Here is a 115,343-nt window from a genome sequence, read left to right as displayed (position 1 = left end):
CTCCTGTCCCCGTTCGTCGGCGTCTTCTATCCACTGTCCACCCTGCCCTCGTGGATGCAGGCCATCGCCCGCCTCCTGCCCCCGTCCTACGTGTTCGAGGGCATGCGGACCATCGTCGCGGGTGGCTCGGTGTCGTGGACGACGGTGCTGATGGGGGGCGGCCTCGCCGTGCTCTACATCGTGCTGGCCGCCCTCTTCTTCAACCGCGTGTTCCGCCTCGCCGTGCGCACGGGCCTCATCGCCCGCTACAGCGCGGAGAGCGTGAGCTGAGCGCTCAGTCCATCAACTGCTGCGACAGGTAGACGTGGTGCAGCGCCCACCGGCGCGCATTGAGCATCGGGTCCGAGTCGTTCGAGTGCCCGCCATCGGTGTTCTCGAAGTACAGGTACGGCAGCCCCATCGCCTCCAGCTTCGCGGCGAACTTGCGCGCGTGGCCCGGGTGCACGCGGTCGTCCTTCGTGTTGGTGGTGATGTACGGCTTGGGGTAGCGCACGCCCGGCTTGAGGTTCTGGTAGGCGGAGTATTTCGAGATGAACGCCGCGTCCTCGGGGACGAACGGGTTGCCGTACTCGCCCACCCACGACGCGCCGGCCGGCAGCTTCGGGTAGCGCATCATGTCGATGAGCGGGCTTTCAATCACAGCCGCGTTGAGCAACTCCGGGTGCTGCGTCATCACCACGCTGGTGAGGACGCCACCGTTGGAGCGGCCGTAGATGCCGATGTGCTTCGGTGACGTGAGCTTGCGGCGGACCAGGTCCTCCAGCACGGCGGCGAAGTCGTCGAACGCCCGCTGACGCTTCTCTCGCAGCGCGGCCTGATGCCAGCGCGGACCGAACTCGCCACCGCCCCGGATGTTGGCGACGACGTACGCGCCGCCACGCTCCAGCCACAGCTTGCCCATCTCCGGCAGGTACATGGGCGGCTTGGAGACCTGGAAGCCGCCGTAGCCGTACACCACCGTCGGCGTGACACCGCCGGCCTTGGGCTTCACCGGCCGCACCAGGAAGTACGGCACCCGCGTCCCATCCTTCGACTTCACCCAGAACTGCTCCACCCGGTGCTTGGATGAATCAAAGCGCGCCGGCAACGCCTTCACCTGCTTCACCGTGCCCGCCGCCGCGTCGCCGAGCCACAGCGACGTCGGCTCCAGGAAGCCCTCCGCGCCCGCGAACAGCTTCTCGTGCGAGGACGACGTGGCCACAATCTCCACCGACGCGTTCTTCGGCATCGCCAGCCGCTTGCGAGTCCAACGGCCCTTGCTCGACGAATAGACATCCAGCGCGCCCTTCACGTCCTCGTACAGGTTGACGAGCAGCCGGGTGCGCGTGGCCGACACGCGCTCGATGGCCTGACGCGGTCCAGGCTGGAAGATGAGCGTGGGCTTCGCCTTCGCCGCGTCCTGCTTCAGCGCCTCCAGCGACCAGGCCAGGAGCGCGCCCTGCTTGAAGCCGCCCCAGTCCTCTTCAATCGTGAAGACGACCTGCCCCTGGACGAACGCATGGAACGACACCTTGCGCGGGAAGGGCAGTCGCACCGGCGCCGCGTCCCCGAGCAGGAACAGCTCCGACTCGTAGAACGTCACCGCGCGATTGATGAGCACGCCCTGGAGCTGTCCGTCCGCGTCGTGCAGGACGGTGGGCGAGGCGGACACATCCGTGCGCTCACCTCGAAACACCTCGGTCGCCTGCTCCACCGGAGTGCCGCGCTTCCAGCGCTTGAGCACGAACGGGTAGCCGGACTCGGTGAGCGTGTCACCGCCCCAGTCCTGGCCCACGAGCAGCGTGTCCGCGTCCAGCCACGACACGGACTGCTTGCCCTCCTTCAGCCGGAAGCCTCCTTCGACGAATTGCTTCGTCCCAGCGTCGAACTCGCGCGACTCCACCGCGTCCTTGCCGCCGTTGGAGAGGGAGACGATGCACTTCAAGTCAGCGGGCGGCAGGCAGTCGATACCCTTCCAGACCCAGGGCGCACCCTCCTGCTTCGCCAGCGCATCCACGTCCAGCACCGTCTCCCAGGGGATGGTGGCGCTCGCGTAGCCCTCCGTCGTCGTGTGCCGCCACAGCCCACGAGGGTTCGTCGCGTCCTGCCAGAAGGTGTCCACGCCCCCGGCGCGGAAGGTGGGCGTGGGGATGCGGTCCGTGGCGGTGAAGATGCGCAGCGCCTCCGCCTGGAAGGGCTCGAAGCGCGGGTCTTTCTCCAGCACCGCCTCCGTCTTCGCGTTCTGCGCGCGCACCCACTCCAGCGCCTTCTGCCCCTGCACCTCCTCCAGCCACAGGAAGGGGTCCTCTTCGACCGCCATCGCCGAGGAAGCGGCCAAAAGCCCGGTCAGCAGCGGCGCGACAAACAACCTGCCCATGTGCTCATCTCCTGGTGGCGGTGCGGCGGGGCCACCAACACGGCGCGCCAGCTCCCATTCCGGTGGGTCAGCTTCGCCCAACCCCGCTCCCCGAGCCACCCTCACGCCGTGCTTCCACCGACGACACACCGGGTCGTGCCCGGCGCTCGTCCCTCGCGCAGAACTTCCCGCCAGTTCAGCCGTTCAGAGCCCACATGACCCTCCCTGTCCCGCGCCTCCGACGGGTGCTCCGCACCCTGGGCCTCGCCACGTCACTCCTGCTGGTGCCTGGCCTGGTGCTCGCCGCCCGCCCCAACGCCCCGTCTCCCGAGGGTCGCGACCGCCCCCTCACCTTCGTCTCCACCGACAAGCCCTTCTACCGTCCGGGCGAGTCCGTCCTGGTGCGCGGGCTGGTGCTCCAGGCCCTCTCCCACAAGCCCGTCACCGGCGGAGTGAACGCCGTCATCGAGGTCCGTGGCCCCCGGGGAGACCTCATCGCCCAGGGCCGGGTGTCCTCCCCCGAGACGGTCTGGGGCTACTCGTGGCCCATCCCCGCCGGACAGGCCGGTGGCGAGTACACCCTGCGCATCAGCGACCCCTGGACGGCCGGGGCCCCGGTGGAGCGCAAGTTCGAGGTGCGGGCCTACCGCGCGCCCCGCCTGAAGACGCAGGTCCAGTTCCTCCGCGACGGCTACGGCCCCGGAGACACCGTCACCGCGACGCTCGACGTGAAGCGCGCCGAGGGCGGCGTGCCCGAGACGGCGAAGGTGTCCGCCACCGCGCTCGTCGACGGCGTCAGCGTGGCCCAGGAGAGCTGCGCGGTGGACCCGCAGGGCCGCTGCACCGTCCGCTTCAACCTGCCGAAGACCATGGAGCGCGGCGAGGGGACGCTGGCCTTCACCATCCAGGACGGCGGCGTGGTGGAGACGGCGGCGAAGACGATTCCCATCCTCCTCCAGACGCTGGACCTGGCCATGTACCCTGAGGGCGGTGAGCTGGTGGCGGGGCTGACGTCGCGCGTGTACTTCGAGGCGAAGACGCCCGCGAGCAAGCCCGCGGACCTGACGGGCGTGGTGCTGGATACGAAGACGGGCAAGGTCGTCGCCAACGTCCGCTCGGAGCACGAGGGCCGGGGCCGCTTCGAGCTCACCCCTCGCGCCGACACCAGCTACGCGCTGCGCATCGACTCGCCGGCCGGCATCAAGAAGACCTTCCCGCTGCCCGCCGTGAAGGCGACGGGCGCGGTCATCCGAGCGCGCGAGGATGTGATTGCTCCGGGTGGACTGGTGCGGCTGGTCGTGAGCAACACGGGCGTGGGCCGGACGTCGGTGTCGCTGAGCCAGCGCGACGTGCGGGTGGCCTCGGCGGTGCTCGACGCGGATGACGAGAACCCCGTGACGCTGGACCCGGGCAAGGCGGATGGCGTGCTCATCGCCACGGTGTGGGACGCGGACGGGCGGCCCCTGGCGGAGCGACTGGTGTTCCGCCAGCCCGCGAAGGAAATCACGGTGGAGCTGAAGGCGGACCGCACCCGCTACGAGCCGGGCGCGCCCGTGGAGCTGACGGCGCGCACCCTGCGCGGCGGCGAGCCCGTCTCCGCGCTGGTGATGCTCACCGTCACCGACGACGCGGTGCTGCAGCTCCAGGAGAAGCGCGAGCAGGCGCCCTCGCTGCCGGTGATGGTGCTGCTGGAGCACGAGGTGAAGGAGCTGGCCGACGCGCAGCTCTACTTCGACAAGAAGAACCCGAAGTCGCGCATGGCGGTGGACCTGCTGCTGGGCACCCAGGGCTGGAGGCGCTTCGCGTTCATCCACCCGCGCACCTTCATGTCCAGCCACGGAGACGCGGCCCAGCGCGCGCTCGCGATGCATGCGTCGCTGCGGCTGCCGGGCCTCCGCGACAAGGCGGACCGCAATCAGGGCGGGCCCAAGCCGTCCAGCGCCGTCAAGGGCGGCATGCGGTGGAAGAATGCCCCCGAACCGATGCATGAAGAGCGGGAAGAGGGCGAGGCCGATGGCATGGCCTTCAGGGATGACAACATGGACATGAAGGGCGCGGTGGTGGCCGTGGCCCCCGCGCCTCCCGCTCCTCCTCCGCCCGCTGCCGCGCCTGCTCCCGTTGTGGCCATGGCGCCAGAGATGGCGGCTCCGGCGGAAATCCAGATGCAGAGGGTTGAGATCCTCGATCAGCCCCACGACGACGAGGCGCCCAGGAAGAAGAAGAGGGCGCACGCCAAGGAATGGCAGGAGCCGCTTCAGCCCTCGCCGTTCATCTATCTCCGCGAGTACGCGCACATGACGCGGCCGGGCCGCAAGTCCGGGGACCGGGTGGACTTCGCGGAGACGCTCTACTGGAACTCAGGGGTGCGCACCGACGCGCGCACCGGCGAGGTCCGCGTGCGCTTCGCGACCAACGACTCGGTGACGTCGTTCAAGGCCACGGCCGGCGCGGTGGGCGACGGCGGTGAGCTGGGCTCGGCGGTGGCGGAGCTGGAGTCCTCGCAGCCCTTCTACGTGGAGCCGAAGCTGCCGCTGGAGGTGACGTCGGGTGACGTCGTCCGCCTGCCGGTGGCGCTGGTGAACGGGACGGACGCCGCGCTGACGGGTGTCTCGCTGAAGGCGGAGCTGAAGGGCGACGTGAAGCTGTCCGGCAACAAGACCCTGGACCTGGCCGCGAACGGGCGCGGGCGCCAGATTCTCTCGCTGGAGATTGGCCAGCAGTCGCAGCCGGTGGACCTGAAGCTCATCGCGAGCACGGGCAACTACACGGACACCGTCACCCGCACGCTGTCCATCAAGCCGCGAGGCTTCCCGGGCACCGTGTCCGTCGGCGGACTGCTGTCCTCGAAGAAGCCGGCCACGCACACCATCACCCTCCCCGACAGCGTGCTGCCCGGCAGCATCCGCGCGAGCATCGCCCTGTACCCGGGCCCCGTGTCCAACCTGACGGAGTCGCTCGCGCGCCTCATCCGCGAGCCGAGCGGCTGCTTCGAGCAGACCAGCTCCACCACGTACCCGATGACGATGGCGCAGCAGTACTTCCAGACGCACACCGGGGTGAATCCGGAGCTCGTCGCCTCCGCTCGCGAGAAGCTGACGTCGGGCTACCAGCGACTGGTGGGCTTCGAGACGAAGGAGCAGGGCTACGAGTGGTTCGGCGAGGCCCCCGGCCACGAGGCCCTCACCGCCTTCGGCCTGCTCCACTTCACGGACATGCAGCAGGTGCACAGCGTGGACACGCAGATGCTCTCGCGTACGCGGGAGTGGATGCTGATGCAGCGGGACGGCCAGGGCGGCTTCAATCGCAAGCGTCGCGCCCTGCACGTCTGGGTGGAGGACCCGGACACCTCCAACGCCTACATCACCTGGGCGATGCTGGAGAGCGCGCCGCAGAAGGCCGCCACGGCGAAGGAGCTGGCGCGCGAGGTGGCCGCGGTGAAGCAGGCCGCGACGAAGAGCAGCAACAGCTACGTCGTCGCCCTGGCGGCCAACGTGCTGTCGCTCGCGGGGGACGGCGCGTCAGCCAAGGCGCTGATGGGTCGGCTGGCGAAGCTCCAGCAGCAGAACGGCGTGGTGGGTGGCGGCACGCAGTCCATCGTCGGCAGCTCGGGAGACTCGCTCGAAATCGAGACGACGGCGCTGTCCGTGCTCGCCTGGCTGCGTGAGCCGGAGTACCTGGCGAACGTGCAGCGCGCGATGAAGTACATGGCGGAGTCCAGCGACGGGGGTCGCTACGGCTCGACGCAGAGCACGGTGCTCGCGCTGCGCTCCATCATCGCCTACGACAAGGCCCACGCGGCCAACCTCCGCCCGGGACGGGTGCGCGTCTACGTGGAGGGCCGTCCGGTGGGTGAGCCGGTGAGCTTCACGGGCTCCGCGCAGGAGGCGCTCAAGCTGCCGGACGTGAGCAAGCTGCTCGGCCCGGGTGGGCGTCAGCTGGAGCTGCGCATGGAGGATGGCTCGGAGCTGCCGTACACGGTGGAGGTCACCTTCAACGCGTTGGTGCCGGACAGCTCCAAGGAGACGCAGGTGTCGCTGGAGGTGGCCCTGGCGAAGCACGAGCTCACCGAGGGCGAGCCCACCGAGGCCCGCCTCATGGTCCTCAACCGCACGGGTCAGCACCTGCCGACGGCGGTCGCCATCTTTGGCGTGCCGGGTGGCCTGGAGGTGCGGCATGACCAGCTCAAGGAGCTGGTGAAGCGCAAGGTGGTGGATGCGTACGAGGTGATTGGACGCGACGTCGTCCTGTACTGGCGGGGCATGGAGGCGAAGAAGCGCATCGACGTGCCGCTGTCGCTGGTGGCCGCGGTTCCCGGCACGTACACCGGGCCCGCGAGCCGCGCGTACCTGTACTACACCGACGAGCACAAGGTCTGGACCGAGGGCGTGAAGGTCACCATCGCCCCGAAGTCCTGAGTCGCTGAAGTTCGCGGAGCGCTTCCAGGGACTGCCCGTCGCTCAGGGTCCCTGGAAGCTCTTCGCGCGGAAGGTGAGCACCAGCGTGTCGCGGTGCCCCTGGGGGCCCACGGGCTGGATGGGCGTGCTCTCGTGGATGACGCGCTCGTCGTCGAGCAGCAGCGCCGACCAGGGCTCCGTCAGCGTGAAGCGGATGCCATTGGGGCCCGCGGCCTCGAACACGCGCGTCTCGCCGCCCTTGATGTCCTGGCGGCCGACGAGCAGCACGACGACGAAGTCCACGCCGTCGCGGTGCGCGCCCTCGGGGGTCGGCCGGCCGATGCCATCCGTGGTGTCGATGCGGAACTGGTGCGACTCCACGTACCAGGTCCGCGGTCCCTTGAGCGCGGACGCGCAGGCCGCGAGCTGGCTCAAGAGCCGGGGCCACTCGGGGCGCTCGACGACGGTGGACGTCATCGGCTCGAACCAGCGCTCCAGGCCGCCGTGCAGGGCGTTGTATTCGACGGGCTGCCAGTGGGCGCGGTGCGGTACGGGAGTGACGGAGTCGCCGTCGACGATGAAGCACGAGTGTCGGCGCGAGCGATACCGGCCACCGTCGCGGAGGTACCCGTCCGCCGGGAGGTCATCCCAGGTGGGGCGCCAGAGGTCCATCGTCGCGGCGGGGATGCCCACCAGCTCGGACAGGCCCGCGCGGTCCAGGACGGCATAGCCCCGGTCGCGCAGGGTGGAGAGGGCATCAGGGGGAGCGGAGACGGGCGGAGAGAAGCTCATGGGCGCGAGGACGACGTTGCCGGCGAGTCATGGTCCTTCCGGACACCGTCGTCAACACTCGCGTCTCGTGCGGGCTCGTCGGTCCTCCAAGTGAAGGCCCAGGCGGGCGGGCGAGTCAGCAGCTTGCGAGGTCAGCGCACAGGCAGCTCGCGGAAGCTCAGGCCATCGAGATTGAGCTGCTCCACTGCGTCCTTGAAGCGCTGGGTGACGACAAGCACCATCGCGAAGTTTCTCAGCCGCATCAGGTCCAGTCCATCGGGCAACGAGGCCGCGTCGAGGATGGGCTCCTTGGGAAGTCCGAAGCCATGTCGACCACACTTCGGACACCGCGGCTGCGTCGAACTCGGGATGCAGTCCGGGTGCAGCAGACCGTGAGGCTCGACAGCCAGCTCCAGCAGTTCCTCGGCATCCTTTGGCCGAATTCGCAGCTCCGTCCTGACACCCTTCAGTCCCCTCAGTCCGGCGGCATGCAGAAGAACCAGCGCATCCGGGCGAACGAGCACGACGTCCCCATACTGCTGCAGAAAGGCAGCAAAGGGTCCCCGCGCCGTTCCCACCAGGGGTCCGAACAAGGCGCCCGGTGGCAAGGGGCTGTCTGGTGGCAGCAAGGGGCGGAGCTGCTCGCGCAGATGCTCGTACTCATCGAAGTCCTTCTCCAAGTAGGCCTTCGAGAGCTTCTTCGCCGAGGGATGATTCGTCAGGTCCAGAGCGGGGTAATTGAAGCCCGTGCTGGCCCAGGTCGCATGACATAGAGGGCAGGTGACTCCGGGCAACCCCCACTTGTGCCGGGCTTTGTACGTGCCCTTCTGCCGCTCACCGTCCCCCCTCTCCAGATGGAAGAAGCGCGTCATGGTCTCAGTACGAGAAGGAAGGGCCCACGAGCAGGTGGTACGGCAGAATGGGTCCCACCAGGTCGAAGCGGATGATCATCTCGCGAGCGTATCGATACATGTCCTCTTGGGTCGCACCGGTATGGTTATCACGGAACTTCCGCCATTCTCCATTCCAAGGTCCACCGCTGAATCCCTTGTGGATGCGGTGATGGGTGTCGATGTCGATGAGCATCGTCTCCTTGTGAATGTTGATGCCCTGCCGCTCGAACCAGTCTTTGAACTCCTGGGGAAAGATGTGGTGCTTCTCGCGCGGCTGGGTCGCCAGCGCCTTCGCCATCTCCAGCAGTCGCCTCTGACTGGGCAGCAGCTCCCGCCCGTACCAGCGAATGACGAAGACGGGCTGCGCGTCCCCGGGCAGTCCCTGGACGTTGCCCCAGTTGCGCTGTGGTGAGCGCACCGCGCTCGGCGGCAGGACGAACGACGTCCCTCGCGCCGGCACCACGCGGCCCCAGGACTCCACGTCCTCGCACCGATAGAGGCCACACGCCTCCGCCGCACACAGGAACGTGACGCACGCGCCTTCCTCCAGCCGCGTGTACTCGTCCGGATACTCGTGCTCATTCGTGGGCGTCGGCGTCGTCGCGCACGACGACAGCCAGACACCCAACCAGCACCACAGCCACCGCTTCATGACGCCCCCCGGGCTGACCTTCCACCCGAGGGGTCATATCAACGGCTACTTCTTCCCGTACTCCAGCTTCGTGCCCTTCCGCTGCGCGTAGATATACGCCTCCATCGCGCGCAACCTCGGGTCCCCGTCCGCGAGCGGCTTGCCGCGCACCGGGTTCTCGATGCACCAGTTGATCATGTCCCGCAGCAGCGCCACGCGGCCCAGCTGCACCTGGTACTTCGGATACGTCTCCGGATGCGTGTTCGATGCATCCGGGTGGCACATGTCACAGGACACCGCAATCGTCCCACCCACCGCCGCCGCGTCGTGGAACACCCGGTGCCCCTCGTCCACGAACTGCTGCGTGGACGCCGCCCACACCGCCTCGTCTCGCTGGGTGAACGCACCGTAGGAGTGCCCGTCCTGGATGTTCGTCCCCGCCTGCTTGCGGACCTCCTTGCCACCGCTCTCCGCCGTCACCCCGCCCTCGCGCATCTCCCCGCCCGTCGCGGGCTTCTGCGTCCCCATGGGCGGGTTCTTCTGCTGCGGCGCCTGCTTCTGTCCCTGCGCCACCCCAGGCGGAGGCGCCGGGTCCCAGTTCGCATCCGGGTTCTTCTTCAGCCACGTCTCCATCAGCTCCGCCGACACCCGCGCCGCCTGCTCGCGCGTCAGCGACTGCCCCTCCTTGACGCCCTTCACCTCCAGGGACGTCTCCCCGTCGCACATCCCCACCACCAGGTTGCCGTCCTTCGACACCGGCACCTTGTGACGCGGCAGCTCCGTTGTCTGAAGAGACTCGGGACGCGGCGCGGGACTCGTGGCCAACGCCACGCCTCCCGCGAAGGACAGCAGCGCTCCCGCTCCCACCCACAGCTTCATCCGGTAGGTCATCGTGTCCCCTCGCGCTCAGTAGCTCGGAAGCTTCGTCCGGGGCGGCGCATCCTGCTTCCCGCCCGACGCGAGGTAGCTCGCGCGCACGGTGATGGGATTGCGCTCCCAGAGGTTGTACAGCTTGTCCACCAACCCCGACTCCAGCACGTCCATCCGTCCATCCCCACAGCCGTCGAACTGGCTGAACGGGTCCGGCCGATTCATCTGCACCGTGAGCTGCGGCAACCCCTCCGGCGCATACGGCCACGGCCACGCCGTGGACAGCATCCCGTGGAACTGGATGTTGTTGATGCGATTGCTCAACAGCTGGTGCGTGTGCCCATGGATGACCGTGACTCGCTCGAAGGGCTTGAGCAGCGCCTGCACCTCGTCCGCGTCGTCCGTCCAGAAGTTCCAGGGCCGGTAGTACTTGTAGAGCGGTGAGTGGCTGAACACGATGACCGGCGTCTTCTTGTCCACCTTCGCCAGGTCCTGCTTCATCCACTCGCGCTGCTCACCGCCCACCTCGAAGCGAGACTGGATGCCATTGTCCAGGCCCGCGACAATCTGCATCCGCTCCTTCGGCGTGAGCTTCCGCTCCGTCCAGAAGTCCTTCTCCAGAATGGAGTTGAGCACCACGAAGTGCACGCCCTTGTGGTCGAACGAGTAGTTCGGCGCGCCGAACAAGTCCCGCCACAGCTCCCCCATGTCGAGGAACCAGTCGTGCTCGCCCACCATCATCTTCACGGGCGCCTTCACGCTCTTGAGAATCTGCGCCCCCAGCTTCAGCTCTCCCGCCTGCCCCAGCTGCGCCAGGTCTCCACCGAACAACACGAAGTCCGGCTGCGGGTCCAACCCGTTGACGTCGTCCACCGCCTTCAGGATGGAGCGGATGAAGCGGTCATTCAGCTTCTGCTCGTACAGGTGCGTGTCGGAGATGTACGCGAAGGAGAAGCGCGGCTTCGTCCCCTGCGCCTCCGCCACGTTGACGAGCTGGAAGCTCTGCGGCGACCTCAAGCCCATCCCCGCGACGATGCCCGCGGACATGCCCGCCACCCGCAGGAAGGCGCGCCGGTCCAACCGCTTCAGGCCTTCGAAGAAGGCGTCGCGTTCCTCGTAGTGCTTCGTCTCGATGCTTCGGAACTTGTTCCCCATGGACGGCGCCTCCTCAGGGCTGCTTCGTCGAAGCGGGTTTGGGCAGCGTCTCGGTGCCATACACACCGATGTCCGCCGGGTTCTTCACCGACAGGTCCGGATTGGGCGCCAGGTCTCCCAGGTTGCCCTTCTTCCCCAGCGCCACCGCCGTGTCCCGCTCCGGCCGCTGGCCCTTGCGCGCACGCTGCCTCGCCAGCTCCTGACCGTTGTATTTCGTGAAGCGCTCGTCGGTCAGCGTGAAGAGGAAGGCCACCAGGTCATCGATTTCAGGCTCCGTCAGCCCCAGGCGCTGCATCCCACCATCCAGGAACGGATTGGCCACCCCGCCCTTGTTGTAGTGGTCCATCACGTCCCACAGCGTCGTCAGCGAGCCGTCGTGCATGTACGGGCCGGTGATTCCGATGTTGCGCAGCGTGGGCGTCTTGAACGCGCCCACGTCGTTCTCCTGCTTCGTCACCAGGAAGCGCCCCAGCTCGGAGAAGCGCGTCTGCAGCGCCAGCTCGTCAATCTGCTTCTCGTCACCCAGGCGGACCAGCTTCACGCCCTCACGCGCCAGCTGGGGGAAGTCCTGCTTGTGCGCGGCGACGCCGATGTTGTGGAACTTCTGGTCGCTGAACAGCGGCGACACCGCGTTGCCCGCGTGACAGGAGTTGCACCGCGCCTTGCCGTTGAACAGGGCCCAGCCTCGCAGCTCCGACGCGTTGAGCGCCTTCGACTCGCCGTGGATGAAGCGGTCGAAGCGCGCGTTGCCGGAGAACTGCGTGCGCTCGAAGGCGGCGATGGCGGACGCCACGTCGTCGTAGGTGATGTCCCGCTTGAAGACGGCCTGGAAGGCGGTGACGTACTCGGGAATCCCCCGCAGCTTCGACACCACGGCCTCCGGCGAGGGCATGGCCATCTCAATCGGATTCAGGATGGGCAGCTTCGCCTGGTCCTCCAGCGTGGACGAGCGCCCGTCCCAGAATTGCGAGGCATTGAAGAGCGCGTTGAGCACCGTGGGGCTGTTGCGCATGCCCTTCTGGCTCTTCACCCCTTCGGCCACCGGCTTGCCGTCCGTGAAGCCCTTGTTCGGGTCATGGCACGTGGCGCAGGACGTGCTGTCATCCAAGGACAGCCGCTTGTCGTTGAAGAGCTTCTCTCCCAACGCCACCCGCTCCGGCGTCGGCGCCGCGCTCGCGGGCACCGACAGCTTCCACAGCACCAGCGACACCCCCGATGGCAATGGTGATGGCGGCGGAGCCGAGCTCTGTGTTTCGGGCGCGGCGTGGCCCTCATGGACCCACAGCAACACGGCGAGCGACAGGGCAACGCCTGACGGCGTTCGCATGGTCACCCCTCCCAACCGGCAACGGACGACGCCGCGAGAAAGTCGCGGCGCCCGATGCCGGAACAGCTCTTTCCGAAAAACACCACTTTCCTCGCCCTGCAGTCCAGGAGACCGGCGGAGGAGTGTCCACCTGTGGAAACCCACGGGGTCCGCGAGGCAGGCGGGGTGTTGAGTCCTGGAGGAAGCGCTGTGCGTCAGCGCGCGGGCAGGCGGAAGTCTCGCGCGCGGACGAGCAACCCGGAGGCGGTGGCGGGCGCGAGCACTGCGGCGGTGATGACCAGCCAGTCCACGGCGCCTCGCGCTCGCCCCGCGTTGTAGGTGGCGGCCTGCACGAAGGTGAGGCACGCATCCGCGGCGGTGAGGCACACCAGCGCGGTGGCCAGGCCGTCCCGCCAGCGGCGCACCAGCGAGAAGAGTCCCGCCGCCAGCCCCACGTCGAACAACACCCAGCTCCACTGCACGCGCATGGAAGGAAACCAGCGCGTGGTGGAGGGCAGCGCCAGCAGGGCCGTCCACGGAATCAGCAGCACCGCCAGCCCATGCACCAGCAGCCGGGGCCGCCGCAGCAACGTCGCCACGCCGAAGCGCACCAGGCTGCCACGCGCGAAGGCGCGGAGCGCGTCGTATACGGCGAGCAGTCCGCCATGGGGCTCGGGGTACGCGAGGTGGAGCGGCACCCAGGTGTCCGGACGGAACTTCGCCTTGAAGGCGCGCAGGCCCTCGAAGTCGAACAGCGGCTTGCCGCACGCGCGCGCCAGTCGCAACCACGGCCGCACGGGGCCCGAAAGCGGCGCCAGGCCCAGCGTCACGTAGCGCCGTCCCTCGGCGGAGGCCGCGCGCATCGCCGCGTCCACCAGCGCCTCGGCGGTGCCGTTGGGCGCCTCGGGGTCTCTCAAGAGGTCCTGGAGGAACCAGCCATCCCGCGCGTAGACGGGCGACACGAGCAGCACGCCCACCAGCTCGCCCTTCACCTCCGCCGCGAAGGCGCGCCGCTCCCGCGCGAAGGCATCCGGCCGCAGCTGCACCAGGAAGCCCATGGGCGCCATGCGACGCGAGGCCAGCCAGCGCGCTCGCAGTCGCTCCAGTGCCTGTCGCGTGGGGTGCTCGGCGTCCTCCAGCACCTGGGCGGGGAGCTCGCGCACCACGACGTCATGCGCGCGCGCCCGGCGGAGCTGCTCGCGCAGGCTCTTGCTGCCGCGCACCACCGACTCCCAATGCCCGGGCTCCCACACCGGCTGCTCGCCGATGGAGAGCGACTTCATGGGCACCCACTCCGTGAAGCGCGGCTCCGTGGCGAAGAAGCACACGCGCCGGCCCGCTCGGCGCGCCGCGTCCTGGAAGCCCGCCACCGCGCGCACCAGGGAATCCGGCGCGGCGATGGGCGCGCCCGCCGCCACCCACGCGCCGCCCGTGTCGACGTACGCGACGAAGGCATCTCCCGCCGGGTCGAACCAGTAGCGGAAGCCCGGCATCAACACCTGGAAGGACGTGGCGTTCCACCCGAACCGGCGCAGCAGCTCCAGGGCCCGCTCGCGCTCCTGTGTTTCCGCCTCGCCGTCCGCGTCCACGTCCCTCAGGCTCCTCGGGCCGGCAAGGGCCCACCCAGTCCACGCTCCCTGCGCCGCGAGTTCTCCAGCCGCCGCCGATGCGCGCCCAGCAGGTCGCTGCGGGTGATGATGCCCACGACGCTCGAAGGAATCTCACGCCGGACCACCGGAAGGCGACCCACGCCCTCCTCCACCATGAGGTCCGCCGCCTCGCGCAGTGAGCTGTCCTCATACGCCACCGACGGAGGACGCCCCACCACGTCCCGCACACGCCGCCCCTCGGGCGCCTGCCCGCCCACCAGGTCCCTGCGGGTGACGACGCCCACCAGGGCACCGTCCTTCACCACCGGGAAGCCCTGGTGACGGGTGCCCGCCACGTCCGACAGCAGCCACGCGCGGACCGACTCCAAGGACTGGTCCGCATCCAGCGTCACCACGGGCTTGAGCCCCACCTCGCGCACCAGCATCTGCCCCAGCGCATCCACGCCGTACTCGGTGATGACCCGCCCGCCACGCCGCGCCAGCTTCTCCGTCATGATGGAGTGGCGCATCAGCAGCGACGACACCAGGTAGGCCGCCGCGCAGCCGCCCAGCAGGGGCAACAACCCCAGGGGCTGGCGTGTCGTCTCGAAGGCGAACACCACCGACGCCAGCAGCGCGCGCGAAGCCCCCGCGAAGATGGCCGCCATGCCCACCAGCGCGGCCACGCGAAGGTCCACGCCCAGCCCAGGCGCAAGCCGCATCGCCACGAGCCCCAGCCCCGAGCCCAGTCCACCGCCCAGGGTGAACAGCGGCGCCAGCGTCCCGCCGGAGGTGCCGCTGCCCAGCGCCACGGACCAGGACACGAACTTCAGCGCACAGAACACGAGCATGGCCGTGCCCACGAAGCGCCCGGAGAGGATGTCCTCGATGTTGGTGTAGCCCACGCCGAACGTGCGCGGAGACAACCACCCCACCACCCCCACCACGAGCCCTCCGAGCGCCGGCCACCACATCCAGTGCACGGGCAGCTTCTCGAACGCATCTTCGATGGCGTACACGGCGCGGGTGGCCAGCGTGGACGCCAGGCCCACCACCGCGCCCAGCACGATGTAGAACGCCAGCGCGGCGCCGCCCGGCAGCGCCAGCTCCGGCATCGCGAAGGCCGGCGCGCTCCCCTCGAAGGCCAGCCGCACTCCGGTGGCCGTGGCCGTGGCCAGCGCCACCGGGATGACCGAGCGCGGGCGGTACTCGAACAACAGCAACTCCACCGCCAGCAGCACCGCGGAGACAGGCGCGCCGAAGGTCGCCGCCATGCCCGCCGCCGCGCCTGCGGCCAGGAGCGCCTTGCGCTCATCCGCCGTGACGCGCAGCACCTGCCCCAAGAGCGAGCCCAGCGCGCCCCCCGTGGCGATGATGGGGCCCTCCGCGCCGAACGGTCCTCCCGTGCCGATGGCCACCGCCGCCGACAGCGGCTTGAGGAACGTCATCCGAGGCGGAATCCGGCTCTGGTTGTAGAGCACCTGATCCATCGCCTCGGGGATGCCGTGGCCCCGGATGGCCCGTGAGCCATAGCGCGCCATCACCCCGACAATGAGCGAGCCCACCACCGGCACCACGATGACCCACGCGCCCAGCGCGTGATTCACCGGGGAGACCTCCGCGGTGGAGAACCGGCCGAAGAAGGCGATGTTCGTGAAGAGGTGGATGAGCGCGCCCAGCCCCTGGGCCACCAGCCCCGCCGCCACGGCCAGCACCACCGCGAGGGCGCTGATGAAGACCACCCTCCGGTCCACCACGTCCACCGTCGTGGGCGCGCGCATGCCCGCGAGCGTGGGGCCCATGGACGGCGCCACGGGGAGCCGCGAGCGGGCCTCCTCGCCCAGCCCAGCCTCCACTCGATTCGCTTCAGGCAGCTCCATGAGACTTCTCCTTCTTGCGCGGGGTCGCCTTCTTCTTCGTCGTCGCGCGCGCGCGTGTCCGGCCGGGCGCGGGCTCGTCCTCGAAGAAGAGCGGCGCCTCGTTTCCCTCCAGCCCCAGCTCCCTGACGAGGGCAGACAGCCCCTGGGCCAGTCCCTCGCGCGCGCCGGGCTCCAGCCGCCGGAGGCCGGTGATGAGCCGGGCCTGCGCCATCGCGGGCGTCTCGCGCAGCAAGGCCCGCCCCGCGGGAGAGAGCGCCACCTCCACGCGGCGACCGTCTTCCGCCGAGGGGCGCCGCGTGGCCAGCCCTCGCTCCAGCAGCCGCGCCACCACCACCGACACGCTGCTCTGGTGCGTGAGCGTCCGCTCGGCCAGGGCGTTGATGGAGCAGGGTCCCGCCTCCGCGAGCTGCTGGAGCACGAACAGCTGCGCTCCGCTGATACCCACCAGTCGCTCCGAAGCCCTCGCGGAGACCCGCAGCAGCCGCACGATTCGGCGGATGCCGTCCATCACCTCGCGCACGTCTTCGCCGCCGGTTCGATTTATATGGGAGCCCATTGAATTGAGCGGAACGTACGGTCCGCGGCTCGCGTCCGCAATGAGAAAGGGGGGTGGACGCGCACCCGCCGACCTGCCTGCCGGAGGGTCGCCTCCTCCCGGACGAGACGAAGCTCCGGGCAGGTCGCGAATGACCGCGTGAAACATCTGTCGACAGTTCACCAACTCGGGCGGTGCACGAGTCGACGCCATGAGGCGACACGCTAGACACGGGGCCCCTTTCACAGGAGCTCCCGGCTTGAGTCCTTCCAGACGTCCCGGTGCCTCAGGTGGCGCCGGGCACATCCCGCCCTGCATCCTCGCCGTCCTGCTGCTCTCCACGCCGTCCGCCGCCGAGCCCTCGACAGGCGTGCGCACCAACACCGCGCGCCTCATGGGCACCGACGCGGCCGAGGTCATCGACGCGCCCGTGCTGGGACTCCAGCGCACCGCGCTGCCATTGTTCGCGGGGCTGGCGGTGGACACCTCCGTCTACGCGGACGTGATGCTCGCGCCCAACGTGGGCTTGCGCTGGGCGATGGCGGCGGGCCCGCACCGCCTGGTGCTGGGCGCGCGCTACACGCAGTTCGTCGGCGCCTCCCTCTATTCCAGCATCGTCGAGTCGGAGACGCCCTCCATCCAACGCTTCGAGCCGGAGCTGAGCGGGCCTTCCTTCTATGGCGTCTATGGCCTCGCGCTCGGCCCCCTGCTCGTGCAGGGCGAGGCGCGCTACGCGCACTACACCTCCGACTATCTGTCCTTCACGGGCGGCGTCGCCTTCAACTTCACGGGCCCCTGGTCCGTGGTGGGCGAAGCGGGCGTGCGGGTGAAGGGCGGAGCGACGCTCCGAGCCGCCGCGGGCCTGCGCTATGGCGGCGAGCACCTGGGCTTCGGGCTGGGCGTCACCTACGTGGACCTGAGCGACCCCGCTGTTCCGGGAGAGGAGCTGCCCGTCCTCCCCGTCCTCGACCTCTCCTGGACCTTCCGATGATGACCCGCGCGCTCCTCGCTTCGTGCTTCCTGGTGTTGTCCGGCTGCTCGGCTGAAATCGCCATCGAGACAGAGCCCTTCGACGTGCGGGTGCCCGTCACCTCCGTCCTCCAGCCCGTCTACGCGGAGGTGGCGTTGGACCTGCCCGAGGAGTCGGTGAACACCGAGGACCTGGACCTCGTGGTGGAACAGGTCGCCTCCACGCTCGACGTCGTCAATCCGTCCTCGACGCTGACGCTGCGCACGTCCATGCGACTGTCCTTCACCGGGCAGGCCACGCCGGAAGAGGCCGTCCTCTACACGGACCTGAACCGGCCGGCGTACTACGCCCAGGCCACGGAGATCCTCCCCTCGCGCGAGTTCAGACCCAACACCCGCACGGCGGTGCGCATCGACAGCCCCGCGCTGAAGGACGCCGTGGGACGCCGGCGCGTCTGGTTCATCATCAGCAACACCGTGGCGCGTGGAGACCTTGGCGCGCCGCAGCTCCCGGTGGAAATCCTGCTCGAGAACATCATCTTCCAGGCCGTGCTCACCAAGCCGTTTCCAGGCCTGGGCGGCGCGCTGGAAGTCGGAGGACTGTAGCCCCACGCCTCGCCCCGCGCGGCCCTCGCCACTTCCCTGGGACGGAAGCGCGCTGCCCTCGTCTCGCACTCCGGGACGAGGCGGGCGTCGTGCCGCTCACCGCGCTCGCCCGTGGAGCGCGGCACCCTCGATGCACAGCGAGCCCCCCACGAGTGTCGAGCCTGGGGGGATGGATGCACGGAAGATGGAAGCCGGGTTGGAGGGAAGCAGGCGTCGTGGCGGTCCTGGCCCTCCTTCCACACTGCGGAGGGAGCACCTCGCCCCAGGGCGCCGAGCCCCTGGTGCGGCATGGAGACTTCGCCGCCGGAGGAGGCACCTTCGTCGCGGTCGCCGACGCACAGGTGGACTCCTCGCGGCCCTCGATGAACCTGGGCGCGGAGGAGCAGCTCTGCGTGGACCGCTCACCCACCGAGTACCGCGCGTTCCTGCGCTTCCAGGTGAAAGGGGTGCAAGGCCGCGTGAAGCGCGCCACCCTGCGCCTGTTCGTCACCAATGGTTCGGAGGATGGTCCCGTCGTCCATCGCGTCGACGCGCGGTGGAAGGAAGACGAAGTCACGTACAGCCGACAGCCCGCGCTGGTGGGGCCGCCCCTGGCAGACGCGGGAGCACTGCGCGCCGGGAGCTGGGCGGAGCTGGACGTGACGCAGGCGGTGACGGGCAACGGCGTCCTGAATCTCGGGCTCTATTCGACGGGGGTCGACGGCGCGGACTTCAGCTCGCGCGAGGACAGCAACCCCGCCCTGCATCCCCGCCTCGTGGTGGAGCTGGAGACGGCCTCACCAAGGCCCCGGGCCCCCGCGCCCGACTGGGTGCTCCACCGGGGCGGACAAGGCGACGAGCAGGTGCGGGTGATGGCGACCGCGGAGGACGGCCTCGACTTCCTCGTGGCAGGCGCCTTCACCGGCAGCGGCGACTTTGGAGGCGAGGTCTTCCAGGGCGAGCGCGGCCTCGTCGTCGCGCGCTATGGAGCGGACGGCGCGCACCAATGGTCTCACGCGTATGCCGTGGGCGAGCAGGTGGAGGCCACGGGGCTCGCCGTCGCGGCCTCGGGTGAGGCGTGGCTGGTGGGCACCTATCAAGGCGCTCCGGATTTGGGCACGGGTGCGCTGCCGCGCATCGAGAAGACACCGGACACCTCGGGCTTCTTCCTCCTCAAGCTGTCACCGGAGGGCGAGCCCCTCTGGTCCAAGGGCTTTCGCGCGGAGCACGCCCCGTCGGCCTCCGGCGTCAGTCGCACGGCGATGGTGCGCGCCCAGGCCGTGGTCATCGACTCGCAAGGCAGCGTCGTCGTCACCGGCCACTTCCAGGGGGAGCTGGGCCTGGGCCGAGGCAGGCTCTTCGCGGACCCGGGCAACCGGACGCGGGATGACTCCGTGACGGCGCTCTTCCTCGCGAAGTTCCACGCGAGCGGCGCGCACGCCTGGTCCCTCGCGTTTCCAGGGGGCGACTCGGGCACTCGCACGGAGGCGCTCGCCACGGATGGCGCGGGCTTCATCTACGTGGGTGGAGACACCGACTCTTCGTTGCTGGGAGCGACGGCGCCACACACGCCCTTCCTCGGGAAGCTCTCCGCCAACGGCACGCCGCAGTGGTTCCGTGCGCTCAACGGAGCGCGGGGCAGTGTTCGCGCGCTCGCGCCGCTCGCCCAGGGTGACGTGGCCTTCGTCGGTGACGTCAGCGGGACGTTCTCCTTTGGCGGAGAGGAGCACCACGCGAGCGAGGACATGCTGCTCGGCACGCTGCATGCGACGGCCGCGGAGGGCTGGGTGCGGGTGCTGGGAGAGCGGGGCGCGGCACAGGCCCACACCCTGGGACTGAGCTCGGCCGGCGAGCTCGTCGTCGGAGGGTGGACGCTAGATGAGCAACTGGACTTGGGAGGCGGCGCGCTCGGAGCGTCCTCCGTCCCGCGCGGTGACGTCCTCCACTTCCTGGCGCGCTATGACGCCTCGGGCACCCACCTCGACTCGCGGGCATTGGGAATCACCGGCCCGGGCAACGTGGCGCTCCAGGTGACTCCCGGTGGCCAGGCGCGGGTCTGCATTCCTTTCGAGGCCTCGCTGACACCGGAGGACACGACGTACACCTCACGAGGCGAGGGGGACTTGTTGTTCCTCCAGCTCACCTCCGAGCCACGGCGCTGAAGCGCTCGCGTCACGCGTCGTCGCCCGTCTCGTCCTCTTCCTCACCGCCGCTGCTCGCGGCGGGAGTCCGGCCCAGCAACTGGTCGATGTCCGTGCGCGCGGTGGTCGCCTCCGCGCCCGTGATTCGGCCCACGGACGAGAGCTGGTCGACAATCCAGTGGGCGCGCCTCCACAGCGCCCGCGAGCCCGACTTCGGAGAGCGCTTGCGAGGCGCCGGCAGCATCGCGGCGAGGATGGCCCCTTGCGCGACGGAGAGCTGGGAGGCGGACACGCCGAAGTGCTCACGCGCACCGGCCTCGATGCCATAGACGCCGTTCCCCCACTCCACGACGTTGAGGTACAGCGCGAGGATGCGCTTCTTCGTGAGCGATTCCTCCAGGCGGTGGGCCAGCACCAGCTCCTTCGCCTTGCGGAACAGGCTCCGGTCCGTGGACAGCCAGAGGTTCTTCGCGAGCTGCTGGGTGATGGTCGATGCGCCACGGCCGAGCTGGCGCTTCTCCCAGGCCTCACCCATCGCCTTGCGCAGCTCCGTCGTGTCCAGGCCCTCGTGGCCGTAGAAGCCCGCGTCCTCGGACACCAGCACGGAGGCCACCGCGTGCCTGGAGATGGAGGTGAGCGACACCCACTGCTGTCGGCGGCGGACCTTCTTCCCCGCCTCCCGAGCCTCCTCGGCGCGCTGGTCCATCAGGGCCGTCGACTTCGGGTTCTCCCGCACCAGCGACTCGGCCTCCGGGAGCGTGACGTACTCATACACACCGAAGCCAAGCAGCAGCACCGCCAGCCCGAGCAACACCCGACGCCGCCACGACCTGGGGCGCGACGTCCGCGCGGTGCGGGTGACGGAGGGTGCTGGAGGAACGACGGCCACCCGCGAGCCGGACGGGGGCACGGCCTCGGGTTGCTCCGAGGTCTCAGGGCCTTCCGGTCGTCCGTCCGTGTTCGACATCTGCGCCGTGCATAGCGCCTCCGGCCTCCGCCGTCACGCCCCCGTCCGGCGCCCTGCCTTTCGTCAGCGGCGAGCGCCCGACACGGAGACAGGCTCCACCTTCCAGCGCTCATCGACCGAGGCGAACCCGGCCACCAGCTCTCCCGCCAGGTAGCCCCGGTTGCGCTTGTCGCGGCGACGGAGCCAGTCATTGAGGACGCGGCCCTTGTCGTCCTTCCTCGCCTCGGGACGCGCCAGGTTGAAGCGGCTGCGCTTCACTCCGCCCCCCGCGCGGTGGACGAACGTCACGGTGCCATCGGCCCCCACCCGCTCGACGATGCCGATGTGCGTGAGGCCGTCGTTGAGCCGTCCATCCTTGTTGCGGTCGATGGTCTCCCGGAAGAACACCAGGTCCCCGGCTCGCGGCTCCTCGCGCAGCGCGCCCAGCGTGCCCGCCTTCCGGTAGATGGCCTTCACGCCATTCTCCCCGGGCAGCGTCAGCTCCGGCAGCAGACTGAGGCCGGGCTTGCGGTACGCCAGCTGCGTCAGGCCCGAGCAGTCGTCGTTCACCGCCGTGCTCACCGTCCGCAGCGAGCCAAGCCCCACCCAGCCCTTCGCGCGCCACAGGGCCCGGTCCGACAAGGCAACCTTCGTGGCGACCCGCTTCGGCGGAGTGCGCCTCGCGGCCTCGGCCGTCCCGCCCCACACCCACAACGCCACCAACACCCCGAGCCACGCTCCACGGTACATACCCGCACGACACAGCAATGGGCGTGCCTCGCCTCAGACCCACTCGGGACGTTGGCTCGCGAACAGCACCCCCACCTCCCCGTGGCGAATCCCTTTCCCACCCTGCCCCTCGAAGTCGCCCTCCTGGCGCTTCCACCACCCAGCCACTCGCCTCAGGCCCCCGCCTGGGGCTGTGACTCCTCCCTCAACGAGAGCTCCGGCTCCACCGGCAGCTCCAGCACGAAGGACGCCCCCTGGCCTGGAGTGGTGACGACCTGGACGGAGCCGCCATGTGCTTCCGCGATGCGTCGCGTCAGGTACAGCCCCAGGCCCAGCCCGCCATATTCGTGCGTGGAGACCGCCCGCTCGAAGGGGCCGAAGATGCGCTCCACCGCCTCGGGAGGAACACCGATGCCCCGGTCCGTGACGACCAGCCGGGCACGGTCGCCCACCTGGCCCAGCACCACGTCGACTTCCGCCCCCGCGCCGAACTTGATGGCATTGGACACCAGGTTGAAGAGGGCCTGGTCCACGCGGTCCCGGTCCAACCATCCGCGCACCCGAGCGCCCCGGGTCGTCAACCGCAGCGGGGTCCGCGAGCGCGAGGCCTCCTCAATGGAGCGCTCCACCACCTCCTCCACCAGCGCGGTGAGGTCCACCCACTCGCGCCGCAGCTCCAGCCCGCCCGCCTTGAACAGGCCCACGTCCAGCACGTTCTCCACCAGCCGCGTCAGCCTGCGAGACTGGCGGGCAATCGCATCCAGGCGCTCCAGCAGGAAGCCCTGGCGAGAGTCACCCCGCAGGAGCCCCATCAACCCCTGCACGCGCAGGGTGATGGTGGCCAACGGCGTGCGCAGCTCGTGCGCCGCCACGGCGATGAAGTCCTCACGCACGGCGACGGCGTCGCGGGCCTCTTCCAACAGCCGCGCGTTCTCCAGCGCCATGGCGCACCTGCGCGCCACGTCCTCCGCCAGCACCTGCTCCCGCGTGCGCCGGCCCGTGCCCGAAAGCTCCATCGCCACCGCCAGCGCGCCCACCACCCGCCCGCGCACCTGCAATGGAACGAGCACCCCCGAGCCCTCCGCGCCGGTCCATTCGCTCACCCCTGTCGGCAACGGCGGGAACCTGCCTCGCAGCCCCACCTCGCGTCCTTGCGTCCACCCGGCCGCCGCCACCCGCTCCACCACGCCCTCCGCGTTCTGCAACCAGATGGCCGCGCCCGTCGCCAGCTCGGGCACGAGCAGCCGCGCCACCCGGGGCAGCGTGACGCTCCAATCGGGAGACTCGGCGAGCACCACGCCCACGTCGGCCAGCACGCGCTGCGCGGACTCCGCTCGCCGCCGCTCCGCCACCACGGCCGCCACCGTCAGCGCCGACAGGCTGAGCACCGCCAGGAACACCTGCACGGACAGGCCGCGCTCCGACGCTGACACGGGCAGCTCCCCGAAGGGCCCTCGACCCAGCCGCGTGTACTCCACCGCCACCATGCCCATCACCGCGGACGCGGTCGCCGCCCCTCGCGGGCCCAGCCGCAGCGCCGCGGCGATGACCAGGGGGAACGCGGCGTAGGGCAGCGTGGTGGCGATGGCCGCGGACCCCGCCGGGCCATCGATGTGGAAGACGAGCACGCCGACGAGCGCCACGGCGCCCATCATCAGGAAGGACTCTCCCAGGCGTCTCGGCGGAGAGGACGCGCGCGTCACCGGCCACCACGTCAGTATCAACGGCGCGACGAGCACCGTGCCCAGCGTGTCGCTGAGCCACCAGACAATCCACTCGCTCCTGAATGACGCCGAGCCCAGCCACAGCTCCGCGCCGAGCGCGCCCAGCGTGGCGCTCGGCAGCGCGCCCACCACTCCCCCGAGCAGCAACAACCCGGTGACATCCCCCACGTGGTGGAAGCGCACGGCCTGCCCCACCCAGCGCCGCATCAGCGCCGCGCTCAGCCAGGTGCGAAGCACGTTGCCCAGCGCCCAGGTCGCGGACAGGCCCCAGGGCAGGCCCTGGGACAGCACCGAGCCCAGCTCCGCGGCGAACACAGCGGCCAGCAAGGCGGGCCACATGCGCGTGGGGGAGCGCAGCAGGAACGCCAGCGTCAGCCCCGCGGGCAGCCAGAGGACCGCGCTGCTCAGGGGCGGGAACACGAAGTGGGAGCTGACGACCTTCAGGACCTCGAAGGACACCGCGAGCAGTACCGCGCGCTCCCAGGCGGCGCGCCCCAGCGTGAGTGCCATTCCGACCCCCACCGCAAGGTAAGCAGCCAGGGCGAGGAAGCGCGGCGCGGCCAGGGGAGCGGGAAGGCCCATGTTCGGACGACCGGGAGACCGGGAGACCGGACGACCGGGTGCAGGCGCCCGCGCCCCGTGCCCGCTAGAGTGCCTCCGCCCCGTGCCCTTCGCCTACTACGAGCAGCTCAGCCGCGAGCAGCAACGCATCTATCGGATGAGTGATGCGGTGACGGCCCTCCGGGTGAGGGAGCCCACGACGCTGCGCCCCCAGGTGGAGGCCGTGCGGCAGGCGCTGGCCTCCGGTGAGCGGGCTCCGCTGGAGCGCGCCACCGCGAAGCTGGGGAATGCGCTGTGTGAGCGACTGGATGTCGCCCCCGTCCTAGTGGAGGTGCTGGAGGTGCGCCCCTCGTCCGAGGAGGGCGAGCTGCACGGGCTCTACACCTGGGAGCCGGGGCGCAGACCTCGGCTCCAGGTCTGGATGCGCACCGCGAAGCAGGCGCGCGTGGTGGCCTTCCGCACGTACCTGCGCACCTTCCTGCATGAGCTGTGTCATCACCTGGACTTCCAGCTGCTGGAGCTGTCCCACTCGTTCCACACGGACGGCTTCTTCCAGCGCGAGTCCAGCCTCTTCCACCAGTTGGTCCCAGGCCCCGCGCCGCGCGGACCGAAGAAGCCCCCGCCAGGAGACCCGGGGGCGTAAGGGTGTGGCGGACGACACCCCACCCGGCGGACGACAGGTTTCTTGCACCCGCATGACAGAAGTGGGAACGCGCGCCGCGAGCGAGGCTAGATTCCGCCTCCCTATGGCGCATCTGACTGAAGACAAGAACTTCCGGCTCCCCACCACCGTTCGCCCCCAGCGCTACGCGGCCACGCTGACCCTGGACCTGGACGCGAAGTCCTTCTCCGGACAGCAGACCGTCGACGTGGAGCTGGCCGAGCCCACGCGCGAAATCATCCTCCACGCCATCGCCCTCCAGCTGGGCGACGTCACCTTCCGCTCGGGCAATGCCCAGCACAAGCCCGCGTCCATCCAGCCCGTCGCGGTGAGCGAGACGGTGGTGCTGCGCTTCGACGCGCCGCTGCCCAAGGGGCCGGCCACGCTGGAGCTCGGGTGGACGGGCCCCTTCACGGACGGCCTGCGCGGCCTGTACCTGGCGGGCAAGGTGGCGGCCACCCAGTTCGAGGCCGCCGACGCGCGCCGCGTCTTCCCCTGTTTCGACGAGCCCGCCTTCAAGGCGAAGTGGGCCCTCAGCGTGCGCGTGCCGCGGGGTCTCGCGGTGCTGGGCAACGGCCCCGTCATCAAGGAGGAGCAGGACGGCGCGCTGACGAAGGTGACGTTCCAGGAGACGGAGGTGCTCAGCAGCTACCTCATCGCGCTCGTCGTGGGCCCGCTGGTGGGCACGCCGGAGCAGCAGGTGGGCGGCGTGCCGGTGCGCACCTGGTCGCTGAAGGAGAAGGAGCACCTGACGCGCTTTGGCCAGGACGTGGCGCTGGCGGTGCTGCCCCGGCTCCAGGACTACTTCGGCCTGCCGTATGCCTTCACCAAGGTGGACCAGGTGGGCATCCCGGACTTCGAGGCGGGCGCGATGGAGAACGCCGGCCTGATTACCTACCGCGAAGTCACGCTGCTGCTGGACCCGGCCACCGCGCCCCTGTCCGTGCAGAAGCGCGTGGCGGAAGTGGTGACGCATGAGCTTGCGCACCAGTGGTTCGGCAACTGGGTCACCATGGTGTGGTGGGACGACCTCTGGCTCAACGAGGCGTTCGCCACGTGGATGGCCTTCAAGATTGTGGACCAGTGGAAGCCCGAGTGGCGCATGTGGCTGGACTTCGACTCGCACCGCACCAGCGCGCTGTACCTGGACGCGCTCAAGTCCACGCACCCCATCCACGGCGAGGTGCGCAACGCGGGCGAGGCCGGTGAGAGCTTCGACGCGATTACGTACGAGAAGGGCGGCGCGGTGCTGCGGATGATTGAGGGCTTCCTCGGGGAGGGCCCCTTCCGCGACGGCATCCGCCTGTACATGCGCAAGCACGCGCGCGCCAACGCGGTGAAGGAAGACCTCTGGAACGCGCTGGGCGAGGCGGCGAAGCAGCCGGTGGAGGAGCTGGCCACCGCGTGGGTGGGCCAGAGCGGCTTCCCCCTGGTGACGGCGCGCGTGGAGGGCCGCGAGGTGGCGCTGTCGCAGCAGCGCTTCTACTCCGAGCCCGGAGTGGAGAGCGGCGAGAAGTGGCCGGTGCCCATGGTGCTGCGCTACGAGGACGCCACCGGCGTGCGGGAGCAGCGGGTGCTCTTCCGCGACAAGCAGACCACCGTGAAGCTGGAGGGCTCAGGCGCGGTGAAGTGGCTGTGCGCCAACGCGGGCTCCACCGGCTTCTACCGCATGGCCTATGACAAGGCGTCGCTCGCGGGGCTGGCCACGAACCTCCAGGCCCTGGCGCCCTCGGAGCGCATCTCCCTCCTGGAGGACCAGTGGGCGCTGGTGCGCTCGGGCCGGGGCTCGGTGGCGGACCTGCTGGATTTGACCGCGCGCTTCGGGAACGAGGAGGACGACTCCGTCCTGGACGAGCTGGTGGGCAGGCTCGCGTACGTGGAGAGCCGGCTGGTGGACGGCGAGGACCAGGCGCGCATGCGCGCGTGGGTGGAGAAGCTGCTCAGCCCGGGCCTCAAGAAGCTGGGCTGGCAGGCGACGGCGGGCGAGACGGACCGGGTGAAGCTGCGGCGCTCCGCGCTGGTGCGCGCGGTGGGTGGCCTGGCACGCAGCCCGGAGGCGCTCGCCGAGGCCCGTCCTCGCGTGGCGCGCATGCTCCAGGGAGAGCGCGACGCGCTGGAGCCCAACCTGCTCGACGTCGCGGTGGCCATGGTGGCGCGCGCGGGGGACTCGGCCCTCTTCGACACGTTCCTCCAGAAGATGCCGAACGAGCCGGACCCTGCCACGCAGCGCCGCTACCTGATGGCGCTCACGACCTTCGAGGACCCGGCGCTGGCCGAGCGCGCGCAGGGGCTGTTCTTCTCCGACACGGTGAAGACGCAGGACGTGGCCAGCTTCGTGACGGGGCTGCTCGCCAACCGCACCGGCCGCGACGCGTGGTGGGCGCAGATGCGCAAGCAGTGGAAGGACGTCGTCGCGCGCACGGGAGGCGCGCCCATGCTGGTGCGGCGAATCGTGGAGTCGCTGGGCATGCTGCGCACGCGCGAGCAGTTTGAGGCGGTGAAGGCGCTGCTGAAGGACCAGCCGGTGAGCGACGCCAACCAGGCCACCGCGCAGACGCTGGAGCGGCTGTCCCAGGACGTGGAGCTGCTCGAGCGCTGCGGCCCGGAAGTCTCCGCGTGGCTGAAGCGCCAGGCCTGATGCACACCTCCTGAGAGGCTCTCGATGAAGACCACCTTGACGCCCTCCAGCCTCTCCAGCGCGCGCGAGTCCCTCCGGCGGGCCAACGCCGAGCTCGCGCGCGCCTACCCGGGGGACTCCCCGCGTCGTCAGCCGGTGCACGTCGTGTACGGCGGCGCCCACCTCTTCCGCGCGGAAGCGGCGCGGAAGCTGGGGAACCTGGCGCTGGGGGCCATGAAGGACTACGCGCCAGACGCGGCCGAGCTGGCCCACGGGCTGGGCTTGCCGCAGCGGGGCCGCTTCGCCCAGCGCGTCTACGAGCGCGTGCTGGACAAGCTCGCGCGCGAGCCGGTGGAGGACTACCGCATCGACTTCGAGGACGGCTATGGCCACCGTCCCGACGCGGAGGAGGACTCGCACGCCGTCAGCGCCGCCCAGGAGCTGGCCCAGGGACTGGCGCAGGGCTCGCTGCCGCCGTACGTGGGCATCCGGGTGAAGTCCTTCACCGAGGAGCTGTTCGAGCGGTCCTCGCGCACGCTGGACCTCTTCGTCACCACGCTGCTGGAGCACAGCGAAGGCAAGCTGCCGCCGTCCTTCGTCGTCACCCTGCCCAAGGTCTCCGCGCCCGAGCAGGTGGCCGCGCTCGCCCGCATCCTGGAGGTGCTGGAGACGGAGCACGGCCTGGCGCGCGGCGCCATGGGTCTGGAGCTGATGGTGGAGACGCCCCAGGCCCTCTTCGACAAGGAGGGGCGACTGCACCTGCCGGCGCTGGTGGCCGCGGGCGCGGGGCGGTGCTCCAGCGTGCACCTGGGGCTGTATGACTACACCGCCGCGCTCAGCGTCAGCGCCCACGTGCAGGGCATGCTGCACCCCGCCTGCGACTTCCTGAGGGATTTGGTGCAGGTCTCCCTCGCGGGCACCGGCATCCAGCTGTCCGACGGCGCGACGAACGTCATGCCCGTGCCGCCGAACAGGAAGCAGGGCGACGTGGCGCTGCTGCCCACGCAGCTGCGTGAGAACAGCGAGGCGGTGCAGCGGGTGTGGCAGCTCTCCTACCGCCACATCCGTCACTCGCTGGAGCGCGGCTGGTATCAGGGGTGGGACTTGCATCCCGCGCAGCTCCCCGTGCGCTACGCGGCCGTGTATGCCTTCTTCCTCGAAGGACTGGACACCGCCACCAAGCGCCTCAAGGCCTTCATGGAGAAGGCGGCGCAGGCGACGCTGGTGGGTGACGTGTTCGACGACGCGGCCACGGGCCAGGGTCTGCTCAACTTCTTCCTCCGGGGCCTGAGCTGCGGCGCGCTCAGCCAGGACGAAGCGCTGGCCACCGGCCTCACGCTGGAGGAACTGCGAAGCCGCTCCTTCCGCGCCATCGTCGAGTCACGTCGCGCCCGCGTCGCTTGAGTCGGGCGCTTCCGCGCCGGGAGGACTCAGCTCTCGGCGTCAGCCCGGGCCCGGCGGCGCATCCTCGTTCCCCGGAGGTGTGTCCCCTGTCCTGTCATTCGCCGCGCGATGCGCGCGCACCAGGGCCACGTCGATGGCCACCGCGCCGAGCAGGAAGAGCAACGGGCCCGCGCTCATCCCCAGGCCCAGCAGTCCCCACAGGGTGACGACGCCGGCCAGGATGTACGGGAGCATGGACGGCATGGCGTCACGCGCACGCGGCACGGCGGCCAGCAGCCCCAGGGACATGAGGGCCAGGACGATGAGCGGCGCACCGGGCCGGGCGCGTCCCGACTTCACGAAGAAGGTGGACGTGTTGGTGATGCCCGGCTTCCACGTGTACGGGCTCTCCGTGTACGTGTGGCCCGTGCTCCTGCCGTCCCTGTCCACCTCGTACACGAGCTTGTCGTCGTAGCCGTAGCCGCCCAGGGACGTGGACAGGTGCATCCCCGTGCCCCAGGAGAACAGCAGCGACAGCGCGCACACGGCGGCGCCCGCGCACACCCACTGCTTCAACCGAGAGGCCTCGGGTGAGGGCCGCAGCTCGGGAGCGGACGCGGAGGAGGCCTGGAACACGCGCCACTGCACGTAGCCCAGCACGACAGCGGCCCCTATCCAGACGAGCGGCACCAGTCCGAAGCCCAGGGACAGGAACGCGAAGGTGATGGCCAGCGCCGTGAAGAGGGGAAGGAAGGCCGGATGCGCGGCCACCTGGGCCAGCTTCTCCAGAGGCGGAGGAACGGGGCGGCCCGCGGCGCTCCACTCACGAGCGCCCAGGAGCACGCTGCCCGCGAGCATCGTCACGGACCACGGCAGGCCGATGCTCCCACCGAGGATGGGGAGCCCCGGCAGGAGCACGGCGGCGGCGACGAGCCCCGAGCCCAGCAACGGCAGCGAGCCTCCCGGCAGTCGCTCCCGCAGGCGAGGGTCCTCCAGAATCGACTGCACGGCGCGGCCCGCGGACTCGGCGGTGCGCCGGGCGGACTCGGCGGTCTCCTCGGAGATGAGCGGCTTGTCGAAGGACGACTTCACGTCGCGGCCACAGTGGGGGCACGTGGCGGTGCGCGCTTCGGGAAGGGGCTTGCGGCAGTGGGGACAAGACATGGGGGGCACGCTCACCAGAGCATGTCCTGGTCCTCGGTGACGCCGGGGACGTTGGAGAGCTGGAGCGTCTGGCCGCCCACCGTCACGGTGCCCTCGAAGAAGCCCACGGGTTGCGCGAAGTGGCTGATGATGAGGCGCAGGTTGCGCTCCTCGCGGTGGACGTAGAAGGGCTGGAAGCGCAGGTTCACCGCGCCATCCACCGTCGTCAGCTTCCACGGCGCGAGCAGGTTCTTGGCCTCGTACTCGAAGCGCGCGCGGGCCAGCGGGTACAGCCTGTCCCCCAGCCACAGCGCGTTCTCGTTGGCGTCGGCGTTGCTCTCGTTGAAGCCCTCGACGAGGTTGAGCCCCACGGGCGTCCCGTCGGCGAGCCGTCCCGCGGCGAAGGCCCAGCGCCAGGCCGTGTGCCGCGCCAGGTAGCCCTGCGTGTAGTCGATGCCGCCCACGCCTCCGTCCAGCCGGAAGCGCTTGCCGCCCGCCTCCAGGCTGCCGAAGGACAGCAGGCCGTTGCGCTTCATCGTGACATTCACGAGCCCGTCCCCCTGCACGGGCGCAATCACCGTCAGGGCGGGAGGGCCTCCCGCGACGAGCAGCTCGCCGGCCCACTGGAAGGTGTTGAGGCTGCCGGTGCGCACGCGGCTGACGTCCACCTCCACCTGGTAGCGCTCGTCCTCCTCGCCCCGGCGGATGGACAGCTTGCCGCCCAGCGTCCTGAAGGACGCGGCAAGGCCCGCGCCGGGCTTGTCTCCCAGGGACAGCATGGGGCCCGGAGCGCCCAGGAAGCTCACGTCGCACAGCGGCTTGCGCTCGTGCAGGTCCAACGCCACCGCGAAGGCGCTGGCCGAGTAGCCCAGGTCCACCACCGCGAAGAGGGCGGCCACCTCCGGCGTCGCGACGAAGGTGTAGTGCCACCGCTTTCGCTTGAGCAGGCGCGTGGTCCGGGCTGGAGCCCACCGTCCCAGCAGCTTGGGAAGGTCCACTTCGGGCAGCTCACCCTGGTACGTGCCGAATCGGGGCTCACCTTGCGCGGTGGCCACGGAGGCCGGCGCCAGGGGCAGGAGGGCTTCTCTCTCGGGCGTCATCCGCGCCCATTGGAAGCCAACCGCCGGCCGAAGTCACCCCGGCTCGGCGGGAATGGGCGGAGACCGACGCCTCGACGACATTGGCCGTGACTGTCGGTGTGCCTCTCTCAGCTCCGCCCGAAGATGATGCGCTCCTGGGAGAGCAGCCGCTGGGTGGCGGCCAGGGCCACGAGCGCCAGCGCGATGTTGGACACGATGGCGACGAGGAAGGGCACCGGCCCCAGCGACTCGCCTCGCATCACCTCGCCCGCGAGCAGCCCCTGTCCCAGCGCGGGCACCGCGAACATCCACGCCTTCACCTGTATCGGAGTCATCGCCATGAACGCCCCCGGCAGGGTGGGCAGCATGACCAGCAGGGACAGGTACGTCTGCGCTTCCTTGAAGGAGCGAGCATAGGTGGACACCCACATCTGGAGCGCGGCGGCGCCGAAGGCCAGCGGGAGAATCGCGACGGCCATGCTCAGGATGGCCGCCCCGTCGAAGCGCGCCTTCACCCCGACGTCCTCGAGCGGCAGCTGCCGCACCACGAGCGCGAAGACTCCCAGCGTCACCAGCGTGGAGACCATGGCGAAGCTGACGGTGGCCAGCCACTTGCCCAGGACGATGTCTCCGCGAGACGCGGGGTTGAGCAGCAGCGGCTCCAGCGAGCCCCGCTCACGCTCACCCGCCATGGTGTCGCTGGCCACCTGCAGCCCCCCCGTGAAGGCCATGATCATCAGGAAGAGGGGCACCATGTTGAGCATCAGCGCGGCGGCGCGCTCCGGCGTGGAGAGGTCCAGGTCCTCCACCAGCACGGGGCGGGCCAGCTCCGGAGCCACACCGCGAGCGATGAGCCGCTGGGTCGCCACCTGGCTCGAATAGAGCTCCAGGAGCCGCCGCGCGCGCTGCACGGTGGCGCGCGCGGACTGGCGCGAGCTGTCCACCACGAGGCTCACGTCGGCGGTGTGCCCGGCGGAGAACGACTTGCCGTAGTCCTCTGGGACTACGAGCACCAGGTCGAGCTTTCCCGCGCGGATGAGGCTCTCATGGTCCGCGGGAGCCTCCTTCAGCTCCGCGCCGTTGCGCGCCAGGAAGGCCATCAGGCTGGGCGCATGCTCGCGGCCGATGACGGGCACCTCCAGGATTTTGTCCTGCCGGGTCCAGGAGGAAATCAGGCTGAACAAAATCAGCGTCAGCACGGGCCCCATCATCCCTGTCAGCAGGGACGTGAGCACCGAGCGCCTGTCTCTCAGGTGGTCCTTCAACTCCTTGCGGAAGACCGTCGCAATCAAGCCCCTCATTGAACCAGCCCCTGCTCACTGCCGATGACGGTGACGAAGGCTTCCTCCAGGCTGTCCTTGCCGGTGCTCGCGCGCAGCGAGTCCGGGGTGCCGTCCGCCACCACGCGGCCATGCGCCACCACCACGACGCGCTCGCACAGCGCGGCCACCTCCTGCATGACGTGGCTGGAGAAGACGACGCAGCGCCCCTCGTCCTTCAGCCGCCGCAGCAGCGTGCGCACCGCGCGCGTGCTCATGACGTCCAGCCCGTTGGTGGGCTCGTCCAGGAGCACGTTGCGAGGCCCGTGCACCAGGGCGCGCGCCAGCGCCACCTTCACCCGCTCTCCCTGGCTGAAGCCCTCCGTGCGGCGGTCCGCGATGTCCTTCATGTCCAACAGGTCCACCAGCTCGTCCACGCGCTTGTCGAGCGCGGCGCCCGACAGGCCATGCAGCTCGCCGAAGTACCTCGCGTGCTCGCGGGCCGTCAGGCGCGGGTACAGGCCCCGCGCGTCCGGCAGCACGCCCAGCCCGCGACGGGCCTCCTCCGGACGCGTCACCACGTCCACGCCATCCACGCTGGCGCTGCCCTTGTCCGGCCGTACCAGCGTGTAGAGCATCCGCAGCGTCGTCGTCTTGCCCGCGCCGTTGGGGCCGAGCAGGCCCGTAATCATCCCGTCCTCGGCGGTGAAGGACACGTCCTCCACGGCTGTCACCGGACCGAAGCGCTTGTGCAGGTTCGTGGCTCGAATCATCAGGGCACGGGGCCAGCGAAAGAGGTGAAGACAGGGGGGCGGGTGAGGTTCGCGCCGCAAGCGGGCTTGAGCCCCTCCACGGCGCCGCTCGCCACCAACTGTTGCATCAGCGAGAGGGAACAGTCGGCGCCCAGCGTGTTGTGGCCCACGCCGGGCACCACCACGTGGAGCGAGCGCGACAGCGTGCGCTTGGCGTCCTCGGCCCACGAGGGCGGCGTCACCGGGTCCAGCTCTCCGGAGAGCAGGAGCGTGGGCACGTCCGACACCACCGGCTCGCGATAGCCCGCGGGCAGCGTGGCACGGGGCCAGTCCTGGCACAGGGAGAGCGTCTGCAGGCCGACGTCCGCGCCGAACCAGGTGCCCTTCGCCTCCGCCTCCACCTTCGCCCTGTCGAAAAAGGGCGCGTCCTCCGCGCACGTGACAGCGAAGTACAGTCCGTGGCTCATCCCGCGCCGCATGTCTTTGAGCAAGCCCATGGCCACCGCGGTGAACGCCCCCCAGTCGTCACGCGACGCCCGGTCGAGCATCAGCGGCACCAGCGAGGCGGCGTTCGCGTTGTACAACTGGCTGCGCAGCACGCCGAGGAAGGCCTGCCGCGACAGGACGAACTCCTCCGGCGCCCCCGTCAGCGGGTGCACCACCCGGATGGGCCGCGGCGTCTCCAGCTTCGAGAGCAGCGCCTCGGTGCGCGCGCGCAGCTCGGGATAGGCCTTCGCGCACGCCGCGTCCTGTTCGCAATGGGCGAGCAGCAGGTCCACCGCGAGCTGACCGTCTCGGGGCATGTACAGGGGCAGGTACATGCTCATCGGCGCCACCCCGTCGAGGATGGCCGTGCGCACCCGCTCGGGGTGCTGGCGCATGTACACCAGCGCCGCGCGCGTCCCGTAGGAGATGCCCCACAGGTTGAGCTTCTCGTAGCCCAGCGCCGCGCGCACCTCGTCCAGGTCGTCCATGGCCACGGGCGTGGTGTACTGGCGCACGTCCGCGTCCCAGCCCCCGAGGCACTTCTTCATCTGAGGGAGGCTCTGGCTGTCATCGAAGGCCGCCGACAAGTCCTCCCCCCCCGGGTCGCAGTCCAGCGGGTGTGAGTCGCCGGTGCCGCGCTGGTCCACCAGCAGGATGTCGCGGTGGCGGCGGATGCGCTCGACGGCGGGCAGGATGAACGCCATCCGCGAGGCCGCCTGCCCGGGCCCTCCCGCCAGGAGCACCAGCGGGTCGGGCTGGGGCTGGGCCGCCAGGGCGGGCACCACGACGACCCGCAGGGACAGCTTGCGGCCTGACTTCGCCACGCGGTCCTCGAAGACCTCATACGTCCCGCACTGCGCCTGGGGCGCCAGGCCCTCCAGCCGGCAGGGCTTCAGCGCGATGCGTGGCGTCTCGGCCGCCGAGGCACCGCCCCGGTTGCACGACACCAGCGTCAGCCCCAGCAGCCCCAGCGCCAGCGCGCGTAGGAACCCACGGGGAACACAAGTAGGCATGTGTGGCCTGACCTCCGTCAAAGTCGATTCCCTATGTAGAGTGCGGGCGTTGTACCGCATCCCAAGGATTATGCGCGCGAAGGGGTCTCCCCTCGCGAGCAAGCGCCCCTCCGTGAATCCCCGCCGCGAGGGGCCGTCTGGTGATACGCCCATGCCCACGATGAAACGCGCCGTCCTCGTTCTGGCTGCCCTCTGCTTCACCACGTTCAGCGGCTGCGCCTCCCTGCAGAAGACGCTGAAGGGGGTCTTCAAGAAGCCCACCCTCGTCTTCAAGAAGGCGCGGCTCTCCAGCGCGTCGCTCTCCGACGCCACCGTCGACCTCGTCTACGAGGTCAACAACCCCAACGGCTTCGGCCTGGAGCTGGCGAGCATCGACTACTCCTTCTTCGTCGAGGGCAAGCAGGTGGTGGCCGGCAAGCCCAAGAAGGGCCTGGACCTCAAGGCCAACGGCAAGAGCGAGCTCGTCTTCCCCGCCAACGTGAAGTTCGCGGACATCGCCCCCGTCGTGGAGACGTTCCTCAACAAGGACCGCGCGTTGTTCAAGGCCCAGGGCAGCGTCGGCGTGCAGACGCCCATCGGCGTGCTGAACTTCCCGCTCGAAAAAGAGGGCACCTTCGACGTGCCCAAGATTCCGCAGGTGTCCTTCCAGCCGCCCCGCATCACCAACATCGGCCTCACCAGCGCCACGGTGGAGTTCCCCCTCTCCATCACCAACCGCAACAGCTTCCCCCTGCCCGTCGCCGGAATCACGGGCGCGCTCAAGGTCGCCGGCGCGGATGTGGGGACGCTGTCCACCGGCAACCTGGGCATGCTCGACGGCAGCGGGACGAAGCAGGTGACGCTGCCGCTCACCATCAACTTCGCGCGCGCGGCCTCCGCGGCCGTGGCCCTGCGCTCGGGCGGCAACGCCAAGCTGAGCCTGGATGGAAAGTTGACCTCGGACACCCAGTCCGTGCCGCTCAACCTGAGCCAGCTCGTCAACATCGTGAAATAACGCCCGTCCGGGCAGCAGGCGGGCGGGATGCAACCTCGTGGTTGTCCCAGGGCGCCCTTGCCGTTACGGTTGGGCGCTCCTTGGGGACACACGCCATGCGCCGCATCCTCTTCAAGTCCAAGATTCACCGCGCGACGGTGACCCAGGCCGACCTCGATTACGAAGGCTCGGTCACCATCGACCAGAACCTCCTGCGTGCGGCGGACATCATCGCCAACGAGAAGGTGGCCATCTGGAACGTCACCCAGGGCACGCGTCTGGAGACGTACGCCCTGGAGGGCGAGCCCGGCAGCGGCGTCATCTGCATCAACGGCGCCGCCGCCCACCTCAACAAGCCCGGGGACCTGGTCATCATCGCCACGTTCGCGGAGGTCGAGGACGCCGAGGCCCGCGCCTGGAAGCCCACCGTCGTCTTCGTGGACGCCCAGAACCGCATCGTCCCGGGCCAGACGGAAGAGATTCCGGGGCCCGCTCGCCGGCTCGCCTGAGGGCAGCCGCCCTCTCGTCGCTTTCCCCTCCGCGCGCCTTTTGCCATGCTCGGCCCACCTTTATTAGAGGGGGGCCCATGGCCCCGGAGGAATCACCACGATGAGGCGGATGTGGGTGGGAGCCAGCGTGCTCGCGCTGGGACTCTCCGGTTGTTCCGCAGTGGGCTCTTTCCGGCCCAACCCCAATGACGAGGATCCGCTCTACGGAGCCATCCCCGTCGTCAAGGCACCCCAGCAGGTCCGCTGCGCGGCGCATGGGAAGTCGTCGGTGCGCTCCAGCTGCGACGAGGCGCTCTACCTGGCCACGGAGTACACCCGGCGACTGTCCGTGGGCGACGAAGTCTGCCTGGAGGGTGGCTACGGCGAGGAGCCGGGTTATGCCTGCAAGGCGCGCGCGGCCGTCATCGACACGTCTCCCAACCAGATAAAGCTGGAGGTGCGAGGAGCAAAGCCGGACTCGCGCTGGTTCAACGTGGAGATGCGGCACGCCTGGTACGAAGAAGGCGCGCTGGTGGACCTCTATCTCTCCGAGCGGGGTTATTAGAGGACGCGGGAAACCCGCCCCAAGAGGAGCGTCGACAATGGGCTTCTACGACAGCGTGGCCGAGCGGCTGGCCTTCATGAAGAAGCTGACGCCCGCGGAGCTGAAGAAGCTCGGCTCGGCGCGGCTGTCGGACATCGTTCTCCAGGAGACGAAGCGCGCCCGCGTGCGGGTGGCGGAGCTGGAGAAGCGCTACCCCCGCGCGGAGGTGCGGGAGCTGGCGCAGCGCCTGGTCGACGAGAAGAAGAACCTGGCCAGCATGGTGGGTGGGGTGAGCGGCGTCTTCGGACTCGTCGCGCTGCCGGCGGACCTGCTGTTCATGGCGTATCTGCAGATCATCCTGCTCACCGACCTGGCCACGCTCTACAAGGTCAACCTCAAGACGGAGCGCGCGCGGGGGGAGATGCTGGACTTGTTCGGCTACGCCAATGGTCTGGGCCCCATCCAGCGCTCCAGCCCCAAGGTGCTGGGGAAGCTGGCCGCGCTGATGCTGGAGAAGGGCGGCCTGCACACGCTGGGTCGCGCCATGCCGCTGGTGGCCGCGCCGATAACGGCCTACTTCAACAACCAGCACATCCAGCGCGTGGGCGAGCAGGCCGTGCGCTTCTACGAGGGCTTCGACAAGGCCCACGCCAAGGCCAAGGCCAGCCGCCACCAGCAGGCGAGCTGAAGCCCCCGGACCTTTCGGATCCACGGGTGCCTGGCGCCCGGATTAATTCAGCGGGTCCGATATGCCCTCTTCGCCTCTGCGTTCCCGTTCCCAGGCGGGGCGGAAGCCCCCATCCATGGCGGGCGACTGAATGAACTCCCAAGGGCCGGACCGGGAGCGGCGCTCGAAAAGGCGGAGGCACGAAGATGTCCGAGCTTTCGGCGGAAGTGCGTGTGCAGGTGGCGCGGTTGCGGAACCTGGTCATTGATGTGGCGCGCTGCGGCGCCCTCAGCAGCCCTCTGGGTGCCCTGCCTCACCAGGAGCTGGACCCGATGGAGGTACAGGCCATCTGGTGGTTGAAGGCGGAGAGCCTGCTGCCCGTCAACGTGCTCGCCGACCGCCTGGGGGGTATCGCCCTGCCTCGACTGAGCCGGCTGCTGGACCGCCTGGAGGACGCCAAGCTCGTCCAGCGCGAGCGCTCCGTGCGGCATGATCGCCGCCGCGTGCGAGTGCGCCTCACCGAGCAGGGCCGTGCCCTGGCGGAGCGCGCGGACACGGTGGTGCAGGAGCGGATGGCGCGCCTGTTGATGCCGCTGGGTGGGGAACAGCGCAGCGCGCTGATGGACCTGCTCGAGGGCTGGGTGGAGGCGCTGGGCTGCTGGAACCGCGCGGAGGAGCAGGCCGCCGAGGAGGCCGACGCGGAGAGTGCTCGCGCCACGCCTCACCCCCGCCTCGCCGCCGTCGAGGACGTAGGCGTCACCGCCAACGCGGCCTGACGGCTCGCGCTCCGGCGTGGGGGAACATCACGGAGTACGCTGGGGGCCCTCCTCATCCTGGAGTGGCCCCTGCGACCCGGCAACGCCTCCACGCCGCCCGACCTGCTCATCATCCTGACGGCGCGGCAGCGCCGGCTCCGCCACTGGCCTCAAGGCTGGGCGGAGCAGCACCTGCCCTCGTTCCAGCACCTCGCGCGCAACGGGCTGAGCTTCGAGCGGGCCTTCACCCACGCCTGCATGTGCTCGCCCAGTTGCTCCAGTCGCTGGAGCGGCGCGGCTTCACCGACAACACCCTCGTCGTCCGGCTCGTGGACCCCGACGAGCTGACGAACCTCGCCAACCCTCGGAACATCACCCGGACAGCAGGCACCAGCTCGTGAAGCTGAATGACGCCCTCATCCAGGTGATGCAGACGAACGGCACGACGCCCCCCGGCTTCACCTGGCCCCAGCAGCCCAGCGTCTGACGCCGGAGTGATTCGGCTCCAGGCACCGGACACGCCTGTGGAGCCGGCTCCAGGCTGAGCTCGCTGCCTTGACGGACGGCGACCCGCCGATGGCGGCTACGCGCCCGGCTCGCCCCGTAAATGCAACTTGATTACTTTTAGATATCGGTTGCATATTCGCGGGGCTCGCGAGCCTCACGCCCGTTGCTCCACCCCGGCAGTCCCACAAGGAGAAGTCTCTTGATGAAGCCCCAGTCCCTGCTCCAGAAGTCCCTGCTCGCCACCGGTGTCGTGCTCCTGCTCACCGGCTGCGGAGGCACCGCCCCCGTAGAGGAGGAAGTCACCGCCGACGAGCTGTCCGCCGAAGAGTCCGCGCTGCTCGGCCTGCTGCCCTCCTGCGAGGAGCCGGAGGAGCTGGCCGAAGTCGTGGAGCACGCCTGCATCCACGCGGAGCTGGGGCCCTTCGAGGCCGCCACCGCCGCCGCCCTGGGCGCGCCCGTGCTGGTGGACGTCAGCACGCCTCACACCGCGTACAACCTCACCCTCCCGTGGAGCACGAACTCCTGGGGCTGGGCGGGCCGCGTGTCCTTCCTCCCCGACGAGTCCGGTGAGTTCGCCTTCCTGCTGTCGCGCCACCGCGGCCTGCGCATCTACGACGCGGCGACGGGCCTCGAAGTCGCTCGCGAGTGCCGCTACCAGGTCCCCACCGACGTGTGCGGCGCGCTGAAGACGGCCATCGTCGCGGACCTGGAAGCCGACACCGAGTACTACCTGGAGTTCCGCTCCATCCTGAGCCGCAACGCTGCCTTCTCGCTCGTCATCGAGGAGGCCGGGCACCACCACGAGGAGTAGTCCTCGTCGTCTCTCCACCCGAGCGGGTGCCCGGAGCGCTCCGGGCATTCCGCCCCGAGCCACGTCGTCCACGCCACTCCCGCCATCCCATGTCTCTCAATGACGCCCTCCTCTCGCCTCCCCATGGAGCGCTCCCGCATGCGATTGAACCTCCGTGCCCTTCTGGCCTCGTGCGCCGTGGCGGTCTCCGCCTGCGATGGTGGCGAGACGCCCCCGAACGTCGAGCCCGAGCCGCAAGACCCGTGCGCTCCCAATGGCCACATCCACCGTGAGGCCGAGGGCGACTGGTGTCACTGCAACAAGGGCCACATCGCCGCGTCCGAAGGCCTCGCCTGTGTCGTGGACCCCGACTACGTCCCCAGCGACGGCTTCGACTTCGGCGACGACGGGGAACATGCCTGCTGGCACGTCGCGCACGGCCCCTACGTCACCGTGACGGCCACCACCAGTCGCAATCCACGCGCGGACGACTTCCACACGCACTACACCGTGAAGCTCCGCGAAGAGAACGGCCAGTACACGGGCACCTTCAGCTACAAGGCCTTCGCCAGCGGTGACTTCGTCGTCTACCTCAGCACGCCCGACGTGCCCGTCACCTTCGTAGAGACAGCCATCCAGACGCAGCTCACCCCGGCGGGAACGAAGCCCACGGGCGACTTCTGCTCGGGCCTCAGACACATGGTCGGCTACGAGCTGACAGACCGCGTCCAGTACACCGTCACCCTCGGCCCCACCTCGCTCTCCGAGGTCGGCATGGTCATCGAGCACCTCGAATAGCCATGCACGCCCGTCCAAGGAAAACGTCCGCCTCGTTATTGCAACTCAATTACATTTAAGACATGAATGCCCGCGCCGTGGAGTGGCGGTGGACGCCAGCTTCGGTGCCCGCGCGTCGCGCCCGGCGTTTGAAAGGAACCCCACAATGAAGATGCTGAAGCAGACCCTTTGCGGTGCATTGCTCGGGCTGTCGCTGGCGGCCTGCGGCCCCATGGATGAGCCGGAGCAGGAGTCGATGGGCCAGGCGGAGGCGCCGCTGGAGGCGGGCTGCGTGTCGGTGGACGACACGCTGATGACGACCCACGCCTGCACCCACTCGAACAACAGCGGTGACAACGTGAACGTGACGGCCAGCGCCACGCGCATCGCCACCGCGCCGGACATCAGCACGACCCACAAGCAGTACACGCTGTCGCTGCCGTCGGGCGCCGAGGGCTCGGTGACCTTCACGCCCGGCGCCGTGTCGGGCCTTGGCGTGGAGTCCATCGCGTTCTACCTGACGCAGAACGTGGCCTTCACGGTGGTGGACACCACCACCAGCGCCACGGTGTCGGCGCTCATCAGCGAGTCCGTCGCCGAGGCGTCCTGCGCGCTGACGCAGGCCCGTGTGTATGACCTGGTCCCCGGTCGCGAGTACATCCTCGCCACGGGCCCCGCGACGGGGAACCAGGTCCGCATCGTCCACGAGAACCTCTACGACAACCGGGACCGCTTCTACCGGGACCAGGACGGCGACGGGTACGGCACCAACACGCCCGTGTACCGGTACGCCTGCGAGGCGCCCGCCGGCTACGTGAAGCAGCGGTTCGACTGCGACGACACGAACCCCGCCATCTTCAACTGCTGAGCCTCCCCCTGTAGCCCAGGCCCACCGTGGCCCCTCCAGCGGGGCGCCCTCTGTGTTCGAGGGCGCCCCGCGCTTCACCCGTCCGTCCCAGCTTCTCCCGCGAGGAAACACCCGACATGCGTCTGTCCCACGTCGCCGCCCTGCTCTCCACCTGCGCTGTCCTGACCCTGACGGGCTGCGACAACGACGACCCCATCACCCCGAGCCCCGATGCGGGCCCCCCGACGGATGCGGGCCCGGACGCCGGTCCTCCACCCGACGCGGGTCCTTCACCGGACGCGGGCCCTTCACCGGATGCGGGAGGCGACACCACGAAGCCCCACGTCACCGCGTCCAACCCCGAGGAGGGCGCGACGAACGTGCTGCCCGTGCAGACCTACAAGGTGGACACGACGAACACGAGCCTGCGGCGGCTCATCAGCGTCTCCTTCAGCGAGCCCATGGACCCCACCGCCGCGCAGGTGACGCTGTTGGACGTGAGCACGCCCGCCAACGCCGCTCGAGTCCTCACCGGCACCTGGTCCGAGGACGCGCTGACCTTGTCGCTCTCCATTCCGCGTCCGGAGTCCGACCTGCCGCCGCTGGAGGAGGACAACCGCTACTCGCTGGACCTCACGTCGCTGCGGGATGTCGCGGGCAATGCGCTGGACACGGCGCACGCGGGACTCGGTGATGGCCGGCTGGACTTCACCACGGGAGAGCGGGACCGCGTCACGGAGCATGCCTGTGGCCACGCGCTGCTGGAGGCTCCCGCGGCAGTGAGGGCAGGCGCATCTCCGACGACGATGTATCCCGCGACGGACTCACCTCACGAGTTCTACGAACTGACGCTGCCGGCGAGCGGGACGTCGTTCCTCGGCTACTCGGAGGTCGTCTCCGCGGAGCGCGACACGCCGGTCATCATGTACCTGAGCCACGATGTCCCCGTGGTGATTCACGACGTGACGGAGAGCGAGACGGTGATTGCCTCCACCGTGACGCCAGCGCCACAAGTGTGCCTCCCCGCGATTACCCACACGCTGAAGTTCACCGCGCCCGCCGGAGACCGCTTCCTGCGCCTCACCTACGGACCGACGCCGCTGGAGAAGTTCACCTTCGTCTTCGAGCGCTACTGACGGGACATGGAAGCTCACTCCGTGCGCTTGCGCTTGCGCGACATGATGCGACTCAGGGCCACCTCGGTGATGCCCAGGTAGGCCGCCACGTCGCGCTGTGGCACGCGCCCGCGCAGGTGCGGGTGCTCCGCCCAGAAGGTGTCCAGCCGCTCCTCGGCGGACAGCTCCAGGAACTCCTGCTCCCGCTTCTCCTTGAGCAGGAAGTGCCGCTCGGCGACGCGGCGCGCCACGCGCACCCAGCAGGCGTGGCCCTCTTCCAGCGTCTGGAAGTCCTGCGTCCGGAACACCAGCACCCGTGCGGGCTCCAGCGCTTCAATGGACGTCATCGACGCCACGCGTTGGAGCATCTCCGCGTAGGCGCCCAGGAGTTCACCCTCCGCGCGGAAGGCCTTCACCGTCTCGCCGCCTCGCGCCGACACGCGCACCAGCCGGAATACGCCCTGGAGCACCACCGCGAAGCGGTCCGCCGCGTCACCGGGGCGCAGGAAGTGGGCCTTGCGCTCCACCGCCTGCTCTCTCGCGAGCGACTCGGCCCGCTCCCACTCACTCTCGGGAATGGGACCGAGCGGGGCGAGCTGCTCGTAGAGCTTCGGGAATCTCACGGGGACAGGGGCGGAGGTTAACCCAGGTTAAGGCGGCAATCGAGCCGGGCGCCGTACACCAGGGGCATGTCCATCAACGTCTACGCGATTGCCACACCCTTCGTCATCGCCCTGGCGCTGGGCGAGTTCGTCTACTGCGTGGCGAGGCGCAACGGCTACTACAGCTTCCAGGACTCCATCGCGAGCGTGGGCACCGCCGTCCTGAACCAGTGCGTCAACGTGGCGGTGGCGCTCTTGATGCTGCCCCTCTTCACGATGCTGGGGCAGCTCGCGCCCTGGAAGCTCGACGTCGCGTCACCGTGGGCGCTGCTCGGTCTCTTCCTGGGAGTCGACTTCCTCTTCTACTGGTTCCACCGCTTCGGACACCGCACCAACATCGGCTGGGCGGCGCACTCACCACACCACTCCACCGAGGAGCTCAACTACGCGGTGGCCCTGCGGGCCAGCGTCACGCAGCGCATCTTCTCGTTCCTGTTCTACTGGCCGCTCGTCATCGTCGGCTTCTCGCCCGAGGCGGTGCTGGCCATGGTGGCCTTCCACCTGGTGCTCCAGTTCATCCCGCACACGCGCGTCATTCCCAAGCTGCCCCGGTGGATTGAGTCCTGGCTCAACACGCCCTCGCACCACCGCGTGCACCACGCGCGCAACGACATCTACATCGACAAGAACTACGCGGGCTTCCTCATCATCTGGGACAAGATGTTCGGCACCTACGCCGACGAGACGGAGGAGTGCTCCTACGGCGTCACCACCCCGCCGAACACCTGGGACCCCACCGTCATCAACTTCCAGTTCTGGGGGAAGCTCGTCAGTGACGCGGTGAAGACGCGCAGCTGGTGGGACCGGCTGCGCCTCTGGGTGATGCCCACCGGCTGGCGCCCCGCCGACCTTCCTGCTCGCGAGGCGACCTCGTGGAAGCGCGAGGGCCAGGAGGTGAAGTTCCAGTCCACCGAGCTGCCCAACATCCGCGGCTACCTCGTCTTCCAGATGATTGCGTCCATGCCCTTCATGCTCCTGGTCAGCCACCACGCCTCGCCGCTGGTGGGTTGGCAGAAGCTGATGCTCAGCGTCCTGTTCTGGGGCATGGCGACCGCCTGGGGCGGGATGATGGAGTCCAAGCGCTGGGGCCTGCCGCTGGAGATTGCTCGCGTGTTCGCCATGGGCGGCGCCGTGACGCTGTGGCTCTTCCAGGCGAACGCGCCGCTGTCGTGGCGAGCCCTCACCGTGGGCTGGCTCGCCGTCACCCTCGTGTGGATCAGCGTCGCGCGCGCGAGCAGCAGGAGTCCCGCGCCCGTGGCACGCGGCCTGAGCTGAGCCGCTCAGTCGGACCCGGGCTCCCAGGCGCCCGAGAAGGCCGTGAAGCGCCGCGCGTTGACGGACAGCGCGCGGTGCACCTGCGTCTCGGGAGAGATTTCCACTGGACCGCCGTCAGCGGGGAGCGTCAGCCGGTCGAAGTGGGCGCCTTCGAACCACCGATGAGGGCGAGCCTCCACGACGAAGAGTCCGTCGTCATCCAGGTCCGCTTCGATGGGGACGAAGTCCACGCGCTGGAGCTCCACGGGCGGTGGGAAGTCGAGCGCCACCCGGAAGGGAACTCGCGCTTCTCCTCGGAAGGCCGTGCCCGCCATCAACACCGAGTGGCCCTGGAGCGGGGCCGCCTCTTCACCGAGCGCCCGCGACGGAGGCTGGAGCAGCAGCGAGAAGGAGCGCACCCGGCCCGCGATTCCCGGTGCGCGCCCCAGCACCTGGGCCTCGCCCCCGGAGAGCAGGTCGAACACCACCTCGCGGTCCCACTCCCCCAGCACCGTCCCGCCCGAGAAGAAGTCGCCGTCATGGGCATGGGCCGAGGGCACGAGCACGTCCAGCAGTGACTTGAGGACGCGTCGCGTCTGCTGCTGGAGCGGAGATGGGTGCTCGAAGAGGTAGATGGGCCCGAGCACCATCCGCGCCGAGTCGAGCCGCACGCTCCACCCCGTGTCGGTGGTGAACTCGCCCACGCGTGAGGCCTCGGGCGCGAGCGCGGTGCGCAAGCCCATGCGGAACACGATGCCTCGCCCGCCGGTGCCGGACAGGCCACACGCCGAGCCACCACCGACGAGCGCGGCGCCCATGAACAGCATGAAGGCGCGACGAGAGCTACGAAGCACCCGTGACATGGGACTCCTCTCCTCGATGCAGCGAGGCACCGCACCGTGCCAGGGTTGGTGCCGTTCGCGACGAAGCGACCCTTTCGGGCGGATGGGACAAGCGCCTCATGGAGCGTCCTCCTCGAAGTCCAGGTACAGCGTGAGGGTGCCTCGGAAGGTGCGCGGGGCTCCGGCGGAGAAGTGGCGCGTGGCCATCAGGGACGCGGGTGCATCGGGGCCCCGGAAGTTGGAGACGTAGTTGAGCTCCGTCTCACGCCAGCGCGCATCCAGCACGTTCTCCACGGACACGCCCAGCTCCATCCAGTCCCAGCGCGCGCGAGTGCCCACGTCGAAGAGGAACACCGGCTCGCTGTAGCGATTGAGCGGCAGAGGCCGAGGCCCGACCGCGCTGTGCCCCAGCGCCACGCTCCACCCGAGCCGCTCACTGCCCACGGTGACGTGGCCTCGCACCGAGGCATCCACCCGGCCCAGCAGCGCGGGGATGTACGGCATCACCGCGCCGTCCCACAGCTTCCACGAGGAGGCCCCCGGCACGGGCAACGTCGCACGAGCCCAGGCCACCGAGGCCTGCGCATCGAGCCAGTCGGCCCACTGCAACCGCCCCGTGGCGAAGGCGCCCAGTCGCTGTGAAGCGCCGATGGGCTGGTTGCGTCCGAGCCTCTCGTCGAAGACGAAGTCTTGAGACACGCGCGTGGCGAAGACCGCGCCCCGTGCCTCCAGCGAGTACGGCCGCGCCTCGCCCTCCCGCTTCCAACCCAGCCCCGTCTCTCCCGAGGCGACCCGCGCATACGGCGCCAGCTCCGCGTCCGACAGCGCGGCGGCGTCACTGGAGCGCGCGCCCAGCCCCGCGCTCGTCAACCACGTGAGCCGAGGTGACAGCTTCACCTCCGCGCTGGCGCGGGGACTCGCGAAGAAGCCATAGGCGTCCAGGGACTCCTCGGGGATGCGCGGCCCGTCGCGGTCCACGGCGGGACGGTTCAGGTCCTCCACGCCGAACAGGAACGTGTCCAACCGCACGCCGACCCGCAGGGCCAGCCAGTCGAGCGGCTGCACGCGCAGGGACGCATATCCGCCCAGGTTCGTGGTGCGCACCTGGTTGTCGAACATGGTGGAGTACGGCGCGCCTCCGCTGTCCCGCAGTCGTCGGGAGCGCGTGCGGACATCGTCGTAGCGGGCCACGTAGCCCAGCTCCAGCGGACGCGACTGTCCCAGCAGGGTGAGCCCCGGGATGTAGCGCCCGCGCAGCCCCAGGGTGCTGCCCCGGTAGTAGCCCTCCGTGCCGTCTCCGCGCTGCGCGTCCTCGCCCGGCGGCGTGTCCTGGATGAAGCCCGTGAAGTTGTCGCGGATGCGCGTCTGCCGCAGCACCACATAGCCCTGCTGCACCATCCTGCCGCCGCGCTTGAGCCGCGACTGGAGCTCCGCGGAGACGAGGTGCCGCTGGCTCGCGCCGCCCTGGTTCTCGTCATAGAAGCAGAAGAACTGCGAGTCCGCGTCCGCCGCGCACGGCAACCGCGCGTCCACCACGTCCGTCTCCCGCACCACGCCCGCAGACGCGAACCGGGCCCCATAGCTGGCCCCGAGCAGGCGCAGCCGCGTGTCGTCCCCCAGCCGCAGCTCCACCTGCGCCATGGCGGTCGCATTGGCGAAGGAGCGATTCGGTCCGAAGCCCTGCCCCTGTCGCAGCAGCAGCCCCACGAAGGTGGCTTCAGTGGACTCGGGCGGGCCCCAGACGAGCGCGAGCCGACGCGAGGCGAAGCTGCCGTAGCTGGCCGACGCGGTGAGCCCGCGACGCGCGAGGCCGAGCTGGTACTCCACCGTGCCCGCCACGCCGAAGTCGCCTTGCGAGGCGTCATAGGGCCCCTCGGTGACGCGCAGCGAGTCCACCAACTCCGGGATGATGAAGTACGTGTCCGCGTACCCGTGCCCGTGGGCATGGGAGACCTCATTGAGGGGCACGCCGTTGAGGCGCATCTCCACGTCCTTGCCCTCGCCCGCGTCGAAGCCTCGGATGAACACCGTCTCCGCGTGGCCCTCGCCGCCGTGATTGGCCAGCATGACTCCGGGCGCGAGCAACATCAGGTCGGACGCGGAGTTGCGCGGGACGTCCGCGAGCTGCCCCACCTCGATGTGGAAGTCCCCCACCGCGACGGGCGGCGGCGCCTCGGCCACGCCTCGGACCGTGGTGGAGAACCCTCCAGCGGACGGCTTCGACGCCTCGGGAACATCCAACGGTGACGACTCCCAGGTCGCCCCACCCGCGGGCTCGGTCGACACTGGCGCCGACAACATCGCTCCCGTCTCCCCGTGCGACGTGTCCCCGGTGGCGGCTCGCACGGACTCGGACCCCGACGGCGCCGCTGCCGCCCCCTCAGCCAGCGCCTCGCCTGCTCGCGCGGGGGCGAACTGGACCGGCACCTCCACCTGCACCTCCAGCGGCACTCCACCTCGCCGCGCCGGCTCGAACCGCCAGCGCACCGCCGCGCCCATCGCCGCCCGGTCGAACACCGGGCCCGCCGACTCACGCACCTCCACCCGAGACACCGCGCCCACGTCGTCAATCGTGAGCCGCAACAGCACCGTCGCCGGGCGCTCCAGCACCGATGCATCCCCGGGCATCAGCGGCGCCGCCGCCTCCACGGGCACGGGCGGCGAGATGGGCGGCTCCTCCAACGCCCCCACCGCACACAACACCAGCATCGCAATCCACACGGCGAGGACCTCACTCCTGGGTTCGGCGGCACCCCAAGACACCTCGCCACCGGAACGTCGACAGCCGGGAGATACAACACGGCCTGCTTGAATTGCAACTTAGTTGCATATACATAAGAGAAACATGAACCTGACCTCAAGCGTCCCTGGCCTCTGCGCGCTGCTGGCGCTGACACTGGTGCTCCCGGCCTGTGACTCCGTGGCTCCGGGAGACGTGCGCGTGACGATGAGCGGTGGAGACGGCACCCAGCGGGGCCTGCCGGACACGCTCTTCCAGGACGGCTGGTCCGTGCAGTTCACCAAGTACCTCGTGTCGCTCGGGGACTTCACCCTGACGTCCGCTTCGGGCGAGGTGCAGGCCAGCCGCCGCCACGTGCTGGTGGACGTGCAGAAGGGCGACATCCCGCTGACGGAGCTGACGGGCCTGCCGGCGGGCCGCTGGAACGTGGGCTTCCACGTGAGCCCGCCCCGCGAAGACACGGAGCTGGCGGACGGCCAGGTCTCCGCCGTGGACCTGGCGATGATGCGCGAGCGCGGCTTCAGCTACTGGGTGGAGGGGCGCGCGGTGAAGGCGGGGGTGGGCATCTTCGACTTCCGCATGGGCTTCCCCGTGCAGGCACGCATGGTGGACTGCATCAACGGGGTGGATGGCACCCAGGGCATCATCGTCCCGGAGGGCTCACGCGCGGACGTGGAGGTCACCATCCACGCCGAACACATGTTCTACGACAGGCTCGGCACCCACAAAGGCGTGCAGCTGCGCTTCGACGCGCTCGCCGCCACGGCCAACCCGGAGCGTCTCATCACCCCCGAGGGCCTCGCCTCACAGCAGCTCACCGACTTGAAGGATGCCCAAGGTCTTGAACTGCGCGACGCAGCGGGTCAGCCGGTGGTGTATCTGCCCGGAGCGCATGATGTGCGCACGCTGCAGGAGTTCGTCACCCAGAGCATCGTCGACCAGGCCCACCTCAACGGTGGAGGTGTCTGCACGGTCGCCAAATGACAGGTCGACCCGAGGACACCCCACCCCCGCTGGACTTGGCGGGCCTGCCGCCGCTAGGAAAGTCACATGGACTCTCCTCCGCACCTGCAGGCCCGTATGGCCCTGTGTCGTCCCGAGCACCTGGTGCTCGATTTGTTCGTGCAGAGCCTCCGCGAAAGCATCGCCCAGCGGATGGGTCAGAACCTGGCACGGGCCGCCGGAGCGCCGCCCATCCCCAGCGTCCCCGCGCGCGGCGCCCCCTCGCACCGCCCCGCCCGCGAGTACCTGGAGCTGCTCCACGAGGGCGCCAGCTCCGTGGAGCGCGCGCTGGGCGAGGACTACTCCAAAGCCGTGGAGCAGCTGTCCTTCACCGCCGCGGGCCACGTCTTCTCCGCCCCCGTGGGCGCCATGGTGATGGCCATCACCGGCGAGGACCCGCACCGAGGCCTGTCGATGAGCGCGGGCCTCGCGGGCGCCACCAGCACCTTCGGCGAGCGGGAGTACGAGCGCGTCTCCGACACCACCGCGCGCCTGCGCTTCAAGGACGAGTTCTTCGGCCCCGCGTGGTGCAGTGGCCTGGTGCGCAGTGGCCTGCTCCAGACGAACCCGGAGCGGCGCTTCCGCGTGGAGCTGGAGTCCGGCGAGCCGCCCTTCAAGGACTTCTCGCTGCTCATCCACTGGTAGCCCCCTCTCTTCCGAGGGAGCCGCCGACCGGCCGGAAGCACCGCGAGACGCTTCCGGCCAGCGGCGCGGACAGGCCCAAGGCCCGCCCGCCGAGGACCGACTCAGGCCTTGGGCGCTTCCTTGCCTTCCTTGCTCCGGCGCTCCTCGACTTCCTTCTTCACCTGCTCCATGTCGAGTGCGCGGACCTGGCGGACCAGGTCCTCCAGCGCGGCGGCGGGAAGCGCGCCAGCCTGCTCGAAGAGCAGGATGCCGTCACGAAACACCATCAGCGTGGGGATGGAGCGAATCTCGAACGCTCCGGACAGCTCCGGCTGCGCCTCGGTATCAATCTTCCCGAAGACGATGTCCGCATGCTTGCCGGACGCCGATTCGAACGTGGGCGCGAAGATGCGGCACGGGCCGCACCACGACGCCCACCAGTCCAGGATGACGATGCCATCCTTGCCGACTGTTTCCTTGAAGTTGTCCTTGGTGATTGTCACCGTCGCCATGACGGCCCTCGTTTCTCCCCGCCTGGGCGGAGCGTGACTTCAGCGGACTTCCAACAGCTCCACCTCGAACAGCAGGGTGGCGTTGGGCGGAATGACTCCACCGGCGCCGCGGGAGCCGTAGCCCAGCTCGGGCGGAATCGTGAGCTTGCGCACGCCGCCAATCTTCATCCCGGCGACACCCTGGTCCCAGCCCTGGATGACCTGGCCCGCACCCAGCTTGAAGGTGAAGCCCGGACCCGGCCGGTCCCGGCTGCTGTCGAACTTCGTGCCGTTCGTCAGCGTCCCCACGTAATGCACGGTGACCGACTTGCCGGAGGTGGCCTCCGTGCCAGTTCCCACCTTCACGTCTTCGATACCCAGGCCCATTCCTTCTCCTGTTGCAGTAGAAGGTTCCACCTTAACTCGCCGCCCCCCGGGGCGCCGCACTGGAAAGCACAGTGGCGCGGGCCCGTTGGCTACCGGGCACCGCGCCACCGACTCACGCCAGGCGTGAAGGCTTCATCCGGCCTGCGTCAGAACGTACCACCCACGCTGACCACGCCCTGGTAGCTACCCCCGCCGTCGAAGTCGCCGCCACCGGACTCGATGCCAGGGGCGAACTCCTTGTCGAACAGGAAGTTGTAGTTGGCGCGAGCGTCCACCGTGAAGTTGCCCACGTGGCCGCGCAGGCCCACGCCCGCGGGCACGTTGCCCACGGTGTCATCCCGATATCCCAGCGACTGGCCGCCACGGAAGTTGTAGTCGCTGATACCGATGCCGCCCAGCAGGTACGGCTGCCATGCGGTGGGGGCCAGACCCAGCGTCGCCACCGCCGTGCCGCCGTTGCGCACGAGGTCAGGACCGTCCGTGTCGATTTCGCCGCGCTTCGAATCGATGTCGTTCAGCGCGCCGGTGTAGCCCAGCTCGATGCCGAACACCTTGGACGGCCGGATGGCCGCCGTCACGCCCGCGGTGGGGCCCGGGTTGATCTGCGGTGCCAGCGCGCCGGTGTAACCCTCCACACCACCGCCGACCATCAGGCTCAGCCCCTTCATGTCGTGCTTGTCCTTCTTCTTCACCTCGAGCGGCTCGATGGGCTCCGCGGCTTCAGCCGACGGACGGAAGTCCGAAGGCGGAGGCGCCGCGACACCACTGCCACCAAAGGCATCGTCCTGCGGCTCGGCCGGGTAGGACTCGGAGCGAGGCTCCACGGCGGGAGCCGCATCCGGACGCGGCTGCGGCGAGGACTGCGGCGGCGGCGCCTGCAGGCCCTGGATGTCCTGCTGACCCGTGGAACCACTGCCACCCGTGCCCTGCTGGGAGGCATCCTGGTTCACCGGCTCGCAGCGCAGCGGCATGTTCATCCGCAGTTCACCTTCCGCGGGGGGAACGGCCTGACTGCTGCTGGACGAGTCATCCTGCCCGCTCTGTCCACTGCCACCGATGCCCGAGCTGTCATCCGCGCCCATGGAGTCGGGCACGGGCTCGGTCTCGATGATGACGTCTTCCTCCTGATACAAGTCATCCGCGGAGGAGTCCTGCGCTTGAGCCAGCAGCACGCCCTTCCCAGTGCTGTCCGTGCTCGCCCTGGGTGGTGGGCAGTCGCCGTCTGAAGCCAATGCCGAGGTGCTGTAAAGGAGCGCCCCGATGGCGCCTGCCAGAATTTTCGCTTTCATCCAACCCTCCGTGCGTCGAGTGGCTGACATGAAGGTTGTTGGCGAGGCCACATCCGGCAAGGCACACCTGGGTGGAGATCACCCAAGCGTGCCTCCTCGCTGAGCAGGCGGCCGGGCGTGGAGCCCGGGCGACACGGTTGCACGAGCAGGCCTACTTCTCGCGCATCCACTCCGAGCCGGTGACGACGGGCAGTTGGAGCGCGCGCTCCCGGTCCAGGTCGAGGTTGCCGACGTGGAGCGACAGCGGAGACTGCACCCACTTGTAGATGGACTGGGTGAAGAGGCGGACGAACTTGTCCACGGAGCCGCGCAGCCTCGAGGCCTCCACCTCCGGGAACATGGGCGTCAGCGCCTGGAGCATCTCCGCGGGCGTGAGCTTCTCGCTCGCGAACAGGTAGAAGCACGCGTCCAGGATGGGGAAGGGCATCAGCTCCTCCTCCCCCACCTGGTTGTGCGCCAGCTCCGGCCCCGCGGGCTTGGCGAGCACCTTGCGGATGCCCTCGTAGCCGGTGACGTCCTGGAGGTAGTCCAAGAGGTACATCACCACCGTCTTGGGCAGGTTGGAGATGACGGCGAGCGCGCCCATCAAATCTCCGCCGATGGTGGTGTAGCCCACGGACTTCTCGCTCATGTTGCCCGTCTGGAGGAACAGGCCGCCGCAGGAGTTGCTCCAGTTCCACATGCGCTGGGCGCGCAGGCGGGCCTGGATGTTCTGCTCGGTAATCGGCGTGACGGGGGTGCCGTTCAGCATCTTCGCGGCCACGTCGCGCTCGCGCTCGAAGGCCTCGTCGATGGAGACAATCTGGAAGGACACGCCCAGCTCGCGCGCAATCGTCTCCGCCGCGTCGCGGGTGGAGTCGCTGGAGTAGCGACTGGGCATGTAGAACGCCTGGATGAGCGAGCCCGGGTTGTCCGGCCGCGCGCGCTTCGCGTAGCGGTGGGCGATGAGCAGCGTCAACAGCGAGTCACGTCCACCGGACAGGGCGATGCCCAGCACCTTGAAGGCGCGCGTCTTCTCGAAGTAGTCGCCCACGCCCAGGGAGAGCGCATCCAGGATGTCCTCGCACAGCGCCTCGCGCGCGGGGCGCCGCTTGTCCGGAGGAGGAAGGAAGAAGCTGCGGTGCGAGGGCACGGGGTACGTCAGCGTCTCGCGCCGCGTGCGCACCGCCTCCGTGCAGTCCAGCACCGGGGTGCCCTGGCCGCCGGTGGTCAGCCACGCCTCGCGGTCCACGCGCCACGTGGTGGCTTCGCCGCGCAGGCGCAGGGTGCGGTCCAGGTCGACCACGGCCGAGGCGAAGCCCTCCTGGAAGCGCGGCGTCTCCATGACGTGGCGGCCGTTCTGGTTGAGGAAGCCGCCGCCGTCGAAGATGAGGCCGTCGTTGCTGCCCACCGCGTTGCAGTAGGCGATGGTGCACTGGTGGTCCGCGGCGCGGGTGGCGATGAGCTCCCGCCGCGTCTCCACGAAGCCCAGGCGGAAGGGCGACGCGGAGATGTTCACCACCAGCTCCGCGCCCGAGTACGTGCGCCGGCGCATGGGGCCGTCCGCGCTCCAGATGTCCTCGCAGACCTCCGGGGCGACGAGGCCGAAGTCGAACTGGAAGAGGTAGTCGCCCAGCGGCACGCCGCGGTAGCGCTCCTTCATGCCCGGCTGGCCCCGGCCGAACGTCCGCGCCTCATAGAAGACGCTGTACGTGGGCAGCTTCTCCTTGGGGACCAGGCCCAGCACGTGGCCTCCGGCGACCACCGCCGCGCAGTTGAGGCGCTGGCCCTGCAGGGCCACGCCCACGCCGACGACGAAGACGGTGGGCAGCGCGACCGTCTCGCGCGCGAAGCGCTCCAGCTCCGGCCACTGCCGGTCGATGAAGCCCTGCCATTGGACCATGTCCTCGGCGGGGTAGCCGGCGAGGAGCTGCTCCTGGAAGACGCCCACGGTGACGCCGTCCTCGGCCATCCGCTTCGCCAGGACCAGGGCCCGGTCCGTGTTCTGGACGAAGGCCCCCACGGTGGTGTTGACGCTGGCGATGCCGACTTTCACGAGCCGCATGGTTCTCCCGCTCCCCTTTCGCGTCCGACGCGGAGCGCAGCAATGCGCGGAGCGACGCACAAGGCAAGCCCCACGAGGCCGGGCGAATCCAGGTCAGTTCAGCGGGCCCGAGGGCCGCACGGGCTGGAGCCGGGCGATGAGCTCGCCCACGTCCTCCAGCACCGCCTCCAGCCTGCGCTTCACGTCCAGCTCCGCGAGGAGGTGCTGGCGCCGCTCCGCCTCCGGGCTGATGGCGGAGGCCACCACGTCCGCCAGCATGCCGCCCGTCGCACGGGCCGTCACGGGCAGCAGGTTCTCCGCGAAGGTCGGCGGCACGCGCCCGGCCAGCTCGAAGACGGCCTGACGCAGCCGCTCCTCCTCCGGCCCCTGGTACGGCAGGTCCGGCAGCGCCAGCGCCTGCACCTCGCGGTAGGCCTTGTCCGTGGTCAGCTCGGTGACCATGCGGATGCGGCTGACACCTTGAAGGAGGATGTTGTAGCGCCCCTCCTCCACCTCCTCGTCCCAGACGATGACGCCGGCGCACATGATGGACTGCATGGGCGGCCGGCCCTCGTACTTGCCCTCCCAGCCGTCCTCGAGCTGCGCCAGCGCGACGACGCGGTCCGTCGCGAGCGCGTCCTTCACCATGGCCCGATAGCGGGGCTCGAAGATGTGCAGGGGGATGACGGTGTGGGGGAACAGCACCGCCGACGGCAACGGGAAGACCTTCAGCGCACTGGCGGAGGCGCGCTCCACGCGTTCTTGGGCGGTCATGTCGGGCATCCTTACCTGTGTTGATAAGCCTCTCGGACGCCCGTCGCACCGCAAACCCGCCTCCCACCACGGCCTTGGCCCGCACCCCGTGCACAACCCCCGGGATTCGCTGGGGGTTTTCGGGTGCGGCCTTGCGCGCCGACTACCGTGCGCGCGGGCGGCCAGCCCCTCCGCCCCAGGCCCGCATCGCCACGTCCACCAGCCCGAGCAGCTCCGCCTCGCTCGCGCCGTCCTGGGCCTGCACGGACATGCCCTGGAGGATGGCGCCGTGGTAGCGGGCCATGGCGCTCGCGTCCGTGCCCGGTGGCAGCTCTCCGGCTTCGATTCCCCGGGCGATGCGCTCGCGAAACAGCTCCACCGCGCTCGTACGGAGGCTGGCGACCAGGTCCGCCACGGGCTGGTGGGCCTCCGCGCAGCGCAGCACGGCCGTTGAAATCATGCACCCGTGAGGGTGCTTGCGGCGGGTGAAGACCCGGGCCGACTCCCGAAGCACCCGCTCGATGGCGCCCCGCGCGGTCGGCTCCTCGGTGAGCGCGGTCCACGTATAGGCCCCGGGGCCCGTCTGGTAGCGCTCCAGGACGCGCCGGTAGAGCCCCTCCTTGGACCCGAAGGCCGCGTAGAGGCTGGGCGCGGTGATGCCCATGGCGCCGGTGAGGTCCGCCACCGACGCGCCCTCATAGCCCAGCCGCCAGAACACCAGCATGGCCTGGTCCAGCGCCTTCAGCTCATCGAACTCGCGGGGCCTGCCGCGCGGGCGGGGACGGGCGGGGGTGTCGATTTTCATAACGCTCACTATTGAAATCGGAAAAGGGGCTCCCTATTTACATAACACTCGTTACACAAAAAGGAGTCCCCTCCGATGAATTCCATTGTCGCCACCTTCCTGGTGGCCGCGGGCCTTGGTGTCACTCCGGCCACCCCGGTGAAGTCCGCACCGCGCGCCGCCGTGGCGGGCGCTGTCGCGGTGAGCCCCGAGTCGAGCGCCTTCGCGGCGAGCCTGGACCCGGTCATCGACCAGGCGCTCGCGGACCAGCGCATCGTCGGGGCCGTGGTCATCGTCGCGAAGGACGGTGAGGTCCTCTATCGACGCGCCGCGGGCTTCGCGGACCGCGAGGCGAAGAAGCCCCTGCGCGAGGACGCGGTGTTCCGCCTGGCGTCGATGACGAAGCCGCTCGTCTCCGTCGCGGCGCTCGCGCTGGTCGACCAGGGGAAGCTGTCGCTGGAGGACCCCGTCACGAAGTGGCTGCCCACGTTCCGCCCCAAGCTTCCGGATGGACGCGAGCCCGTCATCACCGTGAAGCATCTGCTCACGCACACGGCGGGCCTGATGTACGGCTTCAACCAGCCTGTCCCCGGGCCGTATCAAAAGGCCCGGGTCTCGGATGGGCTCGACAACCCGCCGGGGCTCACGCTGGAGGAGAACCTGCGTCGCCTCGCCACCGTCCCGCTGTCCTCGGAGCCTGGGGAGAAGTGGGCCTACTCGGTGGCCACGGACGTGCTGGGCGCCGTCGTGGCCAGCGCGGGAGGCGCGCCGCTGCCCCAGGTCGTCTCACGGCTCGTCACGCAGCCCCTGGGACTCAAGGACACGAGCTTCCGCGTCAGCGACGTCTCGCGGCTCGCGACGCCGTATGTGGACGGCAAGCCGACCCCCACGCGCATGGACAAGACACACGACATCCCCTTCGGCGCGGGAGTGGTCCACTACACGCCGGGACGGGCCCTGGACACGCGTGCCTTCCCCTCTGGAGGCGCGGGCATGGTGGGGACGGCGAGCGACTACGTGAAGTTCCTGGAGGCGCTGCGCAAGGGTGGAGCGCCGGTGCTGAAGCAGGCCACCGTCGAGCAGCTCGGCGCCATCCACGTGGGTTCGGAGTCGCAGCCGCAGGGTCCGGGCTGGGGTTGGGGGCTCGCGTCAGCGGTGCTCATCGACCCGGCGCAGGCGCACAGCTCCCAGTCGGCGGGGACGTGGCAGTGGGGTGGCGCCTACGGGCACCACTGGTTCGTGGACCCGCGAAGTGGAATCACGGTGGTGGCGCTGACCAACACCGCGCTGGAGGGCATGTCGGGCGCGTTCCCCGGCGCCGTGCGTGATGCCGTCTACGCCGCCGCGAAGGCACCCGCGGCGCCCCCCGCGAAGAAGCAGTAGGGACGAGCGCTCCTTCAGGCCTGTCGACGGAACGCGCCCGGCGTCACACCCACCCAGCGCCGGAACGCCTTGCCGAAGGAGCTCTCCGTCTCGTAGCCCACGGCGCGCGCCACCTCCGCCAGCGCGACGTCCCGGCCGCGCATCAGCGCCATCGCCCGGTGCATTCGCCACCGGCCGATGTACGCCAGCGGCGCTTCGCCCACGAGCGACTTGAAGCGCTCCGCGAAGACCGAGCGCGACATGCCCGCGAGCCGAGCGAGCCCCTCCAGTGTCCACGGTGCCTCCGGCTTCTCGTGGACACGCTGGAGCACCGTGCCGATGCGCGGGTCCACCAGCGCGCGCAGCCAGCCGTTCTCTCCGGAGGACGACTCCAGATGCGCTCTCAAGGCCTGCACGAAGAGGACGTCCGCGAGCCGGCTCACCACCGTCTCGTGTCCAGGCTGCTTCGCCTCGATTTCGGAGGCCACGAAGCGCAGCGTCGACTCCAGCCACCGAGGGGACTTGGGGTCATCCGCCCGGACATGGAGCAGCGTCGGCAGGTGCTTCACCAGGGGGCTCAGCGTCTCACCCTCGAAGGTGAAGGAGCCCACCACCAGCGTCACCGCCTCACCGTCCCCTCCGTAGTGCAGCACGCCGCCGCAGCGGAGGGGCTGGCGCGTCGCATAGACCTCCGCGATGGGCAGCGCGCGGGTGCCACGCCGGTCCTTCAGCGTGAACTTCACATTGGCGGGGATGAACACGAAGTCACCGCCCGCCAGTGACAGCTCCCGCTCGTCCGTGGACAGCAGGCAGTTGCCGCGCATCACCGCGTAGAACAGCGGGAAGGGAGAGCCGTCGATGCGCATGCCCCACGGTGCCGTCAGCTCGTAGCGCGCGTGCACGCGGCTGCGCAGGTGCACGCCCTGGAGCACGTCCGCGAGGACATCGAGTCCGGGCTTTTCACCGGACGGTTGGACGAGAGAAACGGACTTCTGGCGCATGTTTGTCCTTTCTCCCAGGACTATAGGTCCAGTCACGCGGCGGGCGTGGAAGCGCGAGCCTCCTCGTCCCACGGCCCGCCGTGCCGGAGACAGACACCATGAAAGCGATTCGCCTGCACAGGTTCGGCGGCCCCGAGGAGCTGCGCCTCGACGACCTGCCCACGCCCACACCCGGAGAAGGCGAGGTCCGAATCCGAGTGCACGCCTCGGGGCTCAACTTCACCGACCTGGGCCAGCGCGAGGGCCGCATGCCCGGCACGCCGCCGCTCCCCTTCGTCCCGGGCCTGGAGGCCGCGGGAGTCGTGGACTCGCTCGGCCCCGGTGTCCAGGGACTCACGAAGGGAACCCGCGTCGTCGCCGTCCTGCCGAATCAAGGGGCCTTCGCGGGCTACGCCATCGCCCCGACAGCCACCGTGCTCGCCCTCCCCGACGCGGTCTCCTTCGAGCAGGCCGTCTGTCTTCCCGCGCAGGCCCCCACGGCGCTGCTCGGGCTGCGCGAAGGCGCGCGGCTGCGCGAGGGCGAATCCATCTACATCCCGTCCGCCGCTGGAGGCGTGGGGACCTTCCTGGTGCAGCTCGCGAAGCGGATGGGTGCTTCCCGAGTCATTGGTGGCGCGAGCACTGAAGCCAAGCGAGACCTCGTCCTGCGCCTGGGAGCGGACGCCGCCGTGGACACGTCCCATGCGGACTGGCCCGCGCGGGTTCGCGAGGCCACCGGTGGACTCGGCGCGGACATCGTCTTCGTCGCGGGTGGCGGAGAGCTGCCTGCCCGGAGTCTTCAGGCCCTCAGCTTCCGGGGGCGGCTGGTGCTCTTCGGCGCGGAGAGCATGTTCGACACGCAGTGGAGCCGAGAGCAGATGACCGGGGTGATGGCCCAGAACCAGTCCATCGTCGGCTTCGCCACCTTCACCCTGCCCTTCGAGCAACGCCAGGCGGCACTCCGCGAGGCGCTGTCGCTCGTCGAGCGAGGTCAGCTCCAGGCGGTCATCGGACAGACCTTCCCGCTCGAAGCCGTTGCCCAGGCCCATCGAGCGATGGCCGAGCGGAGCACCACCGGCAAGGTCGTCATCCGCATCGACTGAGCCCCCAAGCCCACGCCGAGCCGGGGCCTCAGTGGCGTGCGCCGCTCACGCGGGCGACCGTGGGCTCGTCGTCCTCGGCCTGGGCGTCGAGCGCGTCCAGCGCCGCATCCACCGAGGCCATCAGCACCTCCGGCCTCACGGGCTTCTCCAGCACCACATTCGGCACCGTCTCGATGAAGTCCCGCATCTCCGCCGTGTACGCCCCGCCGGAGATGAACACCACCCGCCGCGTCAGCTCCGGCGCCATGACGCCCAGGCGCCGGTAGAGCGTGGCGCCATCCACCTCCGGCATCTGCAAGTCACACAGGATGACGTCGAAGCGGTGGCCCGCGGACACCAGCGCCAGGGCCTCGCTGCCTCGCGTCGTCATCACCACGTCGTGGTAGGGCTCCAGCAGCAGCCGCATCGACTGCGCCAGCCGGGGCTCGTCGTCCACCACCAGCACGCGTCCCCGTCGCCCCGTGGAGGGCACCACCGGCTTGCCGCGCGCCACCGGCCGGGGCGGCACCTCCACCTGCACCGGCGCCGCGGGCAGCAGCATGGTGAAGATGGAGCCCTTGCCCTCCTCGCTGCGCACCTCCAGCTCGCCCCCGTGCGTGCGGACAATCTGCTGACAGATGGCCAGCCCCAGCCCGGTGCCTTCGCCGGTGGGCTTGGTGGTGAAGAAGGGCTCGAAGATGCGCGACATCACCTGCGAGGAGATGCCCATGCCCGTGTCCACCACGTCCACGCGGGCCCGGCCCGTCACGTCCGTGCTGGTGCGCACGCGCACCTCGTGCAGGCTCGGGTTGCCCTCGGGCACCGCCTGCATCGCGTTGACGAGCAGGTTGAGCAGCACCTGTCCCAGCCGCGCCTCGCTGCCCAGCACCTTGGGCACCGGGCCGAACTCCTCCACCAACCGCGCGCGGTGGCGCAGCGCATGGCTGATGATGCGCACCGCCGGAGGCACCAGCGCGTTCAGGTCCACCAGCGTCCGGTCCTGGTCCCCCTGACGGCTGAACACCTGGAGGTCGCGGACGATGAGGCGGATTCGCTCGGCGCCCTCCAGCGCGCTGCGCACGCTCACCTGCGCGTCCCGCTGTCCCAGCATCCCGCCCTCCGTCAGCGCGCGCGTCGCGGACTCCAGGTTCAGCACCAGGTAGGCCAGCGGGTTGTTGATTTCGTGCCCCACCCCGGCCGCCAGCGTCCCCACCGCGGCGACCCGCTCCGCCGCCACCAGCCGCGCCTGCAGCTCCTTGGTGGCGGTGATGTCCCGGTGCGTGGCCACGAAGTGCGACACGTCCCCGCCCGTGGCGCGCACCGGCGACAGCAGCACCTCCGTCGAGATGACCCGGCCATCCTTGCGCGGCACTGTCGTCTCCACGCAGAGCGACTCGCCCGCCACCAGCGCCGCATTCAGACGCTGACACAGCCGGGGGTCCTGGTCGCCGTACAGCTTGCACGGGTCCTGCTCCACCAGCTCTTCCGGAGACCGCCCCAACAGCAGGCCCAGCGCCTCGTTGGCGAAGACGGTCCGCAGCTTGCCCGGGCCCTCCACCTCCGCGATGAAGACGCCCTCGTGCACGCCCCTCACGGTGGTGGCGAGCAGTTGGAGCTTCTCCACCGCGCGCCGTCGCTCCTCGCTCGCCGCCGCCAGCAGCTGGCCCGTCACCGCGTTGACGACGACGAAGAGCTGGAGCACGAGCAGGTCCTGCTCCACGTTGCCCGAGGAAAACGGCCCCTGGCCTCGCACCGTGCCGGTGATGGCGACCATGGAGATGGCCAGGGTGGCCGCCGCCGCGCCCCGAGGACCGAAGCGCAGCGCCGCCAGCGCGGACATCGGGAACAGCAGGAAGCTGGCCGCGTGCGCGAAGCCGGGCTGCAGGTTCCGGAAGAGGAAGATGCTCGCGCCCAGCACGGTGGTCAGCCCCGCCAGCGCCAGCGCCTCGCCGGCCCGGTGAGGCCAGGTGGGTCGGCTCAGCAGCAGCAGCGGCGGCGCCACCACGAGCACGCCCATCAAATCCCCCACCCACCAGACCCAGACCGCGCGGCCCAGTATCTCCGCGGGCAGCACGCCGCCCAGCAGCAGGCACAACGGCCCCACCAGCGAGCTGACCCCGGTGCAGACCGCACCCGCCCCCACGCACAGCACGACGACGTCGCGGATGCGTGACAGGTCCGCGTCCATGCGCAGCCGTCGCGTCAGCAATGCCCCCAGCACCGTGGCCAGGGTGTTGCCCGTGGCCACGCCCAGCGCCACCGACAGCGGCACGCCCGTGGACGCGGTCGCCAGGAAGGCCCCCAGGTAGATGCCCGGCCACAGCAGCGGACCGCGCAGCACCAGCGCCGCGAGCGCCACTCCGGTGGGCGGCCAGACGGGGCTGACATTTCCCCCCACGGTGGACAGGGAAAGGCCCAGCCGAGCCACGGCGAGATACACCCCAGCCAGGACCAGCATCTCGAAGAGATGCCGTCCGCGAAGCGCGCGTGCGCTGGCTCGAAGCAGCCCGATGATGACCATCCCCCCGGAAGACCCGTCCGCCGACCCGACGGGTTCACAAAAGTGGAGTCCATGGTAGCGGGCCAGGCTCGGTATTGCACCTTCCCCCCGCAGCGCAGGGCAGGCAAGCGTCCAGGAGCCGATAGGTCGGAAACACCTCGCGGATGCAATGGCTTCGGGGGCCCTGCGTAGGGAAGGACAAGAGGAGGTACCCAGACGATGTCGCGTCCCGGAATCGCAGCCCTGCTGTCCTTTCTCATCCCCGGTGTGGGGCAGATCTACAACGGCGACATTCTGCGCGGTGTCTTCTGGCTCATCATCACCCCCGGCTTCTGGATTGGTACCGGAGGGTGCCTGGGCTGGGTGTGCCACATCATCGCCGCCGCCACCGCGCACAACCGGGCGGAGGACCAAGAGAAATACCGCGTCACCGTCGTATAGCGACGGCACTCGCGGGGCGCGGGCCGGCTCTCAGGGGTAGTCGGCCCGCGCTTTTTTCACCGCGCCGCTCAGCGCGAGAACAGCAGGATGAAGGTCGGAATCGCCGCGACGAGCACTCCGACGACGAGCGCGAGCACCTGCTGGACGAAGAACAGGTCCTCCAGCCGCTCCACCAGGGAGACCTCCAGCCGGTCCACGGCCAGCGTCTCCAATTCGCGCACCGCCGTCTCGGTGTCGGGCGCGGTGAGCACCGTGCGCAGGGCGACAGCGCCCAGGACCCGGTAGGACTGCTCCATCAGGAAGCGCTCCATCCGCGCCGTGCGCGACGGCGGCCCGGTGTCCTCCTCGGCAGGCTCGCGCTGCTGCTCGGCCACGGAGGACTTGATGGCTTGGATCAGCTCCTTGCGACCGAGCGGGCCCGTGCTTCGCAGGCGTTGGGCGACCTGGAGCGCCGCGGGCTTGAGCACGGCATAGGCGTACCCCATCCAGCCACGCTCCTGCGCCTCCTCGGCGAGCTGCGAGCCGATGCCGTTGAGCATCAGCGCGTACCCGCCCGCCAGGGCCAGGGCGAAAGGTGTGAGCCCCAGGCTCAGGGCCTCCAGCCAGCCGGGCGTCGGCGGCATGCCGAGCAGGCGCGGCGCCATGAGGAAGGTCCCCGCCAGGGCGAGGCCGAGGGTGCCGAAGAGGAAGAACCCCTTCACCGCGCCCCACAGCCCGGAGCCCACGAGCGCGGGCACCACGCCCACGAGCATGCGCAGACCCGCGCGCGCCACGCCCTTCACCACCTGGCGTTTGCTCGTGGGAGTGGCCTCGGCCAACACGTTCGGCTCGGGCGTCGTCGCCAACGTCCGAACGCCCTCCACGCCGGGCACGGGGCCCTGGGTGCTCAAGTGATGAACCTCACGGCCCCATCGTAAGAGCCGCGAGCCCCCCGTGAAAGTCACCGCCCGTGTACGCGGGGCCAGCCCGAAGCAGGGGCACGCGCTCTCGACCCACCCGAAAATCCACCGTCCAGCCTCCACCTGGAGGGCTGGCACTCAAGGGTGATGGACACGGCGACGGGCCTTCATCTCCTGCGTGAGCCGCCACGTGGCGCCACCGTCGTCCGAGAGGAAGCCCCTCCACGTGAAGGCGTCCTCGGCAATCGCGGTGAACATCCAGCGCAGCGCCTTGCCGTCCGGGTCCGGGCCCTCGATGTGGATTTCGTCGCCCACGGGATTGCCCGTGAGCACGACGAGATGACCCGCGGTGGCCCCCAGCCAGATGACCCGCCACGTGCCTGTCTTCGGGTTGAAGTGGCGCAGCGACGTGCCGATGCGCCGCTCTCCCACGGCGGCGCTCAGTCCCTCCGGATTCGGATAGCTGAGCACGTCCTGGATGACGCGTCCGTCCAGCACCCAGGAGAAGGACCACTCTCCGGGCTGACGAAAGACCTCCTTCCCCGCCGCGTCGAAGAACGCGACGTCCATGTCCCAGGCGCCGATGAAGCGGCCGAACAACGCGAGCGCCTCGGCGTGCGCGGGCAGCGGTCCATCCGCGCGGAGCAACTCCAGGGCCCGCTGTGAGAGCGGGGGCTGATGACTCGACATGATGCACGTCTCCCATTCGGGGCCGAGCAGGCTCGAGCCCCGTCATGACTGGCACGGTGTTGAAAGAGGACTTCGGAGCGTGGGCTCAGCGCGACGTGACGGCGACGCGCTCCCACGCGGGTGGGTAGCGCGTCACCAGGCCCAGCTCATCCGTCTCCAGCTCCGCGACGAAGCTCCCGCCCTGGCTCTCGTACCGGAAGCGCGTGGGCGACAGCCGCGTGTAGCGCTGCGGCAGCTGGAGCAGCGCCAGGTCCGGCATCCGCACCCATGCGGCGGTCACCTCGCTCGACTGCCCCACCTCCAGCGACAGCCGGCGGATGGGCAGCGTGTTCGTGGAGGGCGTGAAGCCCAGGTCCACGTCCATGCAGCCACGGAACTGGGGGACCTCCTCCTCGCCACGCCACCACCGCTGCTGCGCGTCCACCCGGAGGACGAGCGATTGTGGCGCTCCCCCTCCGCGCAGCAGGATGCGCGCCTGCCGCGTCATCCACCGCGAATCACACGTGACGGTGTACTCCGCGAGGTAGGGCACCCCCTCCTCCGCCACCACCACGGAGCCCGCGAACTCCCAGCCGCCGTCGAGTTCCCGCAGCTCGGCGTACTCGCTCCCCGGTTGGTCCTGTCGCGTCCACTGCCACGCGCGGAGACACTGCCGCGCCGAGCCCGAGTCGGAGTTCACATCGCTTGGGGGAGAAGTCATGAGGAGTGCTCACGGAAAGAAGGCGCTTCGCCGAAGTGGAGCGAACCCTAGGCAACGCGAGCAGAGCCGTCTTACACATCCTTGCTCCCACTGTCCGAGAGCACACCCTGCGCTTCCTTGCCGAGTCCCCAGTGGACGCGCCATCCTGACGGCATGCCGCGCCTGCACGCCTCCGTCCTGTTCAGCGCACCGGACCTTCAGCTCGCCCGGGTGACTTGCGACGGGCACGACGGCCCCCGGCCGAAGGAAGAAGGCGTGGAGAGCGAGCGCGTCATCCTCGCGCTCCACGGTCGCTTCCAGTTTCGCGATGCGCGGACGCGCGCGGTGGTGGCTCCGGGTGTCGGCCTGCGCATGCACCCGCGCCGGCCCTGTGAAATCCGCCATCCACACGGCGGTGGCGACGCGTGCCTCTCCGTGCGCGGCCCGTGGCTGACTCAGTGTCTCCAGGCGGAGGCGACGACGTTCCCGGTCAGCACCGAAGCGTATGTGCGGCTCCAGTCCCTGCTGTCACTCGCGACGCGAGGCGAGCCCGTGGACCGCGTCAAGGTGGAGGACACCCTGGCCCTCGTCCTCTCCCCCACTGAGCGGCCTGGCACCTCGGTGAGCCGGCGCGAGCGCGATATCGCCGAGGCCATCGCCCACGAAGCGTCACTCCACTTCGACGCGGGAGCCTCCGTGGAGGCCCTGGCCCAGGGTGCGGGCGTGTCCGCCTTCCACGCATGCCGCGTCTTCCGCAAGGTGATGGGCACCGGCATCCATCAGCACATCCAGGAAGTGCGGCTGCGACATGCGCTCGCGCTGCTCCTGGACACACACCTGCCCCTGGCCGACGTGGCGCTGGAGGCGGGCTTCGCCAACCAGGGCCACCTGGGCAACGCCTTCCAGCGTCGCTACGGCAAGACACCGGGCGCGGTCAGGAAGACGCTGACACTCCCCGGCGCCTGAGACTCCAGGCCGCTTCGTCTCAGAGGCGCGCCGAGCGCAGCGCCGCGAGCAGCTCATCCGCCGTGGTGGCCACCGCGCGCGCGCCGTGCGCATGCAGCTCCTCCGCGTCCCGGAAGCCCCACGTCACGCCCACGCCGTACATGCCCGCCGCGCGTGCCGTCTCCATGTCCACGGCCGTGTCGCCCACGAAGCCACACACGCCGGGGACGAGCTCCAGCTCCGCCGCCATCCCCAGCACCGCCGTCGGGTCCGGCTTGCGAGGCACTCCTGGCCGCTCGCCATACACCCGAGCGAAGGCCACCCCCGGCAACAGCCGCTCCACCAGCCGCTTCACGAAGCTGTCCGACTTGTTGCTGAGCACACCCATCACCACCCCCTGCTCCGCCAGCGTCGCCAGCAGCGCGGGGATGCCGGGGTAGGACGCCGTCCGGTCGAAGAGGTGCTCGTCGTAGTACGCGCGATATGTCTCCAGCACCGGCGCGGCCAGGTCCTCACGGCCCGCCGGCACCGCCCTGCGCGCCAGCTCCCTCACCCCCTCACCGACGAAGCGGCGGTAGGCGGACTCCTGATGCGTGGGCAGGCCGTGGTGCGCCAGCGCGTGGTTCATCGCGTCCGCGATGTCCCCCAGCGAATCCACCAGCGTCCCATCCAGGTCGAAGAAGACGGCGCGAAGCTGCATGTGATGAGGTCTCCGGTGAAAACAAAAACGCCCCAGCCAACAGGGCCGGGGCGTTCAGGGCTTCGAGGCCCGCTCAGCCGTCGCTCAGGGAGTGACGGCCGCGGTGGTGGCGTCTTCCGAGCCAGCCACGGTGAGCACCGCGAAGTTGATGTTGTTGTAGCCGGCCGTGGCGCAGCTGAACATCACCCGCTTGATGATGGCGTACTCCACATCCTTGTGGGCCTGGATGTTGATGTCGCCCTTGAACGTGTTGGCGTCGTCGTTCGCCATCGCGTGCAGGTCCTCGAACTGCTTCTTCATGTCCCGCAGCTTCTCTTCCAGCGCGGGGATGTTGAGGTACTCGTCCTTGGAGAAGTCCTCCACGCGACCGACGATGGTGCCGGACACGCTCACCTGCTCGCCGGACACCATGACGACGGGGTGCATCTCCACTTCCTGGATGTGCACTGCCTCCGGGAGCTGGATGTCCTTGGTCATCATCAGCACCTCGCCCGTCGCGGAGAAGTTCGCGATGAGGAAGAGCACGATGATGACGAACATGTCGACCAGCGGGGTGATGAGCAGGTCGGAGTAGCCGCTGCGCTTCGCGTGGGCGGCGCCGTGCCCGAACACCTTGGAGTGCTCGAGTCGCTTGCCGTACCGCTTGCCTGGAACCTTGATGGCCATGACTGGGTGTGGCTCCGTGCTCGGCTAGCCCATCGCCGCGGACACCGACACCTGGGGCAACCCAGAGCCGATGCACTCGTCGATGATGCGGACCAGGTCCTCGTAGCGGACCTTGTCTTCGGGCTGAAGGGTGATGGCTGTCTGGTCCGGCAGCTGCGCCTTCAACTCCTTGAAGCGCGCCACCAGCTTGGACAGGTCCGTCTTGCCCTTGCCGTCTTTGGTGAGGGGGATGGGGTCGAACGTGCTCTGGTCCGCCGAGAGCCGCAGCTCCGACGGGGTGATGAGCAGGGTCAGCTGCACCGTCTTGGTCTCCGTCGGCGGCTGCTCCTCCTCCGTGGAGGGACCTCCCGCCTGGGAGACTTGGAGACGGCCAATCTGCGTCCAGACCGCCGTCATGATGAGGAAGCTGATGGTCACTGCCATCAAGTCGATGAATGCGGTCAGGTTGATGGGAGCATCGAGCGACTTCTTGCCGCCTTTCCCACCACCTCCTGTGTCCATTCCGCCGGCCATGGCGTTGTCCTCCTAAGGCCCCGCGCGGTGAGGCGCGGCAAGAGACTGAAAGGGGCGCGCCGTTGTCCCCACGTCACGTGGGGACAGGACAGCGCGCCCGGGTTCCGGGTTCCCTACGGGAGCCGGATTCAGTCGTCGTGGTGGTCCCGAGCGGCGGGGACGTTCAGGTTCTTGAACTTGTCCTTGTTCGCCACGATGAGGTTCAGCACGGAGACGCTGGTCTCGTTGATGTCGTTGATCAGCGACTGGGTGCGGCCCATCAGCACGGAGAAGGCGATGAGGCACGGAATGGCCGTCACCAGCCCGAAGCCCGTGCAGTTCATGGCTTCAGAGATACCGTTGGCGAGAATGGTCGCCTTGTCGGCCGGGTTCACGTTCGCCACGGCCTCGAAGCAGGAGATGAGACCCGACACGGTGCCGAGCAGACCGGCGAGCATCGCCGCGTTGCCGAGCATCGCCAGGTAGCCGCTGCGGGCCTCCAGGCGAGGCGTCTCGCGCAGGGTGGCCTCGTCCAGCGCCGCCTGCACTTCGTCCTGGCCCTTGGGAACGTTCATCAGACCGGCCTTGATGACGCTCGTCAGCGGCGTGGCCTTCTGGCCCGCCACGTAGTTGATGGCCTTGTCCAGGTCACCCGCGTAGATGTGCTTCTTGAGTCCACGGAGGAAGGCCTCCTTGTTGATGGACGCCTTGCCGAAGAGAACGATGGCTCGCTCGACCATGATGGAGAGGGCCACCACGAGACACGCGGCGATGGGATACATACCCCACTGACCGGCCTCCCAGCGCCTGGCGACCTCTTCGAAGAAGCCTCGCTCGGGACCACCAGCGTTCGCGAGCACGGCCAGATTCGTCAAAAACCCCAGGTTCATCGCGTCTTGCCTCCACGGCAGCTTGGCCCGGCGCTCCGGACCTTCCAGGACCTGTCGCCCCCCCGGGCGTGCGCCCCAGAGATGGGCGGCAGGTATGGATGTTGAAAACGGTGGTGCCGACTTTAGGAATGGCTGTCTGGGGTGTCAAGGCAGGGGTCCTGGCGTTAAGTGCTGAAATCTCACAGGAATTTTGCGCTGGAGTACCCCTTGCCAGCATGGACTCCAGGCAGCAGTGCGGGCCTTTCCGGGGGGCTTCCCAACCCGGCCGGGTTGTGTCAGCGCGCGCTTCCGAGCCCAGGGAACGCATGCTAATGCCGGCGCATGGCGAGGAAGCGCATTGGCGAGCTGCTGCTGGAGCAGAAGGCGATCAGCGTCGCCCAGCTCGAGGCGGGGCTCGCGGCCCATCGGAAATCAGGGCAGCGGTTGGGGGCGACACTCATCGCCCAGGGAGCGATCACCGAGACGACGCTCGCGGGCGCGCTGAGTCAGGCGCTCGGGATGCCGCAGGTGGATCTGCCGACGGTGACACCGGAGTGGGCCGCGGTGCACATGCTGCGCCCGCGCTTCTGCGAGCAGCATGACCTGTTCCCCATCGCGCTGGAGAGCGTGGGCGGACGTCGTCAGCTCGTCGTCGCGATGAGTGATCCACTCAACCTTCCCGCGGTGGAGGAGATTGAGTTCACCACCGGACTCAAGGTGAGCGTGCGCGTGGCGGCGCTGTCCGCCGTGCGGGGCGCCATCCTGCGCTACTACCACAAGGTTCCCGTCGCGCCGGCGGGTGGAGCGAGCGCGAAGCCCGCCGCTCCGACAGCCCGCGCGCGGCCCGCCGCCGTGCCCGCGAAGCCCGCGCCGCCCACCCAGCCTCCACCGGGCGACGCGGGTGCGGACGACGATGATGAAGACGAGGTCATCGTCGGCGAGGAGCTGCCCCCGGGTGAGACGACGCAGCGCACGTCGCTCGCGGAGCTGATCCGCACGCGAGAGGAGCAGCGCAAGCAGAAGCGCGAGCAGGCCACGGCGAAGCCGAAGCCCCCCGCGGGTGGCGGAGTGCTCGATGACCTGGACTATCTCTTCGGGCAGGCCCGCGAGGACCCGGACCGCGTCGAGGAGCTGGAGCGCAAGTTCTGGGCGCTGATGCGCATCATGGCGCGCAAGGGACTGCTCTCCAGCGACGAGTTCCGCCGCGAGCTGGACGACGAGGGCGAGGACAAGGGCTGAGCGGTGCGCCTCGGGTCTCCAGACCGGGGGCATGGACCGGCGGCCTGGTCGTCCGCTGGCTTCCCGGGGGGACCTGGGCTCGTGAGTGCCTCGGGCTGAAACCGACTTCGGGCCTCGCGCGTAAGGGAAGAAGAACCCCCGCGCGTCGGGCGTGTCCGGAGAGAGGCTCCAGCCCATGTCGTCCGTCATCGTCAGCTCACGCTCCGCCCGTTCCGCTTCTCGGAGCGCATCCAGACGTCTGTTGTTATCAGGGGTCTTCGCGGTGCTCGCGGCGTGCACCCAGGCGAGCAGCGCCGCCACCGCCCCAGGCGCGCTCGAAGCCGGGCCGCGGGCCGCGGTGGGAGATGCCCGTCGCTACGAGAAGCCCTCGGACGCGGAGCTGCGCCGCACCCTCTCTCCCACGGCGTACGAGGTGACGCAGCGGGAGGCGACCGAGCCCCCGTTCCGCAACGCGTACTGGAACCACCACGAGGAGGGGCTCTACGTCGACGTCGTCACGGGCGAGCCGCTGTTCTCCTCCAAGGACAAGTTCGACTCCGGCACCGGCTGGCCCAGCTTCACGCGTCCGGTGGAGTCCGCGCGCGTGGTGGAGAAGCGGGACGAGAGCCTGGGCATGACGCGCGTCGAGGTCCGCTCGAAGGCGGGGGATTCCCACCTGGGCCACCTGTTCGATGACGGGCCGCAGCCCACGGGGCAGCGCTACTGCATCAACTCCGCGTCGCTGCGCTTCGTCCCGGTGAATGACATGGAGAAGCAGGGGTACGGCGAGTGGTTGACGCTGTTCGGCCGCAAGCCCGCGAGCGCGACGCCCGCGAAGGTGGACGTGGGCAAGGCGCTGACCGCGTCGGGTGTCACCGAGACGGCGCTGCTCGCGGGTGGCTGCTTCTGGGGAATGGAGGACCTGCTCCGCAAGATTCCGGGCGTGCTCCAGACAGACGTCGGCTACACGGGCGGAAATATAGAGAAGCCCTCGTATCAGGAGGTGAGCAGTGGACGGACGGGGCACGCGGAGTCGGTGCGCGTCGTGTTCGACCCGAAGGTCCTGAGCTTCGCGACGCTGCTGGAGGACTGGTTCTTCCGCATGCACGACCCGACGACGCTCAACCGCCAGGGCAACGACGTGGGGACGCAATATCGCTCCGCCATCTTCGTGCTGTCCGACGAGCAGCGCCGGGTCGCCGAGGAGGTGAAGGCGCGCGTCAACGCCTCTGGAAAGTGGAAGAAGCCCGTCGTCACCCAGGTCGTCCAGGCAGGCGAGTTCACCCCCGCCGAGGGCTATCACCAGGACTACCTGGTGAAGAATCCGGGCGGCTACACCTGCCATTACATGAGGGAGTGAGAAACCCGGGCCGTGGCTGGCTGATACAAGTCTCGCCTCCCTGGGAAAGCGAGTGAGCAAGCCCTGGCGCGGGGCGTCGAGCCGCGAAGCCGGGGCTTGCCGCGCAGGGGTGAAGTGGACTCAAGGCGGGCGTGGGCGGTGTGCGGCTATGCTGCGCGGATGATCTGCCCAGTCTGCGCGCGGTTTCGCGACACGGCATCGGGGGGCGCATGTCTGGAGTGTGGTGCCACCCTCCTGCCCGTCACCGAGCCGCACTTCGATGCACTCGTCACCAAGACACTCTGGCGACGCATCCAGGACTGGCGCTCCGACGCGCTCCTCGATGAGGCGACGGCGCTCCGGCTCGAGCAGTCCCTCCATGCGATAGCAGTGCCCCTCGACGCCCCGAGCTCCGAGGCCGTGGGCCACGACATGCCCGAGGTCGTCGCGCAGCCGCTGGACTCCGCCGCGCGAGTGGAAGCCTGGGCGGATGGCGTCGCCGCTTCGGCGCGCCGCGGGGGTGGCTGGAGTCTCTTCGGCTGGGGCGCGGCGCTCGCGCGTTCGCTGGAAGAGGCCGCGAAGGAGGAGCGTGAGCAGACGGCACGCGCGCCACGTGGCTCCCGACATGACAGGGACGCGAGCGAGGACGACCTCGGGTCCGCGCTGGGCTCTGGACAGTCGCTGTTCGCCCGGGATGCCTCGGGTGTACTGGGCGGTGGACTGGAGGCGGTCGTCGCGCTCGACGCGCAGCCCTCGGAGAGCACGGCCCGGCTGAACGACTTCATCTGGTGGTTCCTCGGCGCGGTGCTGGTGCTCGGCGGCTCGCTCATGGGCGTGCGCGAGGCGTGGAACGTGCTGGGCGACGTTCCGCGCCAGCTGCTCGTGACGGGGGCCCTGTGGATTTATCACGCGGGCTTCATCGGGCTCGGCGTGTTCCTGTCGCGCCGCTCGATGCCCGTGGGCCGGGTCCTGTCGGGCATCGGTCTGGCACTGCTTCCCGTCGCGTTCGTCGCGGTGTCCTCACTGGTGGCGATGTCACCGCTCTGGGGCATTCCCGTCGCGCTCGGGCTCACCGCGGTGGGAGTGGTGCCGCTGAGGTCCGCGGGCAGGCTGCTGCACGGGACGTCCGTGACGACGCTCGCGCTGGCGCTGTTCCCGTCACTGCTCGCGGGCCTGCCGCTGATGGGGCTGGACGAGGCACCCTGGCTGCGCGTGCTCTGCGCCTTCGCGGGCGTGGTGGCGCTCGGTGCCACGTTGTGGCGCTCGCGCAAGGAGACGTCCGCGCACGCGCTGCTCGTCGGAGCGAGCACGGCGCTGTATGGGGCGCTCTGGCTCGCGGTCTTCGCCGTGTCGAGCGGGCCCTCGGGGTTCGATGATTTGGAGCCGGGCGGCGCGTTGTTCGCGGGGATGACGCTCTGGGCACAGGCCATCGCCACGGTCATCGCGGTGGCGGCGACCACGCACTCCGCACGTGAGACGCTTCCTCGGGCGAGCGCGGTGCTGGAGACCGTGGCGCACGCGGTGCTCGCAGCCGGTGCGCTCGCGGGAGCCATCACCGCGTTCTCGGTGGGGACGGACGGAGACCTCCAGGTCGATGGCGCGTCGGCGCTCGCGCCGGTGCTCGCCGCCGGAGTCTTCTTCCTGCTGGAGTCGCGACGCCGCGCCCTGGTGCATCCCGGGGCCATGGCCACGCTCCTCGCGGGAGCCCTGCTCGCGCGGACGCTGTCGCCGGACGAGCAGGGCTGGTGGGTGTTCGGCGGCGCGGCGGCGGCCTCGCTGCTGATGCTCGCGGCGCGCGGAAGCGACTCGGGGATGCTGCGCATCCGGCTGCTGGCGTGGAGCATCGTCAGCGCGGGGGTGGCGATGCCGCTCGTCTCCCGAATGGAGGGCGATGGTTCTCCGTGGCCCCGCGTCTTCACGGGCCTGGTCATCGCCGTGGCCGCGCACCTCTCTGGAGGCTGGCGCTTGCGAGGGCTGCACTACGTGGGCGGAGCCGCCGCGCTCTTCGGCGCCCTGGCCTTCGTCGACGGAACCCCGTGGCTCGCGGGTGACTGGAGTCGCCTCGCGGTCTTCGCGCTCGTGAGCGGGCTGTACGGTGTCGTGGGGCTCGTGCAGGCCGCGTGGGCCAACCCGGCCTCGCCCCAGGACGCGCTGTTGCCCCTGGATGACCTGGGCCTGGTGATGGCCTCGGCGGGCGTGTTCCTGGCCATCGGCGTCGCGCCCGTGCCGCCGGAGCTGCTCACGTCCATCGCCGCCGGGTTGCCGGGCGGTGTCCTCGTCGCGCTTCCCACGGCGCTGGTGTCGCTGGCGTTGTTGCTGAGGACGCGCCGGGACGGCACTCGCCTCGTGAGCATCATCGCGGCCACGGGCGTGGCGCTCGTCGTCTCCCAGGTGCTGGGCACCGTCTCCGACTTCGCGTCGGCGCGTTCAGCGCTGGGCACGGCGGTCGTGGCGTTCGGCTTCGCGCTCTTCGCGACGCTGCGCCCACGTCCTCCCGTCGTCGACCCGGCCGCGCCCCCTGGCTCGCCGCGCGACCTCTGGGGTCGGGGGGTGTTCGCCCTCGCCCGGTTGCCGCTCGGGGCACGCGGGCTGTCGCTCTACACGGATGGCTTCGCCACGGCCGCGCTGGTGCAGGCCGTCATCGCGACGCTCACGTTGGTCCAGTGGCTCCCCTCCCCCACCGATGCCGAGCGCGGCATGTGCCTGCTCGCGGGCGGACTGCTCGTCCTGACCGCGCTCCTGGCCTTCGTGACGCGCGGCTTCGTGGACTGGCAGATGCGGGGCTCGGTGGTGACGCTCGCGCTCATGGGCGGGTTCATCGCGCTGACAGCCATCATCAATCGCGCGGGCCGTCCCCTGCCGCCGGATGTCGTGGCGATGCGGCTTCCGCTCATCGGCGTCGCGCTCTGGGGTGTCGCGCTTGCAACGAGGCGCTTTGGCCCGTGGCTGGCGAAGTGGCTGGAGCGCCCCAATCACGGCCCGCTGTACCACGCGGTGCCCCACGTGGGCGTGGCGGCGCTGGCGCTCGTGCTCCTGAAGGGCGCCGTCCTGGTCGGCCTGCCGTCCCCTTCACACGCGCTGGGAATCACCCCTCCGCTGCTGGTGCTGGGCGCGGCGGTGCTGGTGCTGCTGCTCGCGGCCTCGTTCCGCGCGGTGCCGCTGGCGAGCCTGGGGTTGTACCTGGGGCTGCCTGGTGCGGCGCTCTGGGCCGCGAGGCAGTCGCTGCTCGGCCCTTCGCTCATCTCGCTGGCGCCGCCGGATGGCCAGTGGGCGCGCGTGGGCGCAGAGGGCTATCACTGGCTCAGTGAAGCGGCGTGGCTCGCGCCCGGCGACAGCGTGTTCCTCCTGTGGCAGCGGGCCTTCGCGGGCATCGCCGCCGCGGGGCTCGTCTATGCCGTGGCCTCGGTCCGGGGTCTGCCCGAGCAATTCCGGCACCTGCTGCACCGTCGCTCCGTCACGGCGGTGTGGGTGGTGGGGCTCGCGGCGATCTTCCAGCCGGGACTCACGGCGGCGGGCCTCGTCTGCGCCACGGGCGTGGTGCTGTTCGTCGGTGGAGCCCGAGCGAAGGGGCGCGGCGTGCTGGGCGCGAGCATCCTCCTCTTGGTGCATGCGCTGGCGCACCAGGTGGACATCCTCGAAGCGTGGCCGGGCCCCGTGCTCGCGCTGGTGGGACTGGCGGTGGTGACGGTGGGCCCGTGGATTGCGCAAAGGCGCGGCCTGTCCGAGGGCGCGACGCGCGTCCGCATCCAACAGGCGATGGCCCTCTATCTCATCGTCGCGACGGTGTACGCGCTGGCGGTGAACGGCAACACGTCGTCGACGCTCGCGGCGCTCAACCTGCTCGCGGAGATGCTCACAGGACTGGGCGGCAGTTGGATGGTGTCGCCGGCCTTCCCGGTGACGCTGGTGCTCATCGCGGCCTCGCTGCTGGTGGCGGCGTTCCGGTGGAAGGGCGCCTTCGCCTCGCTCATGGCCTCGGCGGGCACCTGGGTGGCAGGCAGCGCGGTGCTGGCCTCGTTCATGGCCGGGTTCACGATTCGCGCGAGCCTCACGGGCCCCTGGCTGCGGTATGGGGACCTCTTCATCGTCCACGGCGCGGTGCTGGCCCTGGCGTCCGCGGGGGCCGTGGTGGCCCTGCAGACCGCGCAGCGGTGGACTCGCGCGCGGCGGGCGGACATCGCGGTGGGGATGACGTGGGGGCGGGACGCGTGGCTCGTGGCGACGGGGGTGATGCTCGCCGCGCTGGCCGTGAGCGGCAACGCGCCCCAGGAGTCGCTGACGACGGCCATCGCGGCCATCGGCCTGGCGGTGCTGGTGGCGCTGCACTGCGCCTGGGTGGAGCACACGGGGCGGCACGTGTACTTCGTGCAGCTCGCGGTGGTGGGCGTCTACGCGCTGGTGCGCAGCCTGTATGCGCCCGGCCTGCGGGCGGAACATGACGCACTCTTCGCGCTGGCGCTGGGCTTCACGCTCGTCGGCGTGACGGTGATGGCGCGTCGGGCGGGAGTGCGTCCGGTGGAGGCGGCGACCCGGCGCTTCGCGGCGCTGCTGCCCATTGGCATGGCGCTCGTGTTGCCGGGCGAGGCGACGCAGGAGGCGGCGCTGCTCGCGGGTGGCTCGGGGCTTCTGTACGCGGCGCTGGGGGCGGTGGAGCGGAGCCGGATGTTCGGCGCCTTCGCGGCGGCGGCGTGCAACCTGGCGCTGCTCATCGCCGCGCTGGCCTTCGGGCTGGAGGGGCTGGAAATCTACCTGGCGCCGCTGGGCCTGCTGCTGTTGATGCTGGGGCAGCTCTTCACGGGCAGCCTGCCGCACGCGGCGCGCAACACGGTGCGAATCCTGGGAGGCATGCTGCTGTACGTGCCCGCCGCGGCGAAGCTGGCGATGCGGGTGGGCGAGTCACCGGACGGCACGTATGCGCTCGTCTTCGGCGGCGTCTGCCTGCTGGGTGTCGCGCTGGGGATGGCGCTGCAGATTCGCGCGTACCTCGCGCTGGGCACGCTGTTCCTCACGCTGGACGTGGTGGCCAACCTGCTCGACGCGGGCCTGAGGGACCACCGCATCGGCTTCCTGGTGATGACGCTCACCGGCCTCACCGTCATCGGCGGCCGTGTCCTGGCGACCCTGAAGCGCCAGGAGTGGGAGCTGCTCGTGCGAAGGGTGCGCGTGCAGCTGCGAGGCTGGGACTGACCAGCCGCCTCGCCGCTGTCAGTCCACCGACAGCGGCAGGCGCACGGAGAAGGTGGTGCCCGCGCCCACGGTGCTCGCCACGGTGAGCCGGCCGCCGTGGTTCTCCACGATTCCCTGGCAGATGGAGAGCCCCAGGCCTGTGCCCCTGCCCTCCGGCTTCGTGGTGAAGAAGGGCTCGAAGATGCGCTGGAGGTGCTTGGGGTCGATTCCCGTCCCCGAGTCCCTCACCGACACCACCGCCTCCTGCCCCTCGCGCCGCGTCGTCAGGAACACCGCGCCGCCCGGCTGCATCGCGTGGCACGCGTTGGTGATGAGGTTGACGAACACCTGCACCAGGTTGGCGCGCACGGCCGACAGCGGCGGCAGCTCGGTGTACTCCCGGTGCACGCTGACGCGCGCCTGTGCCACCACGTGCTCACAGAAGCCCACCGCCATGTCCACCACGGCGTTGAGCTGAACCCGCTCCGGCTTGTCCTGTGCGGGCCGCGCGTAGCTGACCAAATCCCGAGTGAAACGCAGGATGCGGTGGCTGCTCTCCAGAATCTTCCGCAGCTTCTCCTGGTCCGCGGGATTCGCGCCCGGCGTCGTCCGCGAGCGCTGGAGCAGCGCATCCGCGTACGTGGCCACCGCCGTCATCGGGTTGTTGATTTCATGCACCACGCTGGCCGCGAGCTGGCCAATCGACGCCAGCTTCTCCGCGTGGATGATGCGCTTCTCCAGCTCCTTCACCACCGTGATGTCCTGGCCGATGGCGATGACGCCCTCCACCTCGCCATGGGGCGCCAGCATCGAGGACGTGGCGAACGACACCCGCACCTCGTTGCCGTCGCGCGACAGCAGCCGGGTCTCGAAGCTGTTCACCGCCTCACCGCGAATCGCGGCGGCGATGACCTGGGACAGCCGCAGGTGCTCGCTCTCCGGCACCAGCCAGAAGAGGTCCTTGCCCAGCACGTCTTCCTTCCGGAAGCCCGTCAGCGCGCTGAGCGCCTGGTTGAACACCACCACCTGCTGGTCCCGGTTGGCGACGAGGATGAGCGCGTTCGCCTTCTCCAGCAGGTCCTCCAGGTACTTGCGGACGAAGGTCAGCTCGTCGATGAGCTTCGCGTTCTTCACCGCCACCGCCACCTGGCTGGCCAGTTGGAGCAACACGCGCTCGTCGTGCTGCACGTCCGCGTCCAGCCCCTCCGGATACTCCATGTTGATGGCGCCGAAGAGCTGCCCGCTCGCCACCAGCGGCGCGCTCACGCCGTGCGTGCTGCCCAGGAACAGGAGCGGCACCTCGCCCAGCACCGTCACCCGGCCCGCCGGCAGCGCCGAGCGTCCCAGGTTCAGCTTCTCCACCGCGCGCTGCAACAGCACCAGCGGCTCGTGCGCGCCTTCCTTCAGCCGGCCCTCCGCGTAGAGCGACGTCAGCCCGCCGGTGCGCGAGTCGGTGATGCGGATGCAGAACGAGCGCCCGGGGAACAGCTCCTTCACCCCGCGCGCCACCGCCGCCACCAGCTCCTCCTCCCCGCCCGCCTCCGCCACGCTGCGGCCCAAGTCGAGCAGCACGCCCTCGGTGCGCGCCTGCTCCAGCAGCGCCCGCTCCGCCATCACCAGCCGGCTGCGCGCCAGCTCCGGGTCGTTCCGGGCCCGCACGGCAATCACGTCACCCCGGCGCGACATCGTCAGCACGGCGCCCGGCTTGCCCGCGAGCGGCAACTCCATGTCGCAGCTGGAGCCATCCACGGGCACGCCCGCGGCGGCCAGCGCGCGCGCGACATCCTCCACCGTCGCCTGATGCTCCGCGCAGAAGCGGTGGAAGGCCTCGTTGACCGCCACCAGTCGCAGCGTCGGGTCACACAGGGCCGCGGGCGTGTCGAGCGCCTCGAAGAAGGCCTGGTACGCCTCGGGCCCCGGGCCACCGGGGATTCGCACGGCGCGGGTGTCAGTCTTCATGGGAGGTCGCCTTGTCCAGGTCGAGAATCTGCTGCTCCCCCATGTACGCCTTCGTCTCGTAGCGGGTGATCTTCCCAATCTTCCGGACGATCTCCGCCATGCGCTCCGCCTCGCGGTAGATGATGTCCACCGGCTTCCAGGCGAAGTCCTCTTCCTTCAGCTTGCGCTTGAGCAGCTCCGCGTAGCCCATCACCGACGTGAGAGGCTGGTTGAGCTCATGCGCCGCGGTGCCGGCGAGCGCGACGATGACGGCGCTCTTCTCGCTCTCCTCCAGCCGCGTCTCCGCGTCCGACAGCTTGCGCTCCAGCTTCATCCGGTCGCGCATGTCCGTGAAGATGCCGACGCTGAAGACCTCGCGCCCGCCTTCGTACACGAGCGACGCCGTCATGTTGACCGGCACCCGCTCCCCCGCGCGATTCACCAGCTCCTCGCGCGTGAGCGACATGCGGCCCTTGCCACCATGCTCCGGCCCCCGGAGCGTGGACATGATTCGCCGCGCGACGCCTTGGGGATAGAGCTGCTCCACGGTGACGCCCGCCATCGCCTCCTGCGCGGTGTAGCCCACCAGCGCCTCCGCGCCCTTGTTGAAGAGGATGATGCGCCCCTTCAGGTCGGCGGCGATGATGGCGTCCACCGAAGAGTCGATGAGTCGCTCCAGGAAGTCCTTCGTCTGGCGCAGCTCGTCCTCCATCCGCCGCGCGTCGGTGACGTCCCGGAAGGACAGGATGGTGGCCGCGTCCTCGTCACGCAGCGGCGCGGCGGACATGGACAGCGTCAGCCGACGGCCCTTCGCCGTCCGGACCTCCACGTCCACGCCCGAGCGCGCCTCGCCCCGCGAGGCCGCCGTCACCAGCTCCATCAGCACGCCGTCATCCACCGGCTGCGTCACCTGATGCAGGTGCCGCCCCCGGGCCTCGGCCGCCGGCATGTCCAGCATCGCCGCGCCAGAGGGATTCAGCGACAGCACGCTCGCCTTGTCGTCGAGGATGGCCACACCCTCGCTGACGTGCGCGAAGAAGAGCTGGTAGGGCTTGAAGGAGGCCGCCTGCTCCTCGGCCGCCAGCCGCGCCGTCTTCTCCGCCTCCGTCTGGCCCCGCACCGACTGGAGCACTGAGGCGTTGCGCAGCGCCACCGCCGTGGCATGCGCCACCGTGGTGAGGAAGTCGATCTCCCGCGAGGTGAACGTGCGCCGCCGCCCCGCCGCGCGCAGCAGCAGCACGCCGCGCACCTGACCTCGGATGGGCAGGGGCAGCGCGGCGATGGCGTGGATGCCTCGGGCGGCCACGGCCCTGCGCTCCACGTCGCCCAGCAGCGGATGCGTGGGCGCCTCCTCCATCACCACCGGGCGACCCGTGCGCATCACCTCGCGGATCTCCGGGTAGCGCGACAGCTCGATGCGCAGGTCCTTGAGCGTCGGGTCATCGCTGGCCGCGACGATGACGCCCTCGTCCGCGTTGCGACCGAGCATCACCAGCGTGGCACGAGCGATGTCCAGCTTCTCAGCGAGCCTGCGCGTGACGCCATGGAGCAGCGCCTCCACGTCGGAGGTCTCCGCGTAGTCCGCCGTCAGCTCCAGCAGGAGCGCCAGGTCTTCCTGACCGCGCTCCTGGCCCTCGCGCTCCAGGTGACGCCCGGCGGCGCGGTGGAGCCGGAAGACCAGCTCGTGCGGCGACACCGGGGTGGTGAGGACGTCCGCGGGGCGCAGCGGCTCCACGGAGGAGAAGCCCTGCTCGGTCGGCTCCACCAGCGCCACCAGCGTGATGTGCGAAGCGCGAGGCGAGTCGAGCAGGGTGCGAAGCGCGGGGCCGCTGTCCGGCGAGGTGAGGTCCACCAACGCCAGCGCGGCGCCCTCCATGCCATCCACCACGCGCAAGCCCGCGCGCGAGGCCGCCGCCGCGAGGAGCTCACGTGCGGGCGAGGCCGGAGGCACCAGGGTGATGCCGAGAGCGAATTCCAGCGAAGACGGCACGTGGAGGGTCGGGGCGAGAGAGGGGAGCGGGCCCACTCTACACGCCCCGACGCCTCAGGGGCAGTCCGACTCGAAGGCCCCCAGGTCCGGGGCCGCGCCGCAGAAGGTCAGTCCCAACCCCAGGCCCGCATTGCGACCCACCGAGCCCGACCCCAGCCGGAAGTCCCCGGTGTCGATGTTGACGAACCCGGGCGACTTCTCCAGCGAGCGTTTGTCCAGCCCGCTGCGCGAGCGCCACTCCGTCAGGTTCACGCTCTCCCCATTCAACAGGAAGGAGGCGGAGCCGGAGGAGCGGAAGAAGAGGTTGCCATCCATCACCGTGCCGGTGCGCGCCGTGCCCGCGCGCGTGGACACACCGCAGCCGGCGAAGACGTTGTTGCGCACGTCCAGGCCCGCGCTCGGCCCCGTGTCGCCATGCCCGAAGGTGAGACAGGGCCCCGGCATGTTCCACACCGTGTTGTGCTGCACCTTCACGTCCGTGGACGTGTCCACGCGGATGGCGCCGCCGTCCTCGCTCCCACCCAGGCCGTCACGGATGAGGTTGCGACGGATGACGATGCGCGCGGGCGGACCGTTCACCCGGTTGCCACCGATGTTGATGGCCCGGCCGTTTCCATAGAAGACGTTGTCCTCCAGGGTGACGTCCGACGCGGAGAGGTGCACGACGACCCCTTCGCCCCGCGAGGAGGACGTGGCCTTGTGGCCCCAGATGATGTTGCCGCGCAGGGTGACGTGGGTGCAGGTCTTCACGTCCACGCCGTTCTCCCGGTTCTCGTGCAGCTCGTTGTCCTCCACGAGCAGGTTGTCGAAGGGCGTGCCGGACACGGTGGCGCCAGCCTCCGGGCCGATGCACTGCACCGCGTCTCCGGAGTTGTGATGGATGTCATTGCCGCGCACCACCACGTTCTTGGACGTGGTCTGCACGATGATGCCGTGGCTGTCGCTGCTGCCCCGGCTGAAGTTCGAAATCGTGTTGCCCTCGATGAGGATGTCGTGGGCCTTCTCCGACACGTTGAGGCCCGCGCCCGCCGTGCCGTTCTTCGCCACGCAGTCGCGCAGCACGCCATGGTGCGCGGCGGTGCCTCGCCACAGCACCGCGAAGGCGGCGGAGCCCGCGGCATCCAGCGTGATTCCCTCGACGTTCCAGTAGGCGCCGCGCACGTCCACCAGCGCGGACTCGCCGCTGGGCTTCACCACGGGCGAGCTGCCAGGCGCGGCCTTCACCGTGAGCCGCTTCGCCTCCGTGCCGCCGCGCTCCTCCAACTTGAGGCGCTCCGCGTAGTTGCCCGTCTTCAGATAGATGGCCTCGCCCGGCGCGATGAGCGTCAACGCCCGAGTCACCGTGCGCAGCGGCGCGCTCTCCGTGCCAGCGGCGCTGTCATTGCCCGACGGCGCCACCCAGAGGATGCGCGTGTAGGTCGGCTTCGGCGGCTCCGGAACAGGCTCGGGCTCCGGCTCGGGTTCGGGATTCGGCGTGGGGTTGGGGTTGGGATTGGGCGTCGGGGTCGGCGTGGGCTCCGACGGCTGCTCGGTGTCGTCGGGGTCCGTGGGCGTCGGCGTGGGGGTCGACGGTGTGGTGGGGGAAGGCGAAGACGGTGAGCCGGTGGAGGGCGCCTCATCGGTGGACGGACGTGAGCCCGTGTTCTGGGTCAGCTCGCTCTTGCCGTTGCAGGCAAGCAGGGCGAGCAGGGCAGCGGAGCAGTAGGCCGTCAGCAGCGGTGAGCGTTGGCGCATCCTGTCAGACTCCATGTGTGGGTCGCGGCGTGTGGGGCGCTCGCGAGGACGGCCGCCAATCGAGGCGCGCGGCCTGTTCATTCCCCGGTGCAACGGCAACCCAGACTTGCCAGGCCGCAGGGCAAGGAGGCAGGAAATGGGATTTCGCGGGGTTGCGTTGAGCGCGAAGAAGTCAGACTGATGCGCGCGGGGCCGCGCATTCGCGCTGTTGCCTGTACAGGTGTGCGGATGAAGGCGGTTTCATTCCCGCTTCGGGCCGGCGGGATTTCACTCGGAGAGCAGGTCGCTCAGAGCGCGGGCATGCTGGCGTGGGCGCGAGCCCCGTGCCATCTAGCGCGCGGGCATCGCACTCAAAGGGAACGCCATGAACGTGCTGGTTACGGGAGCCACGGCCGGGTTCGGCCTGGCCATCGCGCGTCGCTTCATCCGCGAAGGTGCGCGAGTCATCGCCACCGGACGCAGGACAGAGCTGCTGGAGAAGCTGCGCGCGGAGCTGGGTGAGCGGCTGCTGCCGGTGACGCTCGACGTGACGGAGCGCGAGGCGATGGCGAAGGTGCTCGGCGCGCTGCCGGCGGACTTCGCCGAGGTGGACGTGCTGGTGAACAACGCGGGGCTGGCGCTGGGGTTGGAAGCGGCGCAGTCGGCGCACCTCGACGACTGGGAGGTGATGGTCGACACGAACGTGAAGGGGGTCCTCTACTGCACGCACGCGGTGCTGCCCGGCATGGTGGCGCGCAACCGGGGCCACATCATCAACATGGGCTCGGTGGCGGCGGACTATCCGTATCCGGGTGGCAACGTGTACGGCGCGACGAAGGCCTTCGTGCAGCAGTTCAGCCTCAACCTGCGCGCGGACCTGCTCGGCACGGCGGTGCGCGTGACGGACATCGAGCCCGGGCTCGTGGGCGGCACGGAGTTCTCCAACATCCGGTTCAAGGGCGACGCCGCGCGCGCCGCGGCCCCCTATGCCAACACGCAGCCGCTGACACCCGAGGACATCGCGGACGCGGTGCACTGGGTGGCCTCGCGGCCGGCGCACGTGAACATCAACGTCATGTCACTGATGCCGGTGGCCCAGGCCTTCGGGCCGCTCGCGGTGAAGCGCCAGGGCTGAGCCACGCGGTGGGCACCCGAAGGGGTGCTCGCCTGCCCTCCAGGCGTCGGGCGCCTCGCGAGGCCCCGACAGCCCCATCCCCGACACGCCATCCCGTCCGAGGCCGGCTCCATCGCCTGGCGGCGTCACAGCTCCGCCCACCTCAACTCCAGGAGGGAGAGGTCTCGCGCTCCGCGCCGGAGTTCCCGGCGGGTCGATGCTCGCGAGGCGGGGGGACGCGCGATGAAGCGCTACGGCACGACCATCTCCATCATCCTCGCGGTCTTCGGCGTGTACGCGCTGGTCATGTTCGGCGCGTCCTTCGCGGGCCTGACGGGAGAGACGCCCATGGTGCTCTCCTCCGTGCTGGGGCTGCTCGTCTGGGCCGCCCTCATCGCCCTGGTCATCCAGGCGCTGCGCTTCTCGGTGCCGGTGGCCAGGGGAGACGGCGACAAGGCCGACGAGAGCCTGCGCTGGACGTCGAGGACCTTGCTGGCGGCGGCCATCGCCTCGCTCTTCACCGCCGTCGCGCTGGCGCCAGGAGCGTTCGCCGCGTGTGGCCCCACGTTCCTGGCGAACCTCTACCACTGGGGCGGCATCGTCGGCAGCATCGCCGCCTTCGCCTTCTGGTTCGCCTTCCCGCACATCGCGCGGAACATGCTCGAGGGGCGCGCGGCCCAGGTGGAGCTGCACCGGGTGCGCAACATCGTGCTCGCGGGCGCCATCGTCTACGGCGTCATCGGGCTGTTCTGGCTCGGCGCGTGGCTGGTGCTGCGCGGCTCCATCGACAGTGGCGAGTACCCGACCTCGTCGAGTTCCCCCTACCGCCTGCCCTACCCCGAGGGAGACCGCTCCTGGGTCATCCAGGGCAACAACTCCCACCTGAACCACAACGACGACGAGGAATACGCCTGGGACTTCCGTCGGCAGTGCGGCACCCCGGTGCTGGCGGCGCGCGCGGGCACGGTGTCGCGCGTGGTGGACACGAACAGCGGCAACGGCGGCGACAAGCCGAACAACCGCATCGAAGTCGCGCACGGCGACGGCACCGTGGGCCGCTACTTCCACATCTCCCAGGGCACCGCGAAGGTGGGCGTGGGCGACACGGTGAGTCAGGGACAGCAGCTCGCGGAGGTGGGCAACGTGGGCAACAGCCTCACCGGCCACATCCACTTCGACGTGGAGAAGGGCGGCGACAGCATCCCCGTCACCTTCAACAACGTGGACGAGGACAAGGGCATCCCCAGGACTTTCGAGGGCTACGCCTCGAAGTAGCGGGCCCGCCATGACGCGGTGCTTCCCCGCCTGCTCGAAACATGAATCACCATTCACTTTTCGGACAAGGGGCCCTGCGCCCCTGGGGCGGCCTGGGCTAACGTTGGAGGCATGAGCGACTCGGACCGCCCGCCTCCGCCCAGGGGACTCCTCGCCCGGGGACTGAAGCTCCTGGGCCACCTCACCCACCCGGAGACTCGCACGGGCAAGGTGTTCACCCGCGCCGAGCAGGGCCTCACCCGCTTCCTCACGCGCGTCTCCGAGAGCCCCACCTACCTGCGCGCCAGCGGCACCGTGCTGCGCCAGGGCCTCAACGCGCGCATCCGCCGCAACAGCCTGGTGGAGAACGCGCTCCACACGCTGCGCCTGCCCACGACGTCCGAGGTGGAGAACCTCCGAGACCAGCTCCGCCGCGTGAATGACCAGGTGGAGGCGCTCGGCTCCCAGTTGGAGGTGGTGGTGGACCTGCTCCATCGGAAGGAGTCCGCCGCCGAGCCCGCTCCCACCGACAGCCCTCCCACCAAGCCCGGCGCCTGAACATGACCGCGTCCACGCCCCAGCGGCTCCGCTCCTTCGTCACCGGGCAGTTCGAGCTCACGCGCGCCGTCGCGCACGCGCTCAAGGCCCGCCCCTTCAATCCCTACCCGTACCTCAAGCCCTTCATCGAGCGGGCTTCCGGAGTGCGTGAGCCGCCCATCAGCGCCACGCCCCACACCGTGGTGTACACGCGGGGCAGCATGCGGCTGCTGCGCTACGCCGCGCCCCGTCGGCGCCACCGCACGCCCATCCTGTTCGTCTACTCGCTCATCAATCGCTGGTACATCCTCGACTTCCTGCCGGGTCGCAGCCTCATCGAGCACCTCACGCAGGAGGGCTTCGACGTGTACGCCATCGACTGGGGCGTGCCGGGCCAGGAGGAGGAGCGGCTCACCTGGTCTGACCTGCTCGGCGGGCTCATCCAGACGGCGGTGCGCTGGACGCTGCGGGTCAGCAAGAGCCGGGACCTCACGCTCTACGGCTACTGCATGGGCGGCACGCTCGCGCTGGCCTACACGTCGCTGTATCCCGAGGGCGTGCGCAACCTCGTCGCGCAGGCCACGCCCGTGGACTTCAGCAAGGGCGGTGTCTACACGCTGTGGACCGCGGCCAACCACTTCGACGTGGACTCGCTCGTGGATGCCTACGGCAACGTGCCCACGCCCGTGCTGGAGAGCGGCTTCCTCATGGTGGCCCCGGTGCAGCGACTCACACGCTGGCTGGAGGTGTGCCGGCGCATCGACGACCCGGACTTCGTCAGCACGTTCCTCGCCATGGAGCGATGGGGCTCCGACCCGGTGCCCTTCCCCGGCGAGGTGTATCGCCAGTACATCAAGGACTGCTACCAGCAGAACCTCTTCCACCAGGGCCGCATGAAGGTCGGCGGGGAGAACGTGGACCTGGGCAGAATCCAAGCCTCGGTGCTCAACGTCATCGCCGAGCACGACACCATCGCCTTCCCCGCCATGAGCGAGCCGCTCGTCGACCTGGTGGGCACGAAGGACGCGCAGACGCGGCGCTATCCGGTGGGCCACATCGGCCTGTCCGCCTCCAGCAAGGGCCCCACCCACGTCTGGCCCTCCATCTCCGAGTGGATTGCCGCGCGCTCGCGAGCGATGGAGCCGTGATGCACTCCGCTTCTGAATCGACTTCGGGCACCGGCGTGCAGGTCCGCGAGGGTGTGCTCCGGCTGAAGGACGGGCGACGGCTCGCGTATGTGGAGTCGGGAGACCTGGACGGAGTCCCGGTGTTCTTCGTCCACGGCAACCCGGGCTCGCGCTACATGCGCCACCCGGATGACCGGCTCACGTATGGGCTCGGTGTGCGCCTCATCACTCCGGACCGACCCGGCTACGGGCTGTCCGACTACCAGTCCGACCGCACGCTGTTGGACTTCCCGGAGGACCTGGAGCAGCTCGCCAACGCGCTCAAGATTGGCCGCTTCTCCCTCTTCGGTGTGTCCGCGGGCGGCCCCTATGTCGCGGCCTCCGCGTGGCGCCTGGGCGAGCGAATCATCCGCTCCGCCATCGTCTCCGGGGCCTCGCCGCTGAAGCGGCCCGGTGGCATGGAGGGCGTCAATCGCGACTACCGCAACGCCTACGCGATGGCCGCGTGGCCCGAGTGGCTCTTGCATCCGCTGCTGGCGATGCATGACCGGCAGGTGCGCGCGAATCCGGAGCGCGCGCTGGCGGCGCTGCTGGCGCATGCGTCGGAGGATGACCGGCTGGTGCTGTCGGACCCGCACATCGCCGCGCAGGTGCAGGGCTGGCGACGAGAGGCCACGCGCCGAGGCGTGGCGGGCATGCGCCGCGAGGCCCACATCCTGGCGTCACCGTGGAACGTCCCGCTGGAGGAGCTTCGCGGCGAGGTGGACCTCTGGTACTGGGACGGCGACAGCATCGTCCCGCCGCAGATGGGGCGCTATCTCGCCTCGCGAATCCCGCGCACCGTGCCCCACTTCCTCCCCGGTGGCGGACACTTCTCCATCTACTCGCACTGGCGCGACATCCTCGCCCCGCTCGCACGGCGCTGACGACGTTCAGTCCCCGACACGGGCCTTGCCTCCGGGAGCACCACACCCCAGCTTCGCCTCCGGCCGGAGGGTGAGCGGACTCGCGGAGAATGAACATGGGACGGTGGCGGGCAGGCGCTGCGGGGCTGGTGCTGAGCGTGTGGACAGCACTCGGCTGTGGGAGCGGCGCGTCCACCGAGCCTCCACGCCCCGAGGAAGAAGACCCGGGCTCCCCGCCCCAACCCCCCAAGCCTCCGATGCTGGAGCCGGGGGATGCGCGGTGGACCGTTCACTCGCGAACGCTGGGACAGCAGGACGCGGTGGCCGTGGCCTCGGATGGTCTGGGCGGCAGCGTGTTGCTGGGGAGCACCCGTCCGACGAGCACACCCGATGCGTCCTCGACGGACACCAGCGGCACGGCGCTCACCCTCACCCACCATGACGGCGCGGGACAGGTGCTGTGGACGCGGAGCTTCATGCCCGAGCCCTCCGAGGGCGGAACGGCCCATGCCCACGCGCAGTTCCTCGCTGTCTCCTCCGAGGGAGAGCTGTTCGTCGCGGGCAAGCTGGAGGGCCGGCTGCGCCTCGGAGAGACGCTCATCACCGACAGCCACTTCGTGGCGAAGCTGTCCTCGGACGGCACGCCCCGGTGGGCACGCGCGACGGGCACGGTGAAGGCGCTGACACCTGATATCGAAGGCGAAGTCGTGGTGGCGCACGGCCGACTGGTGACGCGCTACGACACCCGAGGCACGGCGCGCTGGTCCCAGGAGATGCCCGCGCTCGCCTCCGCCTCCGCCGTCGCGTTGGACTCCGACGGCGGCGCGGTGCTGGCGGGACAACGCCCGCTGTCGCCCGTGGAGAGCATCGGGTTCATCGCCCGGCTGTCGCCCGTCGGTGAGGTGTACTGGGAGCTGGAGGTGGGACCGGCCGCCCCGTCTTTCACCCAGGTGATTTTCGCGGCCGATGGTGGACTGCGGCTCACCGGTGACTTCAAGGGCACGCTCCACTGGGGAGGCACCGTGCTCAAGTCCACCTGTGCCGAGGAGGGCTGCTCGCGCGCGGCCTTCGTGCTCGCGGCCGACGCCGCGGGGCGACCGCTGTGGGGACACGCACTGGCCAGCCCCACCACGGGCGAGCCCCAGGGCGCGCGCCTGGCGGCGGATGAGGATGGCGGCGCGGCGGTGCTCTGGAGGCACGGGTGCGGCTCGGAGCTGGCTCGGCTGTCACCCCTAGGTGAGCTGTCGTGGCAGGCGCCCTACGTCACCCAGCCCTGCGACGAGAGCCTCCGCCTGCGAGACGTCACCTTCCTGTCGGGAGGAGACCTGCTGGGCACCGGGGTGTTCTCCGGCACGCGCGCGCTGGGCGGCGAGGAGCCCTTCACCTCCGACGACGCGGACGTCTTCCTGCAACGCCTGGTGCCGTAGCGCTGCTCAGGCGGCGCGCGACTCGGCCGGAACAGCGACGCCCGTCGGGGACTCGGGGAGCGGCTCACCGTCCGCGCCCAGCACCACGGGCTTGATGCCCAGCTTGCGCTCCACCAGCGTGTGGCCCAGGTAGACGAACGGCGTCAGGCCCACCGCGATGAGCAGCTTCACGATGTACGACGTGGCGATGATGTTGAAGATGACGGCGGTGGGCAGCACACCCGTCCACGCGACGAACTGCACCACCGTGGTGTCGATGAGCTGGGACACCAGCGTGGAGCCCGTCGCACGCAGCCACAGCATCTTGTTGTTCGTGATGCGCTTGAGCAGGTTGAAGATGGAGATGTCGCAGAACTGGCCCACCAGATAGGCAATCATCGACGCCATCAGGATGCGCTGCGAGCCACTGAAGACGTTGTTGAACGAGCCCTCCACCGTCCCCGTGAAGTCCGGCGCGCGCGTCAGCGGAGCGAAGGGCACCTCCACCGCAATCGCAATCACCGTGAAGGCGAAGATGGCCATGCCGAAGCCCACCCACGTGACGAAGCGGGCGGCCTTCTTGCCGTAGAACTCGTTGAGGATGTCGGTGAGCAGGAACGTCACCGGGAACGGCAGCATCCCAATGGACATGACCGCCACCACGAAGCCCAGGTTGACCTCGAACAGCTTCACGCCGATGAGGTCTCCCACCACCAGCGATGTGATGAACACCGCCGCCAGCACCACGAAGAGCTGCATCCGTCTGTCGAGGTTCATGCCGTCGTTTCCCCTGGGCTCCGAGGCCGCGTCATACCGTGCCTCGCGGCCCGGGAAACAGTCCCCCCACTGGGAGTGCGCCTCTGGCTCAGGGCTGCTTGTCGGCGGACAGGCCGGGCGCGGCGGGCTCGTCATGGGGGTAATAGGACGTGCCGGTGATGGACAGGAGCACGGACGCGGGGGCGCTCGGCTCCACCGCCTTCGCCTCCGGCTCCATGAAGCGGGGCCGGTACACACTCAGCACCGTCTGCTCCTGCTCGGTGGGGTTGTCGTAGCGACGCGGAAAGCCCCGGGGCCAATGGAACGCCATGCCCCGCTCGACGGGATGGCCCTGCGCCACCAGGCCGGGCCCCAGCACCAGCTCGCTCTCCTCCATCTCCGCGTTCGAGCTGGCGGGAACGGTGCCCCCCGGCTTCACGCGCAGCCGATACACGCCGTAGCCCGCGCCCTCGTGGATGATGTCCATCCGACCGAAGGAGCGCTCCTCCGAGGCGTAGCCCATCTCCTCCGCCGTGCGATGCACCTGGAGCGACGGCACCGCGAGCCCGCCCAGCGCCTGGGGCTTGATGACGCGCACGGTGGCCGCGTGCACCTGGGCGCGCGGCACGTCCACGGTGGGCGGAGCGAGCAGATAACGACTCACGGCCTCGACGGCGGACTCCAGCAGCTCGAAGCGACACGCCTCCAAGAGGAAGCGCAGCTCTCCAGCCAGCCGCCCGTAGTTCACCGTGTGCGCCAGCCTGCCGCCCGTCGCCGCGTTGCGCGTGTCCAGGAAGAGGGCCACGTCCAGCCGGAGCGGTTGCGCGGAGACCCGCTCGCGGTTGTACACGCCCACGATGCAGTCCACGGTGAGCCCCCGCAGCTCGATGACGTCCAGCGGACGGCCCTTGCTGTCATTGACGACGGGCGGGTGGAAAGCCAGCTCCGCGCTCATAGTCTCGCGCTCCTGCCGCCATCGACGGCGATGACCTGTCCGGTGACATAGGGGGCTTCGCGCGCGAGGAAGACGACGGTGCGCGCCACGTCCTCCACGCTGCCCTCGCGCCCCATGGGGATGTGTCGCAGCACCTGCTCGCGCGCGGCGGCGTCGAAGCTCTCCGGGAACGCGGCCACTCCGGGCGAGACGGCATTGACGCGCACGTGCGGCGCCAGTTCCACCGCCAGCGCGCGCGTCAGCATCAACAGGCCCGCCTTGCTCACCGAGTAGTGCGCGAAGTGGCTCTCCGGACGCTCGCCCGCGATGTCGCCCACGTGCACCACCAGCGGGTCCTTGCCGGCGCGCAGCGCGGGCAGCAGCGCCTGGGTGAGGAAGAAGGGCGCGTCCAGGTTGACGGCGAGCATGGTGCGGTATTGCTCGCGTGAGATGGCCGCGAAGTCGACCCGCTCGTAGAGGCCCGCGTTGTGGACCACCACGTCCAGCGCGGGCCACGCCTCGCGCACGCTCGCGGCCAGGGCGTCGACGGCGTCGGGCTGGCTCAGGTCGGCGGCATGGAGGGTGACGCGGCGGCCCTCGGCCCGAAGCTCGTCCGCCAGCGAGGCCAGCGCATCCAAGGAGCGGTGGGCGTGCAGCGCCAGGTCGTAGCCGGCGCGCGCCAGGGCTTTTGCCACCGCGCGTCCGACACGAATGCCTGCTCCGGTGATGAAGGCGGTACCCATGTGCGGCGCCCTGACTAACAGGCCGCACGCGGAAAGGCACCGGGGACCTGAAACACGAAGGGCGATGCCGGATACCCCCGTATCCGGCACCGCCCCTCGACCCCCGGTCTCTTCAGCGAAAATTACGGGTGGTAGCTCGCCGCATGAACGCGGCTGGAGCTCCAGCCACCGTTGTTGCGCTCGTAGGACACCCAGACCCACTCGGTGGACTGCTCGTAGCGGCCTTCCACCCAGCGGTTCTCATAGAAGCCGCCCGTGCAGCGGGACACGTGGTGGTGACGGCCGCGACGCTCCTGGCACACCTGGGGCACCCACACCTTCTCGTAGCGGCCCTCGACCCAGCGGCTCACCGTCTGCATTTCGTAGCGGCCCTGAGCGCGGGCCGGAGGACGGGGCGCCGGAGCGTGGTGGCAGCCGTGGGTGTGCACGTGCGCCTCGTAGCGGTCCGGGCGGTGGCCGCGGTTGTCGTTCCGGTCATGGTTCCGGTCATCGCCGCGGCGGGCCTGCTGAGAAGCCCAGTCGCGAACGCTGCCGTCCGCCGCCAGTGCCGTCGAGGAACCAAGAAACAGGGTGCCGAGAGCCAGGGTGGTGAGAGCAGTCTTGAAAGCCATGGTGTCCGTCCTCCGTCGTGTTGCAACTACTGACGGGGCACCCTCCAGAACATTCACCGCCGGGCACTCACCCTGTTCTCGCGGACCTTCGGCGCCCATGTAGGCCTGGCGCCAACCCCCTGGAAAAGCAGGCACTTACCGGGCGAAGCGCGGGGCGACCTCCGCGCAGGTGAGGCCCTCCTCCGGCGCGCAGTTGCGCCCCACGAGACAGCCTCCAGCGCCTTCGTGGTCCACGCAGCGGATGGGCCGGCAGTCCGCGTCACCGACACACGCGCGACGACTCACCGTGCACGTGCCCTGGCTGCAGGCGTCCTGCACGCAGTCGGTGTCCTGCTGGCACGAGCAGAAGCCCTCCACGTCGCCCTCGGCGATGGAGCAACGTCCCGCGCACGCGCCCTCGGGCTGTCCGTCCTGCTTCACGCAGCGCCCGCCACGTCCGCAGTGCGAGTCCTCGCGGCACGGCAGCGAGGGCGACGGCGCGCACTCCGCATCCGAGCGACAGCGCGCACGACTGGCGACCACCACCACGTCCGAGCACTGGTAGCCATGGGGACAGCGCTGTCCCTCCGAGCAATCCGCGCCGCAGAAGGCGCTCCCCGGGCTCGCCGTCTCGCGCAGACAGAAGTTCGCGCCGCGCCCGCAGACCTGGAGGCCACCACCGTAGGTGCAGCTCGCGCAGTAGGGACGTCGCACCGGGTCGAAGTCGCTGACGCACGTCCCCGCTTCCTCGCCCGCCGTCGTGCCGCAGGACTCACCGAAGGCGCAGTCACGCGTGTCCGCGCAGAAGCTCGCGTCGCAGACACCCAGGGCACATGTGGCGCGTCCTTCTGGCGTGGTGGCGTCGCAGAGGCATGGCGCATCGCCGCAGCGGCAGGCCGTGCCCGCGCAGTCTCCGGAGGACCGACAACCCTCCACGCACGTGGTCCTCGCGGTGTCACAGACCTGGCCCAGCGGGCAATGCAGGTCCGTGGCGCAGCGTCCCCGCGTCAGGCAGGTGCCCGTGCTCGTGTCGCAGAAGAGCGGGTCCTCTCCACAGTCCGCGTTCGACTCGCAGCCCGCGCGGTCCTGGCAGAAGCCCGCTTCGTTGCACAGCTCTCCCGGCGCGCAGGCGCCATCCGTGCGGCACCGACAGGCGGCGGTCTGCGTGTCACAGCGGTATGCCTCCGACGGCGTGCCGCAGTCCGCGTCCACGCGACAGCTCGCGTCCTCCACGGGAGCGTCACCGCGACAGGCGGCGACGAGGAGCAGCAGCAGCGGCACGGCGAACTGGGGCCAGCGGCGCATCACGGGTCGAAGACCTCCGAGCGCCCCAGGACGTACGCCGTCCAGGTCGCGGTGGACAGCGTGTCGTAGGTCCACTGCGAATACTCGAAGCGAGGGACTCGCGCGAGGGAGAGGTCCGCACGGAGGCGTGCGCCTTCGGGGAGCTCGGCGCGCAGTGTCTGGAGCGCGGCCTCCGGGAGCGTCACCTGTGTCTGGCCTCCCGGAAGCACGGCGGTCCAGCGGATGCCGCCTGTCGTGCCGGGCGCGGACAGGGTGAGGAGCTGCACGTCCGGCGTGACACCGGAGGATGACGGAGTCCAGGCCATCGCTCCCGTGAATCGGGCACCCCTCGCGGGCTCGGTGAAGAGAGGAAGCGCGAGTATCGGCGGGAGCGTCACGCCGGCTTCTGGGGCTCCGGGCTGACGGTGATACAGCAGGCTCTGGGGATAGGCCGTGGTGCCTCGGAGCAGGTCGAGGAAGAGCAGGCTCGCTCCGTCCACGCGGGGAAGTTGAGGGAACGTGAGCAGCGGCCCCGGTCCTTCGACGGAGGAGAAGAGCCGCGAGCCCGTGCCCCAGTTGTGCGGATGCGGCACCAGCCCCTCGGCGCCCAGGTCCAGCCACGCGTAGACCTGATGCAGGGCTTGCTCGCCCGCGATGATGACGGGGCCCGCCACGGAGAGCGGCGCGGCGACGTCGAGATGCACGTCGAACACCACGTCCTGCCCCTCGGACACCCGCGTGCCCGACGCCGCGATGCCGCGACGCACCCCGAGCAGATACGGCTCGAAGTCGACCTCGTCCTTCAGCACACCGAGCACCGCGTACACCGCGCGCAGCCCGGGCTGGGCTTGCACGAGAAAGGCCCCGCCCTCTTCACGAATCCGCCACGTCTCCGCGCGCCGGTCTGCTGGCCCCACGAACGGAGGACCCGACGCGGGGCTCGGCTGCGCCACGAAGACGCGGGCCTCCAGCACCTCGCCGGACTGGAGCGGCCTGGGCGGCTTGAAGCCTCGCACCCGGCCCGTGATTCGAGCACTCGCGGGCACGGGTGGATTGCCCGGGTTGCCTTCGCTGTCGAGACGGCGCAGGTACACCGTCAGGTTCTCCGAGCGGATGCCCGCCACCGTCACCACGTCGTGGCCCGGTTTGAAGACGGTGGCCACCTGCGCGCCCACCATCCGAGAGTCCGACAGCGTGAGCTGACCGCGTGCGTCCGTCACGCCCTGGAGGAGCGGTGTCGAGTCCGTGCCGAGAAGGACCTTCGCGCCCACGACAGGCTGACCATAGGCCCCCGAGGATGTGTCGAGCACCGTGACGTTCAGCGTGCCCGTGAGCAGCGCGCCTGAGAGACCTCCCGGGCCTCGGGGGTCGAAGTACGTGAAGGACTCAGCGAGCGCCGAGCGTGCGGAACCGTGGATGACGGCCACTTCCACCGGCCCCTGGCTTCGCGACGCGGGCGTTCGACACGTGAGGGTGTGGGTGTCCTCCACGTGCACGTCGCTCGCGGGCTCTCCGCCGAAGGTGACCTGGACGCCGTCGACGAAGCCGCTTCCCCTCACCGTCACTCGCGAGCCTCCCGCGATGGCACCGCGCGCGGGCTCCACCTGCGCGAGCACGAGCGCGGGCTCGTAGGCGAAGGCGTTCGGGAGCAGGGCTTCGTTCTCCGGGTCGCCCGCTGAGGAGACATGGAGCGCGTGTGCACCCGCGCCACCTGGGGGCGTGGTGAAGCGGAGCTCCGTCGTACCTTGCACTGTCGCCCCTGGAGCCTGGAGCGCGCCGACTCGCACCACGGCATCCGGAGGCAGTGCGTCTCCTTCGAGGAGGACCTGGGTTCCTCCGGCGGAGGACCCCGTTCCAGGTGTCACTCGAGTGAGCGCGAGCCGATAGGTGTAGCCCCCTGGGAGGTGACTGCGCAGCGACGACAGGCTGACCGTCACAGGGACCGTGCGAGGAAGTGTGCCTCGCGGGGGAACGCGGACCGTGAGCGTGAACGGGGTCGCCGCGACAATCTGGGCGGGCGTTTCATCGAAGGTGACCGAGAGGCCCGGAGCGTCGAACGCCCGTCCCGTCAGCGTCACCGTGCCATCCTCTCGCGTCCCCACGCGTGGAAAGACTCCCAACACACCGAACAAGGTGCCCTGTGGATTGTCCACGTAGGTGAACCCCTGGCGCACCGTCCAGGAGCCACGTGATGTGACGATGCGCACGGGGACTGCTTTCGTGTCCATGTACCGCGGCGAAGTCACCACGAGGCGCGAGGGAGATTCCACGCGGAATGAGGGAACGGGCGTCTCTCCGAAGAAGACCTCCGTCGTGCCCTCGAAGCCCTGCCCCGAGAAGACGACGGACGTGCCTCCAAACATTGTTCCCGTCAGCGGCTCGATGTTGGTGACGCGGGTGTCCTCGACGTAGCGGTATGCGCTTCGCAGCACATCGCCCACGCCATGACCCTGCACCCGCACGTCGACGAGGCCGACCGTGGAGCTCCGAGGAACGACGACTCTCAGCTCCGAGGAGGAGACACGCGTGACGGAGGGACTCTGCGTATCGCCGAAGAGAACCTGGAGCCCCGGGCCCGAGGGGAAGCCCGCGCCCATCAGCGTCACGGTGTCGCCGCCTGACTGTGCGCCTTCCGCCGGTGAGACAGCACGGAAGTCGAAGACGTCGAAGTACGTGAAGCACGCCGCGCAGACCGTCGTCCCGTTCGGGCTCTTCACCGAGAGGTCTGCCGTGCCTTCGACACCCGGAGGCGTGCGCAGGTCGAGCGTGGTTTCGTCGATGAGCTGGAAGTCGCGAACCACACGCGAGCCGACCCGCACCTCCGTGCGCAGAGCGGCTTCCGAGGGCGTCGTGGCCACTCCATCCACAAAGCCACGGCCCTTCAACGTCACCCAGGTACCGCCTCCGCTCTCGCCTCGCGTGGGCAGTGCCGAGTGGATGATGGGCGCGGCCGAGGTGCCAGCGTCGGTCCGCGTCCCCGCATCCGCGCTGCCTGCGTCCTCCACACCCGCATCGCGCGCACCCGCGTCCGGCGGGTCACCGGGTGGTCGCGACGAGCCTCCGCAGGCCGTGAGACCAAGGACCCACAGACACAGGCCCAGCACGAGCCCACGCCGTGGTTGCTCCAGGTGATTCGCGCCATCGGGCCCGGAGGAATCCCTCATGGGAGCCACTCCACCTGGAGCGTGTAGCCGTTCGTCGTGCGCGCGTCGTCGCCCATGACCCTCGCGGTGAGCCGCTGGCCCGCCACCGCCGACGCCGGCAGCGACACCGTGGCTCCTTCCGCGTCGTCCGAGCAGCCCAGCTCCGCGCCTCCGCTCTCTCCCAACAGACACAGGCGCAGCAATCCGCGCTCCGCTGCATGACCCGACAACGACACCTTCACGCCCTGGGCCGGTGGCACCGTGAACCAAACGTGGTCCTGCTCTCCCGGGCAGAGCATCCCCTCCAACGACAGCGCCTCCGGCAATGTCGTGGCCGTGTCCACGGTGTCATTGGGCTCGTGGACATCGTCATCACAGGGAGTGCCTCTCGCGAGGAAGAACCCCACGTCGTACGCGCGTGGCAGCGCGTCGCGCGAGGCGATGCGCACGGTATAGACGCCTCGCTCCGCCACGACGTGCGACATGCGCAGACGTCCCGTCGCGAGCACCCTCCCCCGCGCGTCCTGGAGGGCCGTGGAGAACACCGGCTCCGCGAACACCTCCGCTTCCACATTCACGCCGAGCTGGTCCCCTCGCTCCAGGGCGAGCGAGTAGTGGTCCACGTCGTCCGGGCACAACGTCAGCTTCACGTAGCGACTCGCGCTCACGGGGAACGCCGTGGACACCGCGTCGTTGGGCTCCAGCGCGTCCGGCTGGCACGTCCTGGGTCCGCAGGTCCCAGTCCCGAGGTCGCAGCGTTGGTCCATCGCGCAATCATCATCCGAGCCACACGGCGGCGGCCTGGCCAGGCACGCTCCGCTCGCCAGATGGCATACCCGAGGCACCTCACAGTCCCGGTCCGAGTAGCAACGCGGCGCCGATGAACACCGCCCCGCGGCGTCGCACACGAAGCCCACCGCGCAGTCCGTGTCCTCGTCACACTGGACGCAGAGGCCGTCCGCGCAGTGCTCACCCACTCCGCATGAAGTGGTGTCGATGCAGCGAGCCACACACGCATGCAGGCCCGGATTGCAGCGCTCCTCGGCACCACAGTCCGCGTCCTCGACACACCCCAGGTCCTCCTCGCAGACGAGCGTGGACCGATTGCACCGCTGCCCGGTGGGACACTCCTCTCGCGCCCCCGAGGGACAGAGCACCACCTCCGTCCTCGCGAGACAGAGCCCCTGCTTGCACCACTGTCCGAGCGCGCACTCCGCGTTCGCCGAGCAGTCCGTCCCCCAGCCTTCACGGAGGACACAGACGCTCACCTCGGCATCACAGCGTTCCTTGAGCCGACACTGACCGCTCGACACACAGGCGTCGCAGACACCCACGAGCGTGCAGACCTGTCCTCCCTCGCAGTCCTCGCGCCGCGCACAAGACGTGGGGCTCGGTCCGGCATCCGGGACAGGCGGCGCCGCCTCCTTCGAGCAGGCCAGTAAGCAGCACACCAGCACGAGGAGCCACCACCGCGGCGTCACGGGACCTCCATGACCACGCCCGAGGGCCACTGCACGTCCGCCACCGTCCACACCTCACCCTGACTCGACAGGGTGTGACGGAACTCGCCCTTCAGCACGCCCCGGTCATACACGCGCACCGTCGCCTCGCTGCGCGGGTCCACCGCCCCATTCGCGCGCGCGAGCACCACCGCCACACGGTACGTCCCCGCCACCGGGCGCTCGTAGCCGAACACCTCCGGGCCGTAGCCCGTCAGCCGATCCCTCAGCAACTCCGGGTCTTCCGCGAGGCCGGGCGCACCCCAGTCCGGACGCGGATTCGCGTAGTGACAGTCGTCCACGGACCCTGGCACCGCGTCCACGCCCCGTGACACATGCAGGTCCAGGTCCGTCTCCACGTGGTTCCACGACACGTCCACCAACAACCGCTGCGCGGGCACCGCGACGACACGCGCGCTCGCGGGACGCGGACTTCGCGCTCCCGCCGCATCCGTCACCACCAGCTCCACCTCGTACGCTCCCGGCACCACCGGGTCCAACCGGAGCACCGTGCGCGCCGCACCCGGCTCCACCACCTGGGCTCGCGCGCCCACCGGTCGCTCCTTCAGCACCCACGCGTACGTGAGCGGCCCATCCCCATCCGGGTCCATCGAGGCCGTGCCATCCAACATCACCTCCGCGCCCGGGACACTGTCCCCCACCGGGCTCACCACCGGCACCGGACCCAGATTCACCCCTCCGTGCAGTGACACGCGTGCTTCTCGCTGGTCCGGGTCCGTGGTCCGCAGCAGGAGCGCTCCGCTCATCGCTTCCGCCGCCGCTCCCTGGGGCACCGCGTAGCGCACCGACAGCTCCACCTCGGTCGACACCTCCAGCACCGCCGGAGTCTTCGCGGAGCCCACGAGCTGGAAGGCCGACGCTCCAGCAAGCGTGAGCGACTCCAACACCAGCGGCGCATCGCCCCGGGCGCTCACCTTGAAGGAGCGCACCACGGCATCACCTTCCGCGACGCGTCCGAAGTCGAGCCGCTCCGTCTCCAGCTCCAACAGCGCCGCCGTGCGCCCCTCACCCCGCAGAATCACCTCGCGAGAGGGACGACTCGGGTCATCCGTGTGCAGCTCCAGGGTCGCCGTGTACGGGGACTCGCGCGGCGGGACGAAGGCCAGCACCACGGGAGCCTCCGCCTGCGAGGGAATCTCATCCGGCGCGGAGACGATTCGGAACGGACTGTCCGCCTCTCGCACCGAGACACCCACCACGCGCAGCGGCGCACGCCCCGCATTCACCAGGGGCAGGGACACCGCGCGCTCGTTCAACGCGGGCACCGCTCCGAAGTCGAGCGTGGACTCGGGCGCCACCCAGCGCGGCACCACGGACAGCGAGGGCGCATCCTTCCCACAGCCTCCCGCCAGCAAGCAGCCCATCACGAGCCACCACCCTCCGCGAGCCGCCCCCTTCCTCACGACGCGTCCTCCTCCACGTACTCCAGCTCCACTCGCGACCCGAGCCCCGGCACCGAGTCTCCCGCGAAGAAAACAGTCCTTCGCTCGGGCTGATACACCCACCCGTCCACGGCTCCGGCCCTGGGCGTGCAAACAGCCTCCAGTGCCTCCGCTGACTGACCCGCACAGCCCTCGCGGTCCACCGCGGCGCAGGCACCCAGCGCAGCCTCCGTGGCCCCACAGGGATACCGCACGCGGACCCGCAGCGAGTCCGCGCGAGGAACCCGCTCCAGGGCGAATGTTCGCCGCAAGCCCACCGCGCTCGTCGCCAGCGCGCGCAGTGCTCGCGCGAAGTCCTGGTCACAGATGCTCCCCAGCTCCCCGCCCATCAGCGTCACCAGCTCCGCGTAGCGGCTCCCTGGCTCGGCGCCACAGCCGTTCGCGGGCACGTCGCCGATGATGGCCGACGCCACCACCGTCCCGTCATTTCCCAGCCCCTTCACCTGCTCGAACGCGCGCCAGTACATGCGCACGTCATGCGGCGAGCGGTCGTCCTCATCCGTCACGAAGGCCAGGTAGAGCCACGCCTCCGGACGCAGGAAGTCCACGGCGTGCTCCCTCGCGCAGCCCTCGCGACAGGCCTGCATGGAGCAACGCGACACACAAGCCGCGCGAGCCTCCAGCACCGGCGCGTTCTCTCGGGAGACCTGCTCCAGCACCAGGTTCGCCGCCTCCAGGCCCGCCTCGTAGGCGCTGCCCTGGGTGCCCACTCGCACGCTGTTCGCGAAGGCCTGCTCCAGCTTCGGCGTGTCCGGGCTCAGGATGCGCGGCGTCCCCACCAGCGCTCCCGGCCGCGTGAAGACATCCGTCGTCGCCACGCCCATCCGGTAGTCGACGCGCCCCTCTCGAAACAGCGAGATGAACGCCTGGAAGTTGCGCGCGAGCAGCTCCTGACGCGGCGCCATGGACGCCGAATCATCCACCACCCACAGCACATCCACCGCCGGGGCCGAGCGCTGCGCATATGTGTCGACGTGAAAGCCCGCGGGAAGCGAGGGCACGAGCCGCTCGTCTCGACAGGCGACGGAGTGGAGCGCCAGGAAGGCGACGACGGCTGCACGGCGCATGAGCAGGGAGACTAGCAGGCCGTGCCAGGGAGCGTTCATGGCACACAGAGGCAGAGAGAAGCAGTCCTCGCGAGCCTCCGGGTGCGATACACCCAATGGCACCATGTTCCACCGCCAAGGGCCCACCCTCCTCGAGCTGGCCGAGCAGGCCATGACCTCCGTCGAACACGGCTACGACCTGCTGGCCCCCAAGTTCGACTACACGCCCTTCCGCACGCCCGACCCGGTGGTCCAGGCCGCCATCGATGCCCTGGGCCCGGCTGGCTCCGTCGACACCGCCCTGGACGTGTGCTGCGGCACCGGCGCCGCCATGCGTTTGTTGCGGCCCCTCGCCCGGGAGCGCGTCGTCGGCATCGACGTGAGCCAGGGCATGCTCGAGGAAGCGGACCGTCGCCTCTCCGCCGCCCCCGGCACCGCCGCCTTCCAGTTCGTCCGGGGTGACGCGCTGGCGATGACCTTCGACGCGGAATTCGACGTCGTCACCTGCTTCGGCGCCTTCGGCCACATCCTCGAAGAGGACGAATCACGACTGGTGCAAGGCATCCATCGCGCCCTGCGGCCTGGAGGCCGGTTCCTCTTCGTCACCGGCCATCCGCCGTCACGGCTGCGTCCCGGCTACTGGGTGGCCAAGGGCTTCAACGCCGCCATGCGCGTGCGCAACGCGCTCTGGAAGCCGCCCTTCGTCATGTACTACCTGACGTTCCTGGTGCCTCGCGCGCGGGACCTGCTGGAGGCCCAGGGGTTCACCGTCGAGGTTCGCGACGGCATCCTCCCCGAGCCCTTCACACCGCTGGCCACCGTCATCGCGACGAAGCGCTGACTACTTCGTGTCCGCCGCCTTCGCCGCGCCCTTCGCCAGGCCCTGGAACACCGTCTCCAGCCACACGTCCGTCTTGATGTAGCCCGTGCCGAAGGACTTGAGGTGCTCGGGCAGGCTCTCCGCCTTCACCTGCTCCAGCGTCTTGCCGGCGTCCTTCTTCGTGCGCACCAGGGCCACCGACTCGCGCAGCGCCGCCACGAAGCGCTCCAGGCCCGCCTTGTCCGTCAGCGGTCCGTGGCCCGGAATGATTTTCACGTCCGCCGGGAGCGTCTGGAGCAGCTTCTCCACGTTGCGCACGTACCCTTCCACCGAGCCGCCGCTGTTCACGTCGATGAACGGGAAGGCGTCCACGAAGAACTGGTCGCCGGTGTGCACCACGTTGGAACCGACGAAGTGCACCAGCGTGTCGCCGTCCGTGTGGCCCGCCGGCAGGTGCGTCAGGCGAATCTCCTCGCCGTTGAAGTACAGCGACATGCCCGTGTCGTAGGTGATGACCGGCAGCGCCTCCTTCTTCGCCGGAGGGACGACTCCGCGGTCCCCCCTGTCCTGCCCGACCACCAGGCGCGTGCGCACCTCGCGATGCGCCACGATGCGACCCTCGCGGCCGAAGACGGCGTTGCCGCCCGTGTGGTCGCCGTGCCAGTGGGTGTTCAGCACGTAGGCAATCTTCGCCTTGCTCAGCTTGTCCAAGGCCTTGTGAATCTTGGGCGCCAGGGGCTCGAACTGGTCATCGACGATGAGCAATCCATCCGGCCCCACCGAGACGCCGATGTTGCCGCCCGCGCCCACGAGCATGTGCACGTTGCCCGCGACGGGGCTGCTCGTCACCGGCACCTTCTCCAATTCCTTGGACTGCGCCAGGGCCAGCGAGGGAACCGCGACCAGGACCGCCAGGAGGCTTCGCATGTCAGGGACTCACAGAGACAGGGGTGTCGAAAACGGGGCCGCAGCATAGTCCACGGCGACCACCGTGTATTCCACCGCGCCCCGAGGCCGCTCCACCTGCACGGACTCCCCCACTTCCTTGCCCAGCAGCGCCCGGGCCAGCGGAGACTCCACGCTGAGCCGCCCCGCCTTCACGTCCGCCTCATCCAGGCCGACGATGCGGTAGCGCACCCGCTCGCCTTCCTCGTCCTCCAGCTCCACCCATGCGCCAAAGAAGACGCGGCCCGCCTGCGCCGGGTCCGGCTCCACCACCCGCACCTCCTCCAGCGTCGCCACGAGGTGCCGCGCCCGTCGCTCGCGCTCCTGACGCCGCACCCCGGCCTCCAGCGGCGTCAGTCCTCGCGCACCGGAGTCGGGCCCCTGCGTGGACGCCAGCTCCTCCTGCAGCGCGCGGTAGCCCTCCGGAGTGATGTAGCGCTTGTCTCCCGAAGCGGACCTCGGGCGCGGCGGTACCAGCGCCTCGTCCCCACCCGAGTCTTCCTTCGTGAATGCCTTCGACATTCCCGCCTCCACGCGTCGAGGGACTTCGAGGCCCCGAGATTATTAAGGTACGCCGCTTCTCCCATCACTCAAGGGGTGCACGCATGGCAGGGCAGGCAAGGCTGACTGGCAAGCAGGGCCAGGGACTGGCGGGCTCTCTGAGTGAAGCCCCTGCCTCGGGAGCGAAGGGCGCGGTGGTCCTCATCCATGAGTGGTGGGGCCTCGACGCTCACATCCAGGGCGTCGCCGACCGGCTCGCGAAGGAGGGCTTCACCGTGTTCGCGGTGGACCTCTACCACGGCCGCACGACGAAGGACGCGGCGGAGGCGGACAAGCTGCTGACGCAACTGGACTGGGGTCAGGCCAGCGCGGAGCTGCGCGCCGCCACGGACGCGCTGCGCGAGCGCGGTGGAGCGGGCACCAAGGTCGCCATCCTCGGCTTCTGCATGGGAGGAGCGCTGACGCTGCTGGCGGGAGCCAATGACCCGGGGCTCGACGCCGTGGTCCCCTTCTACGGGATTCCTCCGGAGGCCGTGGACGTCACGCGCATCCGCGCGCCGGTGCTGGGCCACTTCGCGAAGAATGACGACTGGTGCACGCCCGACCGCGTGGATGCGCTGGAGCAGAAGCTGAAGGCCGCCCGCGTGCCCGCCGAGCTTCACCGCTACGACGCCAGCCACGCGTTCTTCAACGACACGCGGCCGGAGGTCTACTCGCCCGACAATGCGCGCCTGGCGTGGAAGCGCACCGTGGACTTCCTCCACGCGAAGCTCGGCTGAGCCTCACGCGGAGGAGTCGACACGCGCGGCTCAGGTGCCGGGCGTCGGCGCCGGCGCCGGGGTCGCGGCCGGCTGCTGCACGGGGCTGGGCGCGGCCTCCGGGGTGGTGGCGGGCGCGTCGGAGGCCGGGGTCTCCGTCGCGGGCGCGGGCTCCGGAGCGGCGGGGGCCTGGGGCGCGGTCTCCACCGGAGCGGCGGGCGCCTCACCCGAGGGCGCCAGCTGCAGGCGGTACGTCTTCACGCCCTTGGGCAGCACCACCTCCACCAGCGGGTTCTCCTTCAGCAGCGCCTCGTTCGCCTCCAGCTTCACCAGACCATCCGCGTCGCTGAGGACGTTCAGGCGCGTGCGGAGCTCGCCCGCGCGGACCCGGGCACCCTCCACGGGCTTGCCGTCGCCGTCCACCACGCGCAGCACCACCATCTGCCCAGGGGTGACGTCAGCGGCGCTCGGCGGCGCCACCAGTTCCTTGTAGGTCGGCCTCAAGGCACAGGCGGTCAGCAGCGAGGTGGAGGTCAGGACGACGGTCAGCAGGGCTCGGCGAAGGCTCATGGGAATTCCGTACGGACGTGAGGGGACTAACGGGCGCGGCAGCATAGCCGCAGACGGCGAGCCGCCAAGCCCCACGGCGCCCGCCCTCTCGGGGAGCCCCGCCTGTTTTCCCTGGCTTGCCCCGAGGAAGCACCAGGGGTTCGCAGGGCAGCCCGCTCCCCGGTGGAGTCAGCGGCCCTTCCACATGTCCGTCGCCGACCCCACACCTGAGGGACGGCGGAGATGCCGCGCCCGCCCCTGGGAGGCTCGAAAGCCATGGTCGAATTGACTCGCTCCGACAGAACCACCACCCCTGCCCCCTATGTGAGGGACGTGCACCGCGAGCTCAGCTACTCCGAGCTCCCCGCGGGCATCGGCATGAGGAACGAGGAGATCTACTTCAAGCACAACCGGTTCGTCGTCAGCGTGGCGACGATGCTCGTCACCGGCTTCGTCGTCTTCTTCGTGCCGCTCTTCAATGGCCTGATTGCCGGCGCGTTCGGCGGGTTCCACGCGCGGACGATGAAGCGTGCGCTCGGCGCGGCCCTCGTCACCTCCATCGCGCTGCCGGCGTTCATCGCGCTCTTCTCCTTCCTCGCCGGCCCCCACCAGCTGCGCATCTTCGGCGGGCTGGGGTTCTGGGGCTGGACGGCCCTCTTCGTCATCGGCACGTTCATCGGCGCCGCCACGGGCCCCTACTCCACCCAGCTGCTGACAGACGACTTCAGCGCAGCTCAAGACCCAGTGCCAGCCGACGGTCCAGCGTACCGGACAACCACGACGACGGAGACCGTGACTCGCGAAGTGCGCGTGGAGCGAGTGAGCCCTCCCAGCGAGCCTGTGCGCGAGGAGTGAGCAACACACCAAAGGGTCCCGCGCGGCCCAGGAACCACTCCACCTGAAGCCAGGCGCCCGCCTCGTGCGTGAGGCGGGCATCGCCCATCCGCCACGTGGGGGCATAGGCCGCCTCCAGGCGCACGGCGTTGGCACCCGAGCCCGGCAGACCCGTGCGGTGCGTCAGTGACAGTCGAGGCCCCGCCGCCGGTGTCAGGGCCTGCTCGCTCCAGTGCATCCGCGCGAGCCCTCCCACGCCCACCGCCGTGAAGCGCGAGAAGCGCGCCCCCGCGTCCAGCACCACCAGCGCCTCCGCCTGCACGGTGGCCCGGTAGGGCATGGCCCGCGCCGTGTCCGAGGCCACGCGGGCCTCCGCGCCCCACCCGAGCGAGTCCCACCCGGACTGACGGAACTGGGGCAAATCCCGCTGCAAGGTGCGGTAGCCCACCAGCGTCATGTCCGTGGACACCACGCGCGGAGGGCCCCAGCGCGGCTCCAGCGAGAGCTCACCGTCCAGGACGCGCAGCTCGCTGCTCGACTGGAAGCCATGCAGGCGCGAGTCACCCAGGGCCTCCGCCATTCCCGCGGTGCGCACGCTCACCACGGGCCGCGCCGCGCCCACGTCCGGGAAGTCCATGCCCACGCTCACCACCGTGCGCGCCGCGCCCGACTCGCGCAGCGCCGTGGCGGCCCAGCGCGTCTCGGCCTCCACCTTGCGACGACGGTCCGCGCCCAGGAAGGCCACCGCGTCGACGTCCGCGAACACGCCGTCATTCAGCTCGCCCTGGACCTCGGTGGCCCGGATGAAGGCGGCCTCGGTGCGCTCGGCGCGGACCAGGACCTTCAGCTCCTTCGGCGTCGGCGCGCGGCGCGGCGCCCTGGCCAGTGCTTCCTGAAACAGCGCCGTGCGGTCCAGCACCGCCAGCTTCCGCTGGAGCGCGTCTTCTCGCTCGAAGACCCGCTGACGCTCGCGGATTCCCGCCTCCGAGGCGCCCTTCAAGGGCGTGTTCACCGCGAGCAACCGCTGGCGTTCGATGCGCAGTCGCTCTCCCTCCAACCGGTCCAACGCCGCGCGCTCCACCCGCACCGCATGGGCGACGTAGGCGTGCAGCGTCTCGCGCACGGAGGAGGCTCGGACCTGGGGAGAGGCGGAGTCGAGCACCGCGCGCACCGTCTCCGGCAACGCTCCGTAGGCCTCGCGTCTCGTGTCGGGCTCGGGGGACTGGAGGCGCGCGTGCAGGTGGAGCAGTCGCGACAATGGGGCGGCATCGACCTGGCCCGTGAGGGCTTCGAGAGTCTCTCGCCGGAGGGCGTCCGCGCGGACGGCGCGGTCTCCGGTGGACTCGAAGGCATCGGGGATGAGCTCCAGCAGGGGACCCGCGGCGCCCTCCTTGCCCAGCACCTCCAGCTTCGCCATTGCATCCAGCGTCGCGGTGGGCAGGACCCACATCACTCCGGGGGGGCGCACCTGTCGACCGTGCTCCAGGACTCCATTGAGGAGGAAGAGGAGCGCGCTCGCGCAGTTGTCGGTGAAGAAGTAGTAGCCCATGTACCCGCGTCGCTCGAGCTCCCAGATGCGCTCCAGCATCCGCTCCTCCTCGCCGCGAGTGAGGCGCAGTCGGAAGCGGCGGATGGTGCGTTGCTCCAGCTCCAGCGACTCGTGCGTGAGGTCGCCCATCGTCCCGGTGAGGAAGACGGTGTCGTAGCTGCCCGTCATCCCCTTCACCACGTAGCCCAGGCCCTTGGGCTCCATGCCCGTGAGCGCCACGAGCTGCACGACGCGCTCGAAGGAGGGACCTCGCACTTGAGCGCCCTCGCTCCAGACCGGGCGCAGGAGCAGGTGGCCGAAGAGGGACTCGGGCTGGCGTCCCGTGGCGGCGACCAGGAGGACCTCCACGTGGGACAGGAGGTCGAGCTCCGCCCAGGCGTCGAAGGCGGGACAGGCGCCGCGCGAGCCCAGCGCGCCCAGGCCCGTGGCCTCCACGGCTTCCGCCAGGGCGCGTGACTTGGAGAACTCCTGACAGCGCACCTGCTCGTCCATGGAGAGCGCGTCGTCGCGCAGGGACTCCACGGGGAGGAAGAACTCCTCGGCGAAGGTCACCAGGTCCAGCGATGCGCTGCCCTGGCCCCGCGCGCGACTGAAGGCCCCGGCGTAGTGCAGGCGCGCTTCCTCCTTCCAGACCAACGGTCGCTCGAAGGGCCTCATCCAGCCCGACAGGCGACGCCAGCTCTCGGACTGGCTCCACTGCCAGGCGTCGTCCCAGCGCTGCACCACCGCGTGCACCACGGCGCGGCGGCGCCACAGCTGCTCCGACTCCTCGTCCGTCAGGCGCGACAGGCGCAGTGTCGCGCGACGCTCCGAGGACGATGCGTACCGGTAGAGGTGGAAGCGGGTGCGCCCCTCGGACCAGTCCGGACGCACGGCGGTGCCATCACCCATCCCCAGCGGCTCGGGCTCCGGGTGGAGGACGAACTCGAGCGGCCCTCCGGGAAAGCGGCGCATCGCGGGCGGCAAGGCGCCCAGGCCCGCCTCCACCTCACGCACCAGGGACTCGTCGTCCGCGGCGGCGCCTCGCAGCAGCACTCCGACCCGCTCCAGGGCGTGCACGCGTTCCTTCAAGGAGCGAGCGGGGCCCGTCTCACCGTGTGCGGGGGCCTCGACCTGCATCGTCGCTTGCGCGCCTTCACCTGATGCGGGTGCGACCTCTGGCGCCAGGCTTTGCGCCGCGGCCTCGGCGCGCATCAGCGCGTGCGCGTTGTATCGCGGCACCGCTGCGACCTGGAGCGGCGTGCCTCGCGGGGGAACTTCATGCGCCCCGTCTCGCTGCGCTCCCATTCCGACAGGTTCCGCCCACGCGGGCAGCGTGAACGCGAGACTCAGCACCCACGCCACCCGGCGGCTCACTCCATCACCCCCGCCGTCGCCTCCTCGTCACCGTGCGCCGCGAGGAAGGCACGCCGGTCCTCGTCGAGCCTCGGGTCCGTGCGCGCCAGCTCACCCACCCTCGCCAACCAGGCCAGCGCCCGCTCGGGCGTCAGGGTGCGCGTGTCCGCCATCGCCAGCAGCTCCTGCCGGTTCGCGCGCAAGAGCCGCCCGAAGGTCCCCAGGTTCTCCCGACGGATGCTCGCCGCCGACGCCAGGTCCTCCACCGTGGGCCCCGCCCCCAAGGCCAGGTCCTCCCGAAGCTGGTGCGTCCGCGAGCGCAAGTACACCTGCGCCGCGCGCCCCACCTCCTCCGGCGGAGGCGGAGCCTGACGCCGCCGCTCGGCCGCCGCCACGACGCGCCAGATGACCACCCCCAGCCCGATCACCGTGGCCGCCACCGTCGTCGCCGACACCACGCGCCCGTCGTTGTTCTCGCTGTTGCTCGTCTCCGAGCGCGAGTCCTTCCCCTCCCCTCCATTCTCCGACTCGCTGGTCCCCGTGTCGCTCTGCTTGCTGGAGCGCGACTCGCTGGAGCCCCCCTCTTCGGAGCTGTGGTTCGAATCCCCGCTGGAGCCCGCCTCCGACTTGCTGGAGTCACCCGACCCCTTCGACGAGTCCCCCGAGCCGTTCGACGAGTCCCCGGACCCGTCCGACGAGCCATTCGACTTGGAGCCATCCGACCCCGAGCCCGAACCGTCGGAAGACCCCTCCGACGCGCTCATCCCTCCACTCCCCATGGCCCCCGGCGTCCGACATCCCGTCACGCCCAGCAGCACGGCCATTCCCAACGCAAGTTTCCCGGTGTGCTTCAAAGTCATCTCAGACACCCCTGAATGAGCACTCGTTCGTCACGAGCGCATGGACAGACACCGCGCAATGACACGGTAGGAATTCATTTGTCATGAATCTTATAGCCAGCGACGTGCCGGCCGCGAACGGGCGTTGTTTCGCGGCCTTGCGTGCGACACCGCGCGTCAAAGCGCGAAGCGGACGCTCCAGGGTGCATCGCGGGCTTCGCGCCAATGTGAGGGAAATCGCGGGGTTCAAGGGCGGCGCGCCGGGCATCGACTGTCGATCCCCGGCGCGCGCTCACATGAAACCTACCGCGAAAGGCCCTCCCCCCGGTGGGCCTGCACTTCATTGTCGCGCTGTGCGCAGTGCGAAATCCATGCGGGGAAGCCCTGATGTCAGCTTCCACCCGGACACCCCAGACTCCAGGGCATGTCGCCGATAAATGCTAAACAACTCACAACTTCGACGTCCTGGTAGGATAGTGGAAGCCACTCATTGCCAGCTTATACTCAGGATATCGTGATTCGTTTGAATTCCGAGGAACAGCGTATCCTGGCGGACCTGGAAGCCCTGCTCGCAGAAGCGGAGCCGAGCTCGGAGTCCCTGCCCACGGTCCTGGGAGCATTGCGCGACACGCTCAAGGCGGAGCGCGCGGTGGCCTATGGCGTGGACGTGGGGCCTGACCGCTTCCATGTCAGTTATTCGTTCAGCTCGGGCTTTCCCCAGCCGCCCGAGGTGGTCTTCGATGCGCTGGAGACCTTCCTGTCGGACCGGGAGAGCCTTTGGGGTTGGTATGATCCCGCGCGCCCCGCACCGGCCCAGCGCAACCGGGCGCTGCACTTCCGCTCGCTGCAGGAGTCGGAGGCGCGGCAGATGCCCTTGCATGACCAGCCCGCATACGAAGTGGCGCGGCGTCTGGGATTGAATGAGGCGGAGCTGGACGCCCAGCGCGAAAGGGTCAACACCCGCTCCGGCGCGGTGTACCGGCAGCTGGGAATGGAGCGCATGGCCTTCCTGCGCACCCTGGTCTGCGAAGGGCCGTCGCTCCTGGGGTGGCTGGGGTTGGCGCGCGAGGAGCCCTTCACCGAGCGCGAGCAGCGGGTGCTCCAGGCGCTGACGCCGGCCTTGCAGCGGCGGCTGAACATGGAGACGCGGCTGCGCGAGTCCGGGCTGATGTCCACCGCGCTGGAAGTGGCGATGGAGGCGCTCGGGCGCGCCGCCTGGGTGGTCAGCGGCAGTGGCCGGGTGGTGCACGCCAACAGCGCGGGCCGCGTGTGGCTGGAGCGCGGCGAGCCGGAGCTGATGGAGCAACTTCGCCGGGGCGCCCAGGGCGTTCCCTGTTCGGGTCCGCTGACGCTCACGCCGCTGCGCACCACGGGCCTTCCCCCGCACTACCTGGCCATCGACACGGGCACCGCCTCCAGCGCCGCCGCGCGCGTGCAGGCCCATGCCGCGCGCTGGTCGCTCACGGCGCGCGAGTCCGAGGTCCTCACGCACATCGTCCAGGGCGAGACGAACAAGTCCATCGCCGGCAGGCTGGGCTGCGCGGAGCGCACCGTGGAGGTCCACGTCACGCACCTGCTGGCCAAGGCGCACGTGGAGAGCCGCTCGGCCCTCATCGCCCGCTTCTTCCAGACGTCCTGACCCTAGAATGGGGGGGTGAACGACTCCCCAGACGCCCGCCTCCAGGCCGCCCATGCTCGCGCCCGAGAGGCGGTAGAGGCAGGTCCCCGCTCCGCGCCCGCGGACGGAGTTCCCCGACGACGGCGGCTCGCGCTGGGTGACCCGCAGGCGGACTTCGACAAGGTCCTCGCCATCCTCGACCACCACGGACTCTTGGGCACCGACGGCTGGCTGAAGCCCGACGTGCAGCTCGTCTCGGTGGGAGACCACTTCGACTGGGGCCGCCCCGAGGAGCGGGTGCACGCGTCGAACAGCGCGCTGGCGCTGGTGGCGTGGCTGGCCGCGCATCCCTCCGACCAGGTCATCCTGATTCTGGGCAACCACGACCTGGGCCGAGTGGGAGAGTTGGCTGACTTCGACGACGCCCGCTTCACCACCGCCCAGGCGGAAGCGGACCGCGTCTACCAGAAGGGGCAGACGGACGAAGCCGGCGAGCGCGCCTTCCTGGAGCGCTGGCCCCAGGTACCCACGGCGGAGCTGGTGGCCCGCGACTTCGGCAACTTCCAGCGGGCCCAGCGGGCCTGGGTGGAGCACCTCCTGCGCGTCCGCCGCTTTCGCACCGCGCACGCCGCGGGCCCCGGGCTGCTGGTGCTGCACGCGGGCGTCACGCACGAGGACCTGGACGTGACGGGCCTGCCTCGCGAGCGCCGCGCGGATGCCGACTCCGTCGCCCACGCGCTCAACGCGAAGATGGACGCGGCGGTGGAGGCGTGGACGCATGGGCGCCTCGAGGTGCCCGGGCTGCACCAGCCGGGCGACGCCGCGCGAGGCGAGGGCACGGGCATCTTCTATCAGCGCCCCAGCACGAAGCCGGAGGACGCCGAGCGCACGCGCCAGACGCCGCGCCGACGCTTCGACCCCCGGCGGCTTCCCCCAGGGCTCACGCAGGTGGTGGGGCACACCCGCGACAAGCGCATCCGCGAGCTGATGGGCGTCACCTCGGGCACGGCGCTCGACGGCGTGGTGCGCCACCTGGTGACGGACGGCGCGCGGGTGGACTGCGCGCACGGTGCCCCGCCGGCCACGGGCGCGGCGGAGGCGGTGCTCGTCTTCGTTGACGGAGGGATGAGCCACTGTCCCGTCGACGCGTACGAGCTGTTCGACTTGGACCAGCGCGCCGCCGTGCGAGCGACGACGCGCTGAATCCGAGGCTGCTTCGGCCTGCTGGAGCAGCGCGCCATCGTGCGAGCGACAGCGCGCTGAATCCGAGGCTGCTTCGACCTGCTGGAGCAGCGCGCCATCGTGCGAGCGACAGCGCGCTGACCCGCCACTACCTCGGCGCGGGCTGGGCCTCCGCCTGGAGCCCGGCGAGCTTCTTCTCCAGGCCCTTCATCATGCGCGGCGACACCTGCGAGGCGGGCAGCGTCTTGGCGTAGGCGACAGCCTCCTCCACCGTCTTCGTGGCGCCGGCGATGTCCTTGCGCGCGACGTGGATGTCGACGCGGTTGGACAGCACGTTGATGCGGCGGGAACCCTTCACGCGCTCCAGCGCGCGGTCACTCGCCGCGAGCGCGTCATCCAGGCGCCCCTGCAGCCGATACAGCGTGGCCAGCCGCGCGGGCGGGTTGTAGTCCTGGGGCAGGTCCTTCTCGCTCTGCTCCAGCGCGGCCACGGCGCGCTCGGGCGTGCCCAGCTTCATCGCCGCCGACATGCGGTGCGAGTCGAAGACGGCGCGCGCCTCCGGGTTGGTCGCCTTGGCGGCCTCCGCCTCCAGGAACGCCAGCCACTCGCTCGCGAGGGCCTTCACCCCGGCCTCGTCCTTCTCCGCCTCGCGCGCGCCCACCCGCATCTCATAGAGGCCGGAGCGGTCATCCGCCGTCATCTCGATGACGGGAGGCCCCATGGCCTCGACCACCTTGGCCTCCAGCGCGGCGCGAAGCTCCTTGCTCGCGACCTGGTCCGGAATCGACAGCGCGCACATCAGGCCCATCATCGAGGCGTTGGCCCACGACAGCGAGCGCGGCGTGGTCGGCAGCAGCTCCAGCGCCTTCTTCGCGCACGGCTCCACCTGCTGCGCTCCATACATCGCCGTCATCAGCGACTCCACCGCGCGGCCCCGGCGGTTCCAGTCCGCGGGCGCCTCGGCCAGCGCCTCCGTCAGCGTCTCCGCGGCCTCCGCCGAGCGCCCCTCTCCGTAGAGCGCGTCACCGCGCGCCAGCAGCGCCTCCGCGCCGGTGATGCCGCCCTTGTAGGCGCGCTCGCCGTCCTCGAAGAGCTTCACGAGCTGCTCCACCGTGGCACTGCCGGCGAAGCGCAGCAGGGGCTTCTCCTCGCGCGGGTCGATGACGTACAGCGTGGGCCAGAACTCGATGGGGAACTTCTCCTGGAAGGCCGCGTTCTGGGTCAGGTCGGTGTTCACCTCCAACCAGACGTAGCGGTCCGCGTGGCGGGCCAGCGACTTGTCCGACAGGACATACGCCTTCATGGAGCGACAGGTGTGACACCACGGCGCCCAGACATCGACGAAGAGGGGGATGCCCTTCGACTTCGCCTCGGCGAGCGCGCGAGCGTAGTCATCCTCGATGAACGGCAGGGGAGCTCCGGCGTGCGTCGCGTCCGCGGACACGGGGGTGTTCGTGTTCGCGGCGGTGCAGGCAACGAGCCCCAGCAACAACAGGCAGGCGGCGTGGGTGCGCATGGCGGGGGACCCTATCGCGCCACCGGCACTCTGTCCCCCAGCGACATCCGCCGCGCAAGCAACTGGGAACCCGCCCCCGCACATGCTCTGGTGTGAGTGAACCTCCGATGACGAGAGACCCCTACACCCTGCGCGAGTCCCTCGCGTCCGCCCTGGATGCCCTGCCCGCCCCCGAGCGCTTCCCCGAGGCGTCGGACGCGGACCTGGCCCGTCGTCTGGCCGAGCGGCTGCGCAGGGACCTGCTCCCCCGCCTGGGCTCCGCCGACGCGCCCCTGCTGCTGGTGGCCATCGCCGGCCCGAACAACGTGGGCAAGTCCACCCTGTTCAACGCGCTGGTGGGCGCGCCGCTGTCGCCCGCGAGGCCCGAGGGGGGACTGACGAAGCAGTGCCTCGCGGCGGCCCACCCGGAGACGTGGACGGGGGCGCTGAAGGACTTCCTCACCCGCCGCTACGACACGGTGCCCGTCGCTCCGGGAGAGCTTGCGCCCGTGGACCAGCCAGGGCCGGCGGGGCGGCTGTACCTGGTGCTGGCGGAGGCGGTGCCTCGCGGGCTGCTCGTCATGGACACGCCGGACTTCGACAGCGTGTACCGCGAGAATCGCGAGCGCGCGGAGGCGCTGCTCGTCACCGTGGACGTGCTCGTGTTCGTGGTGAGCCGGCAGACGTACCAGAACGCGGCGCTGGTGGACTTCCTGCGCGCCGCGGTGGGCCATGGCCGGCCGTACCTGCTCGTCTACAACGAGGCGTCTCGCGAGGAGGTGGCTCGCGGGCACCTGGACAAGCTGGCCGCCGACGTAGGCCACCCGCCCCTCGCGCGCTACCTGGCGCCGCACCAGCCGGACGTCGAGGCGGGACTGCGTCCCCTCGCGACAGAGCCGCTGGACGGGCGGCCTCCGCTCAACTCGCTGCTGGGCGAGGCCGAGCACGCGCGGGAGCTGAAGGCCCGGGCGCTGGAGGCGTCACTCGCGGATGCTCGCGCGGAGCTGGAGGCGCTGGCACGCGCGTCCACTCGCGCGGCGAGCGAGCCGGAGCGACTGCGGCAACGCCTGCGGCACGAGCTGGAGGGCGTGGGCAGCGCGGCGGCGCTCAAGGCGGTGCCCGCGGACATCCTCATCGACGCCTTCCGCGACGAACTGGATGCGCGCAGCCAGTTCCACAAGTGGGTGCGGCTGCCCTTCCGGGGACTGGCCACGGCGCTCACGTACGTGAGTCGCAAGGTGCGCCAGTCCTTCACGGGCCCTGAGCCGGAGGGCTCGGAGACGCCCACGCGCGCGGTGGACGCGACGATGACGGATGGGGTGCGGCGGCTGGTGGATGCCTTCGCGCCGGAGGTCGCCGCGTGGCGGGGAGACGCCGAGACGCGAGAGATTCTGGCCGAGGCCTTCGGTCCCGTGACGCTGGCGAAGCTGGAGGAGCCGCTGGGCTTCGAGTCCCTGCATGCCCACGCGGCGGACCGCGCCACGCTGTACGCCTACTGTCGCGAATTGGTGGCGGGCGAGCTGCAGGGCGGCATGCGCGAGGAGCTGCTCCAGGCACTGACGACGCTGGTGTACTCGGTGCCGTCCGGCGCGGCGGCGGTGGTGACGGTGGCCACCGGGGGCTTCGGCCATGACGCGGTGGTGTGGGCGGGGACCTTGTTGTCCACGCCCCTGATGGAGCGCTTCGTGGACCTGCTGGGTGCCCAGGTGCGCGCCCGCGTCACCCGGAAGTGGGCGGATGCCCACGGCACCACGCTGGCCCATGCGCTGGAGAAGAGATTCTTCTCAGGAGCGCTGGGTCACCTGGACGGGCTGGCGGAGGACTGGAACCGGACCGCCGCGCGGCTGGAAGCGACACGGGCCGAGCTGTCCTGACGGCTGGCGGGGAGGCGAGCCGTCGTCTTCCCGTCCCCGTGAGCCGTGAAGTGTACGCACTGAGACACCGGGGCGAGGCCGCGCGGACCATCCGCGCGGACGATATTCGGCCCGTGCGTGTGCGGCGACAATGCGCCATGCTGGGCGCGTCATGAATGGCTCGGATTCCGGCGCACCGGGCTCCCCACCTCCCGTCCTCTCCTTCCGCCACCTGCTGACCGACGCTGTCGGTACGTTCCTGGACGAAGCGGGGATGACGTGCGCGCAGACGGCCGACTCCCTTGGCGAGCTCATCGTCACGCTGTCGCGCTACCGCGAGGAAGGCGCGCCCCTGTTCCCCATGGCGTTCATCGGGGACGACCTGGGGCAGATGCTCGCGCTGCTGGGCGGGCATGACCCCATCGCCATCGGCATCGGTCCTCGCTCGCGGGCCACCGTCCAGCGGGCGCTCAAGCAGTGCGCGCCGCTGGGACAGGGGCGATGGTGGGCGCTGTACCTGCTGCGGGTGCCGGAGGGCTTCGCCTACGGCGTGTTCCGCACGGACCCGTTTCCGCTCGCGGAGTCACCGCTGGAGCGGCTGCGGCGGACGGAGGAGCCTCAAGCGGGGGTCGTGGGCGTGCTCCAGCTCGCGGACAACATGCTGGAGCTGCGCGCGGGCGGCGGGCTGTGCCGGCACGTGTACCTGTCAGGTGCTCGCGTGGAGGGGGCCTCGCCTCCCGCGGTGCTGAACGAGCTGGCGGAGGCCATCACCGACGGCGTGGCGAGCGCCAGTCTGGAGCGAGCCCGGGGGTTCTTCCGGCGCGTGCTCTTCGAGGTGATGCAGTCGTCCCATGGGGCCCTGGTCGCGGTGCTGCCCCGGGAGCGCGCGGGCTCCACGCTCTTCGTGGACGGCATCATCCTGCCCCGCCCGCTGGATATCGTGGCGTTGCTGGACCGCTATCACGCGGACCCCACCGACGCGGCGGCCACGGCGGTGCGCGCCACCGGGCAGTTGCTGCGCGGGATGATGGCGACGGACGGAATCACCGTGCTGCGCGCGGATGGCTGCATCGTCGGGTACAACATCTTCGTGCGACATCCGGAGTCGCTCGCGCATCAGCCCTCCGTCGTCGGCGGAGCGCGTCGGCGCACGTACGAGGTGCTGGGCGCCGCCGTGGGGACCGAGCTGACCGCCGCGTTCATCCGCTCCCAGGATGGTGACGCGGCCTGCCGCCGCGCATAGCAATTTCTTCGACATTCAGCGCCTACCCAAAACGCCTGACACGGCCGCAAATCACTTGTCAGACCACTACCATATCGTCGTCCTTCAATAGCCCCAGCCAATCCAGACACAGGCAACGGAAAGCCAGAATTAAATTCAAACAAAACAAGACATCCATTCTGACCGGCATTTATCTTGCCGTGGTCGCGACCGCCGGGATCGCGGAAGCCTCCTGCCCGGAAAATCAGACGCGGCCTTGCAGTATCGACGGATGTGAAGGAACTCAGACCTGCGACGGCAGCGACTGGAGTGAATGTGCCCCTCCCCCGGCTTGTTACGAGCCGCCGCCCATGGGACTCAAGTACGTGACGAGCGGGATTGGGGCAGGGAAGGAAAAAACCGTGGTGGGCGTCGCGAACGCCGCCACGACAAACCCGTTTCCCACGTATCTGTTTACTCAGGCGCAGAAGAGCCTGACCTTCACTGCGACCACGGAAGATCCCCTCAGAGGGGTCAAATCAGTCAAACTCATCGGCGAGCTGACTGTATGGTGCATGGCCCCCCGCCACAGTGTCTACAGCACCGAGATGCGCTCGTCGCAGACGTTCAATCTCTCGAATGAGAACAGCTCCGCGACAGCCTCTCCATCGCGCTCCGTCTCACTCACAGCGACGTTCAAGTCATATGCGGAGGAGACCCGTTGCGGGACCGGCCTCTTACCCTACCGGCTCGACCTCGCGCTCACGGCACATGCCCTCGACGGCAACAACCACGTCCTGAAGACGCCTCTGCGACGGTATGTGTTCGTCCAGTCATTCAAGGTCGCGACGTTCAACATCCGAAACGGCAAGAACATGTCGAACCAGGACAGTGCCGGCATGATCAGTTCGTACCTGGAGCTCGATCACAAGGTGGACATCGTCCTCTTTCAGGAGACCCACGAGAACACCGTCTCACGTCTCCTGACGGAGCCCGGGCTCAGAGAACTCTCTCTACATCGAGCCCTCTCTGGGAACAATGACCTGGCCGTCTTCAGCAGGTTTCCCATTGCGCAGAACGTGGTGGTCCCCTTTTCACAGCCCCTCCGGGACTACGTCCATCGATGGCATTATGTGGTGATGGACATGGGCGGATTCAATCCAAGGATTGCGAATCTTCATCTCATCGCGACCAGCGTCGCAGAGGAACGAGACCTGGATGAACTCACCTATCGCCGACAGGAGATGGATGAAGTGATGTGGGTGATGCGTCCGCCCGGACCTCCCTCCATCATCGCCGGTGACTTCAATGCGCCCGTCTACAAAGACAACCCGCCCTATACCTACATTCGCTGGGAATGGGATTCCCTCTACTTCACACCACCGTACAAGCACTTCTGCATGGTGGCGGGCTGCGAGACGACGCCGGAGGTTCTGCCCCGCTACAACCTTGACCAGATCTGGCTGGGGATGAGCACGCCGGGATTCGCGATTGTCGACGCCTACACGGCTTTCGATGAACCCATGTACGAGCCCCCATTCATCTCAGAGCCTGTTGAAATGGAGCGAGCCAGCCAGGGCGTTGAAGAAACAAGATGCCGGACCTCCCAATGCCCTCGCGCACGCCGTATCCGAGCGACCTGACGGACGAGCAGTGGGCCCTTATCGAGCCGT

At 69.8% G+C, this 115,343-nt stretch carries 95 protein-coding genes (1 of these 95 running past the window's edge); 41 read left to right on the top strand and 54 right to left on the bottom strand.

What is annotated here, in order from left to right; translation table 11 throughout:
- A protein-coding gene (locus LZ199_RS20310) for an ABC transporter permease (RefSeq protein ID WP_253995392.1) crosses the window boundary here: on the top strand, nt 1-270 show its end. Its footprint begins 537 nt before the window's first position; 270 of the gene's 807 nt are visible here — the last part of the coding sequence; its start codon lies beyond the left edge, outside the window; the stop codon is at nt 268-270.
- A 4-nt stretch (nt 271-274) separates the two neighbouring features.
- On the opposite strand, the gene LZ199_RS20305 is transcribed toward LZ199_RS20310, so the two are convergent.
- The gene (locus tag LZ199_RS20305; RefSeq protein WP_253995391.1) at nt 275-2,356 is read right to left on the bottom strand and encodes a prolyl oligopeptidase family serine peptidase; all 2,082 of its coding nucleotides are present in this window, start codon (nt 2,354-2,356) and stop codon (nt 275-277) included.
- 194 nt (nt 2,357-2,550) lie between these two features.
- On the opposite strand from LZ199_RS20305, the gene LZ199_RS20300 reads away from it, so the two are divergent.
- Nucleotides 2,551-6,750, top strand: coding sequence for an MG2 domain-containing protein (locus LZ199_RS20300; RefSeq protein ID WP_253995390.1), 4,200 nt, complete (start codon nt 2,551-2,553; stop codon nt 6,748-6,750).
- Nucleotides 6,751-6,792: 42 nt separating this feature from the next.
- Here LZ199_RS20300 and LZ199_RS20295 read toward each other — a convergent pair whose 3' ends face one another.
- The 9 genes from LZ199_RS20295 to LZ199_RS20255 form a co-directional block, all read right to left on the bottom strand.
- Complete coding sequence (locus LZ199_RS20295) at nt 6,793-7,521, bottom strand: 2OG-Fe dioxygenase family protein (RefSeq protein ID WP_253995389.1); 729 nt, start codon at nt 7,519-7,521, stop codon at nt 6,793-6,795.
- Between the two features lie 131 nt (nt 7,522-7,652).
- Nucleotides 7,653-8,372: a SitI6 family double-CXXCG motif immunity protein gene (gene sitI6 / locus LZ199_RS20290; RefSeq protein ID WP_253995388.1), complete on the bottom strand. Its 720-nt coding sequence runs from the start codon at nt 8,370-8,372 to the stop codon at nt 7,653-7,655.
- A gap of 4 nt (nt 8,373-8,376) precedes the next feature.
- Entirely contained in the window at nt 8,377-9,045 is a 669-nt protein-coding gene (gene sitA6 / locus LZ199_RS20285; protein WP_253995387.1) for a SitA6 family polymorphic toxin lipoprotein, read from the bottom strand.
- Between the two features lie 45 nt (nt 9,046-9,090).
- Complete coding sequence (locus LZ199_RS20280; RefSeq protein ID WP_253995386.1) at nt 9,091-9,915, bottom strand: c-type cytochrome; 825 nt, start codon at nt 9,913-9,915, stop codon at nt 9,091-9,093.
- A gap of 15 nt (nt 9,916-9,930) precedes the next feature.
- Nucleotides 9,931-11,049, bottom strand: coding sequence for a metallophosphoesterase family protein (locus LZ199_RS20275; RefSeq protein ID WP_253995385.1), 1,119 nt, complete (start codon nt 11,047-11,049; stop codon nt 9,931-9,933).
- Between the two features lie 13 nt (nt 11,050-11,062).
- Complete coding sequence (locus tag LZ199_RS20270; protein ID WP_253995384.1) at nt 11,063-12,376, bottom strand: cytochrome-c peroxidase; 1,314 nt, start codon at nt 12,374-12,376, stop codon at nt 11,063-11,065.
- Between the two features lie 194 nt (nt 12,377-12,570).
- Nucleotides 12,571-13,944 (bottom strand): phosphatidylglycerol lysyltransferase domain-containing protein, encoded by a 1,374-nt coding sequence (locus tag LZ199_RS20265; RefSeq protein WP_253995383.1) that lies wholly within the window; start codon nt 13,942-13,944, stop codon nt 12,571-12,573.
- 5 nt (nt 13,945-13,949) lie between these two features.
- On the bottom strand, nt 13,950-15,824 hold the full coding sequence (locus LZ199_RS20260) for a chloride channel protein (protein WP_253995382.1): 1,875 nt from the start codon (nt 15,822-15,824) through the stop codon (nt 13,950-13,952).
- Nucleotides 15,811-16,344, bottom strand: a complete 534-nt coding sequence (locus LZ199_RS20255; RefSeq protein WP_253995381.1) for a MarR family winged helix-turn-helix transcriptional regulator — start codon at nt 16,342-16,344, stop codon at nt 15,811-15,813. The genes LZ199_RS20260 and LZ199_RS20255 overlap by 14 nt, the downstream gene beginning before the upstream one ends.
- A gap of 274 nt (nt 16,345-16,618) precedes the next feature.
- Between LZ199_RS20255 and LZ199_RS20250 the strand changes: the two genes are divergently transcribed.
- From LZ199_RS20250 to LZ199_RS20240, 3 genes are all read left to right on the top strand, one after another.
- The gene (locus LZ199_RS20250) at nt 16,619-17,350 is read left to right on the top strand and encodes a hypothetical protein (protein WP_253995380.1); all 732 of its coding nucleotides are present in this window, start codon (nt 16,619-16,621) and stop codon (nt 17,348-17,350) included.
- Nucleotides 17,347-17,934: a hypothetical protein gene (locus tag LZ199_RS20245; protein ID WP_253995379.1), complete on the top strand. Its 588-nt coding sequence runs from the start codon at nt 17,347-17,349 to the stop codon at nt 17,932-17,934. The genes LZ199_RS20250 and LZ199_RS20245 overlap by 4 nt, the downstream gene beginning before the upstream one ends.
- A gap of 215 nt (nt 17,935-18,149) precedes the next feature.
- Nucleotides 18,150-20,075, top strand: a complete 1,926-nt coding sequence (locus LZ199_RS20240; RefSeq protein WP_253995378.1) for a CBM96 family carbohydrate-binding protein — start codon at nt 18,150-18,152, stop codon at nt 20,073-20,075.
- A gap of 10 nt (nt 20,076-20,085) precedes the next feature.
- On the opposite strand, the gene mtgA is transcribed toward LZ199_RS20240, so the two are convergent.
- The 3 genes from mtgA to LZ199_RS20225 all read right to left on the bottom strand — a co-directional run bounded on the left by mtgA (nt 20,086) and on the right by LZ199_RS20225 (nt 23,963).
- A complete protein-coding gene (gene mtgA / locus LZ199_RS20235; protein ID WP_253995377.1) occupies nt 20,086-21,021 on the bottom strand; it encodes a monofunctional biosynthetic peptidoglycan transglycosylase in 936 nt (311 codons plus the stop codon).
- A gap of 63 nt (nt 21,022-21,084) precedes the next feature.
- Complete coding sequence (locus LZ199_RS20230) at nt 21,085-21,726, bottom strand: NlpC/P60 family protein (RefSeq protein WP_253995376.1); 642 nt, start codon at nt 21,724-21,726, stop codon at nt 21,085-21,087.
- 176 nt (nt 21,727-21,902) lie between these two features.
- Nucleotides 21,903-23,963, bottom strand: a complete 2,061-nt coding sequence (locus LZ199_RS20225; protein ID WP_253995375.1) for a sensor histidine kinase — start codon at nt 23,961-23,963, stop codon at nt 21,903-21,905.
- A 154-nt stretch (nt 23,964-24,117) separates the two neighbouring features.
- Here LZ199_RS20225 and LZ199_RS20220 point away from each other — a divergent pair, with 154 nt between their 5' ends.
- The 3 genes from LZ199_RS20220 to LZ199_RS20210 all read left to right on the top strand — a co-directional run bounded on the left by LZ199_RS20220 (nt 24,118) and on the right by LZ199_RS20210 (nt 28,696).
- A complete protein-coding gene (locus tag LZ199_RS20220; RefSeq protein WP_253995374.1) occupies nt 24,118-24,657 on the top strand; it encodes a hypothetical protein in 540 nt (179 codons plus the stop codon).
- A 103-nt stretch (nt 24,658-24,760) separates the two neighbouring features.
- Nucleotides 24,761-27,313 carry a M1 family metallopeptidase gene (locus tag LZ199_RS20215; RefSeq protein ID WP_253995373.1) on the top strand — a complete coding sequence of 851 codons (2,553 nt, stop codon included), beginning with the start codon at nt 24,761-24,763 and terminating at the stop codon, nt 27,311-27,313.
- Nucleotides 27,314-27,337: 24 nt separating this feature from the next.
- Nucleotides 27,338-28,696 (top strand): DUF6986 family protein, encoded by a 1,359-nt coding sequence (locus LZ199_RS20210; RefSeq protein ID WP_253995372.1) that lies wholly within the window; start codon nt 27,338-27,340, stop codon nt 28,694-28,696.
- A 39-nt stretch (nt 28,697-28,735) separates the two neighbouring features.
- On the opposite strand, the gene LZ199_RS20205 is transcribed toward LZ199_RS20210, so the two are convergent.
- The 5 genes from LZ199_RS20205 to LZ199_RS20185 form a co-directional block, all read right to left on the bottom strand.
- Nucleotides 28,736-29,839, bottom strand: coding sequence for a hypothetical protein (locus LZ199_RS20205; protein ID WP_253995371.1), 1,104 nt, complete (start codon nt 29,837-29,839; stop codon nt 28,736-28,738).
- Between the two features lie 11 nt (nt 29,840-29,850).
- On the bottom strand, nt 29,851-30,918 hold the full coding sequence (locus LZ199_RS20200) for a DUF2804 domain-containing protein (RefSeq protein ID WP_253995370.1): 1,068 nt from the start codon (nt 30,916-30,918) through the stop codon (nt 29,851-29,853).
- 107 nt (nt 30,919-31,025) lie between these two features.
- Nucleotides 31,026-32,198: an ABC transporter permease gene (locus LZ199_RS20195; protein ID WP_253995369.1), complete on the bottom strand. Its 1,173-nt coding sequence runs from the start codon at nt 32,196-32,198 to the stop codon at nt 31,026-31,028.
- Entirely contained in the window at nt 32,195-32,929 is a 735-nt protein-coding gene (locus LZ199_RS20190) for an ABC transporter ATP-binding protein (RefSeq protein WP_253995368.1), read from the bottom strand. Before LZ199_RS20190 ends, LZ199_RS20195 begins: the two co-directional genes overlap by 4 nt.
- Nucleotides 32,929-34,407: an alpha/beta hydrolase gene (locus tag LZ199_RS20185; RefSeq protein WP_253995367.1), complete on the bottom strand. Its 1,479-nt coding sequence runs from the start codon at nt 34,405-34,407 to the stop codon at nt 32,929-32,931. The genes LZ199_RS20190 and LZ199_RS20185 overlap by 1 nt, the downstream gene beginning before the upstream one ends.
- A 151-nt stretch (nt 34,408-34,558) precedes the next feature.
- Between LZ199_RS20185 and LZ199_RS20180 the strand changes: the two genes are divergently transcribed.
- From LZ199_RS20180 to LZ199_RS20135, 10 genes are all read left to right on the top strand, one after another.
- Complete coding sequence (locus LZ199_RS20180) at nt 34,559-35,401, top strand: LEA type 2 family protein (protein WP_253995366.1); 843 nt, start codon at nt 34,559-34,561, stop codon at nt 35,399-35,401.
- Nucleotides 35,402-35,496: 95 nt separating this feature from the next.
- Entirely contained in the window at nt 35,497-35,889 is a 393-nt protein-coding gene (gene panD / locus LZ199_RS20175; protein WP_253995365.1) for an aspartate 1-decarboxylase, read from the top strand.
- Between the two features lie 100 nt (nt 35,890-35,989).
- Nucleotides 35,990-36,433, top strand: coding sequence for a hypothetical protein (locus LZ199_RS20170; protein WP_253995364.1), 444 nt, complete (start codon nt 35,990-35,992; stop codon nt 36,431-36,433).
- Between the two features lie 37 nt (nt 36,434-36,470).
- Nucleotides 36,471-37,100, top strand: a complete 630-nt coding sequence (locus LZ199_RS20165; RefSeq protein WP_253995363.1) for an EcsC family protein — start codon at nt 36,471-36,473, stop codon at nt 37,098-37,100.
- Between the two features lie 185 nt (nt 37,101-37,285).
- Nucleotides 37,286-37,855: a MarR family winged helix-turn-helix transcriptional regulator gene (locus LZ199_RS20160; protein ID WP_253995362.1), complete on the top strand. Its 570-nt coding sequence runs from the start codon at nt 37,286-37,288 to the stop codon at nt 37,853-37,855.
- Between the two features lie 239 nt (nt 37,856-38,094).
- Nucleotides 38,095-38,235 carry a hypothetical protein gene (locus LZ199_RS20155; RefSeq protein ID WP_253995361.1) on the top strand — a complete coding sequence of 47 codons (141 nt, stop codon included), beginning with the start codon at nt 38,095-38,097 and terminating at the stop codon, nt 38,233-38,235.
- A 308-nt stretch (nt 38,236-38,543) separates the two neighbouring features.
- Nucleotides 38,544-39,152, top strand: a complete 609-nt coding sequence (locus LZ199_RS20150; RefSeq protein ID WP_253995360.1) for a hypothetical protein — start codon at nt 38,544-38,546, stop codon at nt 39,150-39,152.
- A gap of 138 nt (nt 39,153-39,290) precedes the next feature.
- Nucleotides 39,291-39,929, top strand: a complete 639-nt coding sequence (locus LZ199_RS20145; RefSeq protein ID WP_253995359.1) for a hypothetical protein — start codon at nt 39,291-39,293, stop codon at nt 39,927-39,929.
- 145 nt (nt 39,930-40,074) lie between these two features.
- Nucleotides 40,075-40,776: a hypothetical protein gene (locus LZ199_RS20140; RefSeq protein ID WP_253995358.1), complete on the top strand. Its 702-nt coding sequence runs from the start codon at nt 40,075-40,077 to the stop codon at nt 40,774-40,776.
- 116 nt (nt 40,777-40,892) lie between these two features.
- The gene (locus LZ199_RS20135; protein ID WP_253995357.1) at nt 40,893-41,891 is read left to right on the top strand and encodes an Ig-like domain-containing protein; all 999 of its coding nucleotides are present in this window, start codon (nt 40,893-40,895) and stop codon (nt 41,889-41,891) included.
- Nucleotides 41,892-41,905: 14 nt separating this feature from the next.
- On the opposite strand, the gene LZ199_RS20130 is transcribed toward LZ199_RS20135, so the two are convergent.
- Nucleotides 41,906-42,493 carry a Crp/Fnr family transcriptional regulator gene (locus LZ199_RS20130; RefSeq protein ID WP_253995356.1) on the bottom strand — a complete coding sequence of 196 codons (588 nt, stop codon included), beginning with the start codon at nt 42,491-42,493 and terminating at the stop codon, nt 41,906-41,908.
- Between the two features lie 66 nt (nt 42,494-42,559).
- Here LZ199_RS20130 and LZ199_RS20125 point away from each other — a divergent pair, with 66 nt between their 5' ends.
- On the top strand, nt 42,560-43,807 hold the full coding sequence (locus tag LZ199_RS20125) for a sterol desaturase family protein (RefSeq protein ID WP_253995355.1): 1,248 nt from the start codon (nt 42,560-42,562) through the stop codon (nt 43,805-43,807).
- Between the two features lie 5 nt (nt 43,808-43,812).
- On the opposite strand, the gene LZ199_RS20120 is transcribed toward LZ199_RS20125, so the two are convergent.
- Together LZ199_RS20120 and LZ199_RS20115 are read right to left on the bottom strand one after the other, a co-directional pair.
- Complete coding sequence (locus LZ199_RS20120) at nt 43,813-44,649, bottom strand: hypothetical protein (RefSeq protein WP_253995354.1); 837 nt, start codon at nt 44,647-44,649, stop codon at nt 43,813-43,815.
- 96 nt (nt 44,650-44,745) lie between these two features.
- Entirely contained in the window at nt 44,746-47,337 is a 2,592-nt protein-coding gene (locus LZ199_RS20115; protein ID WP_253995353.1) for a TonB family protein, read from the bottom strand.
- Between the two features lie 136 nt (nt 47,338-47,473).
- Here LZ199_RS20115 and LZ199_RS20110 point away from each other — a divergent pair, with 136 nt between their 5' ends.
- Together LZ199_RS20110 and LZ199_RS20105 are read left to right on the top strand one after the other, a co-directional pair.
- On the top strand, nt 47,474-48,352 hold the full coding sequence (locus tag LZ199_RS20110) for a hypothetical protein (protein ID WP_253995352.1): 879 nt from the start codon (nt 47,474-47,476) through the stop codon (nt 48,350-48,352).
- A gap of 66 nt (nt 48,353-48,418) precedes the next feature.
- The gene (locus LZ199_RS20105; RefSeq protein ID WP_253995351.1) at nt 48,419-49,015 is read left to right on the top strand and encodes a DUF2378 family protein; all 597 of its coding nucleotides are present in this window, start codon (nt 48,419-48,421) and stop codon (nt 49,013-49,015) included.
- A 101-nt stretch (nt 49,016-49,116) separates the two neighbouring features.
- Here the strand turns inward: LZ199_RS20105 and trxA are convergent, their stop codons facing one another.
- From trxA to LZ199_RS20075, 6 genes are all read right to left on the bottom strand, one after another.
- Nucleotides 49,117-49,506 carry a thioredoxin gene (gene trxA / locus LZ199_RS20100; protein ID WP_253995350.1) on the bottom strand — a complete coding sequence of 130 codons (390 nt, stop codon included), beginning with the start codon at nt 49,504-49,506 and terminating at the stop codon, nt 49,117-49,119.
- A 39-nt stretch (nt 49,507-49,545) separates the two neighbouring features.
- Nucleotides 49,546-49,872: an FKBP-type peptidyl-prolyl cis-trans isomerase gene (locus LZ199_RS20095; protein WP_253995349.1), complete on the bottom strand. Its 327-nt coding sequence runs from the start codon at nt 49,870-49,872 to the stop codon at nt 49,546-49,548.
- Nucleotides 49,873-50,018: 146 nt separating this feature from the next.
- Complete coding sequence (locus LZ199_RS20090) at nt 50,019-51,161, bottom strand: outer membrane protein (RefSeq protein WP_253995348.1); 1,143 nt, start codon at nt 51,159-51,161, stop codon at nt 50,019-50,021.
- Nucleotides 51,162-51,312: 151 nt separating this feature from the next.
- Nucleotides 51,313-53,205, bottom strand: coding sequence for an NAD(+) synthase (nadE, locus tag LZ199_RS20085; RefSeq protein WP_253995347.1), 1,893 nt, complete (start codon nt 53,203-53,205; stop codon nt 51,313-51,315).
- Between the two features lie 93 nt (nt 53,206-53,298).
- The gene (locus tag LZ199_RS20080) at nt 53,299-53,958 is read right to left on the bottom strand and encodes an LON peptidase substrate-binding domain-containing protein (protein ID WP_253995346.1); all 660 of its coding nucleotides are present in this window, start codon (nt 53,956-53,958) and stop codon (nt 53,299-53,301) included.
- A gap of 142 nt (nt 53,959-54,100) precedes the next feature.
- A complete protein-coding gene (locus LZ199_RS20075) occupies nt 54,101-54,742 on the bottom strand; it encodes a TetR/AcrR family transcriptional regulator (RefSeq protein ID WP_253995345.1) in 642 nt (213 codons plus the stop codon).
- A 75-nt stretch (nt 54,743-54,817) separates the two neighbouring features.
- Between LZ199_RS20075 and LZ199_RS20070 the strand changes: the two genes are divergently transcribed.
- The gene (locus tag LZ199_RS20070; RefSeq protein WP_253995344.1) at nt 54,818-56,104 is read left to right on the top strand and encodes a serine hydrolase domain-containing protein; all 1,287 of its coding nucleotides are present in this window, start codon (nt 54,818-54,820) and stop codon (nt 56,102-56,104) included.
- A gap of 14 nt (nt 56,105-56,118) precedes the next feature.
- Here LZ199_RS20070 and LZ199_RS20065 read toward each other — a convergent pair whose 3' ends face one another.
- Nucleotides 56,119-57,084, bottom strand: coding sequence for an AraC family transcriptional regulator (locus LZ199_RS20065; protein ID WP_253995343.1), 966 nt, complete (start codon nt 57,082-57,084; stop codon nt 56,119-56,121).
- A 98-nt stretch (nt 57,085-57,182) separates the two neighbouring features.
- Between LZ199_RS20065 and LZ199_RS20060 the strand changes: the two genes are divergently transcribed.
- On the top strand, nt 57,183-58,166 hold the full coding sequence (locus tag LZ199_RS20060) for a quinone oxidoreductase family protein (RefSeq protein WP_253995342.1): 984 nt from the start codon (nt 57,183-57,185) through the stop codon (nt 58,164-58,166).
- A 28-nt stretch (nt 58,167-58,194) separates the two neighbouring features.
- Here the strand turns inward: LZ199_RS20060 and LZ199_RS20055 are convergent, their stop codons facing one another.
- Nucleotides 58,195-60,666: an MASE1 domain-containing protein gene (locus LZ199_RS20055; RefSeq protein ID WP_253995341.1), complete on the bottom strand. Its 2,472-nt coding sequence runs from the start codon at nt 60,664-60,666 to the stop codon at nt 58,195-58,197.
- A gap of 198 nt (nt 60,667-60,864) precedes the next feature.
- Here LZ199_RS20055 and LZ199_RS20050 point away from each other — a divergent pair, with 198 nt between their 5' ends.
- Entirely contained in the window at nt 60,865-61,086 is a 222-nt protein-coding gene (locus LZ199_RS20050; RefSeq protein ID WP_253995340.1) for a DUF5683 domain-containing protein, read from the top strand.
- A gap of 68 nt (nt 61,087-61,154) precedes the next feature.
- Here the strand turns inward: LZ199_RS20050 and LZ199_RS20045 are convergent, their stop codons facing one another.
- The 3 genes from LZ199_RS20045 to LZ199_RS20035 form a co-directional block, all read right to left on the bottom strand.
- Nucleotides 61,155-61,976 (bottom strand): hypothetical protein, encoded by an 822-nt coding sequence (locus LZ199_RS20045; RefSeq protein ID WP_253995339.1) that lies wholly within the window; start codon nt 61,974-61,976, stop codon nt 61,155-61,157.
- Nucleotides 61,977-62,123: 147 nt separating this feature from the next.
- Nucleotides 62,124-62,675: a hypothetical protein gene (locus tag LZ199_RS20040; RefSeq protein ID WP_253995338.1), complete on the bottom strand. Its 552-nt coding sequence runs from the start codon at nt 62,673-62,675 to the stop codon at nt 62,124-62,126.
- Nucleotides 62,676-62,760: 85 nt separating this feature from the next.
- A complete protein-coding gene (locus tag LZ199_RS20035) occupies nt 62,761-63,375 on the bottom strand; it encodes a putative glycolipid-binding domain-containing protein (RefSeq protein ID WP_253995337.1) in 615 nt (204 codons plus the stop codon).
- Nucleotides 63,376-63,528: 153 nt separating this feature from the next.
- On the opposite strand from LZ199_RS20035, the gene LZ199_RS20030 reads away from it, so the two are divergent.
- On the top strand, nt 63,529-64,320 hold the full coding sequence (locus LZ199_RS20030) for a helix-turn-helix transcriptional regulator (RefSeq protein ID WP_253995336.1): 792 nt from the start codon (nt 63,529-63,531) through the stop codon (nt 64,318-64,320).
- A 19-nt stretch (nt 64,321-64,339) separates the two neighbouring features.
- Here LZ199_RS20030 and LZ199_RS20025 read toward each other — a convergent pair whose 3' ends face one another.
- The 4 genes from LZ199_RS20025 to LZ199_RS20010 all read right to left on the bottom strand — a co-directional run bounded on the left by LZ199_RS20025 (nt 64,340) and on the right by LZ199_RS20010 (nt 67,047).
- A complete protein-coding gene (locus tag LZ199_RS20025) occupies nt 64,340-64,999 on the bottom strand; it encodes an HAD family hydrolase (protein ID WP_253995335.1) in 660 nt (219 codons plus the stop codon).
- A gap of 84 nt (nt 65,000-65,083) precedes the next feature.
- The gene (locus LZ199_RS20020; protein ID WP_253995334.1) at nt 65,084-65,665 is read right to left on the bottom strand and encodes an ExbD/TolR family protein; all 582 of its coding nucleotides are present in this window, start codon (nt 65,663-65,665) and stop codon (nt 65,084-65,086) included.
- A gap of 24 nt (nt 65,666-65,689) precedes the next feature.
- A complete protein-coding gene (locus tag LZ199_RS20015; protein WP_253995333.1) occupies nt 65,690-66,178 on the bottom strand; it encodes an ExbD/TolR family protein in 489 nt (162 codons plus the stop codon).
- Between the two features lie 128 nt (nt 66,179-66,306).
- Nucleotides 66,307-67,047 (bottom strand): MotA/TolQ/ExbB proton channel family protein, encoded by a 741-nt coding sequence (locus LZ199_RS20010; RefSeq protein ID WP_163864262.1) that lies wholly within the window; start codon nt 67,045-67,047, stop codon nt 66,307-66,309.
- A gap of 321 nt (nt 67,048-67,368) precedes the next feature.
- Here LZ199_RS20010 and LZ199_RS20005 point away from each other — a divergent pair, with 321 nt between their 5' ends.
- The 3 genes from LZ199_RS20005 to LZ199_RS19995 all read left to right on the top strand — a co-directional run bounded on the left by LZ199_RS20005 (nt 67,369) and on the right by LZ199_RS19995 (nt 74,770).
- Nucleotides 67,369-68,265: a GspE/PulE/PilB domain-containing protein gene (locus LZ199_RS20005; protein ID WP_253995332.1), complete on the top strand. Its 897-nt coding sequence runs from the start codon at nt 67,369-67,371 to the stop codon at nt 68,263-68,265.
- 175 nt (nt 68,266-68,440) lie between these two features.
- Nucleotides 68,441-69,604 (top strand): bifunctional methionine sulfoxide reductase B/A protein, encoded by a 1,164-nt coding sequence (locus LZ199_RS20000; protein WP_253995331.1) that lies wholly within the window; start codon nt 68,441-68,443, stop codon nt 69,602-69,604.
- Between the two features lie 159 nt (nt 69,605-69,763).
- Nucleotides 69,764-74,770 carry a hypothetical protein gene (locus LZ199_RS19995; RefSeq protein ID WP_253995330.1) on the top strand — a complete coding sequence of 1,669 codons (5,007 nt, stop codon included), beginning with the start codon at nt 69,764-69,766 and terminating at the stop codon, nt 74,768-74,770.
- Between the two features lie 18 nt (nt 74,771-74,788).
- Here LZ199_RS19995 and LZ199_RS19990 read toward each other — a convergent pair whose 3' ends face one another.
- From LZ199_RS19990 to LZ199_RS19980, 3 genes are read right to left on the bottom strand one after another with little or no spacing between them, the layout of a single operon-like run.
- Nucleotides 74,789-76,708: an ATP-binding protein gene (locus LZ199_RS19990; RefSeq protein WP_253995329.1), complete on the bottom strand. Its 1,920-nt coding sequence runs from the start codon at nt 76,706-76,708 to the stop codon at nt 74,789-74,791.
- Nucleotides 76,698-78,677 carry a PAS domain S-box protein gene (locus LZ199_RS19985; protein ID WP_407667220.1) on the bottom strand — a complete coding sequence of 660 codons (1,980 nt, stop codon included), beginning with the start codon at nt 78,675-78,677 and terminating at the stop codon, nt 76,698-76,700. The genes LZ199_RS19990 and LZ199_RS19985 overlap by 11 nt, the downstream gene beginning before the upstream one ends.
- A gap of 54 nt (nt 78,678-78,731) precedes the next feature.
- On the bottom strand, nt 78,732-80,411 hold the full coding sequence (locus LZ199_RS19980) for a right-handed parallel beta-helix repeat-containing protein (RefSeq protein WP_253995327.1): 1,680 nt from the start codon (nt 80,409-80,411) through the stop codon (nt 78,732-78,734).
- Between the two features lie 364 nt (nt 80,412-80,775).
- Here LZ199_RS19980 and LZ199_RS19975 point away from each other — a divergent pair, with 364 nt between their 5' ends.
- The 6 genes from LZ199_RS19975 to LZ199_RS19950 all read left to right on the top strand — a co-directional run bounded on the left by LZ199_RS19975 (nt 80,776) and on the right by LZ199_RS19950 (nt 86,754).
- A complete protein-coding gene (locus LZ199_RS19975; RefSeq protein WP_253995326.1) occupies nt 80,776-81,525 on the top strand; it encodes an SDR family NAD(P)-dependent oxidoreductase in 750 nt (249 codons plus the stop codon).
- Between the two features lie 222 nt (nt 81,526-81,747).
- Complete coding sequence (locus tag LZ199_RS19970) at nt 81,748-82,779, top strand: M23 family metallopeptidase (protein WP_253995325.1); 1,032 nt, start codon at nt 81,748-81,750, stop codon at nt 82,777-82,779.
- Nucleotides 82,780-82,890: 111 nt separating this feature from the next.
- Complete coding sequence (locus LZ199_RS19965; RefSeq protein ID WP_253995324.1) at nt 82,891-83,316, top strand: hypothetical protein; 426 nt, start codon at nt 82,891-82,893, stop codon at nt 83,314-83,316.
- 2 nt (nt 83,317-83,318) lie between these two features.
- Nucleotides 83,319-84,443, top strand: a complete 1,125-nt coding sequence (locus LZ199_RS19960) for an alpha/beta fold hydrolase (RefSeq protein WP_253995323.1) — start codon at nt 83,319-83,321, stop codon at nt 84,441-84,443.
- Nucleotides 84,443-85,348, top strand: coding sequence for an alpha/beta fold hydrolase (locus LZ199_RS19955; protein WP_253995322.1), 906 nt, complete (start codon nt 84,443-84,445; stop codon nt 85,346-85,348). Before LZ199_RS19960 ends, LZ199_RS19955 begins: the two co-directional genes overlap by 1 nt.
- Before the next feature lie 95 nt (nt 85,349-85,443).
- Nucleotides 85,444-86,754 carry a hypothetical protein gene (locus LZ199_RS19950; protein WP_253995321.1) on the top strand — a complete coding sequence of 437 codons (1,311 nt, stop codon included), beginning with the start codon at nt 85,444-85,446 and terminating at the stop codon, nt 86,752-86,754.
- Between the two features lie 6 nt (nt 86,755-86,760).
- On the opposite strand, the gene LZ199_RS19945 is transcribed toward LZ199_RS19950, so the two are convergent.
- From LZ199_RS19945 to LZ199_RS19905, 9 genes are all read right to left on the bottom strand, one after another.
- Complete coding sequence (locus LZ199_RS19945) at nt 86,761-87,510, bottom strand: queuosine precursor transporter (protein ID WP_253995320.1); 750 nt, start codon at nt 87,508-87,510, stop codon at nt 86,761-86,763.
- A gap of 88 nt (nt 87,511-87,598) precedes the next feature.
- Nucleotides 87,599-88,444 carry a dihydroneopterin aldolase gene (locus LZ199_RS19940; protein ID WP_253995319.1) on the bottom strand — a complete coding sequence of 282 codons (846 nt, stop codon included), beginning with the start codon at nt 88,442-88,444 and terminating at the stop codon, nt 87,599-87,601.
- Nucleotides 88,441-89,166, bottom strand: coding sequence for an SDR family NAD(P)-dependent oxidoreductase (locus tag LZ199_RS19935; protein ID WP_253995318.1), 726 nt, complete (start codon nt 89,164-89,166; stop codon nt 88,441-88,443). Before LZ199_RS19935 ends, LZ199_RS19940 begins: the two co-directional genes overlap by 4 nt.
- Before the next feature lie 122 nt (nt 89,167-89,288).
- Nucleotides 89,289-89,777, bottom strand: coding sequence for a hypothetical protein (locus LZ199_RS19930; protein ID WP_253995317.1), 489 nt, complete (start codon nt 89,775-89,777; stop codon nt 89,289-89,291).
- Between the two features lie 135 nt (nt 89,778-89,912).
- On the bottom strand, nt 89,913-91,064 hold the full coding sequence (locus tag LZ199_RS19925) for a hypothetical protein (RefSeq protein ID WP_253995316.1): 1,152 nt from the start codon (nt 91,062-91,064) through the stop codon (nt 89,913-89,915).
- On the bottom strand, nt 91,061-94,204 hold the full coding sequence (locus LZ199_RS19920) for an IPT/TIG domain-containing protein (RefSeq protein WP_253995315.1): 3,144 nt from the start codon (nt 94,202-94,204) through the stop codon (nt 91,061-91,063). The genes LZ199_RS19925 and LZ199_RS19920 overlap by 4 nt, the downstream gene beginning before the upstream one ends.
- Nucleotides 94,201-95,664, bottom strand: a complete 1,464-nt coding sequence (locus LZ199_RS19915) for a hypothetical protein (protein ID WP_253995314.1) — start codon at nt 95,662-95,664, stop codon at nt 94,201-94,203. Before LZ199_RS19915 ends, LZ199_RS19920 begins: the two co-directional genes overlap by 4 nt.
- A complete protein-coding gene (locus LZ199_RS19910) occupies nt 95,661-97,106 on the bottom strand; it encodes a choice-of-anchor D domain-containing protein (protein WP_253995313.1) in 1,446 nt (481 codons plus the stop codon). Before LZ199_RS19910 ends, LZ199_RS19915 begins: the two co-directional genes overlap by 4 nt.
- The gene (locus LZ199_RS19905) at nt 97,103-98,212 is read right to left on the bottom strand and encodes a vWA domain-containing protein (protein ID WP_253995312.1); all 1,110 of its coding nucleotides are present in this window, start codon (nt 98,210-98,212) and stop codon (nt 97,103-97,105) included. The genes LZ199_RS19910 and LZ199_RS19905 overlap by 4 nt, the downstream gene beginning before the upstream one ends.
- A gap of 103 nt (nt 98,213-98,315) precedes the next feature.
- Between LZ199_RS19905 and LZ199_RS19900 the strand changes: the two genes are divergently transcribed.
- On the top strand, nt 98,316-99,032 hold the full coding sequence (locus LZ199_RS19900) for a class I SAM-dependent methyltransferase (RefSeq protein ID WP_253995311.1): 717 nt from the start codon (nt 98,316-98,318) through the stop codon (nt 99,030-99,032).
- Here the strand turns inward: LZ199_RS19900 and LZ199_RS19895 are convergent, their stop codons facing one another.
- Nucleotides 99,033-99,938: an MBL fold metallo-hydrolase gene (locus LZ199_RS19895; protein ID WP_253995310.1), complete on the bottom strand. Its 906-nt coding sequence runs from the start codon at nt 99,936-99,938 to the stop codon at nt 99,033-99,035.
- A gap of 9 nt (nt 99,939-99,947) precedes the next feature.
- Nucleotides 99,948-100,478 carry a GreA/GreB family elongation factor gene (locus LZ199_RS19890; protein ID WP_253995309.1) on the bottom strand — a complete coding sequence of 177 codons (531 nt, stop codon included), beginning with the start codon at nt 100,476-100,478 and terminating at the stop codon, nt 99,948-99,950.
- Nucleotides 100,479-100,561: 83 nt separating this feature from the next.
- Here LZ199_RS19890 and LZ199_RS19885 point away from each other — a divergent pair, with 83 nt between their 5' ends.
- Complete coding sequence (locus LZ199_RS19885) at nt 100,562-101,236, top strand: dienelactone hydrolase family protein (RefSeq protein WP_253995308.1); 675 nt, start codon at nt 100,562-100,564, stop codon at nt 101,234-101,236.
- Nucleotides 101,237-101,266: 30 nt separating this feature from the next.
- On the opposite strand, the gene LZ199_RS19880 is transcribed toward LZ199_RS19885, so the two are convergent.
- The 3 genes from LZ199_RS19880 to LZ199_RS19870 form a co-directional block, all read right to left on the bottom strand.
- Nucleotides 101,267-101,785, bottom strand: a complete 519-nt coding sequence (locus LZ199_RS19880; RefSeq protein ID WP_253995610.1) for a YajG family lipoprotein — start codon at nt 101,783-101,785, stop codon at nt 101,267-101,269.
- Between the two features lie 703 nt (nt 101,786-102,488).
- On the bottom strand, nt 102,489-105,434 hold the full coding sequence (locus LZ199_RS19875) for an Lnb N-terminal periplasmic domain-containing protein (protein ID WP_253995307.1): 2,946 nt from the start codon (nt 105,432-105,434) through the stop codon (nt 102,489-102,491).
- Nucleotides 105,435-105,499: 65 nt separating this feature from the next.
- A complete protein-coding gene (locus LZ199_RS19870) occupies nt 105,500-106,246 on the bottom strand; it encodes a hypothetical protein (protein WP_253995306.1) in 747 nt (248 codons plus the stop codon).
- Nucleotides 106,247-106,835: 589 nt separating this feature from the next.
- Here LZ199_RS19870 and LZ199_RS19865 point away from each other — a divergent pair.
- Together LZ199_RS19865 and LZ199_RS19860 are read left to right on the top strand one after the other, a co-directional pair.
- Entirely contained in the window at nt 106,836-107,960 is a 1,125-nt protein-coding gene (locus LZ199_RS19865; protein WP_253995305.1) for a response regulator transcription factor, read from the top strand.
- Between the two features lie 15 nt (nt 107,961-107,975).
- Nucleotides 107,976-109,142, top strand: coding sequence for a metallophosphoesterase (locus LZ199_RS19860; RefSeq protein ID WP_253995304.1), 1,167 nt, complete (start codon nt 107,976-107,978; stop codon nt 109,140-109,142).
- 127 nt (nt 109,143-109,269) lie between these two features.
- Here LZ199_RS19860 and LZ199_RS19855 read toward each other — a convergent pair whose 3' ends face one another.
- The gene (locus tag LZ199_RS19855) at nt 109,270-110,637 is read right to left on the bottom strand and encodes a thioredoxin family protein (protein WP_253995303.1); all 1,368 of its coding nucleotides are present in this window, start codon (nt 110,635-110,637) and stop codon (nt 109,270-109,272) included.
- A 107-nt stretch (nt 110,638-110,744) separates the two neighbouring features.
- Between LZ199_RS19855 and LZ199_RS19850 the strand changes: the two genes are divergently transcribed.
- The 3 genes from LZ199_RS19850 (at nt 110,745) to LZ199_RS19840 (ending at nt 115,313) form a co-directional block, all read left to right on the top strand.
- Entirely contained in the window at nt 110,745-112,490 is a 1,746-nt protein-coding gene (locus LZ199_RS19850; protein WP_253995302.1) for a GTPase, read from the top strand.
- 151 nt (nt 112,491-112,641) lie between these two features.
- Nucleotides 112,642-113,712 carry a hypothetical protein gene (locus LZ199_RS19845; RefSeq protein WP_253995301.1) on the top strand — a complete coding sequence of 357 codons (1,071 nt, stop codon included), beginning with the start codon at nt 112,642-112,644 and terminating at the stop codon, nt 113,710-113,712.
- Nucleotides 113,713-114,041: 329 nt separating this feature from the next.
- Nucleotides 114,042-115,313: an endonuclease/exonuclease/phosphatase family protein gene (locus LZ199_RS19840; RefSeq protein ID WP_253995300.1), complete on the top strand. Its 1,272-nt coding sequence runs from the start codon at nt 114,042-114,044 to the stop codon at nt 115,311-115,313.
- The last annotated feature ends 30 nt before the right edge of the window (nt 115,314-115,343 follow it).

Source organism: Myxococcus qinghaiensis, assembly GCF_024198215.1.
GTDB lineage: Bacteria > Myxococcota > Myxococcia > Myxococcales > Myxococcaceae > Myxococcus > Myxococcus qinghaiensis.
Note: the sequence above shows the minus strand (reverse complement) of the source record. Positions and strands in the feature narration are given on the sequence as shown.

Coding starts and splice junctions, on each gene's coding strand:
- LZ199_RS20115 (WP_253995353.1), bottom strand. CDS start 47,337: ATGCTGGTGTTGTGTGCGGTGGGGGCGTTGGAGGAGCCGCCCATCTCG.
- LZ199_RS19965 (WP_253995324.1), top strand. CDS start 82,891: ATGAGCGACTCGGACCGCCCGCCTCCGCCCAGGGGACTCCTCGCCCGG.
- LZ199_RS19950 (WP_253995321.1), top strand. CDS start 85,444: ATGGGACGGTGGCGGGCAGGCGCTGCGGGGCTGGTGCTGAGCGTGTGG.
- LZ199_RS20055 (WP_253995341.1), bottom strand. CDS start 60,666: ATGGTCATCATCGGGCTGCTTCGAGCCAGCGCACGCGCGCTTCGCGGA.
- LZ199_RS20305 (WP_253995391.1), bottom strand. CDS start 2,356: ATGGGCAGGTTGTTTGTCGCGCCGCTGCTGACCGGGCTTTTGGCCGCT.
- LZ199_RS20135 (WP_253995357.1), top strand. CDS start 40,893: ATGCGTCTGTCCCACGTCGCCGCCCTGCTCTCCACCTGCGCTGTCCTG.
- LZ199_RS19920 (WP_253995315.1), bottom strand. CDS start 94,204: ATGAGGGATTCCTCCGGGCCCGATGGCGCGAATCACCTGGAGCAACCA.
- LZ199_RS20260 (WP_253995382.1), bottom strand. CDS start 15,824: ATGGAGCTGCCTGAAGCGAATCGAGTGGAGGCTGGGCTGGGCGAGGAG.
- LZ199_RS20000 (WP_253995331.1), top strand. CDS start 68,441: ATGTCGTCCGTCATCGTCAGCTCACGCTCCGCCCGTTCCGCTTCTCGG.
- LZ199_RS20205 (WP_253995371.1), bottom strand. CDS start 29,839: ATGTCTTGTCCCCACTGCCGCAAGCCCCTTCCCGAAGCGCGCACCGCC.
- LZ199_RS20065 (WP_253995343.1), bottom strand. CDS start 57,084: ATGCGCCAGAAGTCCGTTTCTCTCGTCCAACCGTCCGGTGAAAAGCCC.
- LZ199_RS19870 (WP_253995306.1), bottom strand. CDS start 106,246: ATGAGCGCGTCGGAGGGGTCTTCCGACGGTTCGGGCTCGGGGTCGGAT.
- LZ199_RS20105 (WP_253995351.1), top strand. CDS start 48,419: ATGGACTCTCCTCCGCACCTGCAGGCCCGTATGGCCCTGTGTCGTCCC.
- LZ199_RS19885 (WP_253995308.1), top strand. CDS start 100,562: ATGGCAGGGCAGGCAAGGCTGACTGGCAAGCAGGGCCAGGGACTGGCG.
- LZ199_RS20215 (WP_253995373.1), top strand. CDS start 24,761: ATGGCGCATCTGACTGAAGACAAGAACTTCCGGCTCCCCACCACCGTT.
- LZ199_RS20140 (WP_253995358.1), top strand. CDS start 40,075: ATGAAGATGCTGAAGCAGACCCTTTGCGGTGCATTGCTCGGGCTGTCG.
- LZ199_RS20120 (WP_253995354.1), bottom strand. CDS start 44,649: ATGTCACGGGTGCTTCGTAGCTCTCGTCGCGCCTTCATGCTGTTCATG.
- LZ199_RS20125 (WP_253995355.1), top strand. CDS start 42,560: ATGTCCATCAACGTCTACGCGATTGCCACACCCTTCGTCATCGCCCTG.
- sitI6 (WP_253995388.1), bottom strand. CDS start 8,372: ATGACGCGCTTCTTCCATCTGGAGAGGGGGGACGGTGAGCGGCAGAAG.
- LZ199_RS19880 (WP_253995610.1), bottom strand. CDS start 101,785: ATGAGCCTTCGCCGAGCCCTGCTGACCGTCGTCCTGACCTCCACCTCG.
- LZ199_RS20190 (WP_253995368.1), bottom strand. CDS start 32,929: ATGATTCGAGCCACGAACCTGCACAAGCGCTTCGGTCCGGTGACAGCC.
- LZ199_RS20165 (WP_253995363.1), top strand. CDS start 36,471: ATGGGCTTCTACGACAGCGTGGCCGAGCGGCTGGCCTTCATGAAGAAG.
- LZ199_RS20025 (WP_253995335.1), bottom strand. CDS start 64,999: ATGCAGCTTCGCGCCGTCTTCTTCGACCTGGATGGGACGCTGGTGGAT.
- LZ199_RS20060 (WP_253995342.1), top strand. CDS start 57,183: ATGAAAGCGATTCGCCTGCACAGGTTCGGCGGCCCCGAGGAGCTGCGC.
- LZ199_RS20150 (WP_253995360.1), top strand. CDS start 38,544: ATGAAGCCCCAGTCCCTGCTCCAGAAGTCCCTGCTCGCCACCGGTGTC.
- sitA6 (WP_253995387.1), bottom strand. CDS start 9,045: ATGAAGCGGTGGCTGTGGTGCTGGTTGGGTGTCTGGCTGTCGTCGTGC.
- LZ199_RS19970 (WP_253995325.1), top strand. CDS start 81,748: ATGAAGCGCTACGGCACGACCATCTCCATCATCCTCGCGGTCTTCGGC.
- LZ199_RS19855 (WP_253995303.1), bottom strand. CDS start 110,637: ATGCGCACCCACGCCGCCTGCCTGTTGTTGCTGGGGCTCGTTGCCTGC.
- LZ199_RS20020 (WP_253995334.1), bottom strand. CDS start 65,665: ATGGCCATCAAGGTTCCAGGCAAGCGGTACGGCAAGCGACTCGAGCAC.
- LZ199_RS20050 (WP_253995340.1), top strand. CDS start 60,865: ATGTCGCGTCCCGGAATCGCAGCCCTGCTGTCCTTTCTCATCCCCGGT.
- LZ199_RS20110 (WP_253995352.1), top strand. CDS start 47,474: ATGAACCTGACCTCAAGCGTCCCTGGCCTCTGCGCGCTGCTGGCGCTG.
- LZ199_RS19945 (WP_253995320.1), bottom strand. CDS start 87,510: ATGAACCTCGACAGACGGATGCAGCTCTTCGTGGTGCTGGCGGCGGTG.
- LZ199_RS20245 (WP_253995379.1), top strand. CDS start 17,347: ATGATGACCCGCGCGCTCCTCGCTTCGTGCTTCCTGGTGTTGTCCGGC.
- LZ199_RS20225 (WP_253995375.1), bottom strand. CDS start 23,963: ATGGCACTCACGCTGGGGCGCGCCGCCTGGGAGCGCGCGGTACTGCTC.
- LZ199_RS19905 (WP_253995312.1), bottom strand. CDS start 98,212: ATGCGCCGTGCAGCCGTCGTCGCCTTCCTGGCGCTCCACTCCGTCGCC.
- LZ199_RS20010 (WP_163864262.1), bottom strand. CDS start 67,047: ATGAACCTGGGGTTTTTGACGAATCTGGCCGTGCTCGCGAACGCTGGT.
- LZ199_RS20300 (WP_253995390.1), top strand. CDS start 2,551: ATGACCCTCCCTGTCCCGCGCCTCCGACGGGTGCTCCGCACCCTGGGC.
- LZ199_RS20145 (WP_253995359.1), top strand. CDS start 39,291: ATGCGATTGAACCTCCGTGCCCTTCTGGCCTCGTGCGCCGTGGCGGTC.
- LZ199_RS20030 (WP_253995336.1), top strand. CDS start 63,529: ATGCCGCGCCTGCACGCCTCCGTCCTGTTCAGCGCACCGGACCTTCAG.
- LZ199_RS19850 (WP_253995302.1), top strand. CDS start 110,745: ATGACGAGAGACCCCTACACCCTGCGCGAGTCCCTCGCGTCCGCCCTG.
- panD (WP_253995365.1), top strand. CDS start 35,497: ATGCGCCGCATCCTCTTCAAGTCCAAGATTCACCGCGCGACGGTGACC.
- LZ199_RS20015 (WP_253995333.1), bottom strand. CDS start 66,178: ATGGCCGGCGGAATGGACACAGGAGGTGGTGGGAAAGGCGGCAAGAAG.
- LZ199_RS20080 (WP_253995346.1), bottom strand. CDS start 53,958: ATGACCGCCCAAGAACGCGTGGAGCGCGCCTCCGCCAGTGCGCTGAAG.
- trxA (WP_253995350.1), bottom strand. CDS start 49,506: ATGGCGACGGTGACAATCACCAAGGACAACTTCAAGGAAACAGTCGGC.
- LZ199_RS20200 (WP_253995370.1), bottom strand. CDS start 30,918: ATGACGCCCGAGAGAGAAGCCCTCCTGCCCCTGGCGCCGGCCTCCGTG.
- LZ199_RS20195 (WP_253995369.1), bottom strand. CDS start 32,198: ATGAGGGGCTTGATTGCGACGGTCTTCCGCAAGGAGTTGAAGGACCAC.
- LZ199_RS19960 (WP_253995323.1), top strand. CDS start 83,319: ATGACCGCGTCCACGCCCCAGCGGCTCCGCTCCTTCGTCACCGGGCAG.
- LZ199_RS20075 (WP_253995345.1), bottom strand. CDS start 54,742: ATGAAAATCGACACCCCCGCCCGTCCCCGCCCGCGCGGCAGGCCCCGC.
- LZ199_RS19930 (WP_253995317.1), bottom strand. CDS start 89,777: ATGGCTTTCAAGACTGCTCTCACCACCCTGGCTCTCGGCACCCTGTTT.
- LZ199_RS20035 (WP_253995337.1), bottom strand. CDS start 63,375: ATGACTTCTCCCCCAAGCGATGTGAACTCCGACTCGGGCTCGGCGCGG.
- LZ199_RS20090 (WP_253995348.1), bottom strand. CDS start 51,161: ATGAAAGCGAAAATTCTGGCAGGCGCCATCGGGGCGCTCCTTTACAGC.
- LZ199_RS19955 (WP_253995322.1), top strand. CDS start 84,443: ATGCACTCCGCTTCTGAATCGACTTCGGGCACCGGCGTGCAGGTCCGC.
- LZ199_RS19975 (WP_253995326.1), top strand. CDS start 80,776: ATGAACGTGCTGGTTACGGGAGCCACGGCCGGGTTCGGCCTGGCCATC.
- LZ199_RS20180 (WP_253995366.1), top strand. CDS start 34,559: ATGCCCACGATGAAACGCGCCGTCCTCGTTCTGGCTGCCCTCTGCTTC.
- LZ199_RS20280 (WP_253995386.1), bottom strand. CDS start 9,915: ATGACCTACCGGATGAAGCTGTGGGTGGGAGCGGGAGCGCTGCTGTCC.
- LZ199_RS20210 (WP_253995372.1), top strand. CDS start 27,338: ATGAAGACCACCTTGACGCCCTCCAGCCTCTCCAGCGCGCGCGAGTCC.
- mtgA (WP_253995377.1), bottom strand. CDS start 21,021: ATGTCGAACACGGACGGACGACCGGAAGGCCCTGAGACCTCGGAGCAA.
- LZ199_RS20095 (WP_253995349.1), bottom strand. CDS start 49,872: ATGGGCCTGGGTATCGAAGACGTGAAGGTGGGAACTGGCACGGAGGCC.
- LZ199_RS20295 (WP_253995389.1), bottom strand. CDS start 7,521: ATGAGCTTCTCTCCGCCCGTCTCCGCTCCCCCTGATGCCCTCTCCACC.
- LZ199_RS20275 (WP_253995385.1), bottom strand. CDS start 11,049: ATGGGGAACAAGTTCCGAAGCATCGAGACGAAGCACTACGAGGAACGC.
- LZ199_RS19980 (WP_253995327.1), bottom strand. CDS start 80,411: ATGCGCCAACGCTCACCGCTGCTGACGGCCTACTGCTCCGCTGCCCTG.
- LZ199_RS20005 (WP_253995332.1), top strand. CDS start 67,369: ATGGCGAGGAAGCGCATTGGCGAGCTGCTGCTGGAGCAGAAGGCGATC.
- LZ199_RS19995 (WP_253995330.1), top strand. CDS start 69,764: ATGATCTGCCCAGTCTGCGCGCGGTTTCGCGACACGGCATCGGGGGGC.
- LZ199_RS19990 (WP_253995329.1), bottom strand. CDS start 76,708: ATGAAGACTGACACCCGCGCCGTGCGAATCCCCGGTGGCCCGGGGCCC.
- LZ199_RS20040 (WP_253995338.1), bottom strand. CDS start 62,675: ATGTCGAGTCATCAGCCCCCGCTCTCACAGCGGGCCCTGGAGTTGCTC.
- LZ199_RS19900 (WP_253995311.1), top strand. CDS start 98,316: ATGTTCCACCGCCAAGGGCCCACCCTCCTCGAGCTGGCCGAGCAGGCC.
- LZ199_RS19935 (WP_253995318.1), bottom strand. CDS start 89,166: ATGGGTACCGCCTTCATCACCGGAGCAGGCATTCGTGTCGGACGCGCG.
- LZ199_RS19840 (WP_253995300.1), top strand. CDS start 114,042: ATGGGACTCAAGTACGTGACGAGCGGGATTGGGGCAGGGAAGGAAAAA.
- LZ199_RS19895 (WP_253995310.1), bottom strand. CDS start 99,938: ATGCGAAGCCTCCTGGCGGTCCTGGTCGCGGTTCCCTCGCTGGCCCTG.
- LZ199_RS20160 (WP_253995362.1), top strand. CDS start 37,286: ATGTCCGAGCTTTCGGCGGAAGTGCGTGTGCAGGTGGCGCGGTTGCGG.
- nadE (WP_253995347.1), bottom strand. CDS start 53,205: ATGCGGCTCGTGAAAGTCGGCATCGCCAGCGTCAACACCACCGTGGGG.
- LZ199_RS19890 (WP_253995309.1), bottom strand. CDS start 100,478: ATGTCGAAGGCATTCACGAAGGAAGACTCGGGTGGGGACGAGGCGCTG.
- LZ199_RS20070 (WP_253995344.1), top strand. CDS start 54,818: ATGAATTCCATTGTCGCCACCTTCCTGGTGGCCGCGGGCCTTGGTGTC.
- LZ199_RS20270 (WP_253995384.1), bottom strand. CDS start 12,376: ATGCGAACGCCGTCAGGCGTTGCCCTGTCGCTCGCCGTGTTGCTGTGG.
- LZ199_RS19875 (WP_253995307.1), bottom strand. CDS start 105,434: ATGGGAGCGCAGCGAGACGGGGCGCATGAAGTTCCCCCGCGAGGCACG.
- LZ199_RS20185 (WP_253995367.1), bottom strand. CDS start 34,407: ATGCCTACTTGTGTTCCCCGTGGGTTCCTACGCGCGCTGGCGCTGGGG.
- LZ199_RS19845 (WP_253995301.1), top strand. CDS start 112,642: ATGAATGGCTCGGATTCCGGCGCACCGGGCTCCCCACCTCCCGTCCTC.
- LZ199_RS19940 (WP_253995319.1), bottom strand. CDS start 88,444: ATGAGCGCGGAGCTGGCTTTCCACCCGCCCGTCGTCAATGACAGCAAG.
- LZ199_RS20170 (WP_253995364.1), top strand. CDS start 35,990: ATGAGGCGGATGTGGGTGGGAGCCAGCGTGCTCGCGCTGGGACTCTCC.